The organism is Nocardiopsis potens DSM 45234, assembly GCF_000341105.1.
In the GTDB taxonomy this organism is placed as follows: domain Bacteria; phylum Actinomycetota; class Actinomycetes; order Streptosporangiales; family Streptosporangiaceae; genus Nocardiopsis_A; species Nocardiopsis_A potens.
This window is the reverse complement of record NZ_ANBB01000039.1, coordinates 1-91,564: the sequence shown is the minus strand read 5'-3', so window position 1 is coordinate 91,564 and position 91,564 is coordinate 1. Positions and strand designations below refer to the sequence as shown.

Annotated in this window: 70 protein-coding genes and 1 pseudogene; 38 read left to right on the top strand and 33 right to left on the bottom strand. The window is 75.8% G+C overall.

Features of this window, described 5'->3' with window-relative positions; genetic code table 11:
* Both D459_RS34425 and D459_RS0115790 read left to right on the top strand, forming a co-directional pair.
* Positions 1-181 (top strand): annotated as a pseudogene (locus tag D459_RS34425) (hypothetical protein); the annotation flags it as partial.
* On the top strand, positions 178-1,728 hold the full coding sequence (locus tag D459_RS0115790; protein WP_017593983.1) for an aldehyde dehydrogenase family protein: 1,551 nt from the start codon (positions 178-180) through the stop codon (positions 1,726-1,728). The pseudogene D459_RS34425 and the gene D459_RS0115790, both read left to right, overlap by 4 nt.
* A 57-nt stretch (positions 1,729-1,785) precedes the next feature.
* On the opposite strand, the gene D459_RS0115785 is transcribed toward D459_RS0115790, so the two are convergent.
* The gene (locus tag D459_RS0115785; protein WP_017593982.1) at positions 1,786-1,965 is read right to left on the bottom strand and encodes a hypothetical protein; all 180 of its coding nucleotides are present in this window, start codon (positions 1,963-1,965) and stop codon (positions 1,786-1,788) included.
* Positions 1,966-2,205: 240 nt separating this feature from the next.
* Between D459_RS0115785 and D459_RS0115780 the strand changes: the two genes are divergently transcribed.
* Positions 2,206-3,258, top strand: a complete 1,053-nt coding sequence (locus D459_RS0115780) for a hypothetical protein (RefSeq protein ID WP_152522992.1) — start codon at positions 2,206-2,208, stop codon at positions 3,256-3,258.
* On the opposite strand, the gene D459_RS0115775 is transcribed toward D459_RS0115780, so the two are convergent.
* From D459_RS0115775 to D459_RS0115745, 7 genes are all read right to left on the bottom strand, one after another.
* Positions 3,243-5,723, bottom strand: coding sequence for an ATP-binding protein (locus D459_RS0115775; RefSeq protein ID WP_017593980.1), 2,481 nt, complete (start codon positions 5,721-5,723; stop codon positions 3,243-3,245). The two genes, D459_RS0115780 and D459_RS0115775, sit on opposite strands and share 16 nt — an antisense overlap.
* Complete coding sequence (locus D459_RS0115770; protein ID WP_017593979.1) at positions 5,708-8,968, bottom strand: phospholipase D-like domain-containing protein; 3,261 nt, start codon at positions 8,966-8,968, stop codon at positions 5,708-5,710. The genes D459_RS0115775 and D459_RS0115770 overlap by 16 nt, the downstream gene beginning before the upstream one ends.
* Before the next feature lie 88 nt (positions 8,969-9,056).
* A complete protein-coding gene (locus D459_RS0115765) occupies positions 9,057-12,791 on the bottom strand; it encodes an AAA domain-containing protein (RefSeq protein ID WP_017593978.1) in 3,735 nt (1,244 codons plus the stop codon).
* Positions 12,792-12,931: 140 nt separating this feature from the next.
* Positions 12,932-13,786 carry an SDR family oxidoreductase gene (locus tag D459_RS0115760; RefSeq protein ID WP_026120435.1) on the bottom strand — a complete coding sequence of 285 codons (855 nt, stop codon included), beginning with the start codon at positions 13,784-13,786 and terminating at the stop codon, positions 12,932-12,934.
* Between the two features lie 122 nt (positions 13,787-13,908).
* Positions 13,909-14,874 carry an acyl-CoA dehydrogenase family protein gene (locus tag D459_RS0115755; RefSeq protein ID WP_017593976.1) on the bottom strand — a complete coding sequence of 322 codons (966 nt, stop codon included), beginning with the start codon at positions 14,872-14,874 and terminating at the stop codon, positions 13,909-13,911.
* Positions 14,871-16,004 (bottom strand): acyl-CoA dehydrogenase family protein, encoded by a 1,134-nt coding sequence (locus D459_RS0115750; protein WP_017593975.1) that lies wholly within the window; start codon positions 16,002-16,004, stop codon positions 14,871-14,873. The genes D459_RS0115755 and D459_RS0115750 overlap by 4 nt, the downstream gene beginning before the upstream one ends.
* Complete coding sequence (locus tag D459_RS0115745; protein ID WP_017593974.1) at positions 15,994-16,848, bottom strand: enoyl-CoA hydratase; 855 nt, start codon at positions 16,846-16,848, stop codon at positions 15,994-15,996. The genes D459_RS0115750 and D459_RS0115745 overlap by 11 nt, the downstream gene beginning before the upstream one ends.
* Before the next feature lie 128 nt (positions 16,849-16,976).
* On the opposite strand from D459_RS0115745, the gene D459_RS0115740 reads away from it, so the two are divergent.
* The 3 genes from D459_RS0115740 to D459_RS0115730 are packed head-to-tail and all read left to right on the top strand — an operon-like array spanning position 16,977 to position 19,559.
* Complete coding sequence (locus tag D459_RS0115740) at positions 16,977-17,759, top strand: SDR family oxidoreductase (RefSeq protein ID WP_017593973.1); 783 nt, start codon at positions 16,977-16,979, stop codon at positions 17,757-17,759.
* Positions 17,760-17,767: 8 nt separating this feature from the next.
* On the top strand, positions 17,768-18,385 hold the full coding sequence (locus tag D459_RS0115735) for a TetR/AcrR family transcriptional regulator (protein WP_017593972.1): 618 nt from the start codon (positions 17,768-17,770) through the stop codon (positions 18,383-18,385).
* Between the two features lie 19 nt (positions 18,386-18,404).
* Positions 18,405-19,559: an acetyl-CoA C-acetyltransferase gene (locus tag D459_RS0115730; RefSeq protein ID WP_017593971.1), complete on the top strand. Its 1,155-nt coding sequence runs from the start codon at positions 18,405-18,407 to the stop codon at positions 19,557-19,559.
* Positions 19,560-21,066: 1,507 nt separating this feature from the next.
* Here D459_RS0115730 and D459_RS0115725 read toward each other — a convergent pair.
* Genes D459_RS0115725 through D459_RS0115710 form a run of 4 tightly spaced genes read right to left on the bottom strand, consistent with a single transcriptional unit; the run spans position 21,067 to position 24,438 of the window.
* On the bottom strand, positions 21,067-22,137 hold the full coding sequence (locus D459_RS0115725) for an NAD(P)H-dependent flavin oxidoreductase (RefSeq protein WP_017593970.1): 1,071 nt from the start codon (positions 22,135-22,137) through the stop codon (positions 21,067-21,069).
* Complete coding sequence (locus tag D459_RS0115720) at positions 22,134-22,865, bottom strand: CoA-transferase subunit beta (protein WP_017593969.1); 732 nt, start codon at positions 22,863-22,865, stop codon at positions 22,134-22,136. Before D459_RS0115720 ends, D459_RS0115725 begins: the two co-directional genes overlap by 4 nt.
* Positions 22,865-23,689, bottom strand: a complete 825-nt coding sequence (locus tag D459_RS0115715) for a CoA transferase subunit A (RefSeq protein WP_017593968.1) — start codon at positions 23,687-23,689, stop codon at positions 22,865-22,867. The genes D459_RS0115720 and D459_RS0115715 overlap by 1 nt, the downstream gene beginning before the upstream one ends.
* Positions 23,689-24,438 carry an enoyl-CoA hydratase family protein gene (locus D459_RS0115710; protein ID WP_017593967.1) on the bottom strand — a complete coding sequence of 250 codons (750 nt, stop codon included), beginning with the start codon at positions 24,436-24,438 and terminating at the stop codon, positions 23,689-23,691. Before D459_RS0115710 ends, D459_RS0115715 begins: the two co-directional genes overlap by 1 nt.
* 667 nt (positions 24,439-25,105) lie before the next feature.
* Between D459_RS0115710 and D459_RS33695 the strand changes: the two genes are divergently transcribed.
* From D459_RS33695 to D459_RS33690, 6 genes are all read left to right on the top strand, one after another.
* Positions 25,106-26,407, top strand: a complete 1,302-nt coding sequence (locus tag D459_RS33695) for a hypothetical protein (protein ID WP_152522991.1) — start codon at positions 25,106-25,108, stop codon at positions 26,405-26,407.
* Positions 26,408-27,318: 911 nt separating this feature from the next.
* Positions 27,319-28,062 carry an SDR family oxidoreductase gene (locus D459_RS0115700; RefSeq protein ID WP_017593966.1) on the top strand — a complete coding sequence of 248 codons (744 nt, stop codon included), beginning with the start codon at positions 27,319-27,321 and terminating at the stop codon, positions 28,060-28,062.
* A 262-nt stretch (positions 28,063-28,324) separates the two neighbouring features.
* The gene (locus tag D459_RS0115695) at positions 28,325-29,026 is read left to right on the top strand and encodes a Crp/Fnr family transcriptional regulator (RefSeq protein WP_017593965.1); all 702 of its coding nucleotides are present in this window, start codon (positions 28,325-28,327) and stop codon (positions 29,024-29,026) included.
* 136 nt (positions 29,027-29,162) lie between these two features.
* Positions 29,163-30,182 (top strand): hypothetical protein, encoded by a 1,020-nt coding sequence (locus tag D459_RS36370; RefSeq protein ID WP_017593964.1) that lies wholly within the window; start codon positions 29,163-29,165, stop codon positions 30,180-30,182.
* On the top strand, positions 30,179-32,251 hold the full coding sequence (locus D459_RS35870) for a hypothetical protein (protein WP_017593963.1): 2,073 nt from the start codon (positions 30,179-30,181) through the stop codon (positions 32,249-32,251). Before D459_RS36370 ends, D459_RS35870 begins: the two co-directional genes overlap by 4 nt.
* Positions 32,248-33,624: a hypothetical protein gene (locus tag D459_RS33690; protein ID WP_026120434.1), complete on the top strand. Its 1,377-nt coding sequence runs from the start codon at positions 32,248-32,250 to the stop codon at positions 33,622-33,624. Before D459_RS35870 ends, D459_RS33690 begins: the two co-directional genes overlap by 4 nt.
* A gap of 505 nt (positions 33,625-34,129) precedes the next feature.
* Here D459_RS33690 and D459_RS0115675 read toward each other — a convergent pair.
* Entirely contained in the window at positions 34,130-34,474 is a 345-nt protein-coding gene (locus tag D459_RS0115675) for a serine protease inhibitor (RefSeq protein ID WP_017593962.1), read from the bottom strand.
* A 459-nt stretch (positions 34,475-34,933) separates the two neighbouring features.
* On the opposite strand from D459_RS0115675, the gene D459_RS0115670 reads away from it, so the two are divergent.
* Positions 34,934-35,770 carry an NAD-dependent protein deacetylase gene (locus tag D459_RS0115670; protein WP_017593961.1) on the top strand — a complete coding sequence of 279 codons (837 nt, stop codon included), beginning with the start codon at positions 34,934-34,936 and terminating at the stop codon, positions 35,768-35,770.
* 27 nt (positions 35,771-35,797) lie between these two features.
* On the opposite strand, the gene D459_RS0115665 is transcribed toward D459_RS0115670, so the two are convergent.
* Positions 35,798-36,565: a hypothetical protein gene (locus D459_RS0115665; RefSeq protein ID WP_017593960.1), complete on the bottom strand. Its 768-nt coding sequence runs from the start codon at positions 36,563-36,565 to the stop codon at positions 35,798-35,800.
* 197 nt (positions 36,566-36,762) lie between these two features.
* On the opposite strand from D459_RS0115665, the gene D459_RS0115660 reads away from it, so the two are divergent.
* The 5 genes from D459_RS0115660 (at position 36,763) to D459_RS0115640 (ending at position 41,528) form a co-directional block, all read left to right on the top strand.
* Positions 36,763-37,452 carry a Crp/Fnr family transcriptional regulator gene (locus tag D459_RS0115660; RefSeq protein ID WP_017593959.1) on the top strand — a complete coding sequence of 230 codons (690 nt, stop codon included), beginning with the start codon at positions 36,763-36,765 and terminating at the stop codon, positions 37,450-37,452.
* Between the two features lie 160 nt (positions 37,453-37,612).
* Positions 37,613-38,386 (top strand): hypothetical protein, encoded by a 774-nt coding sequence (locus D459_RS0115655; RefSeq protein WP_017593958.1) that lies wholly within the window; start codon positions 37,613-37,615, stop codon positions 38,384-38,386.
* Positions 38,383-40,077 (top strand): hypothetical protein, encoded by a 1,695-nt coding sequence (locus D459_RS0115650; RefSeq protein ID WP_017593957.1) that lies wholly within the window; start codon positions 38,383-38,385, stop codon positions 40,075-40,077. The genes D459_RS0115655 and D459_RS0115650 overlap by 4 nt, the downstream gene beginning before the upstream one ends.
* A gap of 51 nt (positions 40,078-40,128) precedes the next feature.
* Entirely contained in the window at positions 40,129-40,704 is a 576-nt protein-coding gene (locus D459_RS33685; RefSeq protein WP_017593956.1) for a hypothetical protein, read from the top strand.
* Positions 40,704-41,528: a hypothetical protein gene (locus D459_RS0115640; protein WP_017593955.1), complete on the top strand. Its 825-nt coding sequence runs from the start codon at positions 40,704-40,706 to the stop codon at positions 41,526-41,528. The genes D459_RS33685 and D459_RS0115640 overlap by 1 nt, the downstream gene beginning before the upstream one ends.
* Before the next feature lie 154 nt (positions 41,529-41,682).
* On the opposite strand, the gene fdhD is transcribed toward D459_RS0115640, so the two are convergent.
* From fdhD to D459_RS0115615, 5 genes are all read right to left on the bottom strand, one after another.
* The gene (fdhD, locus tag D459_RS0115635) at positions 41,683-42,543 is read right to left on the bottom strand and encodes a formate dehydrogenase accessory sulfurtransferase FdhD (protein ID WP_026120432.1); all 861 of its coding nucleotides are present in this window, start codon (positions 42,541-42,543) and stop codon (positions 41,683-41,685) included.
* 58 nt (positions 42,544-42,601) lie between these two features.
* On the bottom strand, positions 42,602-43,606 hold the full coding sequence (locus tag D459_RS0115630; protein ID WP_017593953.1) for a 2Fe-2S iron-sulfur cluster-binding protein: 1,005 nt from the start codon (positions 43,604-43,606) through the stop codon (positions 42,602-42,604).
* A complete protein-coding gene (locus D459_RS0115625; protein ID WP_026120431.1) occupies positions 43,603-45,759 on the bottom strand; it encodes an NAD(P)H-dependent oxidoreductase subunit E in 2,157 nt (718 codons plus the stop codon). The genes D459_RS0115630 and D459_RS0115625 overlap by 4 nt, the downstream gene beginning before the upstream one ends.
* A 1,632-nt stretch (positions 45,760-47,391) precedes the next feature.
* Positions 47,392-49,410 carry a molybdopterin oxidoreductase family protein gene (locus D459_RS0115620; protein ID WP_017593951.1) on the bottom strand — a complete coding sequence of 673 codons (2,019 nt, stop codon included), beginning with the start codon at positions 49,408-49,410 and terminating at the stop codon, positions 47,392-47,394.
* A gap of 136 nt (positions 49,411-49,546) precedes the next feature.
* Positions 49,547-50,566 carry a 2-dehydropantoate 2-reductase gene (locus D459_RS0115615; RefSeq protein ID WP_017593950.1) on the bottom strand — a complete coding sequence of 340 codons (1,020 nt, stop codon included), beginning with the start codon at positions 50,564-50,566 and terminating at the stop codon, positions 49,547-49,549.
* Positions 50,567-50,799: 233 nt separating this feature from the next.
* On the opposite strand from D459_RS0115615, the gene D459_RS0115605 reads away from it, so the two are divergent.
* Positions 50,800-51,519, top strand: a complete 720-nt coding sequence (locus D459_RS0115605; protein WP_017593949.1) for a GntR family transcriptional regulator — start codon at positions 50,800-50,802, stop codon at positions 51,517-51,519.
* A 73-nt stretch (positions 51,520-51,592) separates the two neighbouring features.
* Here D459_RS0115605 and D459_RS0115600 read toward each other — a convergent pair whose 3' ends face one another.
* The 5 genes from D459_RS0115600 to D459_RS0115580 form a co-directional block, all read right to left on the bottom strand.
* On the bottom strand, positions 51,593-52,291 hold the full coding sequence (locus D459_RS0115600; RefSeq protein WP_017593948.1) for a class I SAM-dependent methyltransferase: 699 nt from the start codon (positions 52,289-52,291) through the stop codon (positions 51,593-51,595).
* Between the two features lie 3 nt (positions 52,292-52,294).
* Positions 52,295-53,095, bottom strand: coding sequence for a tRNA-dependent cyclodipeptide synthase (locus tag D459_RS0115595; RefSeq protein WP_017593947.1), 801 nt, complete (start codon positions 53,093-53,095; stop codon positions 52,295-52,297).
* Positions 53,092-53,439: a DUF6092 family protein gene (locus tag D459_RS0115590; protein ID WP_051065442.1), complete on the bottom strand. Its 348-nt coding sequence runs from the start codon at positions 53,437-53,439 to the stop codon at positions 53,092-53,094. The genes D459_RS0115595 and D459_RS0115590 overlap by 4 nt, the downstream gene beginning before the upstream one ends.
* Entirely contained in the window at positions 53,402-53,956 is a 555-nt protein-coding gene (locus D459_RS0115585) for a nitroreductase family protein (RefSeq protein WP_017593945.1), read from the bottom strand. Before D459_RS0115585 ends, D459_RS0115590 begins: the two co-directional genes overlap by 38 nt.
* 437 nt (positions 53,957-54,393) lie before the next feature.
* Positions 54,394-55,947 (bottom strand): polysaccharide deacetylase family protein, encoded by a 1,554-nt coding sequence (locus D459_RS0115580; protein WP_051065441.1) that lies wholly within the window; start codon positions 55,945-55,947, stop codon positions 54,394-54,396.
* 421 nt (positions 55,948-56,368) lie between these two features.
* On the opposite strand from D459_RS0115580, the gene D459_RS0115575 reads away from it, so the two are divergent.
* From D459_RS0115575 to D459_RS0115560, 4 genes are all read left to right on the top strand, one after another.
* Complete coding sequence (locus D459_RS0115575; protein ID WP_017593943.1) at positions 56,369-56,617, top strand: hypothetical protein; 249 nt, start codon at positions 56,369-56,371, stop codon at positions 56,615-56,617.
* Positions 56,618-56,874: 257 nt separating this feature from the next.
* On the top strand, positions 56,875-57,297 hold the full coding sequence (locus D459_RS0115570) for a hypothetical protein (RefSeq protein ID WP_241485059.1): 423 nt from the start codon (positions 56,875-56,877) through the stop codon (positions 57,295-57,297).
* Positions 57,298-57,389: 92 nt separating this feature from the next.
* Complete coding sequence (locus D459_RS0115565; RefSeq protein WP_017593941.1) at positions 57,390-58,640, top strand: sensor histidine kinase; 1,251 nt, start codon at positions 57,390-57,392, stop codon at positions 58,638-58,640.
* Positions 58,637-59,299: a response regulator gene (locus D459_RS0115560; protein ID WP_017593940.1), complete on the top strand. Its 663-nt coding sequence runs from the start codon at positions 58,637-58,639 to the stop codon at positions 59,297-59,299. The genes D459_RS0115565 and D459_RS0115560 overlap by 4 nt, the downstream gene beginning before the upstream one ends.
* Before the next feature lie 78 nt (positions 59,300-59,377).
* Here D459_RS0115560 and D459_RS0115555 read toward each other — a convergent pair whose 3' ends face one another.
* The 4 genes from D459_RS0115555 to D459_RS0115540 all read right to left on the bottom strand — a co-directional run bounded on the left by D459_RS0115555 (position 59,378) and on the right by D459_RS0115540 (position 65,186).
* Complete coding sequence (locus D459_RS0115555) at positions 59,378-60,523, bottom strand: hypothetical protein (protein WP_017593939.1); 1,146 nt, start codon at positions 60,521-60,523, stop codon at positions 59,378-59,380.
* Positions 60,524-60,644: 121 nt separating this feature from the next.
* Positions 60,645-62,207, bottom strand: coding sequence for an aldehyde dehydrogenase family protein (locus D459_RS0115550; RefSeq protein WP_241485058.1), 1,563 nt, complete (start codon positions 62,205-62,207; stop codon positions 60,645-60,647).
* Between the two features lie 322 nt (positions 62,208-62,529).
* Positions 62,530-64,452 carry an ABC transporter ATP-binding protein gene (locus D459_RS0115545; RefSeq protein ID WP_017593937.1) on the bottom strand — a complete coding sequence of 641 codons (1,923 nt, stop codon included), beginning with the start codon at positions 64,450-64,452 and terminating at the stop codon, positions 62,530-62,532.
* A gap of 125 nt (positions 64,453-64,577) precedes the next feature.
* Positions 64,578-65,186, bottom strand: coding sequence for a flavin reductase family protein (locus tag D459_RS0115540; protein WP_017593936.1), 609 nt, complete (start codon positions 65,184-65,186; stop codon positions 64,578-64,580).
* A 74-nt stretch (positions 65,187-65,260) separates the two neighbouring features.
* Between D459_RS0115540 and D459_RS0115535 the strand changes: the two genes are divergently transcribed.
* The 3 genes from D459_RS0115535 (at position 65,261) to rpsN (ending at position 66,836) form a co-directional block, all read left to right on the top strand.
* Positions 65,261-66,229 (top strand): threonine ammonia-lyase, encoded by a 969-nt coding sequence (locus D459_RS0115535; protein WP_026120430.1) that lies wholly within the window; start codon positions 65,261-65,263, stop codon positions 66,227-66,229.
* Positions 66,230-66,290: 61 nt separating this feature from the next.
* Positions 66,291-66,527: a 50S ribosomal protein L28 gene (gene rpmB, locus D459_RS0115530; protein ID WP_017593934.1), complete on the top strand. Its 237-nt coding sequence runs from the start codon at positions 66,291-66,293 to the stop codon at positions 66,525-66,527.
* A gap of 3 nt (positions 66,528-66,530) precedes the next feature.
* Entirely contained in the window at positions 66,531-66,836 is a 306-nt protein-coding gene (gene rpsN, locus D459_RS0115525) for a 30S ribosomal protein S14 (protein WP_017593933.1), read from the top strand.
* A gap of 149 nt (positions 66,837-66,985) precedes the next feature.
* Here the strand turns inward: rpsN and D459_RS0115520 are convergent, their stop codons facing one another.
* On the bottom strand, positions 66,986-70,168 hold the full coding sequence (locus D459_RS0115520) for an amidohydrolase family protein (RefSeq protein WP_026120429.1): 3,183 nt from the start codon (positions 70,166-70,168) through the stop codon (positions 66,986-66,988).
* Between the two features lie 276 nt (positions 70,169-70,444).
* Between D459_RS0115520 and D459_RS0115515 the strand changes: the two genes are divergently transcribed.
* Positions 70,445-70,714, top strand: coding sequence for a hypothetical protein (locus tag D459_RS0115515; RefSeq protein WP_152522990.1), 270 nt, complete (start codon positions 70,445-70,447; stop codon positions 70,712-70,714).
* A 228-nt stretch (positions 70,715-70,942) separates the two neighbouring features.
* A complete protein-coding gene (locus D459_RS0115510) occupies positions 70,943-71,659 on the top strand; it encodes a Crp/Fnr family transcriptional regulator (RefSeq protein WP_051065440.1) in 717 nt (238 codons plus the stop codon).
* 45 nt (positions 71,660-71,704) lie between these two features.
* Here D459_RS0115510 and D459_RS31755 read toward each other — a convergent pair whose 3' ends face one another.
* The 3 genes from D459_RS31755 to D459_RS0115495 form a co-directional block, all read right to left on the bottom strand.
* Entirely contained in the window at positions 71,705-72,886 is a 1,182-nt protein-coding gene (locus D459_RS31755; protein WP_017593929.1) for an aromatic acid exporter family protein, read from the bottom strand.
* 67 nt (positions 72,887-72,953) lie between these two features.
* Entirely contained in the window at positions 72,954-74,192 is a 1,239-nt protein-coding gene (locus D459_RS0115500; RefSeq protein ID WP_020380196.1) for a cytochrome P450, read from the bottom strand.
* A 197-nt stretch (positions 74,193-74,389) separates the two neighbouring features.
* Entirely contained in the window at positions 74,390-75,229 is an 840-nt protein-coding gene (locus D459_RS0115495) for a hypothetical protein (RefSeq protein WP_017593927.1), read from the bottom strand.
* A 203-nt stretch (positions 75,230-75,432) separates the two neighbouring features.
* On the opposite strand from D459_RS0115495, the gene D459_RS0115490 reads away from it, so the two are divergent.
* Both D459_RS0115490 and D459_RS0115485 read left to right on the top strand, forming a co-directional pair.
* Positions 75,433-76,380 (top strand): GntR family transcriptional regulator, encoded by a 948-nt coding sequence (locus D459_RS0115490; protein WP_017593926.1) that lies wholly within the window; start codon positions 75,433-75,435, stop codon positions 76,378-76,380.
* A 585-nt stretch (positions 76,381-76,965) separates the two neighbouring features.
* Entirely contained in the window at positions 76,966-78,144 is a 1,179-nt protein-coding gene (locus tag D459_RS0115485; RefSeq protein ID WP_017593925.1) for an MFS transporter, read from the top strand.
* Between the two features lie 23 nt (positions 78,145-78,167).
* Here D459_RS0115485 and D459_RS0115480 read toward each other — a convergent pair whose 3' ends face one another.
* Complete coding sequence (locus D459_RS0115480; protein ID WP_017593924.1) at positions 78,168-78,857, bottom strand: lysoplasmalogenase family protein; 690 nt, start codon at positions 78,855-78,857, stop codon at positions 78,168-78,170.
* Positions 78,858-79,386: 529 nt separating this feature from the next.
* Here D459_RS0115480 and D459_RS0115475 point away from each other — a divergent pair.
* The 8 genes from D459_RS0115475 to D459_RS0115440 all read left to right on the top strand — a co-directional run bounded on the left by D459_RS0115475 (position 79,387) and on the right by D459_RS0115440 (position 91,249).
* Positions 79,387-80,178 (top strand): phytanoyl-CoA dioxygenase family protein, encoded by a 792-nt coding sequence (locus D459_RS0115475; protein WP_051065444.1) that lies wholly within the window; start codon positions 79,387-79,389, stop codon positions 80,176-80,178.
* Positions 80,179-80,190: 12 nt separating this feature from the next.
* A complete protein-coding gene (locus D459_RS0115470; RefSeq protein ID WP_017593922.1) occupies positions 80,191-80,790 on the top strand; it encodes a DUF6309 family protein in 600 nt (199 codons plus the stop codon).
* On the top strand, positions 80,787-85,241 hold the full coding sequence (locus D459_RS0115465) for a non-ribosomal peptide synthetase (protein ID WP_017593921.1): 4,455 nt from the start codon (positions 80,787-80,789) through the stop codon (positions 85,239-85,241). The genes D459_RS0115470 and D459_RS0115465 overlap by 4 nt, the downstream gene beginning before the upstream one ends.
* A 44-nt stretch (positions 85,242-85,285) precedes the next feature.
* Positions 85,286-86,146 carry a TauD/TfdA family dioxygenase gene (locus D459_RS0115460; protein WP_026120426.1) on the top strand — a complete coding sequence of 287 codons (861 nt, stop codon included), beginning with the start codon at positions 85,286-85,288 and terminating at the stop codon, positions 86,144-86,146.
* The gene (locus tag D459_RS0115455; protein ID WP_017593919.1) at positions 86,143-86,934 is read left to right on the top strand and encodes an SDR family oxidoreductase; all 792 of its coding nucleotides are present in this window, start codon (positions 86,143-86,145) and stop codon (positions 86,932-86,934) included. The genes D459_RS0115460 and D459_RS0115455 overlap by 4 nt, the downstream gene beginning before the upstream one ends.
* A gap of 252 nt (positions 86,935-87,186) precedes the next feature.
* Positions 87,187-87,861 carry a TetR/AcrR family transcriptional regulator gene (locus tag D459_RS0115450; protein WP_017593918.1) on the top strand — a complete coding sequence of 225 codons (675 nt, stop codon included), beginning with the start codon at positions 87,187-87,189 and terminating at the stop codon, positions 87,859-87,861.
* Between the two features lie 38 nt (positions 87,862-87,899).
* Complete coding sequence (locus D459_RS0115445) at positions 87,900-90,422, top strand: MMPL family transporter (protein WP_017593917.1); 2,523 nt, start codon at positions 87,900-87,902, stop codon at positions 90,420-90,422.
* 245 nt (positions 90,423-90,667) lie between these two features.
* Positions 90,668-91,249: a class I SAM-dependent methyltransferase gene (locus D459_RS0115440; RefSeq protein ID WP_017593916.1), complete on the top strand. Its 582-nt coding sequence runs from the start codon at positions 90,668-90,670 to the stop codon at positions 91,247-91,249.
* The last annotated feature ends 315 nt before the right edge of the window (positions 91,250-91,564 follow it).

The following is a 91,564-nucleotide window of genomic DNA, read 5'->3' as shown; positions in this document are numbered from 1 at the left end:
GGGGCACGCGGGCGCGATCGTGTCCGGGTCCTCGGGCACCGCCCAGGCCAAGAAGGAGGCCCTGGAAGCGGCCGGTGTGCAGGTCGGCCGCACGCCCAGCGCCACCGCCGAACTGGCCCGGCACACCGTCGCCGTGCTCGGCGCGGAGGCCGCCCCGGCGGCCGCAGGGAGGGGCCGGTGAGCGGGCTGCGCGTCAAACCGGGGACCGAGTGGGACGCGCTCTACCGCCGCTGCCGGGACGCCGCCCCCGAGGCGTTCGGCACCGACCGGGTCCGCAACCGCTGGGGCGGGGCCTGGCGCGCCGACGGGGAGCCGCGGCCCGCGCACTCGCCGGTGGACGGCACCGAGATCGCCGGGCCTCCGCTGCTCGGCGCCGGCACCGCGGAGAGCGCGGTGCGCGCCGCCGCCGACGAGCACCGCGTCTGGCGGGACGCCCCGCTGCCCGAGCGCAAGGCCCGGGTGCGCGCCGCGGTGGACGCCTGGAAGCGGCACCGGGACACCCTGGCGCTCGCCCTGGTCTGGGAGATCGGCAAGCCGTGGCGGCTGGCCTGCCAGGACGTGGACCGGGCCCTCTCCGGGGTGGAGTGGTACCTGGAGGAGATCGACGGGATGCTGGAGGGCCGCGCCCCGCTGGACGGCCCGGTCTCCAACATCGCCAGCTGGAACTACCCGATGAGCGTCCTGGCGCACGCGATGTGCGTGCAGGCGCTGGCCGGCAACGCCGCCGTCGCCAAGACCCCCACCGACGGCGGGCTGGTCTGCCTCACCCTGGCGGTCGCCCTGGCCGTCCGGGAAGGACTGCCGTTCACCCTGGTCAGCGGCGGCGGCCGGGAGCTCTCCCCGGCGCTGGTGCGCGGCCCGGAGATCGGCTGCGTGTCGTTCGTCGGCGGCCGCGACACCGGCGGGCAGGTCGCCGCCGACCTGGCCGACCTGGGGCGCCGGCACATCCTGGAGCAGGAGGGGCTGAACTGCTGGGGCGTGTGGGAGTTCGGCGACTGGGAGGCGCTGTCCGGGCAGATCCGCAAGACGTTCGACTACGCCAAGCAGCGCTGCACCGCCTACCCGAGGTTCGTCGTCCAGCGCGACCTGTTCGACCGGTTCCTCGCCGCCTACCTGCCCGCGGTCTCCTCGGTCAGGTTCGGCCACCCGCTGGCCGTCGCCGACCCCGGAGACGACCTGCCGGAGCTGGACTTCGGCCCGCTCATCGGGGCGGGCAAGGCCAAGGACCTCGCGGCCCAGGTCGACGAGGCGGTGACCGGCGGCGCGGTGCCGATCCACCGCGCCCCGGTGTCCGACGCCCGGCTGATCCCCGGCCAGAACGCCGACGCCTACGCGGCCCCGGCGGCCCTGCTCGAACCGCCGCGCTCCTCCCCGCTCTTCCACGCCGAACCGTTCGGCCCGGTGGACACCTTCGTGCTGGTCGACACCGAGGCCGAACTGCTGGCGGCGATGAACGCGAGCAACGGGGCCCTGGTCTCCACCGTCTCCTGCGACGACCCCGACACCGCCCGCCGGCTGGCGGCCGAGATCCGCGCCTTCAAGGTCGGCATCAATGCCCCCCGCTCCCGCGGCGACCGGGAGGAGCTCTTCGGCGGCCGGGGCGCCTCCTGGCGCGGCGCCTTCGTCGGCGGCCGCCTCCTCGTCCACGCCGTCACCCGGGGCCCGCAGGGCGAGCGCGTCCCGGGCAACTTCCCCGACTACACCCTGATCCCCGAGGGGCACGCCTGAAGCCGGAGACACGCCCGGGAGGCGGACGGCGACCGTCCGCCTCCCGGAGGCGAGGGGCTATTCGGCCTGCCGGCCGATCAGGGTCGCCGAACCCATCACCGCGGCTCCGCCGCCGCCCAGCGCGGCCAGCAGGGAGGCCGGCCACGAGGCGTCGGTGGCGAGGGTGAGCCCGCCGACGAGGAGGGCGGCGAAGCAGCCGACGAGGCCGATCACGGCCCAGTGGAGAGGGAGCTTCATGGCGGTGCACCTTTCCCGATCCGTTCCGGATTTCTTCCGCTGCCACCATGAAAGCGATCCCGGTGGAATTCACGTATTCCTTTCCGGGGGAGGTCCGGAGAAGTTCGGCGGACCCGCGGAACGGCGTCTCCGCGCCTGTTCCGCGGCCCTTCCGCCGCGGTTCCGCCGGCGTTCCGCGGCGGATCCGGCCGTCCGGTCGCCGCCGGGGAGCGGCCGGGCCGGGGCGGCTACAATCCCCGTATGGCAGCGGGTACCGATCGCGTGTTCACCGTTCGAATGCTGGGAGAACTCCAAGTGCACCGGGTCTCCGACGGGGAACGGGTGCCACTGGGAGAAGGGTCGGGGCCGCGCTGCGTATTCCTCCGGCTGATATTGGCGAACGGCGACTCCGTCCATATCGACCGCCTGCAGAGAACGCTCCAGGAGACCTCGGCCAGCGGCGACCTCCGCGCGCTCACGAGGAAGTACGTCGGCCAGGTGCGCACCGCCCTCGGAGCGGAGCCGGAGGTACTGGAGACCGAAGGGCGGGGCGACGGGCTCCGCTACCGCCTCGCCCCGGAGGCGTTCGGCGTCGACGCCCGGGACTTCGCCGAGGGCGTGAAAAGGCTCCCCCGGCCTCCCGCCGCCCCCGACCCGCGGGAGGTCGACCGGCTGCTGCGCATGTGGAGCGGGGACCCGCGCAGCCGGTACCGGCGGTTCCTGGACCCAGAGCTGTGGGGCGACATCTACCGGAGCCGGGACCGGCTGGCCGAAGCCGCCGCCCACCTGGCCGGAAACGGCACGGAGATCGGGGCGTGGCCCGGTTTCCGCTCCTGCTTCGAGCTGGACCAGGGCTTTCTGCGGAGCAGCGCGGCCCGGCGGATGGCGGAGGGGTCGGCCGCCCCCGAGCCGGCGGCGGAGCGCCGCCGGATCCTGCTGGTGGAGGACCGGTTCCACGACTGGTACCGCGAGCGGCTGGCCGGATACGACTGCGTCGTGGTCCGGTCACTGGCGGAATGGCACGCCCTCAAAGCGGGGGAACCGGGGCTCGACTTCGATCTGGCGCTGGTCGACCGCCACCTGACCGAGGAGTCCGACGACTCCGACGGCCTGGGCATCCTGGAGGAGATGCTGGACATGGGCTGCACCTTCCCCCGGGTGCTGATGACCGTGGAGATCCCCGAGGAGTACGACAGCGAGGAGATCAAGCGGCGCTACGGGGTGAGCACCATCGTGCAGAAGGACCGGAACCGCCAGAGGCCGGAGGGACTGAACCTGCTGCGGCAGGTGGTCCGCCGCTACACCGCGCGCTGACCCTCCCCCGGCAGCTCCCGGGCGAGCGGGAACCGCAGCCGCACCCGGGCCCCGCCCAGCCCCTCCGAGCGCGGGAAGTACTGCACGTTGCCGTCGTTGAACAGCACCCCGGCCTTGCCGATGGCCACGCCCCGGCCGGACAGGCCGCTGCCGTCCTCCCAGATCTCCTCCCAGCCGTGGTCGTTGAAGAGCCGGATCCGCTCCTCGTCGAGGCCGGCGCCGGAATCCTCGATGTCCACCTCGACCCCGGACGGGGCGTCGTGCCCGGGGTAGCGGATGCGCCGCAGCGCCATCCGGACCCGGCCGCCCCCCGCGGCGCGCACCGCCTGGACCGCGTTGTCCAGCAGGGCGTCCACGGCCACCCGGAGCATGTCCTCATTGGCCCACACCCACGCGCCCGCCTCCGGCTCCTCCACCTCCAACCGGTCGACCCGCACCTCCGGGGGCAGGGAGAAGCCCAGCCCGTTCCGGCACCGGCCGAGGAAGAGCGGGAGGTCCAGCCTGCTCCTCTCGCCCCTGCCGATCCGCCCGATCCGCGCCTCCCGGTACTCGTCCTTGCCGACCGGTGGGCGGTCCTGCCCGGCCTGCCGGGACTTCTCGTTGTGCCGCCAGATCTCCTCGTACATGTCCGCCAGACGGGGGCGGAGCGCGGCGACCGCGCGCTCGCGCCGCTCCAGGACGTGCCGCACCCCATCGGCGACGGCCCGCCGCAGGTGCTCCTCGCCGACCGAGGCCAGCAGCCCGGTCAGCCGGGGCGAGGCCCAGCGGTAGCCGCCGGGATCGCCGCCCTCCGCACGGAGCAGCACCCCGAACCGCTCGATCCGGGCCAGCAGCTGCTCCGGTGTGCTCTGCGCGAACGGCTCGGCGACGCCGGCGTACTCGAAGGCCGAGGAGACCTCGGCCGGCCCGATCCGGTCCTCCAGCGCCTCGCCGAACAGCAGGAGAACGCGGAGCACCAGTGCGGCCTCGCCGGTCAGCCGCTCGGCGCCGAGCACCTGCTCATGGCAGGCCAGCAGCGCGCCCCGGTCCTCCCGCCACCGGTCCACGTCCTCGATGCGCAGCCGCCCCGTGCCGGCGCGCGCATCGCGGACCAGGAAGTCCACCGCGGCCCGCAGCGCGACCGGGTGCTCGTCGGTCTCGTCGAGGAGGGTGTCCAGCACCCCGGGGTCGACGCCGACGCCGAGAAGGTCGAACCACCAGGCCAGCTCGTTGCGGACGGCGAGCGCCGGGGGGCGCTCCCCCGCCGCCACGTAAGGGGAGTCGGCGCCGGTCACCTGGGCCGGGGAGAGGCGGCGGCAGACCTCCCGCAGCAGGTTGACCCGCTGGAAGGCCGTGGTACCGGGGCCGCCGGGCGCGACGGAGCACAGCAGCCGCCGCGCGTCCACGGCGACGGGCCCGGCGGCCTCCTCCGCACCCTGGGGCGGCGGCGCCCCGTCCAGGGCCAGGCGGATCCCGGCCGCACCCGCGGGCGGCCGCCAGCCGGGCGGGCCGACCCACAGCGGCAGCGGCCGGGGCAGGGGAAGCCAGGGGAACCGCTCCTCGGCCGCCCCGAGCAGCTCGGTGCACCACCCCTCGCCGACCGCCCGCACCGGGCGGCCGCCGGAGGCGTCCTCGCCCAGGTGGGCGTCCCAGGCCAGGGCCAGCGCGCGCACCGCGTCCGCGCTCGGCTCCTCCTGCACCCCGCGCAGCGCCTCGACCAGCCCCCGCCCGGTGCCGGTCTCCGGCCACCAGGATTCCGCGAACCCGGTCGGCAGCCAGGCGCCCTCCCGGTACATCGCCAGCGCCTCGGGCACCGGCATCGGCAGCAGGAGACCGCTCCACCGCCAGGGGCGGACGTACTCGGGCCATTCGTAGGAGTGCGCGCCGGGGGGCAGCGCGATCAGGCGCTCGGCGGCGTCGAACTCGCCGCCCTTCAGGCAGTTCCGGGCGGCTTCGAGCAGCCCCTCGTCCTGGGGGCCGCCGCCGGCGAAGCGCTCCTCGGCGCGGGCGCTCAGCCGATCGCGCAGGCGCTCCTCCTGCTCGGCGATGCGCGCCTCCCAGTCCCGCAGCGCCGCGCCGGCCGCGCCGCGGCCCAGCGCGAGCACCTCCTCCGGGGCGAACGGCACCCGCTCCGAGGGGATCCGGGCCTTGCGCGAGCGCCGGAGCAGCCGGCCGATCCGGCGGTCCAGCCGGATCCGCTCCCCCGCCACGTGCTCCTCGACCAGGCGGAGGGCGCCCGGGTCGCCGGCCCGTGCCGCCTCCCGGGCGGCCCGGTGGTCGCCCTGCCCGAGCAGGCGCCGCACGCTCTCTTCAGGGTCGGCCACCGGGTCGGTGCAGCCCTCCAGGACCGCGTCGACCAGCTCGTCGGCGGCGGCCTCGCCGGAGGAGAGCAGCGGCAGCAGGCCGGGGAAGCGCCAGCGGTCGGGCCAGGCCCGCAGGGCCGCCAGGATCTCGGGGGGAGGTGGGGTGGTCACCTGCTGCTCCATTCCCGTATCAGTTCCAGCGGGCCCAGGGCGCGGCGGACGAGGTGCCGCTCCGGTTCGGCGACGTCCCGCACCGCGCCGAGCCACCGCTCCGCGCCGCCGGCCAGGCGGTGCACGGCCTCCTCGTGCTGCGGGGCGAGTCCGGGCACCGGGGGAGCGGTCCGGTCCTCGGCGGCCACCTGCGCGGCCAGGCGGCTGATCACCTTGAGCTTGTCGTCCACGTAGCCGCGCCGGCGGGCCGCGTCGATCCTGGGCATGGCCTTGGTACCGGGCAGGTCCCGGGTGGTGCGGTCCACCAGGTCGTCCACCGAGTCCTCGGGGTGCTCCCGGGCCCAGGCGGCCACGGCGGCGCCGTCGTGCGCGCGGACCGCCTCCAGCAGCACCCCGAAAGCGCCGTCGGAACGGAACAGCGCCTGGTGGGTGCGCCTGCCGGAGGTGAAGTCCAGGTGGACCGCGGAGGTCGATTCCACCAGGTCGAGCAGGCGGGCCCAGTCTCGGTCGACCCCGGCGCGGGTGCGCAGGACCGCGACGGCCGAGTCCAGCGCGTCCAGCGGGACCGCACCGGGGTCGCGCTCGGCCTGCCGGTGCTCCAGCGCGCAGGCGGCCAGGTCGCGCCAGGGCGGGCCGAGGTGCTCGGCGAGCACGGCGAGCGCCTCCCGGGCCTCCCCGGCCCCTGCGCCGAACAGCAGCTCGGCGGAGAGCAGCACGCCGAGCGCGACCAGCTCGTCCCGCCCCCCGGGCAGCGGGGCGGCGCCCGGCTCCAGCGCCTCCTCCGCGGTGAGCGCGGCGGTGACCGCGTGCTCCTCTAACAGGGGGGTGCCGCGCAGCGCCGCCAGGGTCGCGGTGACCGGGCCGGGGCGCAGGTCGGGATCGGCCGCGGCGGAGCGCAGCACCGCGGCCGCGGCGAAGTCCCCCTGCTCCCACAGGTGCGATAGGAGCCAGCCCCACCAGGGGCGGAAGCGGGGGGTGCCCCGCTCTTCGGGCGCCGAGCCGCGCAGCGCCTCGGCCACCGCGATGCGCATGTCCGCGGCCGGGAAGCCGGCGGCGTGCAGCTGCGCCAGCAGGGCGAGGACGCGGTCGCCGCCGCTCTCCCGCAGCTCCGCGATCCGCTCCCGGATCAGCCGGGCCCGTGCGGCGGGTCCGCCGGTGCCGAGCCGGGACAGGTCGTGGTCCAGCCGGGAGCCGTCGGTGCCGAACCGGGCGGCGTCCTCGGAGGGCGCGGCACCGGACCGGGGCGGCGGCAGCGGGGGGAGCTGCCGGGTGAGGTTCTCCACGAACGCGTCGACGGCCTCCCGGCCGGTGATCCGCACGCCGACGCCGAACCGGCGCAGGTGCCTGGCCCCCGCGGAGGTGCGCTGGTCGGTGAGCGGGTCGAACCCGCCCACCAGCAGCTCGTCGTCGAAGGCGACGAACCGGGCGTTGCTGCGCTGCTTGAGCGCGCGCACGTAGCGACGGCACTCCTGCAGCGCGCGGTTGGCCTGCTTGCCCGCCTCGCTGCGGTTGTCCGCCGGGCCGGGGTGGACCAGGGTGACCTGGGCGCCGTCCCCGTGGCGCGCCCGCAGCTCCTCCAGCAGGGCGCGGTCCAGGGTCCGGGCGTCCAGCCGGGAGCAGCCGATGACCAGCTGCCGGCGCGCGCTGCGCAGCGCCTTCCAGAGCATGTCGCGGTGCTGGCCGTCCAGCACCGTCGAGGCGCGCGGGGAGGGCAGCGCGTCGTAGGAGTCCTTCAGGTCGTCGGCGTAGGAGGTCCACCCGTCCCGCCACAGCAGAGGGTTGCCGGGCCGGGCGGGCTCGGGCTGCAGGTCCGGCTCCCACGGCGCCTCCTCCTCGCCGCCGGCCGGGGAGAAGTCGTGGTGCCGGGTGGACAGAGTGCCGCCGACCCGGTGGTCGGGGACGACCGTGACGGCCCAGGACAGCAGCGACTCGATCGGCGGGCACGGGCCCGCCGACGGCGCGGACAGCACCACCCCGGCCTGGCGGACCCCCTCCTGCGGCCGTTGCGGCAGCGGGCAGCCGGTCACCAGGGCGGCGCGGTCGTCGGCGATGGCCGCGGTGGTGTTGACCCGGCTGGACCTGCGGCCGAACTCGAACCGGCCGGGGTAGGAGCGGCGCAGGTCGATGAGCATGTTCCAGGCCCTGGACTCCAGGGTGGCGTCGTGCTGGGCGCCCCACAGCAGGACCACCCGGACCTGCCGCTCCAGGGCCAGGCGGAGCGCCTCGAACCAGCGGTTCAGCCCGTCGTAGCGGAGCACCGGCCAGACCAGCACGAGCTGGTCGCGGGCCTGGTCGAACAGGTCGCCCAGGGCCCGGTGGTGCTCCTCGGCGGAGTCGAGGGCCTCCACCCGGACCCGGGTCGCCGCCAGCCCGCGCAGCCGGCCGGCGATCGCCCGGGCCTCCTCGCGCATCCCCTCGTGCCGCTGCTCCCAGGACTGCGGAGCGGTGCCGGCGAGGGCCGCGGCCTCCTCCCGGAACCGCGCGATCCGCTCGGGCAGCGGGATCGACCCGGTGAACCCGTGGTCGACCCTGCCCCGGAGCTTTCTGGCGAACTCGCTCTGCGGTGCGGACTCCACCAGTTCGGCGATGCGCAGCTCGGCCCGCTCCCGGTCGGCCGCGGACAGGTCGCGGTCGTCCAACTCCACGATCAGCCGGTCGGCCGCATCGTCCCAGCCCAGAGCGGCCTCCACGGTGCGCCAGCGGCGGCGGCGCAGCCCGCTCCGGCCGTTGTCGGGGACGTGCGCGCCCAGGACGTGCCGGAGCGCCGCGCCGGGGGCGCCGCCGCGGGCCCGGGCCTCGGCGGTCGCCCGGGTCGCCCGCAACAGGTCCACCTGGGAGAAGCCGTCGGCGGAGGAGTCGTGGTCGGCGGGGACCTCGACGCCGCCCTCCGGCGGGGCGAAGGGGCCGGCCTCCGGCAGCAGCGCCCCGGTGAGGCCGTCCACCATGACGCGCCACTCCTGGGTGTCCACCTGGGCGGCGTCCAGCCGGTCCAGGGTGCCCTCCCGGGCGTGCCTGCGGACCTCGTCGGTGACGGCCACGGTGGCGGCCCGCATGTCCACCGCCAGGTAGCCCTTGTGCCACAGGTCGTCCACCAGGTCCACGGTGACCCGCTCGCCGATGCCGAGCAGCTCCACCAGGTCGGGCAGGTAGTAGCGGGCCTCCGCGGAGTAGGGCTCGGCCTCCGGCGGGCCCAGGGCCACCACGGCCAGCACCGTCTGCTCCATCCGGGACAGCACCCGGTCGTAGCCGAGCTGCACCCGGACCGGGAGCAGTTCGCAGGGGATCGCGAGGCGGGTCGTGCTCAGTGTTCCTCCCTCACCGTCGTCGTCCCGGCCGGCCGGGAGCTCACACCAGGGCGCGTGCGGTGACCACGCGCCCGTCGGTCGCGAACCGCTCGCACACGCGCGGCCAGAACCCTCCTTCGTTCCGCCCGAAGAACCCGTGGTCGCCCACCATGACCAGCAGCCGCTTGGCGCGCGAGCACATCACGTTCACCAGCTCCGGCTGGGTGAGGTGGCCGATGTTGAGCCACGGCCGCTCCCAGCTGCCCCGCTGGTTGTCCCGGACCAGGGAGATGACGACGATCTCGGCCTCGCGCCCCTGGAAGGAGTGGACGGTGTGCGCGAACGGGGCGAGCCGGTCCTTCCCGCGGAGGACGTCCAGCTGCTGCCGGTAGGGGCTGAGCACGGCGAGCCGCTTGGCGGCCTCCTCCGGGTCGCCGTCGAGCGGGTGCGGGCGCAGCGCCTCGATGAACCGGGCGACCACCTCGGCCTCGCCCCGGTTGTACCAGCTGGGCTCGTCCGCGCAGTCGGCCACGTCCGAGGTGTCCAGCCAGAGCAGGGAGCGGCCCTGCAGCCAGGCCGGCTCGGCCAGGCCGTGCGGCTCGTCCGGGCGGCCGTTGCGCACCAGCCCGCCCCGGCCCGGCGCGGTGTCGGTGGAGCGCGGGTCCGCGTAGAAGACGTCGCTGACCAGGTCGCCGATGGCCCGGTTCATCCGGAACTGCGTGCTCAGGTGGCGCACCGGCGGGTCGCCGGCCCCCTGCAGCTGCTCCACCCGCTCCAGGGCGGGCGAGGCGGACGGGTCGACCCCGGAGAACAGCGACCCGAAGAGGTTGAACGCCCGCATGTACTGCCCGCCCCGCCGGGCGTGCTCCTTGAGCTCCTCGTCGTCGCTCTCCGCGCACCCGGCGAGGAACCGCTCGACCTCGCTGCGCCGGTGGGCGGGCAGCTGCTTGTGGTCGCCGATGAGCGTCCACCGGATGCCCTGGGTCAGCGGGATGACCAGCTCGGTGGGCCACGCCTTGGCGGCCTCCTCGATCACCACCCAGTCGAACAGGTCGCCGCCGCGCCCGGTGGCGTCGGCGGTCCGCCCCGCCGCCGAGCAGGTGGCGAAGACCAGGTTGGCCGACCGGCGGATTCGGTCCACCAGCTCCATCTGGTAGTCGCCCACCACCGAGGGCCACTCCGCCAGCAGCTCGGCGAGCCGGGGCTTGCGGCGCACCTCCTCGGTGCGCGCCCGCTCCGACATCAGCCTGCGGAGCAGCCGCACCCGGCGCTGGGCCAGCTGCTCGGGCACGAACCGGTCGCGCAGCCGGGGGTCCACCCGGTCCTCGTGGCCGTGCGAGGTCAGCCGCAGGGCGATGACGCGCCCGGACTCGTCCTCGCCCGACCGCTCGTCGGCCCCGTCGCCGCCCAGCAGGTCCAGCCGCTCCAGCAGCACGGCGGCGAGGTTGTCCAGCGCGTAGTTGGACTGGGCCGACACCAGTACCCGGCGGCCCGGGTTGTTGCGCAGGTAGGCCGCGATCGCCTGGGCGGAGACCCGGGTCTTGCCGGTGCCGGGCGGGCCGTGCAGGGCGAAGAAGGGTTCGCAGACCAGCATCTCGGTGGCGATCACCCCGCCGGTCAGCCCGTGGCCGGCCTCCTTCTTCCACGGGTGGACCAGGCCGCGGATGGTGGTCGGGCTCAGCAGCTGGCCGACCAGCATCCGGTTGGCGAGCAGGTCGGGCAGGGCGTCCCGCTGGCGGCGCAGCGCGATCTCGCTGCCGGTCTCGTTCTCCGGCCGCACCCACCCCTTCTCCGGGATCCGGGGACGGTGCGGCCCCTGGCGGACGGTGATGCTCTCCTCGCCGCCGCGCTCGATGAAGTCCACCTTGACCGGGTGGCGGGAGTCGGGGCGGCCGCCGTTGTCCGGGAGCACCTCGACGACCCTGCGGTGCTCGCCGTCGCCGGCCACCGAGTCGAAGAAGTCGCCCATGCCCGGGCGCAGCCGCGGGGTGCCGTAGTAGTGGGAGGTGAGGGCGTCGCCGTAGCGGACCTTGCGGTCCCGCTCCTCGTCGAGCCGGAGCACCACCCGGCCGCCGTCGCCCTCGGCGGTGTAGGGGTAGTGCCGGGCCTGGAACTCGATCCGCTGGTACTGCAGCAGCCACTCCATGGCCTCTTCGAACTCGCGGTAGGCCTTGGACTTGCCGGCCGAGATCTTGATGCTGTTCAGCAGCCCGGTCCAGAGGGGGCGGGCGGTGCGCTGGTGCTCCAGCTCCTCGGGGTCGACGGTGAGGGGGAAGGCCTCGACGGAGCCGATCTTCCGGCTCAGCTCCTTGCCGGTCGCGGGGTCCGACTCCTTGCCGATCAGCGTCTCGCGCAACCGCCGTCCGGGCGCCGCCTGCAGGTTCACCACGTACTTGATGATCAGGACGTCGGGGTAGGGGTCGCCGTACCCGGACAGGCCCTGCCGGGGGCGGAACTCCCGGCAGAACCAGGCCATGTCCTTGCCGAACAGCAGGTACTCGGACTTCTCCTTGTCGCGCAGCTGCTGCACGGTGCGGGAGTCCATGTAGGGGGCGGCCCCGGAGGGGGCGTGGTACAGCCGCGCTCCGCGCAGGTCCGACTCGATGCAGTCGGCCAGCTCCTTGGCGCCCTGCGGTGTCTCCACCGGGTCGTGCCGGATCTTCCCCCAGGCCAGCAGGGTGTCGCGGTACTCCGAGGGGGCGTAGATGACCAGGGGCGGCCGCTCGTCCTCGTCCGGGGCGTCCCACTGCCCCATGATGGCGTCGAACTTGTCCCGGAGCCTGCTCACCACATCACCGCTGGACGGGCGCGACCTGGTGTGCCCGTGCAGCATGGCCGAGAGCAGGTCCTTGAGCTCCTTGGGCAGCCTCCGGGAGTCGCGGACCGCCTGGAGGACCCGGTGCTGCCAGGTGAGGATGTCGTCGCGGCCGGGGGCGCCGGCCTCGGCGGGCGGCGCGGGGGCGCCCTCGGCCAGCAGCCCGGCGGCGACCAGCCCCAGGCTGTACACGTCCGACCACTTGCCGACCTGCGGGATCCGCTGGAGGCCGAGGTCGAGGAATTCGAGCATCTCCGGGGCGCAGTAGTACAGGTCGGTGCCGTGCAGTTCACGCAGGATCTGCGCGGGGTCGCGGTCGTGCTCGGCGACGGCGAAGCGCAGCAGGTCGTTGGTGAGGGTGCTCATCTCGAACCGGGTCAGCTGGAGCCTGACCCGCTCGGCGCCGGGGTCCGGGGCGTCGGAGAGGACGGCGCCGATGCTGCCCCGGGAGATGCTGCGGTGCACCATGCGCTGCCCGTGCAGCTCCTGCAGCCCGTCGGCCAGGAGGAGGAACTGGCGCAGCGAGGAGGGAGGGTCCTCGCGCAGCTCGTCCCAGAAGGCGGTGAGGGCGTGGCCGTGCCGGTGGGTGACGACGTAGGCGAACCCCTCCTTGCCGACCCCCTGGGCGCGGACGTACTCGTCGTCGCGGTGGCCGCCCTCCAGGATCTCCGGCAGGGCGGGGTGGCCGTAGGAGGCGGCGCGGAGCAGGACGCGGACCTGGCGCTCCCACAGGTTGCCGCCGAGCCTGCCCACGCCCCGGTACAGGTGCAGGGTGACCGGCTGCTTGCGGGAATCGACCAGGGGGCAGCGGTAGAGGACGCCGGGGATGATCGTGTGGCACTTCTCGGTGACCGGCCGATCGGCGGGCGTGGCGTAATGGCCGATGGCGGTCTCGGGATCGCAGAAGAAATGCTCGATGAGCGCGCCGACCTCGTGCAGGTCGTCCGGGACAGAGGGGGTTTCCGAGGGGGAACCGTTCAACGAGGCCTCGATCCTCCTTTCGCGGCGATCGGTGCCTTTATCGCGCGGCCGCCTCGCCGGGGTGGAGGTGAATATACCCGCCGAAGTGCGATGGAGTGGTGTGGAAGAAGAGTTTTCCTCCTTAAAGGGGCTTATGGGGTCTATTTTCTTTTCCGTGGGCCGTTCCGGGGATGCGCCTCCGGTGCACCGCGGCCGCGCCCCTGCTCCCCGGGGCCCGGCCGGTCCGGCAGCACCAGGTAGCGGGCCGGTACCTCGCCGCCGCCGTGGACGGCGAGGTCGGCGCCGGTGATGTAGGGGTCGGAGGCGAGGAGCAGGCAGGCGCGGGCGATGTCGGCGGGCCCGGCCATCCGGCGCATCGGGACCACCCGGTCGACGGCGTCGGCGCCGGCCGGCCCGAACACCTCGTCCGCGGCCTCGGTGCGCACCGGGCCTGCGGTGACGTGGTTGACCCGCACCTTCGGCGCCCACTCCAGGGCCAGCGCCCGGGTCAGGCCGAGCAGCCCCGCCTTGGCCGCGGTGTAGGCGGCGGTCCCCGGCTGCGGGTCGTACGCCGCCACGCTGCCGATGTTGACGATCCACCCGCCCTCCGGCTGCCGCCGCATGATCCGGTTGGCGGGCTGGGCGGTGTGGAACGGCGCCAGCAGGTTGAGGCCGACCACCTTGGCCACGAACCGGGGCGAGACCTCGGCCGCCTCCGCGCTCGGCGCCCCGCCGGCGTTGTTCACCAGCACGTCGAGCCGGCCCGACGGCTCCGCCGCCGCCTCCACCAGCCCGGCCGCCTGGCCGGGCTCGCGCACGTCGGCGGCGAGGAAGCGGGCGGTCCGCCCGCCTGCGGACGGCGGCGTATCGGGCGGCGTCCGCCCGCCGACGGCCACCTCGGCGCCGGCCGCGAGGAACGTCTCGGCGATCACCCGGCCGATGCCCCGGGTCCCCCCGGTCACCAGCACGCTCCGCCCCTGGAAGCCCTGCCTCTGGAAATCGGCCGCTGCGGTCATGTCCTCGGCCTCCCTGCGCATTGGAATCCTGCCCGCAGCCCCCGCGATGATCTTGACGTCGCGGCCCTGTCCCGGCGCGTTGATAGGGCCGCAGCGTCAAGACCATCGGGAGGGATGGGATGTCACTTTCCGGTGAGGGCGGCCATCACGCGGCCGCGGTGGTGGGCCGGGGAGCCCCAGGCGGTGTGCAGTGCGCGGGCCTTGCGGATCCACAGCGACAGGTCGAACTCGTCGGTGTAGCCGATCGCGCCGTGCAGCTGGAGCGCGGTGCGGGCGGCCCGGTAGGCGGCCTCGGAGGCGGCCGCCTTGGCCGCGGAGGCGTCCCGGGCGGAGTCGGGGCCGCCGTGGGCGACCGCCGCGCCGTACACCAGCGAACCGGCGAACTCCAGCTCGATCAGGGTGTCGGCCAGCCGGTGCTGGACCGCCTGGAACTCCCCGATCGGGCGGCCGAACTGCTCGCGGGTGCGGACGTGGTCCACGGTGGTGTCCAGCAGGCGGCGGCCCGCCCCCAGGGCCTGGGCGGCGCAGGCCAGCGCGCCGAACTCCGCGGCGGCGGAGGAGGGAGACGCCTCCGCGGAGGCGATCCCGCCGGCGGGGGAGCAGGAGAACAGCCGGCGGGCCGGGTCCAGCGAGCGGTGCGGCCCCCCGGCGGGCTCGGCCCGGTGCAAAGCGCCGCCGTGCACGGCCAGCACCAGGTCGGCGGCGTCGGCGTCCAGCGCGTAGGGCACCAGCGGCGGCAGCGCCAGGGTGGCGGCCAGAGAGCCGTCGGCGATGCCGGCCAGGGCCTTCGGATCGCCCAGCACTCGGGCCGCGGCCAGGGTCTCCACCACCGGGCCGGGCACGCCGTGCCGCCCGACCTCGATCAGCGCGGCGACCAGCTCCACCGGGCGGACGCCCGCCCCGCCGTGCTCCTCCGGCACGGCGAGCGCGAAGACGCCCGCATCGGCCAGCGCCCGCCACAGCGCCCGGCCGGGAGCGTGGTCGCCGCGGCCCCAGGCCCGCGCGGCGCCGCACGCGTCGGCGCCGGCCAGCAGGCCGCGCACGGTCTCGGCGAACAACCGCTGCTCGGAGTCGAGGGTGAACCTCACCTGCCGCCCCTTCCCGCCCGGGGGAGGCCGAGGACGCGCTCGGCCACCACGTTGCGCTGGATCTCGTTGGTCCCCGCGTAGATCGGCCCGGCCAAGGCGAACACGTAGTCCTCCAGCCAGGGGCCGTCCAGCTCGCCGTCCGGGCCGAGCAGGTCGAGCGCGGTCTCGGTGAGCGCCACGTCCAGCTCCGACCAGAAGACCTTGTACATGCTGGCCTCCGACCCGGCGTCGTGCATCCGGGAGAGCACCGCGTACCCGTGCATCCGGTAGGCGCGCGCCCGGATCCAGGCGTCGGCGACCCGGTCGCGCAGCGCGGTGTCGGCCGGGTCGCCGCGCTCGGCCCAGAGCCGGACCAGGCGGTCGGCGGCGGCGGTGAACCGCCCCGGGCTGCGCAGGGTCAGGCCGCGCTCGTTGCCGGCGGTGCTCATCGCCACCCGCCAGCCGTCGCCCGGTTCGCCGATGACGTCGGCGTCGGGCACGAACACCCCGTCGAAGAAGAGCTCGGCGAAGGCCGGCTTGCCGTCCAGCCGGCCGATGGGGCGGACCGTCACCCCCTCGGCGTCCAGCGGGAACATCACGTAGGTCAGGCCGCGGTGCCGCTCGCCGGAGGAGCGGAAGACACCGAACGCGCGGTCGGCGAACGGCCCGCGGGAACTCCAGATCTTCTGCCCGGACAGCAGCCAGCCGCCGTCGGTGCGGGACGCGGTGGAGCGGATCCCGGCCAGGTCGCTCCCGGCGCCCGGCTCGGACCAGGCCTGGGCCCAGATCTCCGCCCCGGCGGCCATCGGCGGCAGCACCCGGGCGCGCTGCTCGGCGGTGCCGTGCGCGAAGAGCGCGGGGGCCAGCAGGTTGATCCCGCCCTGGTTGACCCGGCCCGGCCCGCCCGCGGCGTGGTACTCCTCCTCGAAGACCAGCCACTCCAGCGGAGTGGCGCCGCGCCCGCCGTACTCCTCGGGCCAGGAGACCGCGGACAGCCGGGCCGAGTGCAGCTCGCGCTCCCACTCCCGGTGCGCGGCGAAGCCCTCCTCGGTCTCCAGCGACGGCAGCGGGGACTCCGGCACGTGCTCGCGCAGCCACGCCCGCACCTCGGCGCGGAACGCCTGCTCGGCGTCGGTGAAGTCAAGATCCATCGGAGGCCGCCCTCTTCATGCTCCGCGGGTCCATCCCGGCCAGCGCGTCGGTGCCGGTCTCGGCGTTGTGCGCGTGCGCGAGGTGGTGCAGGCCGAACGCGGCGTCCATGCCGGCGCGCATCCCCTGCAGGTCCTCGGCCTGGTTGACGGCGCGCTTGGCCAGCGCCAGCCCGAACCGGGGCATCCGGCCGATCCGCTCGGCCAGCGCGAGCGCCTCGCCCTCCAGGTCCCCGCCCGGCACCACCCGGTTGACCATGCCGACCTCGCGGGCCCGGTGCGCGTCCATCCGGTCCCCGGTGAACAGGAACTCCTTGGCCACCCGGGGCGGCATCACCCAGGGGTGGGCGAAGTACTCCACGCCGGGCACGCCCATCCGCAGCACCGGGTCGCTGAAGAAGGCGTCCTCGGCGGCGACGATCAGGTCGCAGCACCAGGCCAGCATCAGGCCGCCGGCCACGCAGGCGCCCTGCACCATGGCCACGGTCGGCTTGGGCAGCTCCCGCCAGCGACGGCACATGCCCAGGTAGACCTCTGCCTCGCGGGCGAAGCGGCGCTCGCCGCCGGCCTTGTCGGAGTGGTCCCACCACAGGCCGGCGCGGCGCTCGAAGGGCCGGTCGGCGTCCCGGCCGGGGCTGCCGATGTCGTGGCCGGCGGAGAAGTGCCGGCCGGCGCCGGCGAGCACGACCGCGGCGACGCCGTCCTCCTCCGCCGCCCGGTAGAAGGCGGCGTCCAGGGCGTAGGTCATCGCGGAGTTCTGCGCGTTGCGGTACTCGGGCCGGTTCATCGTGATGACGGCGACGGACTCCTCCGCGCCGCGCCGCTCGTAGCGGACGACGTCGTCCATGCGGGCCTCCTCGCTCCTCGGTCCGGCCGACGGCGTACGGATGCTCCTGTTTTCTAACAAGTGTTTGGTAGGGTAACATGCGAGCGACCGGCGGCCCAGGCCGCGCGCCCCGAGCGGAAGGTCCCCCGATGAACGCGGTGCCGCCCTACGTTCCCGGCCACGGCCTGATGCGCGGCCGCACCGCCGTGGTCACCGCCGCCGCGGGCACCGGAATCGGCGGCGCCACCGCCCGCCGCCTGCTGGAGGAAGGCGCCCGGGTACTGCTGAGCGACGCCCACGCGCGCCGCCTGGAGAGCACCGCCGCCGAACTGGCCGCCGAGTTCGGCGCCGCCGCGGTCGCCTCGGCGCCCTGCGACGTCACCGACGAGGACCAGGTCGCCGCGATGTTCGACGCCGCACTGGACCGCTTCGGCCGGATCGACGCGGTGGTCAACAACGCCGGGCTCGGCGGCACCGCCCGGCTCACCGAGATGACCGACCCGCAGTGGAACCGGGTGCTGGACGTCACCCTCACCGGGACCATGCGCTGCACCCGGGCCGCGCTGCGGCTGATGGCCGGCGGCGGGGGCGGCGCGATCGTCAACAACGCCTCGGTCCTGGGCTGGCGCGCCCAGGAGGAGCAGGCGCACTACGCCGCGGCCAAGGCCGGGGTGATGGCGCTGACCAGGTGCGCCGCGGTGGAGGCGGCCGGCGACGGGATCCGGGTGAACGCGGTCGCGCCCAGCCTGGCGGTCCACCCCAACCTGGCCAAGGCCGCCTCCGAGGAGCTGCTGACCGAGCTCGCCGCCCGGGAGGCCTTCGGCCGGCACGCCGAGCCGTGGGAGGTCGCGAACGTTATCGTCTTCCTGGCCAGTGACTACTCCTCGTACATGACCGGGGAGGTCGTTTCGGTTTCGAGTCGGAGAGCGTGACGTTGACGATGAGCCCACGGCGACGCGATACGGAGGGCGCGGCCGCGGCCCGCGCGGCACGGCGCACCGAGCTGCTCGGCACCGCGGCGGAGGTCTTCGCCGAGCGCGGGTACGCCGCCACCACGGTCCGCGAGGTCGCCGACGCGGCGGGCATGCTCGGCGGCAGCCTCTACTACCACTTCGACTCCAAGGAGTCGATGATCGACGAGATCCTCTCCGGGTTCCTCACCGCGCTGTGGCGGGACTACGACGCCGTCCTGGCCCGGGGCGGCGGCGCCGAGCGGACGCTGCGCGGCCTGGTCACCGCCTCGTTCCAGGCGATCGACCGGGACCGCGCCGCGGTCGTGCTCTACCAGAACGAGGCCAAGCACCTCGCGCCCAACCCCCGCTTCGGCTACCTGGCCGAGTCCCGGGCGCGCTTCCGCGACATGTGGGTGGGCCTGCTGGAGCAGGGCTCCCGGGACGGCTCGTTCCGCGCCGACCTGGACGCCCCGGTCGTCTACCGCTTCATCCGCGACACCGTGTGGCTGGCCGCGGGCTGGTACCGGCCGGGCGGGCGGCTCGGCGCGGACGAGGTCGCCCAGCAGTACCTGGCCCTGGTCCTGGAGGGGATCCGAGGGCACTGACCGGCGAAGGAGGAGGAAAGTGGCCGAGGCCTACATCGTGGAGGCGGTCCGCACACCCGTCGGCAGGCGCGGCGGCGGGCTCGCCGGAGTCCACCCCGCCGACCTGGGCGCGCACGCGCTGCGCGCACTGATGGACCGGTCCGGCGCCGACCCCTCCGCCGTCGACGACGTGATCCTCGGCTGCGTGGACACCCTCGGCCCGCAGGCCGGGGACATCGCCCGCACCGCCTGGCTGGCCGCCGGGCTGCCCGAGGAGGTGCCCGGTGTCACCGTCGACCGGCAGTGCGGCTCCTCCCAGCAGGCGGTGCACTTCGCCGCGCAGGCGGTGCTCTCCGGCACCGCCGACCTGGTGGCCGCCGGGGGAGTGCAGAGCATGTCGCAGGTCCCGATCGGCGCCGCGATGACCGCCGGCGAGGCGCTCGGGCACAAGGAGGGGCCGTTCCTCGGCTCCCGGGGCTGGGTGCGGCGGTACGGGACCGGCGAGGTCGACCAGTTCCGCGGCGCGGAGATGATCGCCGAGCAGTGGGGGCTGACCCGGGAGCGGATGGAGGAGTACGCCCTGGAGTCGCACCGCAGGGCCGCCGCGGCCGCCGACGCCGGGCGCTTCGCCGCCGAGACCGTACCGTGCGCCGGGCTCGCCGCCGACGAGGGCCCGCGCCGGGACACCAGCCGGGAGAGGATGGCCGCGCTGCCGGAGCTGGTGCCCGGCGGGCGGCTCACCGCCGCGCTGGCCTCCCAGCTCTCCGACGCCGCGGCGGCGCTGCTCATCGCCTCGGAGCGGGCGGTGGCCGAGCACGGGCTCACCCCGCGCGCCCGCGTCCACCACCTCTCCGCGCGCGGCGAGGACCCGATCCGGATGCTCACCGCGCCCATCCCGGCCACCGCCCGCGCGCTGCACCGGACCGGGCTGTCCGTCGACGACATCGACGTCTTCGAGGTCAACGAGGCGTTCGCCTCGGTGGTCCTGGCCTGGCTGGACGAGACCGGCGCCGACCCGGCCCGGGTCAACCCGAACGGCGGCGCCATCGCCCTCGGCCACCCGCTCGGCGCCACCGGAGCCCGGATGATGACCACCCTCCTGCACGAACTGGAGCGCACCGGCGGCCGCTACGGCCTGCAGACCATGTGCGAGGGCGGCGGCCAGGCCAACGTCACGGTGCTCGAACGCCTCTGAACAGGGCGGCCGTCGTTCCATGCAGTGACGGCGGAGGAAGAAGAAAGCGGCGGAGGAAGAAGACGGCGGAGGTAGGAGCGGGGCCGGGCACTCCAGCCGGGCACGGCGCCTCACGGGGCCGAGGTTCAGACGGGCGGCGACGGCAGGGGGAGGCCGGCTGGTTGGTCAAGCGCGGCGCCCCACGGAGCGAAGGTTCAAGCGGGCGGCGAGGGCGGGAGGGCGTGCCGGCTGGTCGGTCGGGCGCGGCGCTCCACGGGCGAGGGTTCAAGCCGGCGGCGACGGCAGCGGTAGGGGCGGGGCGAGGGTGGTCGCCCGGGTGCGGCGCCCCGCAGAGCGAAGGTCCAAGCGGGCGGCGACGGCGGAGGTGAGGGTGTGGTCGGGTGTCCCAGCCGGGCGCGGCACCTCACGGGGCTGGGGCTCAAGCGGGCGGCGAAGGCGAGAGGGCGTGTCGGCCGGTCGGCCAAGCGCGGCGCCCCACGGGGCGGGGTTCGAGCAGGCGGCGAAGGCGGGCAGTGGGGACCGGCCGGTCGGTCGGGTGCGGCAGAGCAGGGCGGGCGTGGTCGGGGCGGGCAGGGGGCGGGGTTGCCGTGCCCGCGTCGCCCGGGTGTCAGGGCCGGCCGTTCCTGAAACCGCTGCCCCTCTCTGACCTGGACAAATACACAGGGTGATGGTGAGGAGGGGCACCCTGCGCACTGCGAGAGCACCCCGGTGATTCCTGGGCGCGCATCCCGGCCCGGAATAGGCCCCAGAAGGCCCGACCGGGGCCGATTGGGCCGGTGATCGGGGTTTCATGCCGTCAGCAAGGCCGCAAAGCAGGGGGTCGGAACCCGGGGAGGGGCAGAGGTGGGGCGAGATGTCGCTTTTGTTCTTCCGAGAAGCCCTGGTTGGCCACTCTGGGTAACCGGGGAGGGGGTGGTGGGGGGGGCTTCGGGGCTTACTACTCGCTGGTAGAAGTAATCGGGGTGCTGCGGAGGTGCGCAGGGCGCTCCCAGTCTTGCCCGATCCCCGCCGCAAAACCGGCATAGGGGATAAGACCCCTGGCGGGCCGGGTCGGTGAACGCGGCGCCCGGCTGGGGCACCGGCCCCCGTCCTCGCCGCTGCCGTCGTCGCCCGTCTTGATCTTCGCTCCGCGAGACGCCGCACCCGACCGACCGGCCGGTCCCCCTTCCGCCTTCGCTGCCTGTTTGAACCTTCGCTTCGCGATGCGCCGCGCCCGGCCGGGGCGCCCGCCTGCCCCTCCCTCTGCCGTCGCTGCCTGCTTGAACCTTCACCTTGTGAGGCGCCGCGCTCGGGTGGCCGCCTTCGCCCCGTCCCTGTCTCTGCCGTCGCTGCTGATTGAACCCTGGCTCCGTGGGGCGCCGTGGCCACCCGGCCGACCGGTGGCACGCCCTCCCCGCCTTCGCCGCCGGCTTTAACCCCCGCCATGTGGGGTGCTGCGCTCAGGGGAGGCCTGGACTCCCGCCCCTGGCGGTCCGCCCGTCGGGGCGGGCGGGGCGGGGGGAGCCGGTCAGGGCGCGGGGTGGCGCAGGGTCTCCAGGCGGTCCAGGGACCGTGCGGCGTCGGCGACGATCCGCTCGATCAGCTCCGTGCAGCCGGGCAGGTCGTCCACGGCCGCGACGGCCTGGCCGGCTGCCATCACGCCCAGGTCGGCACGGCCGTCCACCATCGCGGCCTTCAACAGCATCGGGGTGTTGGCCGCCATCAGCACCTGGGACCAGGACAGCCCCCGGGCCCGGCGCATCGCGGCGCCGTCGCGGAGCAGCGAACCCCAGGACAGGCCGGTGTCCCGGCGCAGTGCCGCCGCGCTGCGCACCGCCACGGCCAGCCGGGACACCGGCCCGGAGCGCTCCAGCGCGTCCACGGCCGGGGTGCGCAGCACCCGGTGCGGCACGCCGTCCACCTGCCTGGTCACCACCGTCTCCGCCGCCTCCAGGTAGGCGCGCTTGACCGCGTCGGGCACCGGACTGTCCGAGGTGAGCAGGAACCGGGTGCCCATCGCCACCCCGGCGGCCCCGTAAGCCAGCGCCGCCGCCAGCCCGCGCCCGTCGAAGAACCCGCCGGCCGCGATCACCGGCACGTCCACCGCGTCCACCACCTGCGGCAGCAGCAGGGTGGTGGCGAGCGGCCCGGTGTGCCCGCCGCCCTCGCCGCCCTGCACCAGCACCGCGTCGGCGCCCCATGCCGCGACCTTCTCCGCGTGCCGTCGCGCGCCGACCGAGGGGACCACCACCACCCCGGCCTCCTTCAGCCGGGCGATCAGCTCCGGGCGGGGAGCCAGCGCGAACGACGCGACCCGGACCCGCTCGGCGATCAGCAGCTCGACGCGCTCCTCTGCGTCGCCGGCGTCGGCGCGCAGGTTCACCCCGAACGGCCGGTCGGTGCGCTCGCGGACCTCGCGGATCGCCGCGGCGAGCCGGTCGAGGGGCATCGTCGCCGACGCCAGCACGCCCAGCCCGCCCGCGTTCGCGGTCGCCGACACCAGGCGCGGCCCGGCCACCCAGCCCATGCCGGTCTGCACCACCGGGTGGCGGCAGCCCACCAGGTCGGTGAGGGCGGTGCGCAGCGGCCCGGCGCTCACCCCGGCACCTCCCGGTCGCGCAGCCCGCCGGGGTCGAGCACCTCGCGCAGCAGCCGCAGCTCCTCCCCGGTCGGCTCGCGGGTGACCGGCACCTCGCCGCCGGCTCCGGCGAGTTCGAACCCGGTGCGGTCGAGGACCTCCCGCACCGTCGTCCCCGGGTGCACCGAGACCAGCCGCGCGGTCCGGCCGGGGCCGCCGAAGTCCAGCACCGCCAGGTCGGTGACGACGCGGCGCAGGCCGTGCGCGTCGGCGGCGGACACCCCGCTGACCATGTCCACCTCCGGCACGAACACCCGGCGGGAGTGGCGCGGGATCCAGTAGCTGGTCGGGCCGCAGCGGGTGTTGCCCGGTGCGCCGCGCACCCCGAGCAGCTGCCGGTCGGGGCGCTCCCACGGGCCGATGGCGGAGATGTTGCTCCGGCCGTACCGGTCCAGCTGGGAGGCGCCCATCATCACGTGCCGGCGCCCGTGCAGCACCAGCCACAGGTGGTCGCGGAAGGGCAGCCACCCCTCGGTCTCCTCCGGGGCGGCGGCCCGGCCCAGCGGGAGCGCCTCCCGGGTGAGCAGCGCCCCGCCGTCGGTGGTGAGCAGGTCCGGCTCGAACGTCATCCGGGCCAGCCGGGCGCCCAGCACCGAGCAGGTGCCCATCGCCGCGGCCAGCACCTCGCCGTCGCCCCGCCACGCCTCGGCGCACGCGACCACGCAGACCTCGGCCCTGGTCGCCGCCATCACGCCGCCTCCGTCCGGCCGGATTCCGGGCCGGGCCCGAAGAACTCCGCGCGCAGCGCCGGGTCGGCCGCGGAGGCCGCGTAGCGCCGCTGCGCCTCCTCGTCGCGCCCGTAGTCCGGTTCGCAGGAGGTGAAGAGCGCGCCGCCGGGGGTCTCCGCCACCCCGGCCACCACCGCCCTGCTGACCAGCAGCGTCTGCGGGGGGCCGGTGAAGGAGTCGACGAGCCGCTCGCAGGAGAGGTAGCAGCGGTCGGCGGCCTTGGCGAACAGCTCGTCCAGGTAGGGGTCGGGGCCCAGGTACTGCCCGTTGCCGCGGGCGTCGGCCCGGTTCACGTGCACCAGCGCCGCGTCCAGCCGCAGCGGGGGCACCGCGACCAGCGGGCCGCCCCCGTCCTCGGCGGGGTAGGGGGAGCGGACGGTGCGCAGCCCGGGGTCGGCCCGCAGCACGTCGGAGCCGAGCCCGGCCGGGGTGGGCAGGAACGGCAGCCGGTGCGCGGCGGCCAGCAGCCCGAACATGAACATGCCCTCGTCGTGCTCGGTGAGCGCGACCGCGCCGCTCTCCCGGGCGGCGCGGAAGTACGGCTCCAGCGGGATCGAGTCGAGCGTGACGAAGGGGGCCACCACCCGGCGGACCTTGCCGTGCGCGCAGAGCATGCCCACGTCCGGGCCGCCGCAGGAGACCACGGTGAGGTCGCGCACCGGGGACCGGCAGACCGCGCGCACCAGCTCCATCGGCTTGCGCCGCGACCCCCAGCCGCCGATGCCGAGCACCATCCCGTCGCTCAGCGACGCGGCGATCGCGTCCGGCGTCGTCACCTTGCCCATCACCGCTCCGTTCCGCGGGCGAACGCCGCCCGGTGCTCGTCGCCCGCCCCGGCCAGGGTGAGCTCGAAGGTGAACCCCTGCTCGAACCGGTAGGACCGGTGGACGTCCACCGGGTCGATGCCGTTGAGGGACTCCTTGGCGCACCGGATGACGCGGGGGTCCTTGGCCGCGATCGCCCGCGCCGTGCCGAGCGCCTCGCCGCGCAGCTCCTCGCGGGGGACCACGGACAGCACCGAGCCGAACGCGTGCAGCTCGGCGGCGGTGGCGGTGCGGCAGGTGTAGACCATGGCCCGCATCAGCTGGTGCGGAACCAGCCGGGCCAGGTGGGTGGCGGCGCCCAGGGCGCCCCGGTCCGCCTCGGGCAGGCCGAAGCGGGCGTCGTCGGAGGCGACCACCACGTCGGCGTTGCCGGCCAGCCCGACGCCCCCGCCGAGGCAGAACCCGTGCACCGCGGCGACCACCGGGACCGGGCAGTCGTAGACCGCGGAGAACGCGGCGGCGCAGCCGCGGTTGGCGCCGAGGAGCGCGGCGTGGCCGGGGTCGCGCTGCATCTCCTTGATGTCGACGCCGGCGTTGAACCCGCGCCCCTCGGCGCGGAGCAGCACGGCGCGGGTGCCGGGGTCGCGCCCGGCGGCCAGCAGTTCGTCGGCCAGGTCGTGCCAGCCCTGCACGGTGAGCGCGTTCACCGGCGGCGCGTCCACGACGACCTCGGCGACCCCGTCCGGGTGCCGTGTGGTGGAGACAGCCATGACCATTCCTCCAACCAAACACTTGTTAGAATTCACCCTAACAAGGCGGGCCGCCGGACGGCAGGGGCCGCCCGGGGCGGTGCCCGCGTAGGGCGGGGCGCCTCTCCGGGTCGGGATCCGGGTCCGCCGCCCGCCTGGGACGGTGCGGAGCCGATGGTGCTCCGCCGCCCTGCCGCCCTGCCGCCCTGCCGCCCGTCGGGCAGGGCGGGCGGCGGCTCCGGCGGTCTGCGTGGCCGGGAGCCGAAGCGGACCTCCGAGCCGGGCCCGCCGCCCGGGAGGCCCCGCAAGGCCCGCGGATGGCCGGATCCGGCCACGGGGCCGGTTTCGTTCGCGTTCTGAGACCGGAAGCGGCCTTCCGGCCCGAGCGGAAGGAGTAGCCTCCCGCACAGGCATGATCATCGGCGGGCGCGGGGATCCGCGCACCGGCGGGCCTTCCGCAGGTCCGGCGCCGGGAACGCGACGGGTCGTGCCGCGATCAGGTCCGCACGCGCCGCTCGCGGCCGGGGCCGCCCGCACCGCCCCCGATATCCGGCGCGGGACGGGGCCCGGGGCGATCCGGCGCGGTGCGCCGCCGGTCCGAGCCGCGTGCACCGGAGAGACCGCACCGGCCGCACCGTCCGCAGGAAGGAGGGGGCGCCTCCCGCGCGGGAGCGTGCCCGAACAGGTGATGACCAGGACGAGCCGCGCCCTGCTGGCGGTGCTCTCGGCGGGCGCGGCCGCAGCCGCCCTCGCCCTCCTCGGATGGTGGGCCTACCGCGCCTGGGACCTGGGCAGGCTGCTGCCCGGGCCGGACACCGCGCCGCTCGCGGCCGCCGGCGCGGCCGCGCTGCTCGCCGCGGTCGCCCTCGCGGTCCTGCTGGCCGCGGGGTCGCGGGCGCGGGGCGGGAACCCCGGCGCGGCCGCCGCCGACACCCCGGAGGAGACCGAAGCCCCCCACCGGCGCAAGCACGTGTTCCGGCTGGAGCTGCCCAGCGCCCGCAGGGACTACCCCTTCCTCTTCTCCGCGGTCGTCTGCTGGCGCGGCCCCGCCGCGGCGGAGAGCGCCGCCGAAGGCGCCGCGGTCTGCGCGATCGAGGGGCGCGCCCGCGCGCTCTGCGCGGCCGAGCGGCCGGAGGAGCACGGCGCGGCGGGGTTCCGGCTGACCGCGGCGCTCGGCCCGGAGCCGTGCCGGCACCCCGGCGTCGACGAGGCCTGGGCCGAGGAGGTCCGGCTGGAGATCTCCGCCGACGACGAGGAGCGCCTCGCCCGCCTCCGCGAACTGCGCAAGACCAAGGCCGCCCGGGAGGAGGAGCGCGAACTGGAGCGGCTGGAGCAGGAGTACCTGGGCGGCGAGGTCCTCTCCGACCCGGGCCGGGCCGTGGTCTGGTGGCTGGCCCGCCACCCCGAGCGGGTCGAGGAGGCGGTCGCCCGGATCGGCACGCTCACCCGCCTCTCCTCGGCGGCCACCGGGCGCCGGCTCCCCGACGTCTACCGGGAGCTCACCGAGGCGGTCGGCGCCGCAGAGGCGGAGCGGGAGCCGGCGGCGCGCGCCGAGGCGCCGGGCCCCCGCCCCGCGCCCCCGTTCCCGCACCCCGACCCCTACGTGGGCCAGGTCTACGGCTACATCCCGGAGGACGGCGAGCCGGAGGAGCCCCGCCCCGCCCCGGCCCCCGCGGCCGACGCGCCCCGCTCCGACCAGGACCCCTGGCTGCACGCCGCGGCCATCGCCGCCGGCGACTGGGAGGACGGGGAGGAGTACGAGGGCTTCCTCCAGCGGTTCGCGGTCTTCCTCAAGTCCAACGGCTACACCGACAGCGCCTCCCGCATCCGCGACGCCTACGGGCTGGGGCCGGGGTTCCCGTCCGTCTTCGGCTCCGCCTCCGACTTCGAACCCGACCCCTACGTCGGCCCGGAGGGAGAAGGCGGAGAAGAGCCGGAGGAGGAGGCCCCTGAGCGCTCCGGCGGCGCCGGCGCCTCGGCGGCCGGCTGAGCGGGCGGACACCCGGGCAGGGGCCGCCCCCGGCCCCGCCGCCCCTCCCGGTGCGCGCGGCCGCCGAGGCCCCGGTGATGCCGGCGGGCGGACCTCCCGGAGGCCTGCCGGAGGGGGCGGGGGAGGGGAGCCGCAGGCCCGCCCCGGCGGGGCGGGGTCCGGGCGGTCGACCGGGGCGACCAGGGCGGCGTGCACGGTGCTGGTCCGCTGCTCGCCGCTCTTCAACCGGTAGGCGATGGTCACCCTGGTGCGGCCGATGCCGGTGATCTCGGCGTCGTGGCTCCACCAGCCGCGCCGGTAGCGGACCGCCTGCCCCACGGACAGCCGGGCGATGACGGCCTTGGACGCCGCGACGAGGGCGCGGCGCTCGGCGCGCTCCTGCTCTCTGGCCTTTTCGAACGCCTGGAGTGCCGCGGCCTCTTCCCGCTCGGCCTCGGCGCGCCGTTCGATCTGGCGCGAGCACTCCGGGGCGAGCCGCGGGAAGGCGCGGGCGATCGCCTCGCAGGCGGCCCGGTGCCGCTCCTGCGACTGCTCCAGGTCGTAGTCGGTGTAGTGGTGCCGTAGGAGGTCGACCAGCGCCCGGTCGTCCGGGACGTCGAAGTTCCCGAGCTCGATGGCGTGCAGCCGCGCCTCCGCGAGGAGCTTCCGCCGCCCCGTCCGTGGAAAGAAGGTGGTGATCACTTCGGCCTCGCTTCCCGGCCCCGTCCCCGGAGCCGCTCATCAGGAGGATGGCACCGGGGCCGGTGCCGGTGGGAGGAGAGAACGGGGCTGTGGACGGAGGGCTGTGGACAAGGCATCCGCCCGGGCCGTTCGGCGGGGTCCGGGGCCGCGAGGAGAAGCGGCCGGGAACAGGCCGGAACCCCCGCCACCATGGCCGCTCCGAGGAACACGGAGCGGAGAGGAACAGGAGCATGGACGTGCGGGAAGCGGTGCCGGCCGTGGTCACCGGCGGGTCGCGGGGCATCGGCCGGGCGATCGTGGAGCGGTTCGCCGCGGACGGGGCCCCGGTGGTGTTCGGATACGTCTCCGAGCGGAACCGGGCCGAGGAGGTCGCAGGCGCGGTCCGCGCCGCGGGCGGCAGGGCCTGGGCGGTCCGGGCCGACCTGGGCGAGCCGGACGGGGCGGACCGGCTGTTCGCCGCGGCCGACGAGCACCTGGGCGGGCGGCTGGGCGTCCTGGTGAACAACGCCGCGATCCCCGGCCGGACGGCGTTCGACGACGCCTCGGCGGAGGAGTTCGACCGGGTCATGGCGGTCAACGCGCGCGCCGCGCTGCTGGCCATGCGGCACGCGGCGCGGCGGATGGGGCGCGGCGGGCGGATCATCAACGTCTCCTCGGTCAGCACCGGCTGGCCCGGCGCGGACGAGGCCCTGTACGCCGCGAGCAAGGGTGCGCTGGAGCAGCCCTCCCGGGTGGCCTCCCGGGCGCTGGGGCCGCGCGGCATCACGGTCAACACCGTCTCGCCCGGGACGACCGACACCGACCTGCTGCGCGGCGCGGTCCCCGCCGAGGCCCGGGAGGCCGTCGCCGCGATGACACCGCTGGGCCGGCTCGGGCGCCCCGAGGACGTCGCCGCGGTGGCGGCCTACCTGGCCGGTCCGGACGCGGCCTGGGTCACCGGTCAGAACATCCGCGCCGACGGCGGCCTGCTCTGAGCCCGTCGGCCGGGGGACGCGCCGCGCCCACCCGAGACCTCCCCCGCGGCGGTCCGAGGCCGGGCGGTGGAGGAGGCCCGGCCGCTCCTCCGAAGGGACGGGGAAGAACGCGCTCCTCCGGCCGCCGGCCGGCCTTCTCCCGGCGGCGGCCCGGAGCCCTCCCGGTGCGACCGGAAGCGGCCATGCGCCGCACCGCGGGCTTCCGCCCGGCCCGCCGGGGAACCGCTCGTCTGGAAGAGGCGGACGGGCAGAGAGGAACCGGGTGGGCAGGCAGGGTTTCGGGGCGCTGGTCTCGGACGAGCAGTGGGCGCTCTTCCTCAAGGCGGGGAGCACGCGGCGGTTCGCCGACGGCGAGCCGGTCATCCGGCAGGGCGAGCGGGAGGACGCGGTCTACATGCTCGCCGAGGGGACGGTCAAGGTGACCGCGGTACGGCCGGACGGGATCGAGGCGCTGCTGGCGCTGCGCGGACCGGGCGAGGCGCTCGGCGAGATGTCGGCGCTGACCGGGAGGGCGCGGACCGCGACGGTGGCGGCCTCCGGCGGGCCCTGCCTCACCCGGGTGCTCAGCGGCGCCCAGTTCCGGCTCCTGCTCCGCCGGCAGGGGCTGGACGGCGCCCTGCTGGAGCACCTGGTGCTCCGGCAGACCGAAGGGGAGTCGGTGCGGACCGAGATCACGGCGCTGCCGTCGGCGCAGCGGATCGCCGCCGCCCTGCTCCGGCTCGCCGCGCTGACCGGGAGCGACGTCGGGACCGCGCCCGGCGGGCAGCGCGGGGTGGTGCTCCGGCTCGGCCTGTCCCAGCGGGAGATCGGCGACTGGGTCGGGCTCTCCCGCGCCTCGGTCGCCGCGGAGTTCCGCCGGCTCCGGGACGGCGGCGTCATCCGCACCGGGCGGCGGTACATCGCGGTGCTCGACGTGGACCGGCTGCGCCGGACCGCCGCGGGCGAGGGCGGGCCCCTCGGCTGAGCACCGCCGGCCGGGCGCGGGGCGGACGGCTCCGCTGTGTCCAGGAATCGACACTGCGCCGCGCCGCACCGGGCCAGAGTCGGGGGAGGCGGCCGCGGAGGCCGCCGCCCGCCCCCGACCCCGGAGGAGAGACCGCATGGCGGAGTACCGCGGACGCGCCCGGCGCACCAGCTCGAACATGCCGCCCTACCGCGCCGTCCTCGCCGTCGACGTGGAGAGGTACAGCCGAACCACCTCGGCCCAGCAGCGGCTGCTCAGCAACACGGTGCGCGACGCGCTGGAGCAGGCGTTCGCCGACAGCGGCCTGGAGGAGGTGTGGCGCACCGCCTCGTTCCCGCAGAGCACCGGCGACGGCTACCTGGTCGGCGTGCCCACCGAGTACCTGCCCAGGCTCATCCACCCGCTGCTGCCGGAGCTGCAGGACGTCCTGGACGACATGCAGCCCGCGCTGGCCTCGGAGGACCGGTCGCTGCGGCTGCGGCTGCGCGCCGCCATCGGCCTGGGCCCGCTGCCCGACACCGGCGGCGAGGAGCGCGGCGACGGCATCGGCACCGCGATGAACGAGACCCACCGGGTGCTGGACTCCCCGGCACTGAAGAAGGCGCTCGCCGACTCCGACCCCGACATCACCTTCCTGGCCGCCGGGCTGACCCGCCGGGCCTACGAGGACGCCGTGCTCGGCGGCTACGTCGCGGTCAAGCAGCGGCTGTTCCAGGGCGTCATGGTGGACCTGCCGGACAAGGAGTACCGGGCCGAGTCCTACATCTACGTCCCGCAGCCCTCGATCAACCCGGGCGGCCCGGCCCCGGAGGGCCCGGGGGAGTCCGCCGTCCTCGCCGGAGACGGCCCCGGCGGCCCGCCCGCGCCTGCGGACGCGGCCGCCGGCGCCCCGCGGACGCGGCGCAGGAGCGCCTCCGGCGGCGCGGCCGCAGAGGTCGAGAACAGCGTCGGCGGCGACTCCAAGAACACCTTCCAGGCCCGCACCGTCCACGGCGACGTGTACAACGGCGACACCCGAACCTCCGTCCAGCACGGCGGCATCGGGTCGATCGGCGGCGACGTCGGCACCGCGGTGGCCGGTGCGCAGGGGCCGGTCAACATCGGCGGCAGGCAGGTCAACGGCTCTTCCGACCAGGATCCGGAGGAGGAGGCGTGACGGCCCCGCCGGCGGGCGGCATCGGGTCGATCGGCGGCGGCGTCGGCGCCGCGGTGGCCGGTGCGCAGGGGCCGGTCAACATCGGCGGCAGACAGGTCAACGTCACCGCGCCGGTGGACCTGGCCGAGCTGCTCCAGATGCTCGCGGAGACCGCGGCGGACGGCGATGCGGCCGGCCGCGGCGGCACCATCACCGCCGCCGACGTCGAACGGAACGGGCGCTGCTTCGTGGAACCGGGAGGCTTCCCCGAGGTCGACCCGGACGGGGCGCCCCCGGGGACGCTGCTGCTGACCGGCACCCCGGGGAGCGGGCGGCGCGGCGCGGCCATGCGCTGGCTCCAGCTGGCCGGCGGGGCGGCCCGGCGGGCCCGGGCGATCCGCACCCTGCCCGACGGGGGCGGGAACGGCGCACCCCTGCTCGACCAGGAGGCGGTCGCACCCGGAGAACTCCTCTACCTGGACGCCTCCCTGGAGGACGAGGACGGCGGTCTGCTCACCCGGCTCGCGGCCGAGCTGGCGGGCTACCGCGCGGCCGTCGAGCGGAGCGGGGCCTGGCTGGCGGTCGTGCTCGACCCGGGGCAGACCCGCGCGCTGCCGGACGCCGACCGGCAGGAGGCGGTGTCGATCCGCCGCCCCGACGTGCCGGAGGTGTTCGCCGCCCACCTGCGCGTGCTCGGCCTGGAACCGCCTCCGGGGTTCGACCCGGCCGAATGGCTCGGCTCCTGGGCCGGTTCCGCGAGCGTCGGGGAAGCGGCCGACCTGGCGCTGCTCGTCCGGCAGGCGCAGCGCGCCGCCGCGGCCGGGAGCGGTTTCGAGGACTGGTTCACCGACGCCTTCGTCTCGGTCGCGGACTGGAGCGAGGAGATCGGCAGGCGGCTCGACGAGCGGAGGAGCAGCGCGGAGCGGGCCGTACTGCTGTCCGCGGCGGTGCTGGAAGGGCTCTCCGCGGAGCAGGTGTTCGCCGGGGCCCAGCGGCTGCGGGCCAAGGCCGCCGCCCCGGAGGACGAGGAACCGCCGCTGGAGCGCAAGGGGTTCGCGGCCCGGCTGGCGGAGCTGGGGGTCGGCGTGCACGCCGACCGCCGGGTCGCCTTCACCGAGTTCCGCTACGCCGCCGCGGTGCGCATGCGCTTCTGGGACGACTACCCGTGGCTGCACGAGGAGTTCGAGGAGTGGATCGCCGAGTACCTGGACGAGGAGCCGCTTCCCGCCGGGGCGCGCACCGCCGTCGCCGAGCGGCTGGTCGAGCAGTGCCTGCGTGTCGGCCGGGGCGACGCCGTGCTCGCCCTGGTCGGGCGGTGGGCGTCGGAGGAGGGCGGGATGACGGGCCAGGCGGTCCGGGCGCTGCGGATGCTCCTGGAGGACGAGCATGCGGCCTCGGGGACGCGGCGCTGGCTCTACGCCCAGGCGACATCCCCGGAGACCCCGGAGGTGCGTGCGCTCGCCGTCACCGCGGTCTGCCTGGAGGTGCTGGTCGGCACCCACCCGCACCAGGCGGTGGTCCGGCTGCACCATGTGGCGCGCCGCCGGGGGCGGTCGCAGGCCGCCGAGGAGGCCGCCCGGGGCCTGGTCCGGCTGGCGGAGGGGGACCCCCGCCTCCGCGGCGCGGTCCTGCACCGCTTCGCCGACCGGCTCGCGGTACCGGGTGGCGCCCACCGCCGGACCGACGACGAGCTGCTGTACCGGGTCACCGATCCCGGGGTGCTCGGCCGGGCCGGCCGGTTCCCCGCCGACCGGCGGGAGGCCGCGGACTTCCGCCGGGCCCTGGCCGGGGCGATGGCCGCGGACCGGGCGGAGGCGGTGCGCCACACCGAGCGCTGGCTGGAGGCCGCCGAGGAGGGCGGCCTCTGGGCGGAGGCGGCGGGGCTGGTCGCCGAGGCGGGGACGGAGGCCGGGCGGGGCGCCGTGCTCTATACCGCTGCGCGGCGCTGGGTCCTGGCCGGGGCCGGCCCGCGGGAGCGGGCGCGGCGGCGCACCGCCGCGCTGGGGTTCAGGGACGGACTGGACGAGGCCCGGGCCGGGGGGCGAAGAGCCGGCCCGGGGCGGAGTACGGACGGAGGGATCCGAGCGTGATCGGGAACGTTCTCGTGTGGGCCGCGGCGCTGCTCGCGGCCGCCGCGGTGGCGGTGGCCGCGGTCTTCATCGGCTGGTGGGCGCTGCTCGTCGCCGCGCTGCTGCTGGTCGCGGGCGGACTGGGGCTGCTGCTGGCGCCGGCGCTGCGGGGCCCGGGAGGGCGGGGCGAGCGGCCGCCCACCGGGGAGGACGAGCCGGACGGGGACACCGGTCCGGTGCTCCCGGGCCCCGTGGAGGAGGCGGGGGAGCACGCCGCCCCCGACTACCGGCGCAAGCACGTCTTCCGCCGGGAGGTGCCCAGCGCCCGGGAGGATTACGCGCTGCTCTTCTCCGCGGTGGTCTGCTGGCGCGGACGCGACCTGGGCGACGGCGCGGCCGAGGGCGCCGCGGTGGCGTCGGTGATGGAGCGGGTCCGCGCCTTCACCCTCGCGGTCGGGCCGGAGGACGCCGAGGCCGAGCAGCCGCTGCTGGCCGCGGCCCTCGGCGCCGGGCCGTGCCGGCACCCCGGCGTGTGGGAGGCCTGGGCCGAGGAGGTCCGCCTCGAACTGCCCGCGGCCGACGCCGAGCGCCTCCGGCACCTGCGCGAGGTCCGCAAGCGCAAGGCCGCCCGGGAGGAGGAGCGCGAACTGGAGCGCCTGGAACGGGAGTACCTCGGCGGCGACGTCCTCGCCGACCCCGGGCGGGCGGTGGTCTGGTGGCTGGCCCGCAATCCGGACCGCATCGAGGAGGCGGTCGACCGGATCGCCACGCTGACCCGGCTCTCCTCGGCGGCGACCGGCTCGGAGGTCCCGGAGGTCTACCGGGACCTGATCCGGGAGGTGGGAGCCGCGCTCCGCCCTGCCGCGGCGGCGGGCGGCGAGGACCAGGCCGGCGGGGACGGCGCGGCGGCCTCCGAGCCCTTCGCCGGGGACGGCCCGGCCGGGGCCCCGCCCGGGGACGGAAGCCCGGCGGAGCCGGAGCCGGGCCGGGCGGGGACGGGCCCCGCCGACCTCGGGGAGCTCTGGGCGGAGTCGGTGCGCGGGGCCGTCGCGGCCATGGACGAGGACGGCGCCGAGGCCTTCATCGACCGGATCGCCCGCGAGCTGGACCAGGCCGGCCGGCCTGAGGCGGCCGAGCACGTCCGGGAGAGGTTCGGGCTCGCCGACGCCTGGGCAGAGCCGCCGGAGGGCGCCTCCGCCGAGTCCGGTTCCTCCGTCGCGGGGACCGCCGGGGCGGATGCGGAAGGAGGGGCCGGGGCCGGTGAGCCGTCCGGCGGCGAGCCGTCCGCCGAGCCTCCGGTGGGAGCGGGCCCGGCCGCCGGGAACGGTCACGCGGCCGCCGCCCACCGGCCCACCGCCGGCTCCTCATGGAACGGGTCGGCCGGAGCCGGCTGATCCACCGCGCCGCCGGCCGCCGTTCGACGGCGGCCGGCGGCGCATTCTCCGGAAAGGTTCGACGTTCCGGGTGGATACCGTATTCGGAATGGGCGTTCGGGGTGATGCCGCCGGAGATGCGAGGGAAGTCGGGAGGGCATCCGGTTCGCCCGATCCGTTCTCCAGGGATCGGCGTGGAGGGACGGTCGGATGGAGGCGGCGGTATCCGGTGGAATGCCAGAGAGGGGAGAAAAGGGGATCAGTGGAATTCTCCGGACTTCCTTCAGGAAAAGCGGGTCCGGAGAGGGGGTGGCGGGAAAACGGTTTCCGGGGCGGGGTGAGCCTCGGGAATCCCGGCTCTCAGGCGGGGGCGGCGGGAAAAAGCCCGCCCGGCGGTGTCGCACCACCGCCGGGCGGGGGACCGGGGCGCCGCGCCCCTCGGGCCGCGCTCGCCGAGGGGCCCCGCTACTCACGGCGGCCCGGTCAGGCCGGTCCCGGGGAGGGGGGTCCCCGGGACCGGGGTCCTTCAGCCGATGCTCGGTATGCGCGTCACCAGCAGGGGGGACGTCTCGGAGTCATCGGAGGGGGAGTGGAAGATGCGCACCCGGTCGCAGCGGAAGTCGGTGGTCACCGCGGTGTCCTCGGGGACCTCCAGGGCGGTGACGAAGGGGTTCTGCTCCTCGATGGTGCGGATCGCGATGTCGGTGGGCACCCCCACCAGCTCGGGCCAGCTCTGCTTTCCGATGCAGTGCTGCGCGGCGGAGCCGGGGGAGCCGGCGCCGTGCTGCTCGGCGGAGGCGAGGGCGGGAAAGGCGAAACCGATGCTCGTGGCAGCGGCGAAGACGGCGGTCGCGATGGTGACGCGGTTCATGGCCGAATCCTTCCAACTTGTGATTGCAAAGGACGCCAACGAAGTTAGCACGCAAAGTATCCGGGTGATTACGAGTGAATTTCGGTGGGGGTTGACAGGGGTGCTGATTACGTTCAGTGAAGTGTTCCCAGGTGGTGTGCGCGCTGCGGTCGCCGGGCCGCCCTCGGGCGCTTTTCGTTGAATTCGATACCAACCTCGTACTCGGTTCCGGATCTTCCGCGCGGACGTGCGGGTATGCGGGGCCCGGCGGTCCGGGAAAGAAGGGAGAGAGGTGAAAAAGTGGTTCTCATCACATACACCGTTCGGTTTCTCGGGAGAGAATTCGAAAACTTCGGGAAAGTTTTCACGAACGACTTCCGGGGCCCTACCGGGCATCGCCGCATTTCCCCTCGGAAAGGGCATCCGGGGTGCCGGCGGCCGGCCCCGGCCGGGGCGCATACCCTCGTGGGCGTGACGAACATGCTGGAGGCCGAGAGTCCGGCCGCTGCGGCGGCGCGCATCCGCGACGTGCTCGGAGAGGGGCCGGTGGCCGTGCTCACCGGCGCGGGCCTGTCCACCGACTCCGGGATCCCCGACTACCGGGGCCCGGGATCACCGCCCCGGACGCCCATGACCTACCAGCAGTTCGTCGGTGACCCCGCGTTCCGGCGGCACTACTGGGCCCGGAACCACGTCGGATGGGGCCACGTGCACCGCACCCGGCCCAACGGCGGGCACCAGGCGCTGGCCAGGCTGGAAGCGGCCGGCGTGGTCCGCGGCGTCATCACCCAGAACGTCGACACGCTGCACGGGGAGGCGGGCAGCAGGCGCGTCATCGACCTGCACGGCCGCTACGACCGGGTGGTCTGCCTGTCCTGCGGCCGCGTGATCGCGCGGCAGCGGCTCGCCGAGCGGCTGACCGAGCTCAACCCGCACTTCGCCGACAGCGTCGCCGACGTCGAGGTCGCCCCGGACGCCGACGCGGTGCTCGCCTCCACCGAGGGGTTCCGGGTCGCCGACTGCGAGTCCTGCGGCGGCATGCTCAAGCCCGACATCGTCTACTTCGGCGAGAACGTGCCCAAGGACCGCGTGCTGCGCGCCTACGCGCTCGTCGAGGAGTCCTCCGCCCTGCTGGTCGCCGGCTCCTCGCTGACCGTGCTGTCCGGCAGGCGCTTCGTCAAGCACGCGGCCGGAGCGGGCAGGCCGGTGGTGATCCTCAACCGCGGCGAGACCCGCGGCGCCCCGCTGGCCGACCTCAACGTCGACGGCGGCTGCACCCCCGTCCTCACCGCCCTGGCCGAGGCCTACGGGGCCTGAGCCGAACCCGGCCCGCTCACTCGCCCATCACCGTGCCGAGCAGGCCGAGCGCCAGGAGGCCGAAACCGAGGAGGGCGAGCGAGGCCCCCGCGGCCGCCAGGGCGAACCGCCGGCGCCGTAGCCGGCGGGACTGGTCGGCGGGGTCCCCGACGGTGACCAGGAGCGCATCGGGCTCGTCCGCGGTACCGCCGCGCAGCACCGCTCGCCGGTCTCGGCGTCGGCGCCCAGGAAACCGGTGACGAAGGCCCGGTCCCCGGGGCTGAGCCGGTGCTCGGTGAAGTCGATGGCGGGCGCCTGCCGCCCGGTCAGCAGTTCGGCGAGGGCGGGGCAGCGGGCGCGGACGCGCCGGGCCACCGGGATGTCCGGGTAGTCGGAGAAGCCGTACTGCTTCTCCTTGTAGCGCCAGACGGTGACGGCGCCGTGCAGCCCGTCGGCGCCCGCGGCGACGAGGACCGAGGCCTCCCCGGCCTCGTCGGCCAGCCGGAAGGGCTCCGCCGATGCGGCCCGCTCGGGGAGGTCGGGCATGCCGCCCCCGTTGCGGCGGAGGCGGGCCGCCACCTGCCACCAGACGCAGGCCTCCTGGGACGCGGGCCCCTCCAGGACGCCCGCCGGGCCGGGGGCGAGCCGGCCGCGCAGCGTGACCGGGGAGCCCGGACGGGACGGCCCTCCCCCGGCGAGCGCCTCCGCGACGCCGAGCACCTCGGACTTCTCCCGCCGCTCGATCGCCGCGCCCAGTCCGGCGGCGTGCACCAGCAGGACCAGCCCCAGAAGGCCGGCGATGATGAGGACGAACAAAACGGTGCTCCTTCGGAAGGCTCGGTGGCGGGCGGCCGAAGCATCCGACGGGGTGCGCGCGGGCAGGGGTTCCGGCCGGAGGGACGCCCCGGCCCCGGGTGGCCGGATCCGGTCAGAGGCGGGAGGAAACGGCTCCGGAGGGGTCCGCCGGGGATAACGCTGTATCCCCGGGGGAGCGGGTCCGGAATGGAGCGGAGATGGGCAGACAGGGTTTCGGTGCGCTCGTCTCGGACGAGCAGTGGGCACGGTTCCTCCGGGCCGGGGCGACGCGGCGCTTCGCCCCCGGGGACCGGATCGTGCGCCAGGGCGAGCGCGGCGACGCGGTCTACATGCTCGCCGAGGGCACGGTGAAGGTGTCCATGGTGCGGGCCGACGGGACGGAGGCGCTGCTGGCGCTGCGCGGCCCGGGCGAGGCGCTCGGCGAGCTGTCGGCGCTGTCCGGGCTGGCGCGGACCGCGACGGTGGCGGCCTCCGGCGGACCCTGCCTCACCCGGGTGCTCAGCGGGCCGCAGTTCCGACTGCTGGTCAAGAGCATGGCGCTGGAGGGCGCGCTGTGGGAGCACGTCGTGCTCCGACAGAGCGAGAGCGACTCGCTGCGCGCGGAGATGGCGGCGCTGCCCGCCGGCCAGCGCCTGGCCGCGCTGCTGCTCCGGCTCGCCTCGCTGCTCGGCGCCGACACCGTCCCCGGCGGGGGCGGCGGGCGCGGCACGGTCCTCAGGTTCGGGCTGACCCAGCAGGAGCTCGGGGACTCCATCGGGCTCTCCCGCACCTCGGTGGCCGCCGAGTTCGCCCGGCTGCGGTCGATGGGCGTGATCAGCACCGGGCGGCAGTACATCGCCGTGCGCGACGTGCGGCGGCTGCACCGGGTGGCGGTGGGCGAGGACTGAGCCGGGGCGCCGGTGGCGCACGGGCGGCGCGCGCCGCCCGGGGCTCCGCCGCTCCGCTGTGTTCGGATTCGGGCACAACGGCGGCCTCTTTCCGGGCAGAGTAGGGACCCCCCGGAACCCGGCGGCCGGAACCCGGCCCCGACCCCCAGGAGAACCGACCATGGCGGAGCCTTCGCCCGGCGGCCGGCGCGCGAGCAGGCGCATGCCGCCCTACCGGGCCGTCCTCGCGGTGGGCGCCGAAGAGTACTCCCCGGCGTCCTCCTACAACCGGCGGATCCTGCACAACACGGTGCGCGACGCGCTGGAGCAGGCGTTCGCCGACAGCGGCCTGGAGGAGGTGTGGCGCACCGCCTCGTTCCCGCGGAGCACCGGCGACGGCTACGCGGTGGGGGCCGACCCCGAGTACCTGCCGCTCCTCCTGCACCCGCTGCTGGGCGAGGTGCAGGAGGTCCTCGGTGACATGCAGCCCGGGCTGGCCTTCGAGGACCGGTCGCTGCGGCTGCGGCTGCGCGCCGCCGTCGGCCTGGGCCCGCTGCCCGACACCGGCGGCGAGGAGCGCGGCGACGGTATCGGCACCGCCATGGCCGAGACGCACCGGCTGCTCGCGGCCCCGGCGCTGAAGAGGGCGCTGGCCGGCACCGACCCCGACATCACCTTCCTGGCCGCCGGGCTGACCGCCCGGGCCTACGAGGACGCCGTGCTCGGCGGCTACGTCGGCCTGAACCCGCGGCGGTTCCAGCGGGCACCGGCCGCCGTTCCCCCCGCCGGGGACGGCGGGCGGCCCGGCGACGCCTACCTCTACATCCCCCAGCCATCCAAGCGGCCCCCGGGCGCGCAGGACGGATCCGGCGCCGCCCCCGGCGGCCCGGATGCGCGTCCGCGGGGCGGAACCGGCGCCGTCCTCTTCGAGGCGGTCGGAGAGGACCGGCGGTGAGCGGGCCCGCCGCCCCGGCGCGCAGCGAGCCCACCCGGCTGATGTGCGCCGGCGCCTACCTGGACGGGCGGTTCCGGCGCAAGGCCATCGCCGAACTGGTCGAGTGCCCGGAGCGGGTGGCCGCCCCCTCCCTGGGCTTCGACGCGGTGCCGGTGCTCCGGCACTGCCTGCACGCCCGCAGGCTGGAGACCGAGGCGGGCGGATGGCTCGTGCTGGTCTGGTCCACCTGGCCGGTGGCGGCACTGGCCGCGGGCGGCCTCTTCGGGATGTTCGCCGAGGACGGCGAGGCGGGGCAGGCCGCCCTGCAGGTGCTGGGCCTCACCCTGTGGTTCATGCTCGGCTTCGCCTCGCTGTGCCTGCTCGCCTGGGCGCGGAGGTTCGTGAGCGGCCGCCCGACAGGGGTCTACCTGGCCGACCGGGACGACAGGAGGAACCGGGAGGGCCGCCGGGCCTGGCCGGTCCTGGTGTTCAAGGCCGGCACCTGGGCCGCGTCGGCCGGTATCGGGACGACGATGCTCGGCACCCTGCTGCTGCCGCTGGACGAGGCCGGCGGGGCGCCCAAGGCCCTGGCCCTGCTGCTGGTCAACGGGGCCTGGCCGGGCCTGATCGCCCTCGTCGTGGACCGGCACCGCTCCCGGGTGGACGCCGTCCTGCTCACCGCCTTGACGCAGTCCGCCTTCACCGGCGCCGGCCCCGAGGTCCCTCCCCACTACGAGCCGCTGCTGCGCAGGATCGGCACCGAGCAGTACTCCTCCACCGTGCTGTACGACCCCGGCGACCCGTTCAAGGGGGCCGGGGCGCCCCGGCGGCCATGGACCCTGGCCCTGGAGCTCAGGCCGGTCTCGGACGAGGGCGCCCGGCGGCTCACCGGGCGCCGCCTGGTGGACGTCATCCGGCGGCGGGCCGAGGCCCTCACCGAGCGGGTCGACGAGGAGAGCCGGGACCGCCTCACCCACCTGGAGGTGAGCGAACAGGTGTTCCTCCCCGGACCGCTGCCCTACGGCAGCGGCCGCGCGCGGCTGCCGATCGGCCCGGAGGACCGGGAACCGGCGAAAGGCCACGTCGCCGACGCGGTGCGCGAGGGCGGCGAGCAGCGCCGGCACTTCCTGCGGCTGCGCGTCGGCGGCTGGGAGGAGGAGGTCGTCACGACGGTGTACGTGCGGGCGCACTGCCAGGGGCGGATGCTGCTGCTGGAGGTCGCACCGCATGTGCTGCCGCCGATCACCGACCGGTTCCGGGCGGTGGACGCCCTTCCCGGGAGCGCGGCGGACCGCGGCCCCGCGGCCCGGGCCGGCACCGCGCTGCTGCTGGCTCCGGCGGCCTCGTTCATGGCCGGCGCAGCGCTGTTCCGGGCGGCCGCCTCCGGGATCCGGGCGCGCCTGGCGGACAGGGGGCCCGCCCGGGCGGAGCCGCCCCGGGCGAGCCTGCGGGAGATCGCCTCCGGCGGCCGGCTCTCCCTGTTCCAGGAGATGGACGTGGAGCGCTACACCCAGACGCTGCACGGCCGGGTCGGCTCGGCGGTCCGGCGCAGTCTGGTGGACGCCGGCTACCAGGCCGACGAACTGCAGCGGCACATCGTCAACATCGGCGCCGGCGGGGTCTTCGTCGGTGGTTCGGTCACCGGCGGCGCCATCGCCTCGGGGCGGGGCGCGAACGCGGCGCACATCGGCGAGGAGAGCGAACGGGGCTAGCGGGGCACCCCTCGAGGGCCTGGACGAAGAGGACGAAGAGAGAGACGGGACATGACGCATCACGACCCCGAAGAGCCGGAGACCATCGGCGGCGAGCAGGGGGCGGGACTCTACATCGCGGGTTCGATGCTCGGCGGCGCGATCGCCACCGGCACCGAGGCCTGCGCCGAGGACCGCGCCCGCAGGGAGGGCGGCCCGGCCCCCGCCGACCTCCCCGCGCCGACGGTGCGCCCGACCGCCGCCCCGCCCGGGCAGGTCGTCATCGGCGGCCACGTCGCGGGCGGAGCCGCGGCGGTCGGGCCGGGCAGCAAGGCCGTGGACGCCTCGGTGCACACCGGTACGGCCCGTAGAGAGCTGGCCGGGGCGCTGGCGGGCGTCCGCAAGGAGCTGGCCGGGCGGGAGCACACCGTGGAGATCGCCGCGGTGGACGGCGAACTCGCCCGGGCCGAACGGGAGATCGCCGCGGAGGGCGGCCCCGGGCGCGAGGCGGTGGAGCGGCTGGCCCGGCTGTTCACCGGCGGCAGCACGGTGCTGCGCGGCGCCGCCGGCGCCGCGGAGGTGCTGGACGCCCTGAAGAAGCTCGTGGACCTGGCCCCCGGTGCGGCGGAGGGGCGGGAGGGCGGCTGATGGGCGGAACCGGTATGGCCGGCGGGCACCTGGAGTGGGACCCGGAGCAGCAGCGCTGGGTCCGGCCCGGAGGGCCGGCCGGACCGCCTCCCCGGGCGGGGCGGAGGCCTGCTCAGGGGGCGGGCCGGGCGGGGATCATCGCGGGGGTCGTGATCGCCGCGGTCCTGCTGGTCGGCCTCCCGGTGGCGCTCCTCGCCGCCGGGACCGGCCGAGGCGAGGAGGAGATCGGCGTCGGCCCCGGCGGAGCCGCCCCGGGGACGGAGTCCCCACCGGACGGCGGAGCCGAAGGCGGCGCCCCGCCGGACCGGGAGGCGCCGCCCGAAGAGGAGCGGCCGCAGGAGGACCAGGCGGAGGGCGGTGCGCCCCCTGCCGGGGAGGACGAGGCCGCGGGCGGCTACGAGTGGGTGGAGGAGGCCGACGGGTTCGCGCTCCGCGTGCCGGACGGCTGGGACCGCGCCCCCGACGGCGCGGAGGGCGCGGGCGCCGTCTACGTGGCCGACGACCCCCGCTACCGCCTCCAGGTGATGTGGGACGCCGACCCCGGAACCGACCCCTCCGCCGAAGCGGACGAGGTCCTCGCCTACGTCCCCGATTACCCCGGCTACACGGAGCTGTCCTACTCCGACGACGGGACCGCCGTCGAGTTCGAGTACACCTACGACAACCCCGAGCACGGCCCCCGCTACGTGCTGGCCAGGGCGTTCGGTGACGACCCGGTGTACGTGCTGGTCTCCGCGGGCCCCGAGCACGACCGCGCCACCGTCGCGGAGGTCCACGCCACCGCCGCCGAGGACTTCTGCACCGACACGGCGTTCTGCGGGTGACGGGTAGCGGGCGGGGGCCGGACGGCTCCGCGCCCGGCCGTGCGGGCCCGGAGAGGCCCTCGGGGAGGGCCGGGGCGCACCGAGGTGTCGGGACCGGTCGGCGCCGGGGGCTTGGTGAGCGCCGGCCGGTCCCGCGCCTACGGCCCGGCCGGGGTCACCGCTGGGCCGCCATCGGCGTCGGAGACGCCGCCTCCAGGGTGATCCGGTGTCGACCGGCGTAGACGTTCATGGAGGTGCCGCGGAGGAACCCGACCAGGGTCAGGCCGTGGGCGCGGGCCAGCTCGACGGCGAGGGAGGAGGGCGCCGAGACCGCGGCCAGGGCCGGGATCCCGGCCATCAGCGCCTTCTGCACCAGCTCGAAGGAGGCGCGCCCGGAGACCATCAGGACCGTGCGGCGCAGCGGCAGCCGGTCCTCGCGCAGCGCCCAGCCGACCAGCTTGTCCACCGCGTTGTGCCGGCCGACGTCCTCGCGCAGGCAGAGCAGCTCGCCGCCGGCGTCGAACAGGCCGGCGGCGTGCAGCCCGCCGGTGCGGTCGAACACCCGCTGGGCCGCGCGCAGCCGGTCCGGCAGGGCCGACAGCTCCTCCGGGGTGAGTCGCAGCGGGTCGTCGGCGACCTCCCAGCGGATCGCGGTGTGCACCGCGTCGATGCTCGACTTGCCGCACAGCCCGCAGGAGGAGGTGGTGTAGAAGTTCCGCTCCAGCGACGCGGCGGGCGGCGGCACGTGCGGCGCGGCCGCCACGTCCACCACGTTGTAGGTGTTGGAGCCGTCCTCGGCGGTGCCCAGGCAGTAGCGGATCGCGGTGATGTCGCGCGCGGCCGCCACCGCCCCCTCGCCGGCCAGGAACCCCGCCGCCAGGTCGAAGTCGTGGCCGGGGGTGCGCATGGTGACGGTGAGCGGGGTCCCGCCGAACCGGATCTCCATCGGCTCCTCGACGACGAGGGTGTCCGCGCGGTCGCCGGCGGACCCGTCCCTGATCCGCAGCACCTTCTCGCGGGTCGTCACTCGTCCCATAAGGCCTCCGCCTCCCCGGTGCTCTGCCCGCCACGGAACCGGCGCGCCCGTGTGCGGCTCATCCCATTCTCCCGGGTCCCCCGCCGCTCCGCCCCCTGCGGTCGGCCCGCTCGCCGTCCCGCTGCACGTGCTGGAAGCCGAACCGGCCCTTGATGCACAGGTTGCCGTGGGTGACCGGGTTGTCGTGCGGGGAGGTCACCTTGACGATCTCGTTCTCCTGGACGTGCAGCGTCACGTTGCACCCCACCCCGCAGTAGGTGCACACCGTGGTCGTCCGCGTCTGCCGCGACTCGTCCCAGGTGCCCTCGGCGCGCATGTCGAACTCGGTGGTGAAGGAGAGCGCCCCGGTCGGGCAGACCTCGATGCAGTTCCCGCAGTACACGCAGGCCGAATCGGGCAGGGCCACGTCGTGCTCGGTGGAGATGCGGGCGTCGAAGCCGCGCCCGGCCACACCGATCGCGAAGGTGTTCTGCCACTGCTCGCCGCAGGCGTCCACGCACTTGTAGCACATGATGCACTTGGCGTAGTCGCGCACGTAGAGGTCGTTGTCGTCCTTGGCCGGCTGCTCCACGGTGGCGGCGGCCGACCCGTCGCCCGCCTCGTGCTCGCCGGCGTGCCGGGCGTCCCGCTCGCCCAGCGGCGCGGGCTCGGCGCGCGGCCCGAACCGGTCCGGGTCGGCCCCGTACCGCTCGTTCCACTCCGCCACGCCCGGGGTGGTGGACAGGTCCACCGAGGAGCCGAGCAGCTCCAGCACCAGCCGGCGGCTGTGCCGGACCCGGGGGGAGTCGGTGCGCACCTCCATCCCCTCCTCGACCTTGCGCGAGCAGGCCGGCGCCAGGGTGCGGGCGCCCGCCACCTCCACCACGCACACCCGGCAGGCGTTGCGCGGGGTGAGCGTGTCGCCGTAGCACAGGGTGGGCACCTCGGTGCCGACCGCGCCGCAGGCGTCCAGGATGGTGGAGTCCTCGGGGACGCGGACCTGCTCGCCGTCCAGGGTGATGTCGACCAGGCGCCGGGGCAGGCCCAGCGGGACCGGGGCGACGCGGGTTCGGGCGGTGCTCACGGGGCCTCCTCGGGAGCGGTGGGGGAAGCGGGGGCGGTCTCCGCGAACACGCCCAGCCGGTCGATCGCCGACTCCACGGCGTTCCACGCGGTCTGGCCGAGCCCGCAGATGGACGCGTCGCGCATGGCCTCGCCGACCTCGCGCAGCAGCGGCAGCTCGGTGCCGGTGGCGGTGCCGCCGGAGAGGCGGACCAGCGCCTCCTCCTGGCGGACCGTGCCCACCCGGCACGGGACGCACTGCCCGCAGGACTCGTCCCGGAAGAACGCGGCGATGCGCACCAGCACGGCGGGCAGGTCCACGGTGTCGTCGAAGACCAGGACCACACCCGAGCCGAGGGTGGTCCCGGCATCGCGGGCGCCCTGCACCGTCAGCGGGAAGTCGAGCTCGTCGCCGCGGACGAAGCCGCCGGCCGCGCCGCCGAGCAGCACCGCCCGGGGGGCCCGGCCGGAGGCGGAGCCGCCGGCCAGCTCCAGCAGCTCGCGCAGGGTCGCCCCGAACGGCAGCTCGTAGACGCCGGGGCGGGCCACCGTCCCCGAGACGCAGTACAGCTTGGGACCGGTGGAACCGGGCACCCCGATCGAGGCGTAGGCGGGGCCGCCCATCTGCAGGATCGGCAGCACGTTCACCAGCGTCTCGACGTTGTTCACCGCGGTGGGGCGACCGAACAGGCCGTACTCCACCGGGAACGGGGGCTTGCTGCGCGGCTCGCCGCGCAGCCCCTCGATCGAGTTGAAGATCGCGGTCTCCTCGCCGCAGATGTAGGCGCCCGCGCCGCGGCGGATCTCGATGTCGAAGGAGAACCCCGAGCCCAGCACGTCCGAACCGAGCAGGCCGCGGGCGCGGGCCTGGGCGATCGCGTTCTCCAGCCGGGACAGCGCCCGCGGGTACTCGCCGCGGATGTAGAGGTAGCCGGTCCGCGCGCCGATGGCGTACCCGGCGATGGTCATGGCCTCGACCAGGGAGAACGGATCGCCCTCCATGATCACCCGGTCCTTGAAGGTGCCGGGCTCGCTCTCGTCGGCGTTGCACACCAGGTAGCGCGGGGTCTCCGGGCGCTGGGCGGTGGCCGCCCACTTGCGGCCGGTGGGGAAGGCCGCGCCGCCGCGCCCGGCCAGCCCGGCGTCGGTGACCTCCCGGATCACCCCGGAGGGGCCCAGCAGCAGCGCTCGGCGGAGCGCCGCGTACCCGCCGTGGGCGCGGTAGGAGTCCAGGTCCTCGGGGTCGGCGGTGCCGATCCGCCGGAGCAGCACCAGACCGGGGTCCCCGGCCTGGGGGACCGACGCCTCCGGGGGCGGTTCGGGCGCGGGCCCGGGCAGCGGGTCGGGGGAGAAGGTGGTGCGGGGCGCGGGCCGGCCGCCGTTGGGCGAGGCGCCGTTCAGGCGGTGCGCGCCGTTCGAACCGTTCGTGCCGCTCGTGCCGTCCGCGGGGCCCGTTCGGTCGGTGCGATCGGTGCGGTCCGCGCCGGCGGGCGCGGGGCGAGCGGCGGGATCGGTGAAGGCGCCGGAGGCGTCGGAAACGCCGGGGGCCGCATCCGGCGGGGCCGGTGCTCCGCACACCTCTTCGGCGGTGGCGGGCGCGGCGACGGCGTAGCGCGGCCGCTCCCCGGCCTCCAGCACGAGCGCGGCCGGGGCCCGTTCGCACAACCCGAGGCAGGGGCTCTCCGCCCAGGTCGCGGCCGGGCCTTCCGCATCCTCCGCGCCCTCGGGCCGGGCCGCCCCCTCCGGCGGCCCGGAGCGGGGCGCGTGGCCGGGCTCGCCCAGGCGCTCGGCGACCTCGGCGCGCAGCCGCCGCGCACCGCGGGCGGTGCAGGCGATGTCGGTGCACACGTGCACCTGCCGCCGGGGCCGCTCGCGCAGGGAGAGCATCGAGTAGAACGTCGCGACGCCGTACGCCTCGGCGGGCGGCACGGTCAGCCGCCGGCAGATGTAGCCCAGGGCCTCCTCGCTGACCCAGCCGATCCGGTCGTTGACCGCGTGCAGCGCGGGGAGGAGGAGGTCCCGGCGTGCGCGCGCGGCGTGCCCGCCGTCGGCGCGGCGCAGGTCGCCCTCGGTGCGGTCGCCGCCTTCCCAGGCGGACCCGGCCGGCCCGAGGAGTGCGTCGACCGCGGCGCGCTCGGTGTCGGTCGGCGGTGCTTCCAAGTGCTGAAGATCCACGTTCCCCGCTCACCTCTCCGTGTCCGAAAGAGCAGGTATCGACGTGTTAGCCACATCACAGGATTTTGTATACCGGCTACAGTATGCTGAGTATCGGTCGGTCGGCAACCCCCGATTCCGGTGAATTCGTCTCCGCCGTTCGGCGTGCCTGCGCGCCGTGCCGTCGCCGGATTCCTGCCGGATCCCCGCTGGATCTCCGCCGGGCCCTCGGGGCGCCGTCGGACCGGGCCCCGGGTGCACGTGATGGGCCTCCGCCGGCCCAGGGGGCGCGCCCGGGGCCCCTTTCCTGGTGGGTTTCCCGGTCGTGGTCCTCTCCTTTTCGTGGAGGTGCTGCAGGTGGGGTGGTGGGGGCGGTGGCCGTGGCGACGGCGGCGCGGGTGGCGGCGGGGTCGGGCGCTCCAGTCAGGTGCGGCGTCTCGCGGGGCGGGGGTTCAGGCTGGCGGCGAGGGCGGGGAGGGGGACCGGCTGGTCGGTCTGGTGCGGTGCCTCACGGGGTGAAGGTTCAGACCAGCAGCGACGGCAGCGGTAGGGGCGGAGCGGAGGCGGTCGCCCGGGCGCGGCGTCTCACGGGGTGGCGGTTCAAACGGGCAGCGAGGGCGGCGGCGGGGACCGGCTGGTCGGTCGGGTGCGGTGCCCCACGGAGCGGAGGTCAAGACGGGCGGCGAAGGTGGGCAGGGGCACCGGCCGGTCGGTCGGGTGCGGCGCCCCGCGGAGCGGAGGTCAAGACGGGCGGCGACGGCAGCGGTAGGGGCGGGGTGCAGGCGTCGCCCGGGCGCGGCGCCTCACGGGGCGGGTTCGCCGTTCCCGCGTTGCCCGGGCGTCGGGGCCGGCCGCCCTTGAAACTGCCGCACCTCCCTGACCTGGGTGAATGCGTAGGGTGATGGTTGGGTGGGGTGCCCTGCGCACCGCGAGAGCACCCCGGTGATTCCCGGGCGCGCATCCTGGCCCGGAACAGGCCTCCCGGGCCCCGAACAACCCCGATCGGGCCGGTGATCGGGGGTTCGAGCCGCCCGCAAGGCCGCAAAGCAGGGGGCCGGAACCCGGGCAGGGGCGGCGCGGGAGCGAGATGTCGCTTTTGCCCTGCAGGGAGGGCCCGTCTTGACCACTCTGGGTGATCGGCGAGGGGGTGGCGGGGCCCTTGGAGGCTAGTACTTGCTGGTAGATGTAATCGGGGTGCTGCGGAGGTGTGCAGGGCGCCCCCGCTCCCGCCCGATCCCCGCCGCAAACCAGGCATATAGGGATAAGACCCCCTGGCGGGCCCAGGCGAGTGGGCCCGCCCCCTCCGCCGGGGCGCCGCACCGGACCGACCGGCCGGCACGCCCTCCCGCCCCCGCTGCCCGCTTGAACCCCCGCCCCGCGAGGCGCCGCGCCCGACTGAGAAGCCCGGCGCCGTTCCGCCTCTATCGTCGCTGCCGGCTTGAGCCTCAACTCCGTGGGACGCTGCGCTCGGGCGATCACCTCTACCCGCCTCCACCTCCGCCGTCGCCGCTCGCTTGAACCTTCACTCCGTGGGGTGCCGCACTGGATCGGGATGCTCGGCCCCTCCTCATCCCCGTCCCAGCCCCCGCCCCCGGGCCGGGGCCCGGGCCCCGGCCCGGGGCCCTTCCGTCCGTCGGGCCCCGGGCGGGGTGGTCAGCCGGTCGCCGCGTGCGGGGCGGCCTCTGCCGGGGCCTTGGCGGTTTCCGCCTCCGCATGGGCGGGGGCGGTGTCCGAGGCGCCCTGGGCCAGGGCGGTCTCGGGGCGGACCTTCTCCACGCGGACTGCGGCGGCCTTGTACTCGGCGGTGCCGGCCACCGGGTCGGTGGCGTCGATGGTGAGGAGCTGGGTGTCGACCTGGTCGGGGAAGTGGAAGGTCATGAAGACCAGGCCCGGCCGCAGCTCGGGGGAGACGGAGGCGGGGACCAGCACCGAGCCCCGGCGGGAGGAGACCCGCACCGTCTCGCCGTCGGAGATGTCCAGGGCGGCGGCGTCCTCGGGGGAGATGTCCAGCAGCTCCCCGCGGCGCAGCGGGGAGGAGAACCCGCTGGTCTGCACGCCGGTGTTGTAGTCGTCCAGGCGGCGGCCGGTGGTCAGGCGGAACGGGAAGTCCTCGTCCAGCAGGTCCACCGGAGGGGAGTGGCCGACCAGGCCGAACGGGGCCGGCTCGCCGCGCTCGGCCGGGTCCTCGGCCCAGAGCCGCCCGTGCAGGTAGCTCGGCTCCAGGGCGTCCTCGGAGAAGCAGGGCCACTGGATGCCCTGGTGCTCCTCCAGCCGCTTGTAGGTCATCCCGCGGTGGATCGGGGAGAGCGAGCGCAGCTCGTCCCAGACCTCCTCGGAGGTGGGCCGCCGCCACGGGTGGCCGAGGCGCGCGGCCAGCTCGCACATGATCTCGATGTCGTCCCGGGCGCCCGCCGGCGGGTCCACCGCCTTGCGGACCAGCTGCACGCGGCGCTCGCTGTTGGTGAAGGTGCCGTCCGACTCGCACCAGGCGGCGCTGGCCGGCAGCACCACGTCGGCCTGTTCGGCGGTGCGGGTCAGGAAGATGTCCTGGACGACCATGTGGTCCAGCTCGCGCAGCCGGCGCAGTGTCGTCTCGGTCTCCGGCTCGGACTGGACCGGGTTCTCGCCGATCACGTAGAGCGCCTTGACCGCGCCCTCCTCCATGCCCTCGAACATCTGGGTGAGGTTGCGGCCCTTGTAGGGCCTGATCGGCACCCCCCAGGCCTCCTCGAAGGTCCGGCGCAGGTCGGCGTCGAGGATGTCCTGGAAGCCGGCCAGCCGGTCCGGGATGGCGCCCATGTCGCCGCCGCCCTGCACGTTGTTCTGCCCGCGCAGCGGCTGCAGCCCCGAGCCGTACCGGCCGACGTGCCCGGTGAGCAGCGCCAGGTTGATCAGTGCGCGGACGTTGTCGGTGGCGTTGTGGTGCTCGGTGATGCCCAGCGTCCAGGAGAGCTGGGCCCGCTCGGCCAGGGCGTAGGCGTGCGCCAGCTCGCGGACGGCCTCGGCGGGCACCCCGGTCACCTGCTCGGCCGCGGCCGGCGTCCACGGCTCCACCAGCTTCCGGTACTCCTCGAAGCCGGTGGTGGCCCGGCGCACGAACGCCTCGTTGACCAGGCCGGCGCGGATGATCTCGCGGCCCACCGCGTGCGCCAGCGGGATGTCGGTGCCGACGTTGAGGCCGAGCCAGCGGTCGGCCCACTCCGCGGTCGCGGTGCGCCGGGGGTCGACCACGAACAGCCGGGCGCCCCGGTGCACCCCCTTGAGCACGTGCTGGAAGAAGATCGGGTGGGCCGCCCGCGGGTTGCCGCCCCACACGATGATCAGGTCGGTCTCCTCCACCTCGCGGTAGGAGGAGGTGCCGCCGCCGGAGCCGAACGCCGCGGACAGCCCGGCGACGCTGGGGGCGTGGCAGGTGCGGTTGCAGGAGTCGACGTTGTTGGTGCCGATGACGACGCGGGTGAACTTCTGGGCCACGAAGTTCATCTCGTTGGTGGAGCGGGCGCAGGAGAGCATGGCGAAGGAGTCGGGGCCGTGTCGGCCGACGGCCTCGCGGAACCCCGCCGCCGCGCGGTCGAGCGCCTCCTCCCAGGTCGCCGGGCGCAGCTCGCCGCCTTCGCGGACGAGGGGCGCGGTGAGTCGTTGGTAGGCGGTGGTCCGCCGGTCCGATCGCATCGTGTCCTCGCAGGGGGTCGTTCTCCGGGGGCCGAGGGGCCCGCCGGTTCCGGTTCGAGAGGTCGGCGCTGGACGATACTGTCTACAGTATTCATCCGTCGTGCCGCGGGGCAAGGAGGAGCGGGGAGCGCCCGGCTCAGCCCGCGGGCGCGGCGGCCCGGGGCGGGGCGGTGGGCGCCACCGCCCCCTCCTGCAGCCGGTCGTTGAGCAGCCGGGCGAGCGCGTCGACGGTGCGCAGCGCCGGAACCTCGGCGCCGGTCGCCTCGGCCAGCTCGACCACGGCGGACAGGATCACGTCCAGCTCCATCGGGCGGCCGCGCTCCACGTCGTGCAGGGTGGAGGTGCGGTGGTCGCCGGCGCGCGCGGCGCCGGCCATCCGCCGGTCGATGGAGACCGAGGGGCGCACGCCGAGCCGCGCGGCGACCTCCAGGGTCTCCCGCATCATGGTCCGCGCCGTCGCGGCTGCGCCCCCGGCCGCGCAGATCTGCGCCATGGTCGACCGGGTCAGCGCGCTGAGCGGGTTGAAGACGATGTTGCCCATCAGCTTCACCCAGACGTCCTCGCGGATGTCCGGCTCCACCGGGCACTTGAGGCCGCCGGCGGTCATCGCGGCGGAGAAGTCCAGGCAGCGCCGGGAGACCGTGCGGTCCGGCTCGCCGATGGAGAAGCGCGTCCCCTCCATGTGCCGGATCACGCCGGGGCGCTCGATCTCGGTGGCGGCGTAGACCACGCAGCCGATGGCGCGCTCGGGCGGGACGGCGGCGCTGACCGCGCCGCCGGGGTCGGCGGCCTCCACCCGCCGGCCGGCCAGCGGCCCGTCGAACCCGTGGAAGTACCACCAGGGGATGCCGTTCTGCGCGGCGACCACCGCGGTGTCCGGGCCGAGCAGCGGGGCGAGCAGCGGGCCGCAGTCCGCGTAGTGCTGGGCCTTGAGGCCGAGCAGTACGTAGTCGACCGGTCCGACCTCGGCCGGGTCGTCGGTGGCCGGCGGGTGCGCGGTGAAGTCGCCGCGCGGGCTGAGCACCCGGACGCCGCCGGCGCGCAGCGCCTCCAGGTGCGGTCCGCGGGCGATGAGGTGCACTTCGGCGCCCCCGCGGTGCAGGGCGGCGCCGGCGTAGGCGCCGATGGCGCCGGCTCCGAGGACGGCGATTCTCATGGGCGGTCCCTTCTCCGGTCGAAGGAAATACTGTATACAGTATTCTGAAAAACCGGTGCCGTCGCCGCCATCGCCCGCGGGGGAGAAGGAACGAGGGAACCCGCTCGGGGGCGAACTTCTCCGCTTCTTTCCGGCTCCGCGGTGGAGAGGTGAGAGGGAAAGGTATTCCGTACACTGTCTACAGAACCCACGCGTCCCGCCGGCCGGCTCGGCCGAGGAACCGGAGGCCCCGCATGTCCCCCCAGTCGACCGACCACCGCCCCGCCGGGCGGCTGCGCCGGCCGGTGCCGCTGCGCGAAGCGGTCTACGAGTCCCTGCTCGACCTGATCACCACCCGGGCCCTACCGCCCGGCAGGCACCTGGTGGAGACCGAGCTCGCCGAGTACCTCGGCGTCTCGCGCCAGCCGGTGCGCGAGGCCCTGCAGCGCCTCAGCAACGAGGCCTGGGTCGAGCTCCGGCCCGGCTACGGGGCGTTCGTGCACACCCCCAGCGAGAGCGAGGCCGACCAGCTGCTGGCCGTCCGCGCCCTGCTGGAGACCGAGTCGGCCCGGCTCGCCGCGCGGCACGCCAGCCCCGAGGACGTCGCCCGGCTGCGCGCGCTGTGCAGGGACGGGGCCCGGGCGGCCGCGCGCGACGGCGTCGACGGCGCGGTCACCGCCAACGCCGACTTCCACCGCGTGCTCACCGAGGCCTCCGGCAACGGCGTCCTCGCCGAGCTGGCCGCCCGCGTCGACCGCCGGGTCCGCTGGTACTACGCCCCCATCGCCCGCCGCCGCGGCGCGGCCTCCTGGGACGAGCACGCCCGCATCATCGACGCCATCGAGGCGGGCGACGGCGCGCTGGCCGCCCGGCTGATGGGCGAGCACACCGAGCGCACCCGGCGCGCCTACCGCGACCACGGCGAGGAGGACCCCGCCGACCGGGAGGAGGGAGAGCCCTCCCGGGCGGTGTGAGCCCGGCCGGGGCGCGCCGGGCGCGGGCCCCGGCCGGGCGGGGGGCGGCCCCCGCCCCCCGCCCCGCCCTCCGTCAGCCCTTCTCCGCGCTGAGCAGCAGGTTGATCGGGGAGCGGACGCCGCCCGGGATCCCCTCCAGGGGCTCCCAGGTGACGGTGGAGAAGCCGGCCGCCCGGAGTGCCCGCTCGATGCTCCGCCGGCTCCAGTACCGGGCGGGCACCGTGGTCGGCGGGACGGTCGGGAAGGTGAGGCGGTACGGGTCGCCGTCGGCCGGGTCCTCGGAGCGGTCCACCACCAGCCCGTTGAACTGGACCGGGCCCACCGGCAGCTCGGGGTTGGCGACGTAGGCCAGCAGCTGGCCCCCGCCCGCGAGGTTCGCGTGGGCGCGCTCGCACATCCGCCGGAGCGCCGCGGCGTCCTCCGCGTAGTGCAGCACGGCCAGGGCCAGCACGGCGTCGAAGGAGCCGAGTACCGGCATGTCCGCGATGTCGTGCACCGCGAACTCGGCCCCCGCGGGGTCGCTCCGCTCGTTCCTCCGGGCCACCTCGATCATGGCCGGAGAGGAGTCCACCCCCAGGGCCCGTGCCGCGCCCAGCCGCCCGACCAGCCGGGTGTGGTCACCGGTGCCGCAGCCGGCGTCGAGCACCGAGAGGCCCTCGACCGGGCCGAGCGCCCGGAGCAGGGAGGGGATCTCCACGAGGTGGCGGTAGGTGCCGAACACCCGGTCCAGGTCGAGGTGCCTCTCCGCGACCGCGTCATACTCCTGGAGCACCGGTCACCTTCCTTCCTGGGGGGCCGGGTCGGTCGGGCGGACGACGATGAAGCCCTGCCCCGGGTGGCGGGGGATCGGCGATTCCTCCCGGAAGAGCGCCTTCGCGATCGGCATCATCTTGTGGTAGCAGGTCACCGAGGAGCCGACCCCCGCCATCTCCGGGGTGTTCAGGAAGAAGGGGAACTCGGCCCGGACGTAGGCCATCCCCGCCTCGAACATCTCGGATTCGGAGGAGACCAGCGCGGTGCCGTCCGCCCGGTCCTTGTAGAAGTCGGTGACCTGCTCCTCGCAGGCGTGCCGGAGCACCTCGTCCTCGCCGAGCAGCCGGTCGACCGACTCCAGCGCCGCGGCGTACGCCGGGAGGGGGACGTACTCGGACAGCGGGCGGACCGCGACGGAGCCGGCGGCGCCCGGCGCGGCCTCCACGCCCCTGCGGAGCCTGCGGCGCAGGTCCTTCAGCTGGGTCTTGACCCGCTTCCGCACCGAGGCCGGCGGATACCCCAGCGCCTCCAGCATGGTGTCGATGTGGGTATCGACGTACACGACGTCGATCCGCTCGAAGCGCGGGACGGCCCAGGAGAGCAGCCCGCCCACCCGCTCCGCGCTGAAGTAGGAGTTGCCCGCGCTCACCCCGATCAGCAGGTGGTCCCCGCGCTCGAAGATCCGCCGGCAGGAGGGGGTGGCGGCGTCCACCTCGAACGCCGCCCCGCCGAGGGGGCGGTCGGCGGAGGTGCGGGTGGTATCGCTCCCATGGTGCGCGGCGGCCTCGGCTCCCGCCTCCCGGGAGGTGCAGTTGCGGCTCATCCGCGCTCCCCGCCGGCCGAGGAGAGGACGTCCGACCCCTTCAGCGCGGTGAGCAGGGCCGCGCAGAGCTCGTCCAGGAAGTCGGAGAGGTCGTGGTATTCCATGGGCCCGCACATGAAGTCGTCCAATCGTGCTCGGATATCGGCGAGCCGCTCGTCGCGGAGGCCGGCCTTCTCGGCGATGATGAAAGTCCTGCGCGCCGCGTCCAGGCAGCGTATGGGCCCATAGGCCTGCGGTTCATTGAAAAGGCCGCGTGCACAATTGAGCAGATGCGTCGCGAGCAGGACCAATTCCTCGGTGACTTCTTCAGTTGTGGGCTGCGTCACGGTTCCCCCAGGTTTCATGTCTGATCACCTCGCTGCGGTCGCGGCGGGGCGGCGACGCCAGGGGGCGCGCCGGATGCCCGATGGACGCCAGGATGATGGGCTCCAGGTGTTTCGGCAGCTCAAGGATTTCCTGCACGGAATCGCGGCGGAAACTGGCGACCGGGCAGCCGCCGAGCCCCTCGGAATGCGCGGCGAGGAGAAGGTTCTCCACCGCCATGGCCACGCACAGCAGCCCTTCGTCCCAGAATTCGCCGTCGTCCTTCACGGCACGGGACCGGTCGAAGCAGGCGGCGACGATCAGCGGCGCCGGCTGGATGATGCCGGGCGCGAAGGCCCGCAGGAGCTTCAGCGTGCGAGGGTCCTGGACGGCCACGAAGGCCCAGGCCTGGACGTTGCCGGCGGACGGGGCGGCGATCATGGCGTCCAGCAGGCGCCGCAGCACCTCCGGATCGATCGCCTCCGGGGTGAAGTCCCTGACGGCGCTTCTGCCGAGCAGGACGCGCATGAAGTCGGATGGCTGGTCGGGGAGCGTCAAACGATCCTCCCGAAAACGAGAACGTATTCTGTTCTCCGGCTGGTGATCGGAAAGTCCTTCCGTGTCACTTCGTGCTTGTTGCCGAGAATTAATCGGTGATTCATTCGGGAAAAGTGTTCGGCGGCGCGCACGGTGCAGGGCTGCGGGGGATTGTTCGAGCGCGAGCGGCGGAAGAGAAGGGGGTGGGCCCTTGGAAGAAGAGGTTCCCCTCCGCCCATAATTCTTCCGTGCCGTGCGGGCCACTAGACAGTTATAGGCGTCCGGTCATCGCCCTGACAACCCTTAGTTCGGGAATGGCGACGTTCGGCCACTTCAGGTGCGGTGAAAAAAATTCGCGCACCGCCGGGGGAGCGCGGCGGCGGCCGGAAACGGCCTGCGGGGCGCCGTCCGGCGCCCCGCAGGCCGTTCCGTGCCGGCCTCGGCGGAGGCCGCTCCCGCTAGCCCTGGTCCGCGGGGTCCGGGCGGCTGTGGTAGGCGGTGCCGTCCTCCAGCCCGGTGCCGGCGAACAGCTCCTGCACGGTGACGAAGTGGAACCCCTCGGCGTGCAGCCGGCGGAGGATCTCGGGGACCGCGTCGACCGTGGAGGCGTGGATGTCGTGCATCAGCACCACGCTCCCCGGGCGGGCGTCCTCCACCGCGGTGTCGGCGACCTTGCCGCTGTCCCGGGACTGCCAGTCCAGGGTGTCGACGTCCCAGAGCAGCACCGGCGCGCCGGCGTTCTCCAGCGTGGTGCCGTTGAAGGAGCCGTAGGGCGGGCGCACGGTCAGCGGCGGCGCCCCGGCGGCCTCCTCGATGGCCTCGGCGGTGCGCTCCAGGTCGTCGGCGACCGCGCCGCCGGACTTCCCCGCCAGGTCGTCGTGCTTCCAGGAGTGGTTGCCCAGCTCGTGCCCCTCGTCGCGGATGCGCCGGACCACGCCGGGGTCCTCCGCGACGAGCTGCCCCAGCAGGTAGAAGGTGGCCTTCGCGGAGTAGGCGTCCAGCTCGTCCAGCAGCCGCGCGGTGTGCTCCCCGGGGCCGTCGTCGAAGGTCAGCGCGACGCAGGGGACCCGGTCGCAGTCCAGGGAGGCGCCCGGTGCGCCGCCGGCGTCCTCCAGGTCCAGCGGCGCGCCGGCGGCGACCGCGTCGCGGGCCCGCGCCCCGAACTCGGAGAGCAGCGGGGCGGCCCGGTCGCCGGCGACCGGTACGTGCAGCTCCCCGGAGGCGCCCCGGGCGACCGTGACCACCAGGCCGCCGGCGCTGTCGAAGGCGACGTCCTGCAGCGGGGAGCCGGCGTACTCCTCGGCCAGGGCGCGGGCCGCCGCCGCGTCGACCCGCGGCGCCTCCCCGCCCCCGGGGCCGGCGGGCGGTTCGGCGCCGCCGTCGGAGGCCAGCCCGGCCGGCATCTCCTCGGGGGCGAGCCCGGCCTCCTCGCGCAGCGCCCGGGCCACCGCGGCGTCCAGCGCGGCGACCTGGTCGGCGCCGCCGAACAGCGCGGTCCACGGCAGGGCCTGCCCGGCGGAGCCGTCGAACCAGCGGGTGGTGGTCTCCACCCGGGTGTCGCCGTCCACCGAGGTCTCCCGGACGATGCGGGCGCCCAGCACGTTCCCGGAGGCGGCGAGGAACTCGGAGCGCTGCTCCAGCGAGGCGGGCCCGCCCCCGGAGCCGTGCTCGGCGAGGAACTCGCTCTGCGCCTCGGCCATGGCGGTGCGCACCTCGCCGCCGAACGCGGGGGCGCCGGGGACCTCCGGGTAGGAGGCGGAGACCGCCACCCCGTCCTGCTCGACGCGGTACTCGACCGTCTCCGCCCCGGCGACGGAGTCCGGGAGCGCCTCGGCGGGGGCGGCGGCCGGGGCCGTGCGCACCGCGGCCGCGGCGGGCACGGCGAGCAGCGCCAGGGCGGTGAGGCCGGCCAGGGCGTGCCGCGGGGAGGCGCGCCGGAGCGGATCGGGCACCCGCAGGCGGGTGAGGTCGGGGCGGCGGAACCGGAACGGGATCTCCAACGTGGGGCTCATCCGGGCTAGGAGGAACAAGGGGGGCGGGCGCCGGAGCGGCGGTCGCGGCGGCCGGTGCGCAGGGGAGGGGCGCCGGGCCGCACCGTGAACATACGGGGGTGCGCTTCGGGACGCAATCGGGCGATCACGGCACAAGCCGCGACTCGGAGGCAATGGGAAACGGGCTGGTAACGAATCCGCTCGGACCTGGAACCGGACGCGCAGGCGGCGCATCAGAGGTGAGAACATCTGCAGGCCGCTCGTGAACGTTCACCGGGCCGGCTCTGACAACCCTCACTCATGGCTGGAGAAGGCGAGTATGAGTTATGGAACGGGCGGGTACGGGCCGCCCCCGCCGCCCCCTCCTCCCGGGCACGGACCTCCGCCGCCCCCGGGAGGCTTCGGTGGAGGGATGGGGGGTCCCCCTCCGCCTCCGCCGCCGATGGGCCCCACGGAGCCGCCCGCCAGCAAGGGCAGCGCGATCGGCCTGATCGTCGTCGGCGTCCTCTGCTGCAACGTGCTGACGCTGGTGCTGGGGATCGTCTCCCTGGTCATGGTGGAGAGCAACCCGAAGGCGTCCAAGACCTGCTCGCTGATCGGGTGGATCCTGTTCGGCATCGGTCTGGTGATCTCGATCGCCTACATCATCTTCTCCTTCTTCATCGCGGCGTCGACGCCCACCACGTATTAGCGGGCCCGTCCCGCGGTACCAGGAGCCGCCCCGGCCGGACCCGGCCGGGGCGGCCCGTTCCGTTCGGCGGGTGGTAGGGTCGCGGCGCGCAGGGCCGCGTTCGAGACGGCCCGCTCCCCCGGCGACCCCCGCTCCGTCCGGCCTTCCCCGGACCGCCCGGAACGGTCGCCCAGGATCCGATCGCCCGCCGGGGCCGAGCGGCGCGACCCGGGAGGATCCCCTTCCGGCGGCACAGATCGAAGCTGGAGAAGGCGAGCATGAGTTACGGAACCGGCGGGTACGGGCCGCCTCCCCCGCAGGGCCCGGGCGGGTACGGGCCGCCTCCGCCTCCCGGAGGGGGCTACGGCGGCATGGGAGGCGCGCCCCCGCCCCCGCCGCCGATGGGGCCGAACGAGCCGCCCGCCAGCATGGGCAACGCGATCGGCGTGATCGTCGCCTCGGTGCTGAGCTTCTGCATGTGCTGGCCGCTCGCGATCGTCGGCCTGGTGCTGGGGATCGTCTCCGCGGTGATGACGACCTCCAACCCGAAGGCCTCCAAGACCTGCGCGCTGATCGGCTGGATCATGGCCGGTATCGGCCTGCTCCTCACGATCCTGCTCTTCGTCCTCTACGGCGGGTTCGGGCTGCTGGCCATGCTCTCCGAGTCCGGATCCGGCTCCTACGACACGACGAGCTACTAGCGGGCCCGCGGGCCCGCCCGCGCCCGGCGCACCCCGCCGCCTCGGCCGATCGGCCGAGGCGGCGCCGCTGTTCCCGGCTCTAACCTGGGGCCATGCGAAGCAGGGGGAACGAGCGGGCGGACGGGGCGGCGGGGCGGTCGGCGCTCGGGAGGCTGGGGGCGCTGCCGATCGCCGGCGCCCTGGCGCTGATGGGCTTCGCCTTCCTGATCGACGCCCGGGCCTGGCTGGACCGGCCGCCCCTGGGCCCGGACTACCTGGGCCCCGAGCCGTCCTTCCGGGAGTCGATGATCCCCCTTTCCGGGGTGCTGGCCTGCCTGGCAGGGCTGCTGGTGCTGCCGCCCGGGGCACCGGTGCGGCGGGTCCAGTCGGTCGCGCCGCTCGCCCCGGCCGCGGTGTTCGCCACCAGCCTGGTGCTGTCCACCGGGGAGTTCGGCGCCTACGGCTACTCGATGGGCATGGGGGAGCTGCTCGGGATCTTCCTGGCGGTCACCGCGGTCGCCTCGCGCGGCTCCCGGGCCTCCCTGGCCGCCATGGCGGCGGCGGTCGCCGGGGTCTTCCTCAGCATGCCGCTGCGCTCGCCCGGCTGGAGCTTCGACGAGTCCGGCTGGCTGCTCTTCGCCGGGATGGTGATGTTCACCCCGGGGCTGTACATCCGCTGGCGCGACCACGAGCGGACCTGGCGGGTGGAGGAGATCCGCCGCGAGGAGCGCCTGGCCCTCGCCCGCGACCTGCACGACGTGGTCGCGCACCAGGTGTCCGGGATCGTGGTGCAGGTCCAGGCGCTGCGCTACATCGCCGACCGGGACCCCGAGCGGGTCGCCGCCGCGCTGCCCGGCATCGAGCGGGCCGGCAGCAGCGCGCTGGCCGCGATGCGGCGGATGGTCGGCGCGCTCCGCGAGGAGGACGAGCCCGCCCCGCTGGACGCCCACGACCTGCCCGCCGCGCTGCACTCCCTGGAGGCCCCGGGCGACGTGGGGCGACCCCGGGTGGAGGTGGACATCGACGGGGGCGCCGCGCGGCTGCCCTCGGAGGCCTCGGCCGCCGTGCTGCGGATGGCCCAGGAGGGGGTGACCAACGCGCGCAGGCACGCCCGGGGCGCCACCCGGGTGCTGGTCCGGCTCCGCACCGGGGGCGGGCGCGCCGTCCTGGAGGTGCGCGACGACGGCCGGGGCGCCGGGGCGGTCCACGCCGCGGAGGACGGATACGGTCTGATCGGCATGGCCGAGCGGGTCCGGCTCCTGGGCGGCGAGTTCGACGCGGGGCCGGTGCCCGGCGGCCCGGGATGGCTGGTGCGGGCGGAGCTGCCCGCCGAGGCCGCGGAGGACGACGGAGGCGCGCGGTGACGATCCGGGTGGTGCTGGCCGACGACCAGGAGATGGTGCGGACCGGTTTCCGGTACATGCTGGAGGCCGAGGGCGACATCGAGGTGGTCGGCGAGGCGGGGGACGGCCTGGAGGCGCTGCGGCTGGCCCGCGAGCTCCGCCCCGACGTCGCCCTGCTGGACATCCGGATGCCCGGCATCGACGGCCTGGAGGCCACCCGCCGGCTGGCCGGCCCCGGGGTGGCCGACCCGGTCAAGGTGGTCGTGGTGACCACCTTCGATCTGGACGAGTACGTCTACTCCGCGCTGGAGGGCGGCGCCGTCGGCTTCCTGCTCAAGGACGCCGGGCCGGCGCTGCTGATCGAGGCGGTGCGCGCCGCCGTGCGCGGCGACGCCCTGGTCTCGCCCAAGATCACGGTGCGGCTGCTCAGCCGGTTCACCCGGCAGCGGACCGTGCGGCGGGGCGCACCGGAGGACCGCGGGCTCACCGAGCGGGAGAAGGAGACGGTGCGGGCGGTCGCCGAGGGGCTGACCAACGTCGAGGCGGCCGAGCGGCTGTTCGTCTCGCTCAGCACGGTCAAGACCCACCTGGCCAGCGTCCAGGCGAAGCTCGGCGCCCGGAACCGGGTGGAGATCGCCGCCTGGGCCTACCGCAGCGGCCTGATGGACGAGCAGGGCTGAGCCCGCCCGCGGCGGGCGGCGGCCCCTCCGGAGAGCGGGGCCCGTGCCGCGCCGCGGAACCGGGGCGGCGGGGCCGGGTCAGCGCAGCGGGGCGGCGCGGACCGCGGCGGCCACGATGGCGCGGAGCTGCTCGGTGATGTCGGCGCGGTCCCGCTCGAATCCGGGGTCGGTGAGTGCGGCCGGGTCGCCGGTGCCCGGCTCCAGGGCCGGGGTGCGCACGTGCCCGGCGGGGATGTCCCGGCCGGCGGCCTCGCGCAGCAGGGTGTTGCGGTAGGCGAGCTCGTTGGCCAGGTGGTCCCCGCCGCCGCCGGCGCGCGCCAGGGACCCCGGGGTGGGGCCGTCCTCGCGCACCACCGGCTCGGCGGCGCCGGCCGGGATCTCGGTGACCCGGGTGTCGTCGTGCACCGGGAACCGCCCGCCGGCCAGGTCCCGGACGGCCTGGCGGGGCAGGGTCGAGGAGCCCCACTGCGGCAGGGGAGAGGGGAGCCCGGGCAGGTCGGGCGGGGGGATCGGGCCGGGCGCGCAGGCGCGCTCGTTGTCCGGGTCGCCGCCGCGCCAGGCGGCGCTGCGGGCCTCCAGCTCGAACCGGTCCGACCGGCCCCGGCTGAGGGTGATCACCGCGTCGGCCGGCGCGGTGCCGGTGTAGTGCGGCCGCAGGCAGCGCTCCACCATGCCGCCGGTGAAGTCGCGCCAGCGGACCGGGAACAGGGCCGCGCGCACCACCGCGGTCCTGCCGTGCGCCTCGAAGGTCTCCCCGTGCAGCGCGAGCGCGGCCACCCCCGAGGGGTTGGAGCGGCGCACGTCGTCGTCGAGCCCGAAGGGGTCGAACCCGGTGACGATGACGCGCAGCTGCCGGTCGTCGGGGGCGAACACCAGGTCGTCGTGGCCGCGCGAGGCCTGCTCCAGGCGGTCCAGGAGCGCGGCGCGCTCCTCGCCGGACAGCGGGAACGACGGCCGCCAGGAGCGCAGCAGCGCGCTGAGGGCGAGCCGGGCCCAGTACAGCGGGCGGTCGTCGCCGACCCGGTCCCGGCGGGAGACCGCCTCGGTCCACAGCCGGTGGCCGTGCGAGGTGACCACCCGGGCGGCCTCCGCGGCGTCGCCGGCGCCGGCCAGGTCGGCGGAGAACAGCGGCACGGCCGCGGCGAACCCGGACCGGCGGAGCAGCGTGCGCGGGGCCTCCAGTCCGGCTCGTTCCTCCTCGGGGGTGGCGGCGGTGGAATCCATGGCTCCGATCCGGGTTCGACGGCGGGGGCGTGCGTGACCGGGGCGTGAGTTTACATGTCCCCGGTGTCGGTTTCGGCTGCGCCGCAGCGAGTCCCGGTGCCGCCGCCCCCGCCCCGGGCGGTCAGTCCAGCCGGAAGCCCAGGTCCGCGTCGATCTCCACGACGTCCATCTGGGCCTTCTGCAGCCGCCCGGAGTAGTCCCAGTTCATCGACTGCCAGCGGGTGAACTGGTCGAGCACCCACATGCCGGAGAGCCGGCCGCCGTTGCCGGAGCGGCCGTTGCCGCCGAACGGCAGGTGGGCCTCGGCGCCGGAGGTCGAGTTGTTCACGCTGACCATGCCGGCGCCGATCCCGGAGCGGAACGCGAAGGCCTTCTTCGGGTCGGTGGTGTAGATCGAGCAGGACAGCCCGTAGCCGGGCAGGTCGGCGAGTTCGACCGCCTCCTCCAGGTGCCGGTAGGAGGCCACGCCGACGATCGGGCCGAAGGTCTCCTCGGTGAACACCCGGTCCTCGGGGCGCACCCCGGCGAGGATGACCGGGTGGTAGAAGAGCCCGTCGGCGGGGTCGCCGACGAAGCCGTCGCGGGGCGAGGCCGCGGTGATCCGGCCGGTCGCGGTGGAGCCGAGCACCCGGTGGTGGCCGGAGATCCAGTCCAGGTAGCCCTCGTAGCGGTCGGCGAACCGCTCGCTGATCATCGGCCCGTAGAGCACGTCCCGGGTGGGGTCGCCGACCGCGGCGGCGGCGGTGGCGGCGGCGAACCGCTCCAGGAAGGCCTCGTGCACCGACTCGTGCACGATGGCGTTCCCCAGCGAGGTGCAGCGCTGCCCGGCGGTGCCGAACCCGGAGAACAGCGCCCCCTCCACCGCCAGGTCGAGGTCGGCGTCCTCGGTGACCACCATCGGGTTCTTGCCGCCCAGCTCCAGGCAGGGCGTCTGCAGGTGGCGCCCGCACAGCTCGCCGATCCGGGCGCCCACCGCGCTGGAGCCGGTGAAGCCGACCTTGTCCACCAGGCCCTCGCCGAGCGCCTGCTCCAGCCCGGCGAAGGTCTCCTCGCCGTCGGCGTAGACCAGGTTGAGCACGCCCTCGGGCAGCCCGGCGCGGGAGAACAGCTCGTAGAACGCCCACGAGCAGGAGGCGGCGTACTCGGCCGGCTTCCACACCACGGTGTTGCCGGTCAGCAGCGCGGGCACGATGTACCAGCTGGGCACGGCCACCGGGAAGTTGCCGGCGGTGATGATCGCGGCGGTGCCCAGCGGGTTGCGGAAGGTGAACAGCTGCTTGTCGGGCATCTCCGAGGGCACGGTCTGCCCGTAGAGCCGGCGCCCTTCGCCGCGGAAGAACTCGCAGGTGTCGATGATCTCCTGGACTTCGCCGCGGGCCTCGCCCAGGGTCTTGCCGATGTCGCGGGTGACGGCGCGCGCCAGGGCCTCCTTGTTCGCGGCGACCAGGTCGCCGATGTTGCCGATCACCTGGCCGCGGATGGGCGCGGGCACCGCCGCCCAGGCGCGTTGGGCCTCCTCGGCGGCCCGGCAGGCGGCGGTGAACTCGGCCCGGCCGGCCAGGCTCACCTCGGCCAGCACCTCGCCGGTGCGCGCGGGATTGGTGCTGATCAGCGGTTTGTCGGCGCGGTCGAGCCGCCGGCCGGCGATCACGGAACGGAGGTCGTCAGGCGTGGTCTGAGTCACCGAGTGCTCCATTGCTCTGGTGGACGTCTGCGATCAGTGCGCCTGATTCTGCCCGTCCGGGGCGGCCCTGACCAGAGCCGGGCGGCGGGCCTGTGGACGGCCTTCCGCCGGGGCCGCCCGGATCGGGGCCTTTCGGCCGCGACCGGGCCGGGGCGGGGCGTCCGGCGGGCCGGTGGGGCCGCGGTCCGGCGTGTCGCGCGCCCGCGGCGGCCGCCGGCCGCGCTCTCCGGCTCCGCGGGCGCGGCCGGGCGGGGCCCGGTGCCGGGACCCCGCCCTTTCCGGCGGCGGTTCCTCCTCCCCCCGGGGCGCCGGCCCGCCGGGGTCAGCCAGCCGCGGCCGGGGCGGTGCTGCACGGCCCGGGGGCGTCCGCGCCGCCCTCCCCGGCGGAGTCGGCGAACTGGGTCCGGTACAGCTCCTCGTAGCGGCCGTGTGCGGCCAGCAGCTCCTCGTGGCGGCCCTGCTCGACGATGCGCCCCTCCTCGATCACCAGGATCCGGTCGGCGGAGCGGATGGTGGAGAGCCGGTGCGCGATGACGATGGCGGTGCGCCCGCGCAGCGCCTCGGCCAGCGCCTCCTGCACCGCGGCCTCGGAGGTGGCGTCCAGGCTGGAGGTGGCCTCGTCCAGGATCACCAGGCCGGGGGAGGCCAGCAGCAGCCGGGCGATGGTCAGCCGCTGCCGCTCGCCGCCGGAGAACCGGTAGCCGCGCTCGCCGACCATGGTGTCCAGGCCGTCGGGCAGCGCGGCGACCAGGCCGTCCAGCCGGGCCCGGCGCAGCACGTCCCACAGCTGCTCGTCGGTGGCGTCGGGGCGGGCGAGCAGCAGGTTGGCCCGGATGGTCTCGTGGAAGAGGTGCCCGTCCTGGGTGACCATGCCGACGGCGGAGCGCAGCGAGGCCGCGGTCAGCTCGCGCACGTCCACCCCGGAGATCCGCACCGCCCCGGAGTCCACGTCGTACAGCCGGGGGACCAGCTGCGCGATGGTGGACTTGCCGGCGCCGGAGGAGCCGACCAGCGCCACCGTCTCCCCGGGGGCGGCGGTGAAGCCGATGCCGTGCAGCACCGGGCCGCCGTCGCGGTCGTCCAGGGTGACCACCTCCTCCAGGGAGGCCAGCGAGAACCGGTCGGCGGAAGGGTAGCCGAAGCCGACCCGGTCGAACTCGACCGAGACCGGGCCCTCGGGCACCGGGCGGGCGTCCGGGGCCTCCTTGACCAGCGGCTCCAGGTCGAGGACCTCGAAGACCCGGCTGAAGCTGACCATCGCGCTCATCACCTCGACCCGGGCGCTGGCCAGCGAGGTCAGCGGCGCGTACAGCCGGCTGAGCAGCAGCGCCAGCGCGACCACCGAGCCGGAGTCCAGCCCGCCGGCGAACACGAAGTACCCGCCCAGGCCGTAGACGAGCGCCAGCGCCAGCGCGGAGACCAGGGTGAGCGCGGTGACGAACACCTCCTGCACCATGGCGGTGCGCACCCCGATGTCGCGGACCCGGCGGGCCCGGAAGGCGAACTCGGCGGACTCCTCGCGGGGCCGGCCGAACAGCTTGACCAGGGTGGCGCCGGGGGCGGAGAACCGCTCGGTCATCCGGGTGCCCATGGCGGCGTCGTGCTCGGTGGCCTCCCGCTCCAGCCGGGCCAGCCGGCTGCCCATCCGCCGGGCGGGCAGCACGAACACCGGGAGCAGCACCAGCGCCAGCAGGGTGATCTGCCAGGAGATCCCGACCATGACGACCAGGGTGAGCAGCAGCGTCACGGTGTTGCTGACCACCCCGGACAGCACGTCGCTGAACGCGCGCTGGGCGCCGATGACGTCGTTGTTCAACCTGCTGACCAGGGCGCCGGTGCGGGTGCGGGTGAAGAAGGCGACCGGCATCCGCTGCACGTGGTCGTAGACGGCGGTGCGCAGGTCGAGGATGAGCCCTTCGCCGATGGAGGCGGAGAACCAGCGGGTGATGAGCCCGAACCCGGCCTCGGCCAGGGCGATCCCGGCGATCAGCGCGGCCAGCCCGAGCACCAGGCCCAGGGCCTCGCCGGCGATGATCGCGTTGACCGCCTGGCCGGCCAGCACCGGGGTGGCCACGGTGAGCACGGCCAGCACCGTGCTGGAGGCCAGGAACCAGAAGAGCCGCGCCCGGTGCGGCCGGGCGAACCCGGTGATGCGCCGCAGCACGGCGCGGGAGAACGGCCGCCTGTCCTCCTGCGCGTGCATCGCGTTGTACATCGACGACCACGCGGCCATCTCCATGCTCATCGCCGACCACCCACCTCTACCGGGATCTTTCGCTCCATGGCTCGGAAGAGTAGAACCTCGAGTTAGGTAGAGGTCAATGCCGTGCGGCCCGGGCCGGCCGGAAGCGGGGCGCGGCCGGGGCCGGGTCAGGCGCGCGGCGGCTCGCCCGTGCGCGGCCGGTCCACCGCGGTGACCTCGCCGAGCGCCCCCCACTCGTTGCGGCCCAGCCGCGCGATCGGGCGCAGCAGGGAGATCTCCGGGTGGCCGTCGACCAGCACCGCCTCGTCCACGGCGGCGTGCACCACGCGGCCGAAGACCACGGTGGAGTCGCCGAGCAGCAGGGTGGAGTGCAGCCGGCACTCCAGGGCGACCGGGCTGGCGGCCACCCGCGGGGCCTTCACCGCCGCGCCGGGCTCCCGCTCCAGGCCGACCGCGTCGAACTCGCTGACGCCCGGCGGGAACGGGGCCGAGGTCGCGTTGATCTCGGCCTGCAGCCCCTCCGGCGCGAAGTTGACGGTGAACTCCCGGGTCTCCTCCACGTTGCGCAGGGTGTCCTTGCGGCCGGTGGAGGTGAACTGCACGATCGCCGGGTCGGCGCAGGCCACGTTGAAGAACGAGTGCGGGGCGAGGTTGTCGGCGCCGGCGGCCGAGACCGTGGAGACCCACGCGATGGGGCGGGGGACCACGACCGAGGCGAGCAGCCGGTAGAAGGCGCGTCCGGGCAGGTCGTCGGGGGTCAGTTCGGTGCGTGTCACCCCGCCATTATCGGATCCGCCCCGTGCTCCCGGCGCGGCGGGTGGTGCGGCGCGGGGCGGGGAACACCACCGGGATGGAACTGATCTCACTCGCCGACGTCCAGGCCGCCGCCGGGCGGATCCGGCGCCGGGCGGTGCGCACGCCGCTGCTCTCCTGCCCGTGGGCGGAGGGGCGGCTGTGGCTGAAGCCGGAGAACCTGCAGCCGGTCGGGGCGTTCAAGATCCGCGGCGCGACCAACGCGCTGCGCGCCCTGCCGGAGCGGCGCCGGGCCGCCGGGGTGGTCACGCACTCCTCGGGCAACCACGGCCAGGCGCTGGCGTACGCGGCCCGGGCCGAGGAGGTGCGGTGCACCGTGGTCGTCCCGGACGGGGCGCCGGAGGTGAAGCTGGCCGCGATGCGGCGGCTGGGCGCGGAGCTGGTGCCGGTGGCTCCGGCGGACCGGGAGCGCACCGCGGTGCGGCTGGCCGAGCGGCGCGGGATGGTCCTGGTGCCGCCGTTCGACGACCGGGAGGTGATCGCCGGGCAGGGCACGGTCGGCCTGGAGATCGTGGAGGACCTGGCCGGGGTGGACACGGTGCTGGTGCCGGTGGGCGGGGGCGGGCTGGCCTCCGGGGTGGCCACCGCGGTCAAGGGGCTGCGGCCGGACGTCGCGGTGGTCGGGGTGGAGCCGGAGCTGGCCGCCGAGACCGCCGAGGGGCTGGCGGAGGGGCGCAGGGTCTCCTGGTCCCCGGAGCGGACCCACCGCACCGTCGCGGACGGGGTGCGGGTGGGCCCCTCCGACCTGACCTTCGCGCACATGGCGGCCCGGCTGGACGGGGTGGTCACGGTCACCGAGGAGGAGATCACGGCGGCGATGGGGGTGATCGCGCGCCGGGCGCGGGTGGTGGCCGAGCCCAGCGGGGCGCTGGCGGTGGCGGCGCACCTGGCCGGGCGGGCCGGCGGCGGGTGCGCGGTGGCGGTGGTCTCCGGGGGCAACGTCGACCCGGCGCTGCTGGCGCGGGCGGTCGCCGCGCCCCCGGTCGAGGAGACCGGACCCGAGTGAAAACGATTATCGTTTCAGTGTAGGGTGGGGCGGGTCAGCAGCACCGACCGAGAGGAGCACCGTGTCCCGCGTCTGCCAGGTCACCGGGCGGCGGCCCGCGTTCGGCAACGCCGTCTCGCACTCGCACCGGCGCACCCGCCGCCGCTTCGACCCCAACATCCAGCGCAAGCGCTACTGGCTGCCGTCGGAGAACCGGTGGGTCCGGCTGCGGGTCAGCGCCAAGGGCATGAAGACCGTCGACCGGCTCGGCATCGAGCGCGTCGTCGCCGACATCCGCGCCCGCGGGGAGAAGGTCTGAGCCGTGGCCAAGAAGAGCAAGATCGCCAAGAACGAGAAGCGCGCCCGCATCGCGGCCCGCTACGCCGAGCGCCGCGCCGAGCTCAAGCGGATCGTCTCCCACCCGGACAGCTCCGCCGGGGAGCGCGCCGCCGCCGTCCGCGAACTGGGCCGCCAGCCGCGCGACGCCAGTCCCGTCCGGTACCGCAACCGGGACGCGGTGGACGGCCGCCCCCGCGGCCACATCCGCAAGGCCGGCCTGTCCCGGATCCGCTTCCGAGAGATGGCCCACCGGGGCGAGCTGCCCGGGATCACCAAGTCCAGCTGGTGACGGCCGGGACCCGAAGAAGGCACCGCCGCCCGCGCGGGCGGACCCGGTCGGGACCGCCCGCCGACCCGGCAGGGGAAGCGGCGCCGGCGTCCGTTCCGGCCGGCGCCCGGAGGGCCCGCCGCCCGCGCGGGCGGCGGGCGGCGGGCGGGTCAGCAGCGGTGCGGGGCGGTGCGCTCCGATTCGCCGTGCCACCAGGGGCCGTCCGCGGTGGCCGAGGGCAGCGGGTCGCCCAGCGCGGTCGGCTCCTCCGAGGAGCGCAGCCGGGTCCGCTCCCGGAACGGCTCCAGCAGGTCCTCCCTGGTGTGCACGGTGCCGTCGACGACGGTGATCCGCACGTTCGCGGCGGCGGTGATGTCGTCCAGCGGGTCGCCCTCCACCGCGGCCAGGTCGGCGAGCCTGCCGGGCTCCACCGTGCCCAGGTGCTCGCCCAGGCCGAGCCATTCGGCGGTGGTGGAGGTGGTGACGGTCAGCGCCGCGCGCGGGGTGAACCCGTACTTCACCAGCGCCCGCATGTTCTGGTGCAGGCTGATCGCGACGTTGTCCAGCGGGGCGTCGGTACCGCCGAGGACCGTCCCGCCGCCCTCGTGCACGGCGCGCACCATGGCCACGTGGCCGGGGAGAGCCGCGCGGGTCCGCCGGGCGTCGGGCGCGTCGGAGCCGGCCTCGTCGGCCTTGTCCACCAGGGACCGGTACTCCCAGGCGGGGAAGAGCACCTCGGTGCGCTCGTCCTCCACCAGGGACCGGTCCTCGGCGTAGAGCGCGGCGGAGGTGAACAGGGTCGGGGTGAGCGCCATCCCGGACTTCGCGAACAGGGTGACGGCGTCCTCGTAGGACCGGCCGAGCAGGCTGACGGTCTGGGAGTAGCCGAGCCGGTTGGTGGCGCCGGTGTGCTCCATGCCGTCCATGCCCAGGTGCACCGCCGGGTAGAGGTAGTGCGAGGTCAGCGGCAGGTCGACGGCGTGCGCCCGGTCGACGGCGGTGCGCTGGGAGCGCACCGGCAGCCGCACGTAGGTCTTGACCAGGTCGTAGTCGAGCTCGAAGGCGCGCTCCAGCTCCCGCTCCACCCCCTCGGCGTCGTAGGTGGTGCGCATGAAGTCGTAGTAGATCCGGGAGCCGTCCACCGCCTCCCCGGTGGCCAGGTAGCGCGGCCCGGTGATCGCTCCGGAGTCCAGCGCCTCCCGGGTCTCCAGCATCTGGTAGGCGGGGTCGCCGGGGGAGCGGGTGGTGGTCACCCCGTAGGACAGCCAGAGCGGGCCCTGCCGGGACCCCCACTCCCGCCCGCGCAGGTGCCAGTGGTTGTGCGCGTCGATCAGGCCGGGGATGACGGTCAGCCCGGTGGCGTCGACCAGGGTGGTGCCCTCCTCCTCGGTGCGCTCGCGGCGCTTCTCCACCGCGGTGATCCGGTTGCCGTCGATGACGATGTCGACGTTCCGGCGGAGCCCGTCGGACCTGCCGTCCCACAGCGCCCCGGCCTGCACCACCACCCGCCCGGAGGGGGGCCTGCGGCGCCAGGTGAGCGGCATCCGGACGGTCTCGGGGCGGCCGCCCTCGAGCCGGACCCGGCGCAGCCGGCCGTTGCCCAGGTAGAGCAGGGAGGCGGAGTCCCCGCTCCAGCTGGGGGCGTCGGTCGGCTCGGAGGTCAGCCGGCGCGGTTCGCCGGTGAACGCGCCGCGCCCGTCCACCGGCACCACCCACAGCAGGCTCTCCATCACGAAGGCCAGGTGCCGGCCGTCGGGCGACCAGACCGGGCCGTCGTCGCCGCGGGTGGACAGCGACCGGTGCGGGGCGGGCTCGGTGTAGGAGGTCTTCCCGGTCTCCAGGTCGACGGTGAGGATCTGGCTGGAGCCCTCGCGGAACCGGCGGGAGCGCGGCCGGACCGCGGCCAGGGCCAGGGTGCGGCCGTCGGGGGACCAGGTGGGGCGCCCGGGCTGGAACAGCTCGGGCAGCACCCGGCGGGCGGTGCCGGAGCCGGTGTCGTAGACCCAGGTCGCGCCGTCCTGGTCCTGGTAGGCGATGCGCCGCCCGTCGGGGGACCAGCGCGGGAAGACCTGCGCGCCGTCCAGGCGGGTGATCCGCTCGTCGGTGCCGGACTCGAGGTCGTGCCGCCAGAGGGCGGGGGAGCCCTCGCGGTCGCTGCTGTAGACCAGGGACGCGCCGTCGGGGTGCCAGTCGGGGTCGGAGGAGAAGGAGCCGTCGTCGACGACGGCCTCGGGCTTCTTCCCGATCCGCATCACCCACAGCGCCCCCAGGGCGCGGAAGGCGACGCTGCGGCCGTCGGGGGAGAGCACCGGGCCCGCGATGCCGCGCACCGGGTGCTCGCCGGTGTCGTCGATGTCGCGCCGCGCCCGGCGCGGCTCGCGGCGCAGGTAGGGCACGGTGGCGCTGAACGCGACGTCCTCGGCGCCGCCGCCGGGGGCGCGGCTGCGGATCGCGCCGTCGGCGGTGTAGAGCAGCCGGTTGTCGCCGGTCCAGGTGACGGTGCCGACGAAGACGTCCTCGTCGTCGCCGGAGGCCGGCTCGCCGTCGACGATCAGCCGCACGGTGTCGGCGTGCGCGGCGATGTGCGCGAGCCGCCCGCCGGGGCCGGGGGCGGGCGAGTAGAGGGTGGTGTGCTCGGCGGCGGGGACCAGCTCCTCGGTGCGGCCCTTCAGGTCGGTGGAGCGCACGCTGGAGCGGTCGGAGACGTGCACGATGCGCTCGCCGTCGGGGGTCCAGGCGGGTTCGGCCTCGTCGGCCCCGGTGTCGGTGACCGCGGTGAGCTCCTCGCTCTCCAGGTCGTAGAGCCAGATCCCGTAGCCGTCGCCGCGGTCGGAGGCCAGAGCGATCCGGGTGCCGTCGGGGGAGAACGCGGGCTCGCGGTGGTCGTGCGGGCCGGAGGTGAGCCGGCGCGGCTTCCCGTCCGGCAGGTCGAGGACGTAGACGTGGTAGTTGCCCTCGGCGTAGGCCTGGAAGGCGATCCGCTCGGAGTCGGGGGAGAACCGCGGCCGGGTGGCGTCGGCCAGGTCGCCGGTGAGCCTGCGGGCCTTGCCGCCCCCGGCGGGCACCAGCCAGATCGCGGTGTAGAGGTCGAAGGCGATCCACTTCCCGTCGGGGGAGGGAGCGGCGGAGATGTTGGTCCCCTGGGTGACGGTGGCCTTCGGCGCGCCGCCCTCCTCGGCCGGGGCGGCCGCGGCGGCGGCCTGCTGCGCGGGGGACATGAGCCATGCGGCGCCGCCCGCGACGGCGGCCCTGCCGCCCTGCGCGAACAGGCCTCTTCTGCTGAGGGCGCCCGGGGAAGCGGAGCCGGGGGCCGGCTCGGGGACGGGGGGAACGGGGGATGACGGGTGTCCCATGCCTACCTCGCCGTTGTCGGTGCGTGTCCCGGCGGACACTTACCGGGACGTTCTAACCCGCGCCTCCGCCGCCGCGCAATCCCCACGGGCCCCGTGTTCCCCGGCGTTCCCGCGTCGGCCGGGCCGAACGCCGGGTACCGCCCTCCGCGGCACAGAACGGTCGCTTTTTCCCGCCATGCACAAATTTGAAACGTGAAAGATGTCACGAAAGTGACACTGTGTTGGCGAGTAACCGGTTTCGGGCAGAGAGTTGCGTCATCGGGCAGTAAGCCCGATATGTCCGAACGGAGGAAGACCATGGCGAGGAAGCTGCGCACCGCGCTGGCCGGGGCGGCCGCGACGGCCGCCATGTCGGGGGCCCTGCTGCTGGGCGCCGCGGCGCCGGCGTCGGCGTCCGGCTACGACGATGACTGTGACCGCCACTGCGACCACGGCTACAGCTACACCTACCACGGCCACGGTCACGGCAAGTGGTGCAAGGACCACGACCACCACAACCACCACTTCGGCTCCTGGCTGGGCTTTGTGAAGGTCAGCATCCGCTGAGGGCGGACCCCGCGGACAGCGGCGCCGCGCCGGCGGCCGAACGGCCCGGTGCGGCGCCGCCGCCATGTCCGGAGGCGGCACCGCCCCCGCGCGTTTCCGCTGTCCTCGCAGGCCGGTCCGCTACTTTCGTTAGTCAGTCGTCTCAGGTGCCGGACCGGGGGAGCGCGCACCGCCCGGCTGCGGTCATGCCCCTGGTCCGGCCCGAATCGGCGAGACGGGGGAGTGGGGATGCGGCCGACGGAACGCGCAGCGGGGGACCCGGAGGGGAACGGCGACCCGAGGGTGCAGCACGCGGCGTGGGTGGCGCGCTGCGTGGGGCGGGGCGACTCGGTGCCGCTGTCACCGGAGGACATCACCGCGCTCGCCTCCAGCCTGCAGCGCCGCTTCGTCCCCCGGGGGTCGTTCGCCTTCGGTGGCCGGTCCGCCCGGCCGGGGGTGTGGATCGTCCGCTCCGGCAGGCTGGAGCTGGTCTCGGGGCGCGGCGCCGACCAGGTGGTGGTGCAGATCCTGCGCACCGGCGACGTCGACGGCGACATCCAGGCGCTGCTGGGGGTGCGGGTGCCCTACAGCGCGCGGGCCCTGGACGACACCGAGCTGCTCCACTTCGACCGCGGCGACTTCGAGCAGCTGCTCTCCCAGCACCCCCAGATCGCCCGCCGCTGGCTGTCCAGCGTGGCCGGCCGGCTCACCGCGAGCCAGGCCCGGATCCTGGAGCTGCTCGGCAAGTCCCTGCACCAGCAGACCGCCCGGCTGCTGCTGGAGGAGGCCGACGGCGACAGCCTGGTCCTTCCGCAGCGCACCCTCGCCGCGATGCTGGGCGTGCAGCGCCCCTCGATCAACAAGGTCCTCAAGGAGCTGGAACGGGAGGGCCTGATCGCCCTGCACTACTCCGCCATCGACATCCTGGACCGCGGCGGCCTGCACCGCCGCACCGGCATCGGCTGACCCGGAACCGGGCGCACCCGCGGCGGCCGCCGCCGTGCGCGGCCCTCAGTGCGGCGGAGCCTCCCCGGCCTCCGCGCGGAGGGCGTCGCACAGCGTGCGGAACTCCTCCTCCAACCGGGCCGCGTCGGTGTACACGGCCGTCCGCGCCGCGTCGCCGGACCGGTCCTCCTCCAGCCGGGAGAGATGCAGCCGCACGTCGCCGAGGCGCTCGTCGAGTTCGCCGATGCGCCGCCGCAGCGGGCCCTCGCCGATGTCCTCCAGGGAGCGGGCGGCCTCCGACAGGGAGGACAGCAGCGCGCCCAGCTCCGAGGGGGAGGGCGCGGCAGGCTCCCCGCCGCCGCGCTCCGCCAGGCCGCGGGCCAGGGAGGAGGCCAGCCCGCCGACCCGGTCCAGGGCGCCGACCACGCTCCGCTGGGTGTCCAGCGAGGTGCGGTCCCGGCGCCTGCGCAGGAAGAACAGCGGGTTCAGCCGCAGGCTCTCCTGCGCCGTCTCCACCCCGGTCCGGGCCTGGGAGACCATGTCGGCCAGGCCGTTGGCGCGCCGCCGCCACCGGTGCGCGTCGTCGGCGTCCGCGTCCTCCGCGCTCAGCGCGGCGCCCATGTCCTGGAGGAGGTCGGCGACCGAGGACGCGAGGACCGCCAGTCCCTCGTCGGCGCTGCGGTAGCGCAGCGGGGGCAGCAGGAGCAGGTTGACCGCCACGCCCACCAGGCAGCCGACCAGCACGAGCAGCACGATCTCCACCAGCCCCTGCAGCCGGCCCGCGGTGTCGGTGGCCATGGTGAACTGGGCGAACGCGAAGAAGGCCGCAGTGGCCACGTACGTCCTCTGCTCGCCCAGCGCCGGCCACCTGCTCAGCGCCAGGGCCACCAGTGCGACCAGGAGGAACGTCGGGAAGGCGGGGCCGGCGAGGAAGCCGAGGGCGCCCTGCACCACCACCCCCGCGGTCACCGCGGCGACATAGCGCCACGACGCCGCGATGGAGCGGTAGACCGTCGCCTGCACCATCATCACCGCGGTGAAGGGGGCGAAGGCGGGCGACATGGCCTGCATCAGATCCGACGCGATGAACCAGGACGCCCCGGCGGCCACCGTGCACTTGCCCACCAGGACGACCTCGGCCCTCTCCCGGCTCCGGGACTCCCGCAGCCGGCGGAGCCAGCGGCCGGTCCGCTCCAGGGGCCCGGTCCGGTCCTCCTCCCGCTCCTCCCGGCCCTCGTCCTCCGGCATCCTGATACACCCTCTCGGTCTCTCGGGAATCGGCCGGCCCGGCCCGGACGGCGGACGGGCGGCCCGTTCAGCGGACCCCGCTGATCACCATGCCGCTGCGCGGGCGGGTGGGGATGCGGTGCAGCGGGATGCGCATGTCCTGGTCCGGGACCTCGTAGCGGATCCGGCCCAGTTCGGCGGAGAGGGCGCCGAGCAGGGCGGCCACGACGTCCTCGCCCGGGCAGCGGTGTCCGGTGCGCTCGTCGCCCCCGCCCTGGGGCACCAGGACGTCCGGGTCGACCGGGCCGTGCAGGAAGCGGTCGGGGTCGAAGGAGTGCGGGGCGCTCCACAGCCGCGGGTCGCGGTTCTGGCCGTAGAGGTCCAGCAGCACCAGCGCCCCCTCCGGCACCCGCACCCCGCGCCACACCCGGTCGGCGCGGGCGATCCCGCCGATGAACGGGGCGAACGGGTAGAAGCGCCGCACCTCCTGGGCGAAGGCCGGCGCGAACCCGCCGGGGGCGTCGCGCAGCCGCTCGCGGTGGTGCGGCCACCGGGCCAGGGCGTGTGCGGCGAAGGCGGTGTACCAGCAGGTCGCGACGGTGGGGCGGAGGATGTTGAGCAGCTCCACGGCGGCCGTGCGCGGGGCGAGCAGGGAGCCGTCGCGGTCCCGGTGGGCGGCCACCGCGGCCACCGCGGACCCGGGCGGGGCGGGGAGCGCCCCGTCGCGGACCTCCTCCACCAGCCGGGCCAGGCGGCGCTCCCAGAGGCCGCGGGCCCGCCTGCCCCGCCAGTGCCGGGGGCCCGCGGTGGCGAAGGCGTCGACCATCGCCACCAGGTCCCGGGCCAGCCCGCGCTCCAGGGGCGGGGTCAGGGGGACGCCCGCCCAGGCGCCCGCGCCGCGGGCCAGGGCCAGGGCGGCCTCGTCGAAGACGGTGAAGGAGGAGCCCCGCCCCGGCCCCTCGGCCGCCCCGCGCCAGGCCTCCGTGCACCGCCGGACGAGTTCGTCGAGGCCGGAGCGGGAGTGCAGGAGGCCGGAGAACAGGGCCTTGCGGACCCGGTGCTCCTCGCCGTCCAGGGTCTGCACGGCGCCGTGCCCGATCAGGGTGGAGAGCACCGGCTCGGGCAGCGCCCCGGCCCGGCGCACGTTCGCGTCGTCGTAGACGAACCGGACAGCGTCGGGGCCGCGCAGGGCGACCGCTTCGCGGCCGAGCAGCCGGGTGCGCACCGCGGGAGCGCCCCCGCCGTCCCGGAACAGGTCCGGGAGCCAGGTGTAGCCCTTCAGCAGCAGGGCCGGGGTCCGGTCGATGAGCGGCGCGTGTTCCTCCATGCGCGTCCGGTTACCCGGGGCCCCGCCGTCCGAAACCCGGAGGGCCGCCGCCACCTGCGGGTTCACCGGCCCGGGGGTGCGCCGGGGCGGCCCGCCCGCTGCCTCCTGGTCCCCCGCCGGGCGGGGCGCCGGGCGAGGAGAGGCGGGCCGCCGGGGAGGGCCGGGAGTGCAACCCGCCCCGGGGCGGCGCGCCGGGGTCAGGGCCGCCCGTGGTCCACCACCTCGACGACCTCCCGCGGCCACACCGCCGCTCCGCCGCCGGCGTCGGCGGCCACCTCGAACCGGCGGCCGCCGGGGTGCGGGGAGAGCCGGCCCGTGGCCGTCTCGGGCGCCTCGGTCCGGGGCGCGGAGGCGCGGGGCCCACGGCGGGGGCGGAGGCAGGTGACCGTCACCCAGTGCCCCACCAGCCCCTCCAGTACCGCGCGCATCGCGTCCTCCTCCGGGCCGACCGGGACCCACGGGGGAGGACCGGCCTGCTGCGCGGGCACCGCCGGCGCCGCGTCCGCGACCGTGCGCGCGGGGAAGCGGCGGTACCCCTTCAGCACCGGCAGCTCGTAGCGCACGCCCACGACGGCCTCGCCGCCGCCGTCCAGCGGGAAGCCCAGCTCCAGCGCCCGGCCGGCGGAGACGGCGCGCAGCAGCAGCGGGCCGGGGAGCAGCTCGGCCATGGTCCGCAGCGCCGCCGAGGCCACCGCCCCGGTGCCCCGGCCGTAGGTCTGGCCGGGGACGTCCCAGCAGGCGGCGACCATCGTCGCATGCCAGGAGAGGGCGAGGGAGCCGGGCGGCAGGCCCGCGGCCTCCTCCTCCCAGAACCGCTTGCGGGCGCTCTCGATCCCGGCGCGCTGGGCCTCGAAGGCCTCCAGGTCGAAGGGGGCGGGGGCGCCGCCCAGCAGCACCGCGGAGACGGTGCTGCGGCCGATGCCCATCAGGTCGGCGATGCGCTCCTCGTCCAGGCCGGCGGCGTGGGCCCGGCGGACCAGGGAGTCACGACCGCGGTGGGTGCGCTTCCACAGACGGAGGGTGTCCTCGATGGTCATGCCAGAGACCTTAGAAGAGGGCGCGCTTTTCGAGGCTTTTCCACGCCGCCCCCCGAGCCTTTCCGGGAACCGGACCGCCGGCGGTGTAGGGGTGCTCTCCGCCCCGGCCCGGCGCGGAGTGGTCCGCTACCCTGGGGCGCCGTGGGGCCCGGGCGCCGCTCGCAGCGGGCCCGGAGCGAGGAGTCTGTACGGACGGGACGCGCATGACCGTGGACGTCGACCCCGGGCCGCGGCGCGGCGGGGGCGCCCGAGCGTCGGCCCTGGTGCTCGCCCTGACGGCCCGGATCGGCCGGCTGGTGCGGGACGAGGGCCTGGCGGAGGGCGCGCACCTGACCGAGCAGTGGATCGCCGACCGGCTCCAGGTCTCCCGGTCGCCGGTGCGGCGGGCGCTGGCCCTGCTGGAAGAGGTCGGGGTCGTGCAGCGGATCCCCAACCGGGGCTACTTCCTCAAGCGCGCCGGCGACGACCTGGAGCCGGTGGCCGGGCGGATCGACGGCGAGAGCGACGGCGAGGAGGACGCCTACTTCCGCCTCGTGGACGAGCTCATGCGGGGCGGGCTGGCCGCGGAGTTCAGCGTGGCGGAGGCCGCCCGCAGGCTCGGGGCGCCGGTGCGGGAGGTGCAGCGGGCCCTGGCCCGGCTGGAGGGCGAGGACCTGGTCCGGCGCAGGCTCGGGCGGGGCTGGGAGTTCCAGGGGGCGCTCTCCACCGTCCAGGGCCACGACCACAGCTACCGGTTCCGGATGATCGTGGAGCCGGCCGCCCTGCTGGAGCCGGGGTTCGCCGTGGACGCGGAGGCGTTCGCGCTGCACCGCGAGCGCCAGGAGGCCCTGCTGCGCGGCGGGGCGCTCTCCGCTTCGCGGGGCGGCCTCTTCCAGGCCGGCGCGGACTTCCACGAGATGCTGGTGGGCTGCGCCGGCAACCCGGTGCTGCTGGACGCGGTGCGCCGCCAGAACCGGGTGCGCAGGCTGATCGAGTACCGGCACCAGCACGACCGCGCCCGGACGATCGGCCAGGCCCGCGAGCACCTCCTGCTGCTCGACCTCCTGGAGCAGGGGCGGACGGAGGAGGCCTCCGGGGCGCTCCGCGCCCACCTGGACCGCGTCCGCTGGATCAAGACCGGCATCGGGGAGGAGCCCCCGCCCCTCCTCTAGCGCCCCCGGCCGCTCTCGGGCCGGTCCGGGCCGGTGCGATGCCGGGTGGAGTTCCCGGCGGCGCCGGTTCCCGGGCCGGCCCGGGCGGGAGCGGCCCGCGCGGGCGCCGTGCCCGTGCCCAGTGAGGATCCGCCGGGGCGGATGCGGCCGGGGCGGCCGCCCGCATCGCCTCCCGGCCCCTGCCGGGCCGCTGGCTTGCAGCGGCGGAGCGCGGGCGGGGTGCCGGCCGGGTCGGAGCCCGGATCCGCGGGCGGGAGCGATCCGCGCGGGCGCGCTGATCGTACTCGTGCCCGGATCGGAACAATCCTCCCGGGCGGGCGCCTTCGAGGTCTCTGCAGTCGATCTATCCGCTTCCACCTGCGCGTATGTTCGGCGACCTCCGGGAGACCCCACCGCTCTTCCTCGAAAGAGAGATTGCACTTACTGACGGATCGGTGCAATATTTGCCGCCGTGATGCCCGATATCAGAGGAGAGCGCACTCCGTTCCGCACCGCCGCGCAGCACCGCGGCCGGGCGGCCGGGCCCGGACGGGACCGCCTTCCGTTCGTCGGCGGGCCGGTCGGAGCAGAGCGGCGAGGGGCGGAATGAGCGGCGGAAGAACATCCGGGCAGGGGTGGCTGTGGGCGCTCCTGGCGAGCGCCGTGTTCACCCACACCGCCCTCAACCTGGCCCGGCCGCTCATCTCCTACCGGACCATCGCCCTGGGCGGGGACGCGGTGGCCGTGGGCGTGGTGACCTCCGCCTACGCCCTGCTGCCGCTGGTGCTCGCCATCCCCGCGGGAAGGCTGACCGACCGCGCCCACCGGATCACCTGGCTCACGGTGCTGGGGGCGGCGCTCCTCGCCGCCGGGAGCCTGCTCCTGGCCGGGGCGGGAGGCCTGGCCGGCCTCGCGGCGGCGAGCACCGTGGTCGGGGTCGGCCACCTGCTGTGCATGATCGCCGGCCAGGGCCTGATCGCCCGGCGCTCCCCGCAGGAGCGGATGGACCGCGACTTCGGCTGGTTCACCGCCGCCGCCTCCCTCGGGCAGCTCGCCGGGCCGCTGCTCTCCGGCGCCGCGCTGGCCGGCGCCTCCGGGGCGGAGCTGCTCCCCGCGACGTCCGCGGCGCTGCTGCTCGCCTGCGCCGCGGGGGCGCTGGGCGCCGTGCCGCTGCTGCCGCTGCTGCGCTCGGCCGCCCCGCCGCAGACCGACACCCGGAAAGCGGACCGGCCGGTGCCGGTGCGCGAGATCCTGCGCAGCCCCCGGATGCCCTCGGCGCTCCTGGCCAGCCTGGCGCTGCTGGCGGCGGTGGACATCCTCACCGCCTACCTGCCGCTGATCGCCGAGGAGCGCGGTCTGCCCCCGATGCTGGTCGGGGCCCTGCTGAGCCTGCGGGCGGGCTGCTCCCTCCTCTCCCGGCTGGCGCTCCCGCTGCTGCTGGGGCGCTGCTCCCGCAAGGCCCTGATCGTGGCGAGCACCGGCGTGGCGGGGCTGTCCCTGGGGCTGGTGGCGCTGCCCGGCGGAGGGCCGGTCGCGCTCGCCGCGGTGCTGGCGGTCGGGGGCTTCCTGCTGGGGCTGGGGCAGCCCCTGACCATGGCGCAGGTGGTGGCCACCGCCCCGCAGGGCGCCCGGGGCGCCGCGCTGGCGCTGCGCCTGTGGGGCAACCGCCTCGGCCAGGTCGCCATCCCGGCGGCCGCGGCGGGAGCGGCCGGCGCGCTCGGGGCCCCGGGGGCGCTGCTGCTGTCGGCGGCGGTGCTGCTGGCCGCGGCGGTCACGGCCACCTGAGCCCGGCCGCGCCGCCGGCGTGCTCAGCCACCGCCCGCCGCACCGGCGGACGGGGCGTTCGCCCGGCCCAGCAGGCCCAGGGCGAGGAGGGCCTGCGCCGCGCAGTAGGCGGCCATCACCCAGAAGCCGTCCAGCGGCAGCGCGAAGCCCGGGACGAAGGCGCGCAGCGCGATGAGGCCGTCGGAGGCCAGGAACAGCGCCCCGCCCGCCGCCGTCCAGGCGCCGGCCCCGGTGGCCAGCACCGCCGCCAGCCCCAGCACCAGCCCGTAGACCAGGACGGGGACCAGCAGGCCGCCGGCGTGCGGCGCGCACAGCCAGACCAGGGCGGCGACGGCCCCCAGGTAGGGCGCCAGCAGCCACCGGCGGCGCAGCAGCACGCTTTGGTCCCGGTACGGCCAGAACGCGAGCACGTACACCAGCTGGGCGGCCAGGAAACCGCCCACCATCAGCAGGAACGCGGTGTCGCCGGCGGTCAGGGCGGGGAGGGAGTCGCCGAGCCAGGAGAAGAACAGGGCGGCCAGCAGCGGCGCCACCGGGCGGCTCCGGGGCCGGTCCGCGGCGGCGAGCACCGCCAGGGCCAGGGCCGGCATGAGGAGGACCTGGGTCGGCCGGTCCCAGGCCCCGGCCCCGAGGAGCTGGACGGCCAGATGGACCGCGGTCAGGAGCAGGAACGCGGCGAGGAGCACGCGGGCGAGGGGGCGCCGGGGGATCATCGGGGCATCATACGGGCCGCTCCGCCGGGGCGGCCCGCACGCCGGCCGCCGCGGCCCGGGCGGATCGGGCCCCGCGCGGCTCCGCCGCCGGCGCTGCGCGGAGCGGCCGGATGCGGCCCCCGCGGGCGGGCGGCGCCGACTCCCCGGGCCGGATGCGGACAGCGGCGGCGGTCGGCCCCGGAGGCGGCGGGCGCCAACCGGCCCGACCAGGGCGTTCCCGCGCGGACCGGAGAGGCGGGGGGACGAGGATCGGCCGGATCCGCCGCCCTGTCCAGTGCCCCTGCCGCTTCCGGCCACTACCCGACGTAGTCCCTTGCCTCCCCTCCGGCACCGCTGGTTACCATTCACGTCTACTTTTCGCTCTGCGATCACGGAGGTCAGGTATGGCGACCCGGATCGATGAGAGAGGAACCGTCCCCCCGGAGCGCTCCACCCCCCGCCGGACCGCCCCGCGCAGGCCGGTCCCGGCGTCCCCCTCCGAGAGCGGGCGCGGCGCACCCGCGGCGCGCGGAGAGGCACGGTGGTACTGATGCGGCCGCCGCCCGGGCCGGCGGACACCGCCGGGAAGCAGAGCGCGTTCGGCGAGGCGGGCTACCTCGTCCTCCCCGGCCTCCTGCCCGGCCCCCTGCTGGACCGGCTCCTCCCCGAGGTCGACCGCTGGGTGGACGAAGGGCTGCGGGCCCGCTCGATCGAGTGCAGCGTCGACCCGGCCGCCAACGGCCTGCCCCCACTGCTCGAACTGGAGCAGGAGGCCCACGGCGAACTGCTCGCCTTCCCACCGCTGATGGACGTCCTCGCCCGGCTCATGGGCGGCCCGTTCGCCTTCCACCACCTGCACAGCGACCGGCACGACGCCCAGGGCGCGGGCAAGCCCTGGCACCACGACTACGAACCCAACAGCGGCGCGGACCGGTCCCTGCTGATGGTGCACGCGCTGCACTACCTCGGCGGCCTCGACGAGACGATGGGAAGCCTGGTGGTCCTGCCCGGATCGCACCGCGAACCGGCAGGCAAGGACGCCCTCGCCCACCTCGGCACCGCCGAACTGCCGGGGGAGGCGGTGATCGCGGGGCTGCCCCCGGGCTCGACCGTGCTCATCAACTCGGCGCTCTTCCACGCCCGCAGGCCCGCCCCGGGCGGGAACGGCCGCCCCCGCTACTTCGTGGACGCCTCCTACTGCCAGACCGGCGCCCGCTGGCGGCCCGTGAAACCCTACTGGAGGCACATGCTCGCCAGAGCACGCGAACTCGACCTCGGCCGCGGCCGCTGGCCCGACCTGTTCGACGAGCGGCACTTCACCGAATACGCCGGAACGGCATGAAGGGACCCCCGGATGGAGATCGTCGAACCGGTCGCGTACACCGAGGTCCGGCGGGTCTACCTGCGCGACCACCCGGCCGAGCGGACCCATGAGGCCAACACCAACCGGGACGGGGAGGAGAACCTGCGCCGGGCCGAGGCCGAGCTCGGCACCTGGTGGCGGGTGCGGCTGACGGAGGAGGAGGCCCTCGGGGTCGTGCTCCCCTGGCACCTCTCCGAGGGCGGCGGCTACGAGCTGGTGCCCAGGACCGGGCTGACGGTCGCGGAGACGGTGCGGCGGCTGCGCGAGGACCGGGACCGGATCGCCGAACTGAACCCGGTGTGCACGGAGAAGCTGGAGCTGATGGGGCGCTCCCCGATCACCCCCGTCTACCTGAGCACCCGGCCCGTGGACCACATCGACTACGCGGGCCTGCGCGTCCGCACCGCCCTCACCCACCTCGACGGGCTGCACCGCATGCTCGCCTGGGCGCTCACCGGCCGCCTCCGCCAGGAGAAGGGCCTGGAGGCCTACATCGCCGGCGACGCAGACCGGGCGCGGCCCCACACCCCGGCGGAGGGCGGAACCGCCGCCGCCACCCCGCACGCACCCACCGGAGGCGGCCGTACATGACGCGCGCGACGCGCACACCTTCCTCCTCCTCCCTCCCTCCTCCCGCGCCCCCCGCGGACGCCCCGACCCTGCCCGCCCTGCTGGCCCGCGCGGCGGCGGCCCGCCCGCACCTCCCGGCGCTGGCCGACGGCGCCCGCCGCTACGACCACCGCCGCCTCGACGCGGCCGCGGCGCGGATCGCGGACCGCCTGCACCGGCTCGGCATCGCCCGCGGCGAGCGGGTCGCCCTGCTCGGCCCCCGCGACGCCCGGCTGATCGCACTGCTCCACGGGGTACTGCGCTCCGGTGCGGCGGCGGTCCCGGTCGACCCCGGGTGGAGCGCCGCCGACACCGACCGCCGCCTCAACGCGGTGCAGGCGGTCCTCGCCCTGACCGCCGACGCCACGGTCCCCGCCCCCGGGGCCTGCCCCACCGAGACCGTCGACCCCGACGCGGAGGCGGCGGAGCACACCGGCGCCCCCGCGGAGCCGCCCCCGGGCGCGGGTCCCCGCCCCGAGGACCCGGCCTACCTCTCCTTCACCTCGGGCTCCAACGGCGAACCCAAGGCCGTCGCCGTCACCCACGCCAACGCGGTCCACTACGCGCTCTCGCTCCGCCGCAGGCTCGGCTGGGGGGAGGCCGAAGCGCCGCGCATCGCCCACGCCACCACGCTCGCCGCGGACCTCGGGCACACCTCCTGGCTGCTCGCCCCGGTGACCGCCGGGTCCGTGCAGGTCCTCCCCGACCGGCTGGTGCGCGACCCCGAAGGGTTCTGGGCCGAGCTGCGCCGGGCCGGGGTGACGGTGCTGAAGACGACGCCCTCGCACCTGGCGGCCCTGCTGGAGGGGCGGCCGCCGGACGCCCCCGCGCTGCGCACCCTCATCCTCGGCGGTGAGACGCTGACCCGCTCGCTGGCCGCCCGCCTGCTCGACGAGGGCGTCGCGGAGCGGGTCGCCAACCACTACGGCCCGACGGAGACGACCATCGGCGCCACCTGCTTCCTCGCCGGCTCCTCCGCCGAACTGCCCGCCGACGAGGCGACGGTCCCCATCGGCACCGCCATCGGCGGGGGCGCGCTGCACCTGCTGGACGCCGCCGGGGAACCGGTCCCCGGCGGGGCCCCGGGCGAACTGCACATCGGAGGACGGGGCGTCAGCGCCGGCTACCACGGCCGCCCCGAGGAGACCGCGCGCCGCTTCTTCGACCACCGCGGGGAGCGGGTCTACCGCACCGGGGACCTGTGCCGCCGCCGGCCCGACGGGGACCTGGTCTTCCTGGGCCGCGCCGACCGCCAGGTGAAGATCCGCGGGTTCCGCGTCGACCTCGCCGGGGTCGAGCGGGCCATCGAGGAGTTCCCCGGGGTCGGCAGGGCGGCGGTGGTGCTGCGCACCACCGGCGCGGGCGCCCGCCCGGCCGCCGCGGTCCGCCTCACCGACGGCCGCGCGGAGGAGGGGGAGGTGCTCGCCGCGCTCCGCGCGCACCTGCGCGACCGGCTCCCGGAGTACGCCGTGCCGCGCCCCCTGCTCGCCCTGCGCGAACTCCCGTTCGGCCCGAACGGGAAGGTCGACGCCGAGCGGCTCGGCGCGATCGTGGACGGCGCCCTCGAAGAGCGGGCCGCCGGGCCCGGGACGGAGCGGGGCGCCGGGCCGGGCGGAGCGGACCGGGAACCGACGGCCCGCGCCATCGCGCGGCTGTGGGCCGACGCGCTCGGCCTGCCCTCCCTCGACCCGCACGCCGATGTGCTGGAGCTGGGCGGCGACTCGATCCTCGCGATGCACACCATCGCGTTCCTGCGCAGGCGCGGCCACACCGCCGCCTTCGACGACTTCTACCGGAACCCGACGCCGAGCGGGCTGGCCGCCGCGGTGCACTCCGCGCGCCCCGCGCGGCGCCGGCCCGACCCGATCCGGTCCGGGCAGGCGCGCCCGGCCCCGGCGCAGCGGTGGCTCTTCCGCACCGTCCCCGACCCCCGGCACTGGAACCAGTCCGCGCTGCTCGCCTGCGGGGTGCGGGTGGACCCGGCGGCGCTCTCGGCCGCCGTGCGCGAGGTGCTCCGGCGCCACCCCGCGCTGCGCCGCCCGATCGGCCCGCAGGGCCCCGGAGAGCCGCGGCCCGCCGAGGAGCTGGAGGCGGTGACCTTCTCCCCGGTCGCCGGGACGGCGGACGCGGTCGCCGAGACCGTCGAAGGCACCTGCACCGAGCTGCACCGGGCCCTCGACCCCGAGGCCGGGCTGCTGCTCCGGGTGCACCTGTTCTCCGGCGGGCCCGGGGTCCGCGACCGGATCGCGCTGATCGGGCACCACCTGGCCGTCGACGGCGTCTCCTGGCGGATCCTCCTGGACGACCTGGCCGCCGCCTACCGGGCCGCGCTCCGCGGCGAGGAGGCCGGCCTGCCCCCGACGGCCGACTTCTACCGGTGGGCCGCGGACCGGCCGCCGACCCCCGGCCCGGCGGACGGCGCCCCGCAGGCCTCCGACCCGGCCGACGGAGCCCCGGCGGACGGTGTCTCGGGGACTTCTGGTCCGGCGGACGGTGCCTCGGCGGCTCCTGGCAAGGCGGACGGCACCCCGGCGGTTCCCGGCCCGGTGGACGGTGCCCCGGGGGCGGCCGCCGCGGCCGGCCCCGCCCTGCCGGTCGAGGGCACCGGCGGCGACCCCGAACCGGCCGCGCTGGTCTGGGAGCTCGGCGCGGACGCCACCGCCCGGCTCACCGCCCGGCACGGCCGCGGGCAGCGGCTCGAAGCGGTCCTGCTGGCGGCGTTCGCCGCGGCCGTCGCGGACCGGGCCGGGCTGGACGCGGTCGGGGTCGAGGTGGAGACGCACGGCCGCGGCGCCGCGCAGGGCGGCGGCGACCACCCGGACACCGTCGGATGGTTCACCGCGGTCAAGCGGGTACTGCTGGAGCGCGGCACCGGCGACCGGGCCCGCGCGGCCGAGCGGGCCGTGCGCGAAGCCCCGGAACTGCCGATGGACACCCCCGGCCCGCGCCCCGAGACCGGGTTCAACTTCCTCGGCGCGTTCAACCCGCCGGACGAACCGGCACTGGAGTGGACGCCGGCCCGCGAGCACCCCGGGACGGCGCGTCCCCCTGCCGGCGACCTGCTCCAGCGGCTCAGGATGACCGCCCGCATCGTCGGCGGCCGACTCGTGGCCGACCTGGTCTATGCCTGGCCGGGGACGTCCCACCCCGGCGCCGACCGGATCATGGCCGCCTTCGCCGCGGCCGTGGCGGCCGAAGCCGGTGCCGAGGCCCCCGCACACGCCCGCTCCGGGGCCTCCACCGCCGGCCAGGTGATGCTCACCGGTCCCGCCCGTCGCCCACCACCGCCCTCAACGGAGGCCTTGCGGGCCGCCGGCCCCTCTGGCCGCCCCCGGGCGGGGTACCGGGTCGTCCGGGAGGCGCCCCGGGTGCTGCTCACCGGGGCCACCGGCTACCTCGGCGGGCATCTGCTCGGCGCGCTCACCGAGCGGGGCGCGCGGGTCACCTGCCTGGTGCGCGGGGAGCGCGACGCCGACGCCGCACGACGGATCGGCGGTGCCCGGGCCGGAACCGACGCGGTCGCAGGCGACATCGGCCGCGAAGGCCTCGGGCTCTCCCCGGAGGCCCTGGCCCGCCTCCGCGACGTGCAGTGCGTGGTGCACGCCGCCGCCGACGTCCGCCTGGTGGCCCCACCCGCCGAACTGGAGCGCACCAACACCGAGGCGGTGCGCCGCCTGCTCGCCTGGATCGACGCCGAGATCCCCGGCGCCGCCCTGCACCACCTGTCCACGCTGGCCGTCTCCGGCGCCGTGGACGGCCCGGCCCGCCGGTTCGCCGAGGCCGACCTGCGGATCGGCCAGAGCTTCCGCACCCCCTACGAGCGGACCAAGTTCGAGGCCGAGGAGGCGGTGCGCGCCTGGGCCGCGTCCGGCCGCCGCTGCTACGTCCACCGCAGCGGCCACGTCGCGGCGCACAGCCGCACCGGGGCCTTCCAGCGCAACATCGCCGACAACCGGATCTACCAGCTGGTCCGCGGCTACGTGCTGGCCGGCGCCGCACCGCGCCGCCCGGACGAGGAGTTCGCGTTCTCGCACGCCGACACGGTGGCCGCGGGCATCGCCGCACTCGCCGTCCACCCGCACGCGGCGCCCGGCGCCTACCACGTGGAGACCCCGCACACCGTGCCGCACGACGAGCTGGTGGCCTGGACGGCCGCGTTCGGCTACCCGATCGCGCTGACCGGGGACGAGGAGTTCGCGGCGGCGACGGCCCGGGCGGAGCGGAGCCGCCCGGTCGAGGCCCGGCTCGCCGCCGCCTGGTCCCAGGCCGAGGCGCGCAACGTCGCCGTGGACCGGAGCCGCACGGTGTCCGCGCTGGAGCGCCTCGGGGTGCGGTTCACACCCCCCACACCGCAGTGGTGGGGATCCGCGCTGTCCTGGGCGGTCGGCGCCGGTTTCCTCCCGCCGCCCGCAGGTTCCGCCCGGCGCCGCTGACCGCCGCGGCGCCGGGCATCGCCGATGAAGGGAAGGAAGACGACATGTCCGATGGCACGGCGACCGATGTCGGGTGGGACACCGCCTACCTGGAGGCCCGGCGCGACCTGTGGTCGCTGCCGCTCACCGCGGACGAGCGGCGGCTGCTCTGGAAGGACGCCTCCGCCGGCCGGTGGGGCGCGGCCGGCGGGGTGCGGGAGAGGCTGCGCGCCTTCGTGCCGGCCGCCGTCGGCGCGGTGGGCTTCGCGCACGTCCGCGGCCTGGTCGACCCGGCCGAGCCGGAAGAGGACGTCACCTCGGCGCTGATGTTCCTGCTGCGGGAGTTCGGCGAGGTCGTCCCGCAGAACGCGGCGGGGGACCTGACCCAGGTGCTGCGGGACCGGGACGGGGACGGCGCCACCGAGCTCGGCTTCCACTGCGACACCTGCGACCTGCTGGTCCTGCTCTGCCTGCAGCCCGCGGCGCGGGGCGGCGGGCTCACCAAGCTGGCCAGCGCCCGCCGGGTGCACGACATCATCGAGCGGGAGGATCCCGGGGCGCTCACCCTGCTCAGGGAGGAGTGGACCTTCGACCGGACCGGGCGGGCCGGCCCGCAGCTCATCGTCTCCCCGATCCTGTTCACCCAGGAGGACGGGACGGTCGGCTGCTACTACCAGACCCGCACGGTGCGGGCCTCCGCGGAGAAGGCCGGGCGGCCGCTGACCCCGGGGCAGTGGGACGCCCTCGGCGTCCTCGACGAGGTCCTCTACCGGCCCGAGATCGCCTTCGGCCTGCCGATGAAGGCCGGTGAGCTGCTGGTCATCAAGAACAGCCGGGTCCTGCACGGGCGCTCCCCCTACACCGACGAGCCCGGCCCGCGGGCCCGCCGCATGCTGCGGCTGTGGATGAGCACGGAGGCCATGTGAGCGGCGGCGCGGGAGGCGGTGCAGGGGGCGGTGCGGGCGGCGGCGCCCGGGTCGCGGTGGTCACCGGCGGCGGCAGCGGCATCGGCCGGGCCAGTGCGCTGGCGCTGCTGCGCGACGGCTGGTCGGTGGCGCTGGCCGGGCGGCGCGCGGAGGCGCTGGAGGAGACCGCGGGGCTGGCCGGCCCTGACGGCGCCCGGGCCCTGTGCGCCCCCACCGACATCCGCGACCCCGCCGCGGTCGCCGCCCTGTTCGCCGCGGTGCGGGACCGCTTCGGCCGGGTGGACCTGCTGTTCAACAACGCGGGCGCACCGGCCCCGCGCCGGCCGATCGAGGAGGTGGCCGACGAGGACTGGGAGCGGGTCCTGGGCACCATCGTCACCGGGGCGTTCCTCTGCTCCCGGGAGGCCTTCCGGGCGATGCGCGGCCAGTCGCCGCCGGGCGGGCGGATCATCAACAACGGCGCCCCCTCCGCCTACGCCCCGCGCCCCAACGCGATCGCCTACACCACCGCCAAGCACGCGCTGCTCGGGCTGACCCGCTCCCTGGCGCTGGACGGCCGCGCGCACGGGATCGCCTGCGGGCAGATCGACGTGGGCAACGTGGCGCCGGCGGACGGGAGCCCGCAGCCGCCCGCGATGCAGGCCGACGGCTCCATGGCGGTGGAGGCCGCGATCCCGGTGGAGCGGTTCACCGAGGCGCTGCTGATGATGGCGTCCATGCCGACCGACAGCAACGTCCAGTACCTCACCGTGCTCCCCACCGCGATGCCCTTCGTCGGGAGGGGGTGAGGGCGGCGCCCGCCGGACCGCCCGCGCGGTCCGGCGGGCGCGGTGCCGCGCCGGGGCGGCCGCGGCCGGCGGCGGGGGCGCCCCGGCCGCCGTTTCCCGGCCGGGTCTCCGGGCCGCTCCCGCCGCGCCCGTCGTAGGCGTGCCGGGCGGAGAAGAGGGGTTCCGCAGCCGTGGGCGGCCGCGAAGACCGCCGGTTTTCGTGCACTCGGTGCGTGGTTGCACCGAGTGCACCGAACTGCGTACCCTTGCGCCATGCACGAGCAGCGGACGCCCGCCCGGACCGGCCGGCGCGAGGCGCTCAAGGCCCGGCACCGCAGCGCCATCATCGACGCCGCGTCCGAGCTGATGGGCGAGCTCGAAGGGGCGCACTTCACCGTCGACCAGCTGGCCGAGCGGGCCGACGTGTCGCGGCGGACCGTCTTCAACCACTTCGGCTCCCTCGACGAGGTCGTCCTCGAAGTGCTCGGCCGGGGGCTCGAGACGATCGTCGACGGCATCGACGCCGACCTCGCCGCCGAGCCCGCGGACCGGGCCGCGGAGGCCCCGGTCTTCGACCGGCTGGCCGCCGCGCTGCGCGGCACCGACCTGGTGACCCCGATCGTCCGGCTGACCCGGGTGCTCGGCGAGCCGGCCCGGGCCGCCGCGCACGGCGAGGCGGTGCTGTTCGAGCGCGCGTTCACCGACCTGAGCGCGCGGATGGCCGCGATCGTGCGGCGCCACCACCCCGAGGCCGACGCCTTCACCGTGGACCTGATGTGCAGCGCCCTGGTCAGCGGCGGCCTGGTGGTCGTCCGGCACTGGGAGGAGGCCACCGGCGGGGTCGACACCGCGGAGTCCCGCCGGGTCTGGGACGACCTCCTGGCGCGCATGGTCTCCGCGGTCCGCACCGGATACGGCGCCTGCGAGCCCGGCACCGGCACGTCCTGAGCGCACGCGCTCCCCACCCCTACGTTTGCAGGCGGACCATGGCTGAACTTCTCTACCGGCTCGGCCGCGCATCGGCGCGCCGCGCCAAGACCGTCATCGCGGTCTGGCTGGCCCTCCTGGTGGCGGCCGGCACCGTGTTCCTCCTCTTCTCCGGCGACCTGGAGGACAGCTTCTCCATCCCGGGAACCCCCACCGACCAGGTGAACCAGACCCTGAAGCGGGAGTTCCCCGGGATGGGCGGCGGCGCGGGCACCATCGTGTACCGCACCGAGGACGGCTCGGCCTTCACCGAAGAGCAGCGGGAGGCCATCGCCGACCGCGCCGAGCAGGCCTCCCGGCTCGACGGCGTCGAGGCCGCCGTGGACCCGTTCGCCACCGAGCAGGAGCGCTCCGACCAGCTGGAGGCGCTGGAGGACGGCCGCGAGGAGATCGAGGACGGCCGCGCCGAACTCGAATCCGGCCAGGAGCAGCTGGACGCCGGCCGGGAGCAGGCCGAGGCCGCCGGACTGCTCGACCGGCTGGAGGAGGGCCTCGACGCCCAGCAGGCCGAGATCGACGCGGGAGAGGAGGAGCTGGACGAGGGCGCCCGGGAGATCGAGCAGGGCGAGGCCCTGATGGAGATGTCCGACGGGGTCCGCCAGGTCTCCGAGGACGGCGCCACCGCCCTGGTCAGCGTCGCCTTCACCGAGAGCCAGGAGGAGGTCTCCCAGGAGACCCGCGACGCGGTGATGGCCGTCTTCGGCGACGACCCCGTCCCCGGCACCGCCGTCGACTTCGCCAACGACATCGCCATGGGCATGCCCACCCTGGTCAGCGCCGCCGAGGTGATCGGCCTGATCGTGGCGGGGGTCGTCCTGGTGGTCATGCTCGGCACCCTGGTCGGGGCCGGGCTGCCCATCCTGACCGCGCTGCTCGGCGTCGGCATCGCCGTGCTCACCGCGATGTCGCTCTCCGACGTCCTGGCGATGGCCTCGGTGACGCCGATCCTCGGCCTGATGCTCGGCCTGGCCGTCGGCATCGACTACGCGCTGTTCATCGTCAACCGGCACCGCCGCCAGCTCAAGGAGGGCGTCGAGGCGGCCGAGTCCATCGGCCTGGCCAACGGGACCGCGGGCAACGCCGTGGTCTTCGCCGGCCTGACCGTGCTGATCGCGCTGCTGGGGCTGAACCTGACCGGGATCGGCTTCCTCGGCCTGATGGGGACCGTGGGCGCGCTGGCCATCACCATCGCGGTGCTGGTCGCGGTGACCCTGGTGCCGGCCCTGCTGGCGCTGGTGGGGCCGCGGATCCTGAGCCGGCGCGAGCGCGACCGCCTGCGGCGGGGCGCGCGGGAGGAGAACGGCCCGGACCGCGCCGCCGGCCCGCGGATCCGCCCCATGTCGGTCGGATCGGCGCTGGGCCGCGCCGCCGCCGCGGTGCTCGCCCTCGGGATCATCGCGCTGCCCGCCCTGGAGCTGCGGCTGGGCATGCCGGACGGCTCCTCCGAGCCGGCCGAGTCCACCCAGCACCGGGCCTACACCGCGGTGGCCGAGGAGTTCGGCGAGGGCCGGAACGGGCCGCTGCTGGTCGCCGCCGAGCTGCCCGGCGGCCCGACCGAGGAGACCGCCGAGGCCAACGCGGAGAAGCACCGGTTCGAGGTCGCCGAGAAGCTCTACGCGCATGAGGACGTCGCCGCGGTGGCGCCCATCGACGTCTCCGACGACCACACCCTCGCCATCTTCCAGGTGATCCCGGAGGAGGGGCCGTCCAGCGCCTCCACCGAGGAGCTGGTGCACACCCTGCGCGACCTGGAGCCGGTCTACGGCATCGGCCCGCTCGGCGTCGCCGGCATGGCCAGCGGCAACATCGACATCTCCGAGACGCTCAGCGCCGCGCTGCCGGTCTACCTCACCGTCGTCGTCGGCCTGTCGCTGGTCATCCTGCTGCTGGTGTTCCGGTCGGTCTACGTCCCGGTCATCGCCACCCTAGGGTTCATCCTGTCCTACTTCGGGGCGCTGGGCGGCGTGGTCGCCGTCTACCAGTGGGGCTGGTCGGGCGGCCTGATCGGGCCGGACAACCCGGGGCCGGTGCTGAACTTCCTGCCCACGCTCCTGGCCGGCATCCTGTTCGGCCTGGCGATGGACTACATGCTGTTCATCGGCACCGGCATGCGCGAGGCCTACGTGCACGGCGCGCCCGCCCGGTTCGCCGTCGCCCAGGGCTTCCGGGCCGGGCGCGCGGTGGTCACCGCGGCGGCGATCATCATGATCTCGGTCTTCGGCGGGTTCGTCTTCTCCGAGACCGCGATGATCAGCTCGATGGGGTTCGCCCTCGCTTTCGGCGTCCTGCTGGACGCCTTCGCGGTGCGCATGCTGCTGATCCCGGCGCTCATGCGGCTGGCCGGGGACGCGGCCTGGTGGCTGCCCCGCTGGCTGGAGCGGATCCTGCCCGACGTCGACGTGGAGGGCTCCGCCCTGGAGCGCCGCCACCGCGCCGGAGGCGCCGCCGACGCCCCCCGGCCCGCCGGGGAGCCCTCCTCCCCGAGCCCGGCCGAGCCCGCGGACGCCGCCGGAAGGCGGTGAGCCGCGCCCGCCGGCCGGCCCGCGCCCTGGAGGGAGGCGGGTCGGCCGGCGGTGCAGCGGCCCGCCTTCGGGCCGGGGCCGGCCGCCCTACCTGACCGGTGGTGGAACATCCTGTTTCGCCACTGAAACGCCTATTTGCGTGGTTTTTCGGGGGTGTGGAAAGACCTGCCGCGACGGATTCCGGGGGGCGGCCGGGGCCTCCCGGAGAGCCGCCCTACCTTGAGCACATGACGAAATACGCGTGGATGTACCGCCTCGGCTTCACCCCGTGGGAGCGCTACGGCGCCGGGGGCGGCGCGCAGCTCGGCGGCCTGCTCGACCGCGAGGGCGCAGAGCGCTCCGCCGGCCCCGGGCGGGCGCTGGACATCGGCTGCGGGCGCGGGCAGTTCACCCCCGAGCTGGCCCGGCGGGGCTGGGAGGCGGTGGGCGTCGACATCGTGCCGGAGGCGATCGAGGCCGCCCGGCGCAAGGGCCCGGCGGAGGTCACCTACACCGTGGGCGACGTGACCGACCTCGAATCGGCTGGCCTGGGCTCCTTCGACCTCTTCCTCGACATCGGCTGCTTCCAGGGCCTGGACACCGGGCAGCGGGCCGCCGAGGGGCGGGGAGTGACGGCGCTCGCCGCGCCGGGGGCGGTCCTGCTGATACTGGCCTTCGGCCCGTCGAAGTACCAGCGGCTCGTCGAGGGCGTCTCGCAGGCCGAGATCGAGGCCGCGTTCCCCGGTTGGGAGCTGATCACCGCCGAGGACGCCGACACCGCCGGCCTGGGCTGGCCGATGAACCGGACCTCCCCCAAGTGGTACCGGTTCCGCCACACCGCCGGCTGAGGCCGCCCCGGTGCGCGGCCGCCGCCGCGCTCCTTCCCCCGGTCCTCCCCTGGAGTGATCGCCCACCCGGTAGGACAGGGGATTCCGGGACATCCGGGCGCGGCGTGTCGCGGGGCGGGGGTTCAAGCGGGCGGCGAGGGCGGGGAGGGGGACCGGCCGGTCGGTCGGGCGCGGCAGAACGGGGTGGGGCGGTCGGGGCGGGCTTGGGGGCGGGATCGCGGTGCCCGCGTCGCCCGGGCGTCGTGGTCGGCTGCCTCTGAAACCGCTGCCCCTCTCTGACCTGGATGAATACGCAGGGTGATGGTTGGGTGGGGC

Coding starts and splice junctions, on each gene's coding strand:
- D459_RS0115785 (WP_017593982.1), bottom strand. CDS start 1,965: ATGAAGCTCCCTCTCCACTGGGCCGTGATCGGCCTCGTCGGCTGCTTC.
- D459_RS0115780 (WP_152522992.1), top strand. CDS start 2,206: ATGGCAGCGGGTACCGATCGCGTGTTCACCGTTCGAATGCTGGGAGAA.
- D459_RS0115775 (WP_017593980.1), bottom strand. CDS start 5,723: ATGGAGCAGCAGGTGACCACCCCACCTCCCCCCGAGATCCTGGCGGCC.
- D459_RS0115760 (WP_026120435.1), bottom strand. CDS start 13,786: ATGACCGCAGCGGCCGATTTCCAGAGGCAGGGCTTCCAGGGGCGGAGC.
- D459_RS0115750 (WP_017593975.1), bottom strand. CDS start 16,004: ATGGATCTTGACTTCACCGACGCCGAGCAGGCGTTCCGCGCCGAGGTG.
- D459_RS0115745 (WP_017593974.1), bottom strand. CDS start 16,848: ATGGACGACGTCGTCCGCTACGAGCGGCGCGGCGCGGAGGAGTCCGTC.
- D459_RS0115740 (WP_017593973.1), top strand. CDS start 16,977: ATGAACGCGGTGCCGCCCTACGTTCCCGGCCACGGCCTGATGCGCGGC.
- D459_RS0115735 (WP_017593972.1), top strand. CDS start 17,768: ATGAGCCCACGGCGACGCGATACGGAGGGCGCGGCCGCGGCCCGCGCG.
- D459_RS0115720 (WP_017593969.1), bottom strand. CDS start 22,865: ATGGCGGCGACCAGGGCCGAGGTCTGCGTGGTCGCGTGCGCCGAGGCG.
- D459_RS0115715 (WP_017593968.1), bottom strand. CDS start 23,689: ATGGGCAAGGTGACGACGCCGGACGCGATCGCCGCGTCGCTGAGCGAC.
- D459_RS0115710 (WP_017593967.1), bottom strand. CDS start 24,438: ATGGCTGTCTCCACCACACGGCACCCGGACGGGGTCGCCGAGGTCGTC.
- D459_RS33695 (WP_152522991.1), top strand. CDS start 25,106: ATGACCAGGACGAGCCGCGCCCTGCTGGCGGTGCTCTCGGCGGGCGCG.
- D459_RS0115700 (WP_017593966.1), top strand. CDS start 27,319: ATGGACGTGCGGGAAGCGGTGCCGGCCGTGGTCACCGGCGGGTCGCGG.
- D459_RS36370 (WP_017593964.1), top strand. CDS start 29,163: ATGGCGGAGTACCGCGGACGCGCCCGGCGCACCAGCTCGAACATGCCG.
- D459_RS0115675 (WP_017593962.1), bottom strand. CDS start 34,474: ATGAACCGCGTCACCATCGCGACCGCCGTCTTCGCCGCTGCCACGAGC.
- D459_RS0115670 (WP_017593961.1), top strand. CDS start 34,934: ATGCTGGAGGCCGAGAGTCCGGCCGCTGCGGCGGCGCGCATCCGCGAC.
- D459_RS0115660 (WP_017593959.1), top strand. CDS start 36,763: ATGGGCAGACAGGGTTTCGGTGCGCTCGTCTCGGACGAGCAGTGGGCA.
- D459_RS0115655 (WP_017593958.1), top strand. CDS start 37,613: ATGGCGGAGCCTTCGCCCGGCGGCCGGCGCGCGAGCAGGCGCATGCCG.
- D459_RS33685 (WP_017593956.1), top strand. CDS start 40,129: ATGACGCATCACGACCCCGAAGAGCCGGAGACCATCGGCGGCGAGCAG.
- D459_RS0115640 (WP_017593955.1), top strand. CDS start 40,704: ATGGGCGGAACCGGTATGGCCGGCGGGCACCTGGAGTGGGACCCGGAG.
- fdhD (WP_026120432.1), bottom strand. CDS start 42,543: ATGGGACGAGTGACGACCCGCGAGAAGGTGCTGCGGATCAGGGACGGG.
- D459_RS0115620 (WP_017593951.1), bottom strand. CDS start 49,410: ATGCGATCGGACCGGCGGACCACCGCCTACCAACGACTCACCGCGCCC.
- D459_RS0115615 (WP_017593950.1), bottom strand. CDS start 50,566: ATGAGAATCGCCGTCCTCGGAGCCGGCGCCATCGGCGCCTACGCCGGC.
- D459_RS0115605 (WP_017593949.1), top strand. CDS start 50,800: ATGTCCCCCCAGTCGACCGACCACCGCCCCGCCGGGCGGCTGCGCCGG.
- D459_RS0115595 (WP_017593947.1), bottom strand. CDS start 53,095: ATGAGCCGCAACTGCACCTCCCGGGAGGCGGGAGCCGAGGCCGCCGCG.
- D459_RS0115590 (WP_051065442.1), bottom strand. CDS start 53,439: ATGAAACCTGGGGGAACCGTGACGCAGCCCACAACTGAAGAAGTCACC.
- D459_RS0115580 (WP_051065441.1), bottom strand. CDS start 55,947: ATGAGCCCCACGTTGGAGATCCCGTTCCGGTTCCGCCGCCCCGACCTC.
- D459_RS0115575 (WP_017593943.1), top strand. CDS start 56,369: ATGGGCCCCACGGAGCCGCCCGCCAGCAAGGGCAGCGCGATCGGCCTG.
- D459_RS0115570 (WP_241485059.1), top strand. CDS start 56,875: ATGAGTTACGGAACCGGCGGGTACGGGCCGCCTCCCCCGCAGGGCCCG.
- D459_RS0115565 (WP_017593941.1), top strand. CDS start 57,390: ATGCGAAGCAGGGGGAACGAGCGGGCGGACGGGGCGGCGGGGCGGTCG.
- D459_RS0115555 (WP_017593939.1), bottom strand. CDS start 60,523: ATGGATTCCACCGCCGCCACCCCCGAGGAGGAACGAGCCGGACTGGAG.
- D459_RS0115545 (WP_017593937.1), bottom strand. CDS start 64,452: ATGAGCATGGAGATGGCCGCGTGGTCGTCGATGTACAACGCGATGCAC.
- D459_RS0115535 (WP_026120430.1), top strand. CDS start 65,261: ATGGAACTGATCTCACTCGCCGACGTCCAGGCCGCCGCCGGGCGGATC.
- D459_RS0115520 (WP_026120429.1), bottom strand. CDS start 70,168: ATGGGACACCCGTCATCCCCCGTTCCCCCCGTCCCCGAGCCGGCCCCC.
- D459_RS0115515 (WP_152522990.1), top strand. CDS start 70,445: ATGTCCGAACGGAGGAAGACCATGGCGAGGAAGCTGCGCACCGCGCTG.
- D459_RS0115510 (WP_051065440.1), top strand. CDS start 70,943: ATGCGGCCGACGGAACGCGCAGCGGGGGACCCGGAGGGGAACGGCGAC.
- D459_RS31755 (WP_017593929.1), bottom strand. CDS start 72,886: ATGCCGGAGGACGAGGGCCGGGAGGAGCGGGAGGAGGACCGGACCGGG.
- D459_RS0115500 (WP_020380196.1), bottom strand. CDS start 74,192: ATGGAGGAACACGCGCCGCTCATCGACCGGACCCCGGCCCTGCTGCTG.
- D459_RS0115495 (WP_017593927.1), bottom strand. CDS start 75,229: ATGACCATCGAGGACACCCTCCGTCTGTGGAAGCGCACCCACCGCGGT.
- D459_RS0115490 (WP_017593926.1), top strand. CDS start 75,433: ATGACCGTGGACGTCGACCCCGGGCCGCGGCGCGGCGGGGGCGCCCGA.
- D459_RS0115485 (WP_017593925.1), top strand. CDS start 76,966: ATGAGCGGCGGAAGAACATCCGGGCAGGGGTGGCTGTGGGCGCTCCTG.
- D459_RS0115480 (WP_017593924.1), bottom strand. CDS start 78,857: ATGATCCCCCGGCGCCCCCTCGCCCGCGTGCTCCTCGCCGCGTTCCTG.
- D459_RS0115475 (WP_051065444.1), top strand. CDS start 79,387: ATGCGGCCGCCGCCCGGGCCGGCGGACACCGCCGGGAAGCAGAGCGCG.
- D459_RS0115470 (WP_017593922.1), top strand. CDS start 80,191: ATGGAGATCGTCGAACCGGTCGCGTACACCGAGGTCCGGCGGGTCTAC.
- D459_RS0115465 (WP_017593921.1), top strand. CDS start 80,787: ATGACGCGCGCGACGCGCACACCTTCCTCCTCCTCCCTCCCTCCTCCC.
- D459_RS0115460 (WP_026120426.1), top strand. CDS start 85,286: ATGTCCGATGGCACGGCGACCGATGTCGGGTGGGACACCGCCTACCTG.
- D459_RS0115450 (WP_017593918.1), top strand. CDS start 87,187: ATGCACGAGCAGCGGACGCCCGCCCGGACCGGCCGGCGCGAGGCGCTC.
- D459_RS0115445 (WP_017593917.1), top strand. CDS start 87,900: ATGGCTGAACTTCTCTACCGGCTCGGCCGCGCATCGGCGCGCCGCGCC.
- D459_RS0115440 (WP_017593916.1), top strand. CDS start 90,668: ATGTACCGCCTCGGCTTCACCCCGTGGGAGCGCTACGGCGCCGGGGGC.